This window comes from Curtobacterium sp. 24E2, from assembly GCF_016925595.1.
Taxonomy (GTDB): Bacteria; Actinomycetota; Actinomycetes; order Actinomycetales; family Microbacteriaceae; genus Curtobacterium.
In genome coordinates, this window is record NZ_CP068987.1 from 2,212,936 (window position 1) to 2,327,836 (window position 114,901).

Annotated in this window: 104 protein-coding genes, 3 tRNA genes and 13 pseudogenes (2 of these 120 running past the window's edge); 75 read left to right on the top strand and 45 right to left on the bottom strand. The window is 70.3% G+C overall.

Translation table 11 applies throughout. The annotated features are described in order from the left end of the window. From JN350_RS10940 to JN350_RS10965, 7 genes are all read left to right on the top strand, one after another. Positions 1-112: the 3' portion of a hypothetical protein gene (locus tag JN350_RS10940; RefSeq protein ID WP_205462220.1), read on the top strand. Its footprint begins 419 nt before the window's first position; 112 of the gene's 531 nt are visible here — the last part of the coding sequence; the start codon falls outside the window, past its left edge; it ends in the stop codon at positions 110-112. A gap of 450 nt (positions 113-562) precedes the next feature. Next, the gene (locus JN350_RS10945; RefSeq protein WP_205462221.1) at positions 563-1,876 is read left to right on the top strand and encodes a ComEC/Rec2 family competence protein; all 1,314 of its coding nucleotides are present in this window, start codon (positions 563-565) and stop codon (positions 1,874-1,876) included. Next, on the top strand, positions 1,873-2,907 hold the full coding sequence (locus JN350_RS10950) for a hypothetical protein (protein ID WP_205462222.1): 1,035 nt from the start codon (positions 1,873-1,875) through the stop codon (positions 2,905-2,907). The genes JN350_RS10945 and JN350_RS10950 overlap by 4 nt, the downstream gene beginning before the upstream one ends. Beyond that, complete coding sequence (locus JN350_RS10955) at positions 2,853-3,704, top strand: HesA/MoeB/ThiF family protein (RefSeq protein WP_205462223.1); 852 nt, start codon at positions 2,853-2,855, stop codon at positions 3,702-3,704. Before JN350_RS10950 ends, JN350_RS10955 begins: the two co-directional genes overlap by 55 nt. A 1-nt stretch (position 3,705) precedes the next feature. Then, positions 3,706-4,341: a Mov34/MPN/PAD-1 family protein gene (locus JN350_RS20880; RefSeq protein WP_461964418.1), complete on the top strand. Its 636-nt coding sequence runs from the start codon at positions 3,706-3,708 to the stop codon at positions 4,339-4,341. Beyond that, positions 4,338-5,411 (top strand): patatin-like phospholipase family protein, encoded by a 1,074-nt coding sequence (locus tag JN350_RS10960; protein ID WP_205462224.1) that lies wholly within the window; start codon positions 4,338-4,340, stop codon positions 5,409-5,411. Before JN350_RS20880 ends, JN350_RS10960 begins: the two co-directional genes overlap by 4 nt. 228 nt (positions 5,412-5,639) lie before the next feature. Then, positions 5,640-8,336 carry a helicase C-terminal domain-containing protein gene (locus JN350_RS10965; protein ID WP_205462225.1) on the top strand — a complete coding sequence of 899 codons (2,697 nt, stop codon included), beginning with the start codon at positions 5,640-5,642 and terminating at the stop codon, positions 8,334-8,336. Positions 8,337-8,949: 613 nt separating this feature from the next. Here JN350_RS10965 and JN350_RS10970 read toward each other — a convergent pair. Further along, positions 8,950-9,663, bottom strand: coding sequence for a hypothetical protein (locus JN350_RS10970; protein WP_205462226.1), 714 nt, complete (start codon positions 9,661-9,663; stop codon positions 8,950-8,952). A gap of 340 nt (positions 9,664-10,003) precedes the next feature. Continuing rightward, entirely contained in the window at positions 10,004-12,577 is a 2,574-nt protein-coding gene (locus JN350_RS10975) for a YobI family P-loop NTPase (RefSeq protein ID WP_205462227.1), read from the bottom strand. A 12-nt stretch (positions 12,578-12,589) separates the two neighbouring features. Between JN350_RS10975 and JN350_RS10980 the strand changes: the two genes are divergently transcribed. Further along, entirely contained in the window at positions 12,590-13,180 is a 591-nt protein-coding gene (locus JN350_RS10980; protein ID WP_275897979.1) for an MBL fold metallo-hydrolase, read from the top strand. A 309-nt stretch (positions 13,181-13,489) separates the two neighbouring features. Continuing rightward, positions 13,490-14,509: a DNA polymerase III subunit delta gene (holA, locus tag JN350_RS10985; protein ID WP_205462229.1), complete on the top strand. Its 1,020-nt coding sequence runs from the start codon at positions 13,490-13,492 to the stop codon at positions 14,507-14,509. Positions 14,510-14,743: 234 nt separating this feature from the next. Here the strand turns inward: holA and rpsT are convergent, their stop codons facing one another. After that, positions 14,744-15,004, bottom strand: a complete 261-nt coding sequence (gene rpsT, locus JN350_RS10990; RefSeq protein WP_111085752.1) for a 30S ribosomal protein S20 — start codon at positions 15,002-15,004, stop codon at positions 14,744-14,746. 200 nt (positions 15,005-15,204) lie between these two features. Between rpsT and JN350_RS10995 the strand changes: the two genes are divergently transcribed. Further along, on the top strand, positions 15,205-16,377 hold the full coding sequence (locus JN350_RS10995) for a pyridoxal phosphate-dependent aminotransferase (RefSeq protein ID WP_205462230.1): 1,173 nt from the start codon (positions 15,205-15,207) through the stop codon (positions 16,375-16,377). 276 nt (positions 16,378-16,653) lie between these two features. After that, positions 16,654-18,500 (top strand): annotated as a pseudogene (lepA, locus tag JN350_RS11000) (translation elongation factor 4). Between the two features lie 7 nt (positions 18,501-18,507). Here lepA and JN350_RS11005 read toward each other — a convergent pair. Beyond that, complete coding sequence (locus tag JN350_RS11005) at positions 18,508-18,999, bottom strand: hypothetical protein (RefSeq protein ID WP_205462231.1); 492 nt, start codon at positions 18,997-18,999, stop codon at positions 18,508-18,510. A gap of 140 nt (positions 19,000-19,139) precedes the next feature. Here JN350_RS11005 and JN350_RS11010 point away from each other — a divergent pair, with 140 nt between their 5' ends. Next, positions 19,140-19,787, top strand: coding sequence for a DUF1990 family protein (locus tag JN350_RS11010; RefSeq protein ID WP_111085748.1), 648 nt, complete (start codon positions 19,140-19,142; stop codon positions 19,785-19,787). Positions 19,788-19,855: 68 nt separating this feature from the next. Here JN350_RS11010 and JN350_RS11015 read toward each other — a convergent pair whose 3' ends face one another. Then, on the bottom strand, positions 19,856-20,104 hold the full coding sequence (locus JN350_RS11015; RefSeq protein ID WP_205462232.1) for an HAD family hydrolase: 249 nt from the start codon (positions 20,102-20,104) through the stop codon (positions 19,856-19,858). A 170-nt stretch (positions 20,105-20,274) separates the two neighbouring features. Here JN350_RS11015 and JN350_RS11020 point away from each other — a divergent pair, with 170 nt between their 5' ends. Together JN350_RS11020 and hemW are read left to right on the top strand one after the other, a co-directional pair. Then, positions 20,275-20,616 carry a hypothetical protein gene (locus JN350_RS11020; protein ID WP_205462233.1) on the top strand — a complete coding sequence of 114 codons (342 nt, stop codon included), beginning with the start codon at positions 20,275-20,277 and terminating at the stop codon, positions 20,614-20,616. Continuing rightward, positions 20,576-21,815: pseudogene (hemW, locus tag JN350_RS11025) on the top strand (radical SAM family heme chaperone HemW). Before JN350_RS11020 ends, hemW begins: the two are co-directional and overlap by 41 nt. Before the next feature lie 9 nt (positions 21,816-21,824). Here hemW and JN350_RS11030 read toward each other — a convergent pair. Then, the gene (locus JN350_RS11030) at positions 21,825-22,232 is read right to left on the bottom strand and encodes a DUF4870 domain-containing protein (protein WP_240347272.1); all 408 of its coding nucleotides are present in this window, start codon (positions 22,230-22,232) and stop codon (positions 21,825-21,827) included. An 88-nt stretch (positions 22,233-22,320) separates the two neighbouring features. Between JN350_RS11030 and hrcA the strand changes: the two genes are divergently transcribed. From hrcA to JN350_RS11105, 16 genes and pseudogenes are all read left to right on the top strand, one after another. Continuing rightward, on the top strand, positions 22,321-23,343 hold the full coding sequence (gene hrcA, locus JN350_RS11035; protein WP_205462234.1) for a heat-inducible transcriptional repressor HrcA: 1,023 nt from the start codon (positions 22,321-22,323) through the stop codon (positions 23,341-23,343). 49 nt (positions 23,344-23,392) lie between these two features. Beyond that, entirely contained in the window at positions 23,393-24,505 is a 1,113-nt protein-coding gene (gene dnaJ, locus JN350_RS11040) for a molecular chaperone DnaJ (protein WP_205462235.1), read from the top strand. Next, the gene (locus JN350_RS11045) at positions 24,505-25,242 is read left to right on the top strand and encodes a 16S rRNA (uracil(1498)-N(3))-methyltransferase (RefSeq protein ID WP_205462236.1); all 738 of its coding nucleotides are present in this window, start codon (positions 24,505-24,507) and stop codon (positions 25,240-25,242) included. The genes dnaJ and JN350_RS11045 overlap by 1 nt, the downstream gene beginning before the upstream one ends. A 40-nt stretch (positions 25,243-25,282) precedes the next feature. Then, positions 25,283-25,636, top strand: coding sequence for a histidine triad nucleotide-binding protein (locus JN350_RS11050; RefSeq protein ID WP_123292550.1), 354 nt, complete (start codon positions 25,283-25,285; stop codon positions 25,634-25,636). A gap of 70 nt (positions 25,637-25,706) precedes the next feature. After that, entirely contained in the window at positions 25,707-26,768 is a 1,062-nt protein-coding gene (locus JN350_RS11055) for a PhoH family protein (protein WP_240347722.1), read from the top strand. Then, complete coding sequence (gene ybeY, locus JN350_RS11060) at positions 26,765-27,226, top strand: rRNA maturation RNase YbeY (protein ID WP_111085740.1); 462 nt, start codon at positions 26,765-26,767, stop codon at positions 27,224-27,226. The genes JN350_RS11055 and ybeY overlap by 4 nt, the downstream gene beginning before the upstream one ends. Before the next feature lie 3 nt (positions 27,227-27,229). Continuing rightward, on the top strand, positions 27,230-28,549 hold the full coding sequence (locus JN350_RS11065) for a hemolysin family protein (RefSeq protein WP_205462238.1): 1,320 nt from the start codon (positions 27,230-27,232) through the stop codon (positions 28,547-28,549). Then, positions 28,546-29,484, top strand: coding sequence for a GTPase Era (gene era, locus JN350_RS11070; RefSeq protein ID WP_123292554.1), 939 nt, complete (start codon positions 28,546-28,548; stop codon positions 29,482-29,484). Before JN350_RS11065 ends, era begins: the two co-directional genes overlap by 4 nt. A 67-nt stretch (positions 29,485-29,551) precedes the next feature. After that, positions 29,552-30,862, top strand: coding sequence for a histidine kinase (locus JN350_RS11075; protein WP_240347273.1), 1,311 nt, complete (start codon positions 29,552-29,554; stop codon positions 30,860-30,862). Further along, complete coding sequence (locus JN350_RS11080; RefSeq protein WP_205462239.1) at positions 30,859-31,548, top strand: response regulator; 690 nt, start codon at positions 30,859-30,861, stop codon at positions 31,546-31,548. The genes JN350_RS11075 and JN350_RS11080 overlap by 4 nt, the downstream gene beginning before the upstream one ends. 111 nt (positions 31,549-31,659) lie before the next feature. After that, the gene (locus JN350_RS11085) at positions 31,660-32,412 is read left to right on the top strand and encodes an ABC transporter ATP-binding protein (protein WP_111085736.1); all 753 of its coding nucleotides are present in this window, start codon (positions 31,660-31,662) and stop codon (positions 32,410-32,412) included. After that, positions 32,409-33,149: an FtsX-like permease family protein gene (locus JN350_RS19435; protein WP_240347274.1), complete on the top strand. Its 741-nt coding sequence runs from the start codon at positions 32,409-32,411 to the stop codon at positions 33,147-33,149. The genes JN350_RS11085 and JN350_RS19435 overlap by 4 nt, the downstream gene beginning before the upstream one ends. 224 nt (positions 33,150-33,373) lie before the next feature. Next, positions 33,374-33,808 carry an ABC transporter permease gene (locus JN350_RS20885; RefSeq protein ID WP_461964420.1) on the top strand — a complete coding sequence of 145 codons (435 nt, stop codon included), beginning with the start codon at positions 33,374-33,376 and terminating at the stop codon, positions 33,806-33,808. 411 nt (positions 33,809-34,219) lie between these two features. Continuing rightward, a complete protein-coding gene (leuA, locus tag JN350_RS11095) occupies positions 34,220-35,995 on the top strand; it encodes a 2-isopropylmalate synthase (protein ID WP_205462241.1) in 1,776 nt (591 codons plus the stop codon). Between the two features lie 284 nt (positions 35,996-36,279). Beyond that, positions 36,280-37,001: pseudogene (gene recO / locus JN350_RS11100) on the top strand (DNA repair protein RecO); the annotation flags it as partial. Positions 37,002-37,123: 122 nt separating this feature from the next. Further along, complete coding sequence (locus tag JN350_RS11105) at positions 37,124-37,921, top strand: isoprenyl transferase (protein ID WP_205462242.1); 798 nt, start codon at positions 37,124-37,126, stop codon at positions 37,919-37,921. A gap of 8 nt (positions 37,922-37,929) precedes the next feature. Here the strand turns inward: JN350_RS11105 and JN350_RS20215 are convergent, their stop codons facing one another. Together JN350_RS20215 and JN350_RS20890 are read right to left on the bottom strand one after the other, a co-directional pair. Then, positions 37,930-38,061: a hypothetical protein gene (locus JN350_RS20215; RefSeq protein WP_275897980.1), complete on the bottom strand. Its 132-nt coding sequence runs from the start codon at positions 38,059-38,061 to the stop codon at positions 37,930-37,932. A gap of 101 nt (positions 38,062-38,162) precedes the next feature. Continuing rightward, positions 38,163-38,936: pseudogene (locus tag JN350_RS20890) on the bottom strand (LysR family transcriptional regulator); the annotation flags it as partial. A gap of 70 nt (positions 38,937-39,006) precedes the next feature. Here JN350_RS20890 and JN350_RS11110 point away from each other — a divergent pair. From JN350_RS11110 to JN350_RS11120, 3 genes are all read left to right on the top strand, one after another. After that, positions 39,007-40,062, top strand: a complete 1,056-nt coding sequence (locus JN350_RS11110; RefSeq protein WP_205462243.1) for an aminotransferase class V-fold PLP-dependent enzyme — start codon at positions 39,007-39,009, stop codon at positions 40,060-40,062. Between the two features lie 107 nt (positions 40,063-40,169). Then, the gene (locus JN350_RS11115) at positions 40,170-41,555 is read left to right on the top strand and encodes a glycine--tRNA ligase (protein ID WP_111085729.1); all 1,386 of its coding nucleotides are present in this window, start codon (positions 40,170-40,172) and stop codon (positions 41,553-41,555) included. A gap of 128 nt (positions 41,556-41,683) precedes the next feature. Further along, positions 41,684-42,418 (top strand): DsbA family oxidoreductase, encoded by a 735-nt coding sequence (locus JN350_RS11120; RefSeq protein WP_111085728.1) that lies wholly within the window; start codon positions 41,684-41,686, stop codon positions 42,416-42,418. 323 nt (positions 42,419-42,741) lie between these two features. On the opposite strand, the gene JN350_RS11125 is transcribed toward JN350_RS11120, so the two are convergent. Next, positions 42,742-43,227: an aminoacyl-tRNA deacylase gene (locus JN350_RS11125; RefSeq protein WP_205462244.1), complete on the bottom strand. Its 486-nt coding sequence runs from the start codon at positions 43,225-43,227 to the stop codon at positions 42,742-42,744. Between the two features lie 47 nt (positions 43,228-43,274). Here JN350_RS11125 and dusB point away from each other — a divergent pair, with 47 nt between their 5' ends. The 11 genes and pseudogenes from dusB to JN350_RS11180 all read left to right on the top strand — a co-directional run bounded on the left by dusB (position 43,275) and on the right by JN350_RS11180 (position 56,690). Further along, a complete protein-coding gene (dusB, locus tag JN350_RS11130) occupies positions 43,275-44,429 on the top strand; it encodes a tRNA dihydrouridine synthase DusB (RefSeq protein WP_205462245.1) in 1,155 nt (384 codons plus the stop codon). After that, positions 44,426-45,757 carry a deoxyguanosinetriphosphate triphosphohydrolase gene (locus tag JN350_RS11135; protein ID WP_205462246.1) on the top strand — a complete coding sequence of 444 codons (1,332 nt, stop codon included), beginning with the start codon at positions 44,426-44,428 and terminating at the stop codon, positions 45,755-45,757. Before dusB ends, JN350_RS11135 begins: the two co-directional genes overlap by 4 nt. Before the next feature lie 112 nt (positions 45,758-45,869). Continuing rightward, positions 45,870-47,783: a DNA primase gene (gene dnaG, locus JN350_RS11140; protein ID WP_205462247.1), complete on the top strand. Its 1,914-nt coding sequence runs from the start codon at positions 45,870-45,872 to the stop codon at positions 47,781-47,783. Positions 47,784-48,318: 535 nt separating this feature from the next. After that, complete coding sequence (locus JN350_RS11145; RefSeq protein ID WP_205462248.1) at positions 48,319-49,950, top strand: ABC transporter substrate-binding protein; 1,632 nt, start codon at positions 48,319-48,321, stop codon at positions 49,948-49,950. A gap of 117 nt (positions 49,951-50,067) precedes the next feature. Beyond that, positions 50,068-51,144 carry an ABC transporter permease gene (locus JN350_RS11150; protein ID WP_205464439.1) on the top strand — a complete coding sequence of 359 codons (1,077 nt, stop codon included), beginning with the start codon at positions 50,068-50,070 and terminating at the stop codon, positions 51,142-51,144. 2 nt (positions 51,145-51,146) lie between these two features. After that, positions 51,147-52,154, top strand: coding sequence for an ABC transporter permease (locus JN350_RS11155; RefSeq protein ID WP_205462249.1), 1,008 nt, complete (start codon positions 51,147-51,149; stop codon positions 52,152-52,154). Beyond that, a pseudogene (locus JN350_RS11160) lies at positions 52,151-53,838 on the top strand (ABC transporter ATP-binding protein). Before JN350_RS11155 ends, JN350_RS11160 begins: the two are co-directional and overlap by 4 nt. Positions 53,839-53,986: 148 nt before the next feature. Next, positions 53,987-54,916 (top strand): ATP-binding cassette domain-containing protein, encoded by a 930-nt coding sequence (locus tag JN350_RS11165; protein ID WP_205462250.1) that lies wholly within the window; start codon positions 53,987-53,989, stop codon positions 54,914-54,916. Continuing rightward, positions 54,913-55,913: pseudogene (locus tag JN350_RS11170) on the top strand (D-isomer specific 2-hydroxyacid dehydrogenase family protein). The gene JN350_RS11165 and the pseudogene JN350_RS11170 overlap by 4 nt, the downstream one beginning before the upstream one ends. A gap of 125 nt (positions 55,914-56,038) precedes the next feature. Beyond that, positions 56,039-56,111 (top strand) — tRNA-Asn (locus JN350_RS11175). Positions 56,112-56,201: 90 nt separating this feature from the next. Beyond that, positions 56,202-56,690, top strand: coding sequence for a hypothetical protein (locus JN350_RS11180; RefSeq protein ID WP_205462251.1), 489 nt, complete (start codon positions 56,202-56,204; stop codon positions 56,688-56,690). A 17-nt stretch (positions 56,691-56,707) separates the two neighbouring features. On the opposite strand, the gene def is transcribed toward JN350_RS11180, so the two are convergent. Next, positions 56,708-57,283 carry a peptide deformylase gene (def, locus tag JN350_RS11185; RefSeq protein WP_205462252.1) on the bottom strand — a complete coding sequence of 192 codons (576 nt, stop codon included), beginning with the start codon at positions 57,281-57,283 and terminating at the stop codon, positions 56,708-56,710. A gap of 39 nt (positions 57,284-57,322) precedes the next feature. On the opposite strand from def, the gene JN350_RS11190 reads away from it, so the two are divergent. From JN350_RS11190 to JN350_RS11210, 6 genes and pseudogenes are all read left to right on the top strand, one after another. Continuing rightward, the gene (locus JN350_RS11190) at positions 57,323-58,234 is read left to right on the top strand and encodes a DMT family transporter (RefSeq protein WP_181437562.1); all 912 of its coding nucleotides are present in this window, start codon (positions 57,323-57,325) and stop codon (positions 58,232-58,234) included. Positions 58,235-58,378: 144 nt separating this feature from the next. Beyond that, entirely contained in the window at positions 58,379-59,518 is a 1,140-nt protein-coding gene (locus JN350_RS11195; RefSeq protein ID WP_461962910.1) for a glycosyltransferase, read from the top strand. Between the two features lie 81 nt (positions 59,519-59,599). Continuing rightward, positions 59,600-59,674: transfer RNA gene (locus JN350_RS11200), tRNA-Ile, on the top strand. 7 nt (positions 59,675-59,681) lie between these two features. Then, entirely contained in the window at positions 59,682-60,809 is a 1,128-nt protein-coding gene (locus JN350_RS11205; RefSeq protein WP_205464440.1) for an AI-2E family transporter, read from the top strand. A gap of 241 nt (positions 60,810-61,050) precedes the next feature. Then, positions 61,051-61,581 (top strand): annotated as a pseudogene (locus tag JN350_RS20895) (DUF1684 domain-containing protein); the annotation flags it as partial. A 244-nt stretch (positions 61,582-61,825) separates the two neighbouring features. After that, positions 61,826-62,305, top strand: a complete 480-nt coding sequence (locus tag JN350_RS11210) for a DUF3145 domain-containing protein (RefSeq protein WP_205462253.1) — start codon at positions 61,826-61,828, stop codon at positions 62,303-62,305. A gap of 168 nt (positions 62,306-62,473) precedes the next feature. Here the strand turns inward: JN350_RS11210 and JN350_RS11215 are convergent. From JN350_RS11215 to aceE, 6 genes and pseudogenes are all read right to left on the bottom strand, one after another. Then, positions 62,474-63,717, bottom strand: a pseudogene (locus JN350_RS11215) (beta-ketoacyl-[acyl-carrier-protein] synthase family protein). 83 nt (positions 63,718-63,800) lie between these two features. Beyond that, on the bottom strand, positions 63,801-64,049 hold the full coding sequence (locus JN350_RS11220; RefSeq protein ID WP_017886710.1) for an acyl carrier protein: 249 nt from the start codon (positions 64,047-64,049) through the stop codon (positions 63,801-63,803). 161 nt (positions 64,050-64,210) lie between these two features. Next, positions 64,211-65,215 (bottom strand): beta-ketoacyl-ACP synthase III, encoded by a 1,005-nt coding sequence (locus JN350_RS11225; RefSeq protein ID WP_111085698.1) that lies wholly within the window; start codon positions 65,213-65,215, stop codon positions 64,211-64,213. Then, positions 65,212-66,152 (bottom strand): annotated as a pseudogene (locus JN350_RS11230) (ACP S-malonyltransferase). Before JN350_RS11230 ends, JN350_RS11225 begins: the two are co-directional and overlap by 4 nt. 78 nt (positions 66,153-66,230) lie before the next feature. Continuing rightward, positions 66,231-67,444 (bottom strand): annotated as a pseudogene (locus tag JN350_RS11235) (PucR family transcriptional regulator). 37 nt (positions 67,445-67,481) lie between these two features. After that, positions 67,482-70,225: pseudogene (aceE, locus tag JN350_RS11240) on the bottom strand (pyruvate dehydrogenase (acetyl-transferring), homodimeric type). 241 nt (positions 70,226-70,466) lie between these two features. Here aceE and JN350_RS11245 point away from each other — a divergent pair. Both JN350_RS11245 and JN350_RS11250 read left to right on the top strand, forming a co-directional pair. Next, positions 70,467-70,955 carry a peroxiredoxin gene (locus JN350_RS11245; RefSeq protein WP_111085695.1) on the top strand — a complete coding sequence of 163 codons (489 nt, stop codon included), beginning with the start codon at positions 70,467-70,469 and terminating at the stop codon, positions 70,953-70,955. A gap of 53 nt (positions 70,956-71,008) precedes the next feature. Further along, the gene (locus JN350_RS11250) at positions 71,009-71,935 is read left to right on the top strand and encodes an alpha/beta fold hydrolase (protein ID WP_205462254.1); all 927 of its coding nucleotides are present in this window, start codon (positions 71,009-71,011) and stop codon (positions 71,933-71,935) included. A gap of 237 nt (positions 71,936-72,172) precedes the next feature. On the opposite strand, the gene JN350_RS11255 is transcribed toward JN350_RS11250, so the two are convergent. From JN350_RS11255 to JN350_RS11275, 5 genes are all read right to left on the bottom strand, one after another. Beyond that, positions 72,173-73,693, bottom strand: a complete 1,521-nt coding sequence (locus tag JN350_RS11255) for an alpha/beta hydrolase family protein (protein ID WP_205462255.1) — start codon at positions 73,691-73,693, stop codon at positions 72,173-72,175. After that, a complete protein-coding gene (locus JN350_RS11260) occupies positions 73,690-74,505 on the bottom strand; it encodes an aminoacyl--tRNA ligase-related protein (protein ID WP_240347275.1) in 816 nt (271 codons plus the stop codon). Before JN350_RS11260 ends, JN350_RS11255 begins: the two co-directional genes overlap by 4 nt. Before the next feature lie 130 nt (positions 74,506-74,635). Then, on the bottom strand, positions 74,636-75,811 hold the full coding sequence (locus JN350_RS11265) for an acyl-CoA dehydrogenase family protein (RefSeq protein WP_205462256.1): 1,176 nt from the start codon (positions 75,809-75,811) through the stop codon (positions 74,636-74,638). Further along, a complete protein-coding gene (locus JN350_RS11270) occupies positions 75,808-76,116 on the bottom strand; it encodes an acyl carrier protein (protein ID WP_205462257.1) in 309 nt (102 codons plus the stop codon). The genes JN350_RS11265 and JN350_RS11270 overlap by 4 nt, the downstream gene beginning before the upstream one ends. A gap of 159 nt (positions 76,117-76,275) precedes the next feature. Further along, positions 76,276-76,653: a holo-ACP synthase gene (locus JN350_RS11275; protein ID WP_205462258.1), complete on the bottom strand. Its 378-nt coding sequence runs from the start codon at positions 76,651-76,653 to the stop codon at positions 76,276-76,278. 103 nt (positions 76,654-76,756) lie between these two features. On the opposite strand from JN350_RS11275, the gene JN350_RS11280 reads away from it, so the two are divergent. Then, positions 76,757-77,794, top strand: a complete 1,038-nt coding sequence (locus tag JN350_RS11280) for a nitroreductase family protein (RefSeq protein ID WP_205462259.1) — start codon at positions 76,757-76,759, stop codon at positions 77,792-77,794. Next, positions 77,791-79,365, top strand: coding sequence for a phenylacetate--CoA ligase family protein (locus JN350_RS11285; protein ID WP_240347276.1), 1,575 nt, complete (start codon positions 77,791-77,793; stop codon positions 79,363-79,365). The genes JN350_RS11280 and JN350_RS11285 overlap by 4 nt, the downstream gene beginning before the upstream one ends. A 69-nt stretch (positions 79,366-79,434) precedes the next feature. On the opposite strand, the gene JN350_RS11290 is transcribed toward JN350_RS11285, so the two are convergent. From JN350_RS11290 to JN350_RS11310, 5 genes are all read right to left on the bottom strand, one after another. Then, on the bottom strand, positions 79,435-79,689 hold the full coding sequence (locus tag JN350_RS11290) for a hypothetical protein (RefSeq protein ID WP_205462260.1): 255 nt from the start codon (positions 79,687-79,689) through the stop codon (positions 79,435-79,437). A 292-nt stretch (positions 79,690-79,981) separates the two neighbouring features. After that, positions 79,982-80,962 carry an aldo/keto reductase gene (locus JN350_RS11295; protein ID WP_205462261.1) on the bottom strand — a complete coding sequence of 327 codons (981 nt, stop codon included), beginning with the start codon at positions 80,960-80,962 and terminating at the stop codon, positions 79,982-79,984. Between the two features lie 60 nt (positions 80,963-81,022). Next, positions 81,023-81,550 carry a hypothetical protein gene (locus JN350_RS11300; protein WP_205462262.1) on the bottom strand — a complete coding sequence of 176 codons (528 nt, stop codon included), beginning with the start codon at positions 81,548-81,550 and terminating at the stop codon, positions 81,023-81,025. Positions 81,551-81,697: 147 nt separating this feature from the next. Then, entirely contained in the window at positions 81,698-82,555 is an 858-nt protein-coding gene (locus tag JN350_RS11305; protein WP_205462263.1) for a hypothetical protein, read from the bottom strand. Further along, positions 82,555-83,199 carry a SatD family protein gene (locus JN350_RS11310; protein ID WP_205462264.1) on the bottom strand — a complete coding sequence of 215 codons (645 nt, stop codon included), beginning with the start codon at positions 83,197-83,199 and terminating at the stop codon, positions 82,555-82,557. The genes JN350_RS11305 and JN350_RS11310 overlap by 1 nt, the downstream gene beginning before the upstream one ends. Positions 83,200-83,310: 111 nt before the next feature. On the opposite strand from JN350_RS11310, the gene JN350_RS11315 reads away from it, so the two are divergent. Then, positions 83,311-83,383: transfer RNA gene (locus JN350_RS11315), tRNA-Val, on the top strand. 25 nt (positions 83,384-83,408) lie between these two features. Next, positions 83,409-83,606 carry a hypothetical protein gene (locus JN350_RS11320; RefSeq protein WP_205462265.1) on the top strand — a complete coding sequence of 66 codons (198 nt, stop codon included), beginning with the start codon at positions 83,409-83,411 and terminating at the stop codon, positions 83,604-83,606. Positions 83,607-83,777: 171 nt separating this feature from the next. Here JN350_RS11320 and JN350_RS11325 read toward each other — a convergent pair whose 3' ends face one another. Beyond that, entirely contained in the window at positions 83,778-84,659 is an 882-nt protein-coding gene (locus JN350_RS11325) for an NAD-dependent epimerase/dehydratase family protein (protein ID WP_205462266.1), read from the bottom strand. Positions 84,660-84,740: 81 nt separating this feature from the next. On the opposite strand from JN350_RS11325, the gene JN350_RS11330 reads away from it, so the two are divergent. Further along, positions 84,741-85,319, top strand: a complete 579-nt coding sequence (locus JN350_RS11330; RefSeq protein ID WP_123292596.1) for a TetR/AcrR family transcriptional regulator — start codon at positions 84,741-84,743, stop codon at positions 85,317-85,319. 87 nt (positions 85,320-85,406) lie between these two features. On the opposite strand, the gene JN350_RS11335 is transcribed toward JN350_RS11330, so the two are convergent. The 3 genes from JN350_RS11335 to JN350_RS19445 all read right to left on the bottom strand — a co-directional run bounded on the left by JN350_RS11335 (position 85,407) and on the right by JN350_RS19445 (position 87,362). Further along, entirely contained in the window at positions 85,407-86,573 is a 1,167-nt protein-coding gene (locus JN350_RS11335; protein ID WP_205462267.1) for a N(5)-(carboxyethyl)ornithine synthase, read from the bottom strand. 88 nt (positions 86,574-86,661) lie between these two features. Next, positions 86,662-87,084 (bottom strand): HAD family hydrolase, encoded by a 423-nt coding sequence (locus tag JN350_RS11340; protein WP_240347724.1) that lies wholly within the window; start codon positions 87,082-87,084, stop codon positions 86,662-86,664. Further along, entirely contained in the window at positions 86,967-87,362 is a 396-nt protein-coding gene (locus JN350_RS19445; RefSeq protein WP_240347758.1) for an HAD family hydrolase, read from the bottom strand. The genes JN350_RS11340 and JN350_RS19445 overlap by 118 nt, the downstream gene beginning before the upstream one ends. Before the next feature lie 43 nt (positions 87,363-87,405). Between JN350_RS19445 and JN350_RS11345 the strand changes: the two genes are divergently transcribed. After that, positions 87,406-87,738, top strand: coding sequence for an ASCH domain-containing protein (locus JN350_RS11345; RefSeq protein WP_240347277.1), 333 nt, complete (start codon positions 87,406-87,408; stop codon positions 87,736-87,738). Positions 87,739-87,846: 108 nt separating this feature from the next. Here JN350_RS11345 and JN350_RS11350 read toward each other — a convergent pair whose 3' ends face one another. Next, entirely contained in the window at positions 87,847-88,350 is a 504-nt protein-coding gene (locus tag JN350_RS11350) for a hypothetical protein (protein WP_205462269.1), read from the bottom strand. Between the two features lie 54 nt (positions 88,351-88,404). Continuing rightward, entirely contained in the window at positions 88,405-89,412 is a 1,008-nt protein-coding gene (locus tag JN350_RS11355) for a helix-turn-helix transcriptional regulator (protein WP_205462270.1), read from the bottom strand. 235 nt (positions 89,413-89,647) lie between these two features. Between JN350_RS11355 and JN350_RS11360 the strand changes: the two genes are divergently transcribed. From JN350_RS11360 to JN350_RS11395, 8 genes and pseudogenes are all read left to right on the top strand, one after another. Continuing rightward, the gene (locus JN350_RS11360) at positions 89,648-90,688 is read left to right on the top strand and encodes an LLM class flavin-dependent oxidoreductase (protein WP_205462271.1); all 1,041 of its coding nucleotides are present in this window, start codon (positions 89,648-89,650) and stop codon (positions 90,686-90,688) included. A gap of 28 nt (positions 90,689-90,716) precedes the next feature. Further along, positions 90,717-92,114 carry an LLM class flavin-dependent oxidoreductase gene (locus tag JN350_RS11365; RefSeq protein ID WP_205462272.1) on the top strand — a complete coding sequence of 466 codons (1,398 nt, stop codon included), beginning with the start codon at positions 90,717-90,719 and terminating at the stop codon, positions 92,112-92,114. Then, on the top strand, positions 92,111-92,995 hold the full coding sequence (locus JN350_RS11370) for an NtaA/DmoA family FMN-dependent monooxygenase (protein ID WP_205462273.1): 885 nt from the start codon (positions 92,111-92,113) through the stop codon (positions 92,993-92,995). The genes JN350_RS11365 and JN350_RS11370 overlap by 4 nt, the downstream gene beginning before the upstream one ends. A gap of 492 nt (positions 92,996-93,487) precedes the next feature. Continuing rightward, the gene (locus JN350_RS11375) at positions 93,488-95,050 is read left to right on the top strand and encodes an ABC transporter substrate-binding protein (protein WP_205462274.1); all 1,563 of its coding nucleotides are present in this window, start codon (positions 93,488-93,490) and stop codon (positions 95,048-95,050) included. Continuing rightward, on the top strand, positions 95,047-96,030 hold the full coding sequence (locus JN350_RS11380; protein WP_205462275.1) for an ABC transporter permease: 984 nt from the start codon (positions 95,047-95,049) through the stop codon (positions 96,028-96,030). The genes JN350_RS11375 and JN350_RS11380 overlap by 4 nt, the downstream gene beginning before the upstream one ends. After that, entirely contained in the window at positions 96,027-96,923 is an 897-nt protein-coding gene (locus JN350_RS11385) for an ABC transporter permease (protein ID WP_205462276.1), read from the top strand. Before JN350_RS11380 ends, JN350_RS11385 begins: the two co-directional genes overlap by 4 nt. Before the next feature lie 131 nt (positions 96,924-97,054). Next, a pseudogene (locus JN350_RS20900) lies at positions 97,055-97,423 on the top strand (ATP-binding cassette domain-containing protein); the annotation flags it as partial. Between the two features lie 452 nt (positions 97,424-97,875). Next, positions 97,876-98,499 (top strand): annotated as a pseudogene (locus JN350_RS11395) (ATP-binding cassette domain-containing protein); the annotation flags it as partial. Positions 98,500-98,612: 113 nt separating this feature from the next. Here the strand turns inward: JN350_RS11395 and JN350_RS11400 are convergent. Continuing rightward, positions 98,613-99,449 (bottom strand): alpha/beta fold hydrolase, encoded by an 837-nt coding sequence (locus JN350_RS11400; RefSeq protein WP_205462277.1) that lies wholly within the window; start codon positions 99,447-99,449, stop codon positions 98,613-98,615. Positions 99,450-99,656: 207 nt separating this feature from the next. On the opposite strand from JN350_RS11400, the gene JN350_RS11405 reads away from it, so the two are divergent. Beyond that, complete coding sequence (locus tag JN350_RS11405; RefSeq protein ID WP_205462278.1) at positions 99,657-99,971, top strand: hypothetical protein; 315 nt, start codon at positions 99,657-99,659, stop codon at positions 99,969-99,971. A 23-nt stretch (positions 99,972-99,994) separates the two neighbouring features. Here the strand turns inward: JN350_RS11405 and JN350_RS11410 are convergent, their stop codons facing one another. After that, positions 99,995-100,327, bottom strand: a complete 333-nt coding sequence (locus JN350_RS11410) for a hypothetical protein (RefSeq protein ID WP_111085665.1) — start codon at positions 100,325-100,327, stop codon at positions 99,995-99,997. Between the two features lie 104 nt (positions 100,328-100,431). Here JN350_RS11410 and JN350_RS11415 point away from each other — a divergent pair, with 104 nt between their 5' ends. From JN350_RS11415 to JN350_RS11425, 3 genes are all read left to right on the top strand, one after another. Further along, positions 100,432-101,367 carry a helix-turn-helix domain-containing protein gene (locus JN350_RS11415; RefSeq protein ID WP_240347726.1) on the top strand — a complete coding sequence of 312 codons (936 nt, stop codon included), beginning with the start codon at positions 100,432-100,434 and terminating at the stop codon, positions 101,365-101,367. A gap of 124 nt (positions 101,368-101,491) precedes the next feature. After that, on the top strand, positions 101,492-102,073 hold the full coding sequence (locus tag JN350_RS11420; RefSeq protein WP_205462280.1) for a DapH/DapD/GlmU-related protein: 582 nt from the start codon (positions 101,492-101,494) through the stop codon (positions 102,071-102,073). Positions 102,074-102,221: 148 nt separating this feature from the next. Further along, positions 102,222-102,638, top strand: a complete 417-nt coding sequence (locus JN350_RS11425; RefSeq protein ID WP_205462281.1) for a VOC family protein — start codon at positions 102,222-102,224, stop codon at positions 102,636-102,638. Here the strand turns inward: JN350_RS11425 and JN350_RS11430 are convergent. The 3 genes from JN350_RS11430 to JN350_RS11440 all read right to left on the bottom strand — a co-directional run bounded on the left by JN350_RS11430 (position 102,619) and on the right by JN350_RS11440 (position 104,758). After that, entirely contained in the window at positions 102,619-103,578 is a 960-nt protein-coding gene (locus JN350_RS11430; protein WP_205462282.1) for a methyltransferase family protein, read from the bottom strand. The two genes, JN350_RS11425 and JN350_RS11430, sit on opposite strands and share 20 nt — an antisense overlap. Positions 103,579-103,620: 42 nt before the next feature. Continuing rightward, positions 103,621-103,758: a hypothetical protein gene (locus JN350_RS11435; RefSeq protein ID WP_205462283.1), complete on the bottom strand. Its 138-nt coding sequence runs from the start codon at positions 103,756-103,758 to the stop codon at positions 103,621-103,623. A 100-nt stretch (positions 103,759-103,858) separates the two neighbouring features. Next, the gene (locus JN350_RS11440; protein WP_205462284.1) at positions 103,859-104,758 is read right to left on the bottom strand and encodes an SDR family oxidoreductase; all 900 of its coding nucleotides are present in this window, start codon (positions 104,756-104,758) and stop codon (positions 103,859-103,861) included. A 108-nt stretch (positions 104,759-104,866) separates the two neighbouring features. Between JN350_RS11440 and JN350_RS11445 the strand changes: the two genes are divergently transcribed. Further along, positions 104,867-105,205: a DUF3140 domain-containing protein gene (locus JN350_RS11445; protein WP_205462285.1), complete on the top strand. Its 339-nt coding sequence runs from the start codon at positions 104,867-104,869 to the stop codon at positions 105,203-105,205. 35 nt (positions 105,206-105,240) lie between these two features. Then, positions 105,241-105,495: a DUF7218 family protein gene (locus JN350_RS11450; protein WP_205462286.1), complete on the top strand. Its 255-nt coding sequence runs from the start codon at positions 105,241-105,243 to the stop codon at positions 105,493-105,495. Here the strand turns inward: JN350_RS11450 and JN350_RS11455 are convergent. From JN350_RS11455 to JN350_RS11460, 3 genes are all read right to left on the bottom strand, one after another. Next, a complete protein-coding gene (locus JN350_RS11455) occupies positions 105,489-106,193 on the bottom strand; it encodes an alpha/beta fold hydrolase (RefSeq protein WP_240347278.1) in 705 nt (234 codons plus the stop codon). The two genes, JN350_RS11450 and JN350_RS11455, sit on opposite strands and share 7 nt — an antisense overlap. Then, the gene (locus JN350_RS19450) at positions 106,190-106,486 is read right to left on the bottom strand and encodes a hypothetical protein (RefSeq protein WP_240347279.1); all 297 of its coding nucleotides are present in this window, start codon (positions 106,484-106,486) and stop codon (positions 106,190-106,192) included. Before JN350_RS19450 ends, JN350_RS11455 begins: the two co-directional genes overlap by 4 nt. A 393-nt stretch (positions 106,487-106,879) precedes the next feature. Further along, positions 106,880-107,143, bottom strand: a complete 264-nt coding sequence (locus tag JN350_RS11460) for a hypothetical protein (protein WP_146249770.1) — start codon at positions 107,141-107,143, stop codon at positions 106,880-106,882. A 75-nt stretch (positions 107,144-107,218) separates the two neighbouring features. Here JN350_RS11460 and JN350_RS11465 point away from each other — a divergent pair, with 75 nt between their 5' ends. Then, positions 107,219-108,181, top strand: coding sequence for an SDR family NAD(P)-dependent oxidoreductase (locus JN350_RS11465; protein ID WP_205462287.1), 963 nt, complete (start codon positions 107,219-107,221; stop codon positions 108,179-108,181). A gap of 113 nt (positions 108,182-108,294) precedes the next feature. Here JN350_RS11465 and JN350_RS11470 read toward each other — a convergent pair whose 3' ends face one another. Next, a complete protein-coding gene (locus tag JN350_RS11470) occupies positions 108,295-109,521 on the bottom strand; it encodes a cobalamin-independent methionine synthase II family protein (protein WP_205462288.1) in 1,227 nt (408 codons plus the stop codon). A gap of 78 nt (positions 109,522-109,599) precedes the next feature. On the opposite strand from JN350_RS11470, the gene JN350_RS11475 reads away from it, so the two are divergent. Both JN350_RS11475 and JN350_RS11480 read left to right on the top strand, forming a co-directional pair. Continuing rightward, entirely contained in the window at positions 109,600-109,974 is a 375-nt protein-coding gene (locus tag JN350_RS11475) for a TDT family transporter (RefSeq protein ID WP_205462289.1), read from the top strand. Beyond that, the gene (locus JN350_RS11480; RefSeq protein ID WP_205462290.1) at positions 109,938-110,606 is read left to right on the top strand and encodes an SLAC1 family transporter; all 669 of its coding nucleotides are present in this window, start codon (positions 109,938-109,940) and stop codon (positions 110,604-110,606) included. Before JN350_RS11475 ends, JN350_RS11480 begins: the two co-directional genes overlap by 37 nt. 129 nt (positions 110,607-110,735) lie before the next feature. On the opposite strand, the gene JN350_RS11485 is transcribed toward JN350_RS11480, so the two are convergent. The 4 genes in view from JN350_RS11485 to JN350_RS11500 are tightly spaced (at most 53 nt apart) and all read right to left on the bottom strand, a layout consistent with a single transcriptional unit that may run on beyond the window. After that, positions 110,736-111,758 (bottom strand): Gfo/Idh/MocA family protein, encoded by a 1,023-nt coding sequence (locus tag JN350_RS11485; RefSeq protein WP_205462291.1) that lies wholly within the window; start codon positions 111,756-111,758, stop codon positions 110,736-110,738. Between the two features lie 44 nt (positions 111,759-111,802). Further along, complete coding sequence (locus JN350_RS11490; protein WP_240347280.1) at positions 111,803-112,792, bottom strand: Gfo/Idh/MocA family protein; 990 nt, start codon at positions 112,790-112,792, stop codon at positions 111,803-111,805. A gap of 53 nt (positions 112,793-112,845) precedes the next feature. Beyond that, entirely contained in the window at positions 112,846-114,237 is a 1,392-nt protein-coding gene (locus JN350_RS11495; RefSeq protein WP_205462292.1) for an ABC transporter substrate-binding protein, read from the bottom strand. Then, positions 114,234-114,901, bottom strand: partial view of a carbohydrate ABC transporter permease gene (locus JN350_RS11500; protein ID WP_123672739.1) — the 3' portion only. Its footprint extends 277 nt past the window's final position; 668 of the gene's 945 nt are visible here — the last part of the coding sequence; the start codon falls outside the window, past its right edge; its stop codon occupies positions 114,234-114,236. The genes JN350_RS11495 and JN350_RS11500 overlap by 4 nt, the downstream gene beginning before the upstream one ends.

Consider the following 114,901-nt stretch of genomic DNA (forward strand, 5'->3'; position numbering starts at 1 on the left):
GCCTAGGCGTTGGCTGCTCGCGGGCCTTCCACCGTGGCCGGTTGTCTGTATCCTGCTCTCGGCCACGGGCGGCGACGTTGAAGCCGCGGCGGCATCCTTCATGAAGGAATAATTCGGAAGTCTCGCAGACCACCTCCTGCGCGCGTCGTCGGCTGAGTCAGGGACGTGCGTCTCAGTGGTCAGCTCAGCCAGTCCGGGGAAAGCCGAGGCGCGCCGTTCTCCAGCTATTTGCGCTTGGACGGGGGCGGATGTCTAGACGTAACCGGTCCGATTCATTGGTTAGTGCGTGCGCCGTGTCGCCGACCGAACACCCGTGACAGTCCCATGGTCGGGTCGTGACGCCGACCCGGCTATTCGATGCTGCGGCCCGTCCCACAGACCCGGCGTTCTCACTGGTTCGCTTGACCGGCAACGAAGGCTGCTCCCGGATGTACCGCGGTTCATCACAAATTCCACAGTCGGTAGCCCGCGTGGAAGCGCCCCCAAAATGTCGGTGCCCACAGTTAGCATCGTTGTAAGCCCGGTGTCGCGCCTGACGACCGGCGGCTAGAGAGGCGATCGCATGGTTCAGTCCGACGGGCTCCCTGCCCGCGGTGTGGTGTTCTGGCCGGTCGGCACCGGAGACAGCACGACGGTCGTGGTTGACGACCTCGTGGTGCTGCAGGTCGATCTGCACGACCTGGCGAAGGCCGATGACGAGGCTACGCCTGAGGTCGCGGTGGTCGACCGGCTGATCGAGGCGCTGCCTCTGGTGGAAGGCGTGCCCTACTTGGCGACCTTCGCGCTGACGCACGCCGATAAGGACCACTGTCTGGGGTTCGCGGACCTACTGGACCGGGTCAGAATCGGTGAGCTCTGGTCCACACCTCGGTTGTGGCGCGAGTACAACGACCCTGACGCGCCGGCGCTGTGCGCCGACGCGGTTGCGTTCCGGGAGGAGTCCGAGCGGCGCATCGCGGCAACGATGGATGCGGTGAACGCCGCGGAGGCCCCGGCCAGTGGGGATCGTATCCGGATCATCGGATACGACGACGACCACGGCTCCCACGCCTACGACGAGCTGCCGGATGAGTACCTGGCGTGGCCGGGACGGGCGCTGACGGTGCTGGACGGGTACGAGCGGGCGGGGGTGTTCGAAGCGTTCATCCACGCACCGTTCAAGGACGATGCCGCATCGGCGCGGAACGAGACGTCGCTGTCGATGCAGGTCACCCTGACCGACGAGACCGGTGTCGACGGCAAGGTGCTGTTGTTCGGTGACCTGGCGCACGACACGATCATGAAGATCTTCGACTACAGCGAGTACTACGACCGTGAGCAGTACCTTTCATGGGACTTGCTGCTGGCCCCGCACCACTGCTCCAAGCGCGTGATGTATCAGAAGGACAGCGACGGCTACGAACAGCTTCAACTGGATGTCCTCAACGCGTTCGAGCGCAACGCCCGCCCGAACGGGATTATCGTGTCTAGCAGCGGGGTATTCCCCGACGTGGACGTCGATGGGCACAACCCGCCTCACCGGATGGCGGCAGACCGGTACGCGGAGATCGCGGACGAGGTCATCTGCACCATGTCCTGGGTCGATGAAGCAGCACCGTCCCCGGTCGTGTTCGGCGTTGACGCATCCGGCGCGCGCGTCATCCGCGGCGACCTCGTGCACAGCGCCGCGACCGAGGCCAAAAGTGAACTGGCCGCCTCAGCGACGGGCCGCAGGTTCGCTGCCATCACGGCAGCCGCCGTCGCAGTCGGTAACGCGATCCCCACCGCTGCTGCTGCCGCACCGTCGGGAGCTGGTCCGGAGCGTGTCGATGCGGCGGTCTCGGCCGACCGGGGCGGCAGCAGTGCCCCAGAGACACCGGTCGGGTTCGGTCGTTGAGCACCCTGGCCCACCGGCAGCTCTCCGACCTCGCCGACGTCAGCGGCGGCGCGATCCAGCTCCTGGGGATGGAGCAGGACGACAAGGGCCAAACCACGTTCACCGTTTCGCTTGACACCTCGGGGATCATCACGAGCGGGCCAGGCATCCGAGTACGCGCACGGGAACGATTCGAGATCCTCGTCGGTCCCTCCTTCCCGTTGGCGCACCCGGATGTCTACGTCATGCACCGCCGGTGGGCGGGGACGCCCCACGTGCAGTGGGGACGCCTGCTGTGCCTGTACGCGGCTTCCTCGGTGGAGTGGAACCCGGCGGACGGGATGCGCGGCCTGATCAGTCGGCTCAACCTCTGGTTGCAACGTGCTGCGGTCGGAGAACTTGACCCGGCCGGTCAACCGCTGCACCCGCCGGTCGCGTACAGCTCCTACAAGAACGGCTGGGTCGTGGTTCGACCAGACGTGGGCGAGCTGGCCCCCTGGAGGGATACCGAACCCAACTCAGCGCCGGTACGCCTGCTGTATGCCTGGTGTGCTCACCGACGCGAACGGATCGACGTGTTGGAGTGGCTGACCGGACAACAGGTCTACCAGCGGCTAATGGCTGAGGAACTGCCGGCCCGCGACGAGGCCGGCACAGCGCTGTTCGCCGCCCCACTCATACTCATCAGCGACACCCTCGATATGGAGTACCCCAGCACTGCCGACGCCCTCGCGGGCTCGCTCGAGACCTACGGGTACAGCCGCGAGGAGCTGCTCCGGGCCTTCGTAACCGCCCGCACTATCAACAAAGCAGTCGGTGTCGGGCTCGAAGGGGACAGCGCCGTTCCCGCCATGATGCTGCTTGGCACGCCCGCACGCCGCCTCGACCCCGGACAAGCGCTGGCTCACATCACGGCATGGCATCTGGATGACCTAGGGGGCAGATCACCGATCTTCTCGAGGACGTCAGCCCTGAACACGTCGAACTCACCAAGCGCGTGCGCGATCTCGCGGAGAGCTGGTTGGGCTTCGCCAAAATCCAGTGGATGGTGATCCACGAAGCGCGCCCGGAGGTGACCCGACGCCGCGACTCCGGATCATCCGCCCAGTGGCTCACGGGCCGCAAAGTACTGATCCTGGGCTGCGGTGCTCTCGGCGCGCCGATCGCGGAACACTGCGTCCGCGCTGGAGTCGCTCAGCTGCACGTGGTCGATAAGGGCGCCGTCACGCCCGGAATTCTGGTCCGGCAACCCTACGAGGACGCCGACATCGGCTACAACAAAGCCGAGCGACTTGCGCAGCGACTCTCTCGCATTCGGGGAAACCTCACGGTCACCAGCGCTCGAGGTGACATCGTGACCGGCACGCTCGCCGATCCGGCACCGCTGCTCGGGTACGACCTCATCATCGACGCGACGGCGGACATCGGAGTGCGGGTCGGGATCGAACGCCTACGCGCCGCCGGGCGCGAGGACTGGCCCCCGATCATCAGCGCGCTGTTCGGTCACACCGCGCAGCGAGGCATCGCCACGGTCTCGATGACCGGGGCCACCGGCAGCGGTCACGACATTCTGCGTCGCCTTGCTATCGACACTGTCACCAACCCGCCCCCGGGTGGAGAACGATCACAAAAGACCTGTTCCCGAACCCGCCGCGCACGGACCGGTTCTTCCCTGAACCAGGCTGCTCAGCCCCCACTTTCACCGGCGCCGCAGCCGAGGTCACGGCACTGGCATCCACCCTGTTCTCCAACGCCCTGGCCACCCTGGTCGACGCGGAGGCGGCTCCAATGTCCGCGATTGGCTGCGACCTGGCGCCGACAGCATCAGCTGCCCGACCCGTGCCGTTGACCTGGACGAACGACCACACCCTCACCGACCACACCGCTCAGTACGAAGTGCGCATCAGCGGACGGGCGCTGGCCGAGATGCGCGCCGAGGCGCGCCGAGGACAACGGGTGCGTGGGGCACGCGTCGAGACCGGAGGGATGCTTCTGGGAAGCCTCGACGAGGCCACCCAGACCATCTACATCGACGGCGCGAGCGGCCCTCGCCCGACAGTCACCTGTCGGCGGCGTACTTCGATCACGGCGTCGAAGGCACCCAGGAGATCGTCACAAGCATTCGTGCCGCCACGGTCGACCGGGTCGGATTCGTCGGCATGTGGCACACCCACCCGCATGGGGTCGCCTCACCAAGCAGCACCGACGAGGCCGGAATGGCTGACATCGTCGCGCCAGACGGCACGGGGCGCAGGGCCGTCATGCTCATCCTCGGCGGACACGAAACCTCCTGGCAGGCATGGCTGGGGACAGGCACCCCGCCCGATCTTTACGTGCGTGTGGTCGACCGCACGTCCCAATCCCGACCGGAGGGTCCCCTCGCGCTCCACCTCGTCACGGCCAGCGAGTGGTTCCCGGGCGGCTACGCCTACCCGAGCCACCGAGCCTCCGAGGACGATCACGGGCGCTCGGGAGAGCAACGATGACCGCGAGAATCGGCCTCGCTCTGTCCGGCGGCGGGTTTCGCGCCACAGCCTTTGGCCTCGGGGCGCTGCGAGCCCTCCACGACCGCGACGTCCTAGACAAGGTCAGCGTCGTCTCCGGGATCAGCGGCGGCAGCCTCCTGACCGCCCTGTGGGCCTACGGGCCCCGACGATTCCAAGAATTCGACGACACCGTCACCGCCCTGCTCCGGGGCGGCCTGCAGGACGAACTCCTGCGCCGCGCCGTCGCCCCACACGCCGCCTTGCGCTCAACATTCAGCGCGATGCGAGCCCTCAGCACACGGCATCGGCGCTCTTACTCCCGCACCGACGCGCTGGTCGAGGCACTGGCGGCGCGCCCCTTCGGCGCCATGTCGATGGCCGAGGTCACGCACGCCGGCCTGGACACGATCATCTCCGCCACCGACATGCGCACCGGCAACGCCGTCAGGTTCGGTAGCGCCCTGAGCGCGTCCTCACCCTACGGACGCATCGTCGATGAAGTGCGCGTCGCGGAGGCCGTCGCCGCCTCAGCAGCGTTCCCCGTCCTGCTCCCCGCCCTCCACCGGCACTACGCATTCGAACGGACCGACGGCACCCGCCACAACGCCACGCTCGTCATGACTGACGGTGGCGTCTACGACAACCTGGGCCTTGCGCCACTACTGCCCGGTAGATCCGCCCAGCACAGCCCTCACGTCTACGACCTCGACTACATCATCGCGGTCGACGCTGGTCGAGGACGCGGAGCACGAACGGCCTCGCGCTTTCTTGCCGGGCGACTCGCGCAAAGCTTCGACATCACACACACCAAGTCCCAAGACGCGGCCCGCAGCCGCATCCATCTCGTTGGCGAGCGAGCCGAGGTCACAGGATTCATTCACATCTACCTCGGCATGCAGGATCAGCGGATCCCGACCCCCGTGGCCGACCTCGTCCCGCGCAGCGCCGTGCACGCCTACCCCACCAACTTCGCGGCCATGACTCAAGCAGACCTCCAAGCCCTCGCCCTGAGGGGCGAACAGCTCACCCGCACACTCATCACCGCGTACACGCCGGACCTCGGCTGGTAGCTAATCCCGCTGACGACCCCGCGAACACACCCAGGCTGAGCTAGCGGTGTTGTTCGGCGTCTCCCGCGCCACCATCCACCGCGAGATTCAACGAGGATCAGCACTCACGCCTACCGCGCGACCATCAGTCGATGCGTTGACCGATTGAGACCGCCGGCGTGAGAGGCGTATTGGCCTAGGAGGCGTTTCCGCCGTAAGATTGCGACTCATCCTCAGCTTGGAGTAGACGTGCCACTCGATCTCAGCGCACTCGGCGGCGCCGCCGACGCCGCCGCCACCGTTCCTCGCGATATTTTCGATGCGATCCCTTCGAAGCCGTTTCCGCGGCTGCGCCTCGAACAAGGTGAGGTGCTGAAGGCGTGGTATGAGAATCGGACTCGCCGAGACACGGTCATCAAGCAGAACACCGGAGGTGGGAAGACCACCATCGGGCTACTCATCGCTCAGTCGAGCCTGAATGAGGGCATCGGGCCGGCCGTCTATCTGACACCCGACACGTACCTCGCGGAACAGGTCATGGCCGAGGCTGACTCGCTGCAGATCGCGACGACACAGGATACTCGCGGCGCCGACTTCCTCGCGGGCGAGGCGATCCTGGTGACTACGTTCGCTCGCCTCATCAACGGTCGCAGCACGTTTGGCGTCGCTGGTAGTGGTAGGCCGTCTTTGCCGCTTGGTGCAGTCGTGATCGACGACGCGCACTCCGCACTCGGCATCGCTGAGGCACAGTTCCGGACGACGGTGCCATCAACGCACGTGGCGTTCAAGAAGCTCACGGACTTGTTCGAAGACACGTTGAAGCGACAGAGCCCCTCAGGTTGGCGGGCAATCGACCGGGGGCAGCCGACGGCGCCGGTTCCGGTGCCGTTCTGGAGCTGGCAGTCGAATCAAGAGCAGATCCGCGACATCCTGGGGGAGTACGCGTACGACGACGAGCTGAAGTGGCTGTTCTTCTCTTGGCCGATGGTTGATCAGGTGCTGGAACTCTGTAATGCGACTGTGACTGCCGACAAGTTCGAGATCCGTCCACCGTGCTCTCCAATCGAACTGATCCCGTCCTTCGCTAACGCGAAGCGACGGGTGTACCTCACCGCAACGCTCGCAGATGACGGTGTACTCGTGACGGATCTCGGCGCCGACGCGAGGGACGTCGCAACTCCAGTAACTCCAGAGCGTGCGGCTGATCTCGGAGACCGTCTAATCCTCGCGCCACTGGCGATGAACACCACTCTGGGCGAGGACGCCATCCGTGACCTCGTCGTCGACTTCTCGCACGGGAAGCGTGACTCCAACAGGCCGGCGAATAGCAGCGATCAGCTGAACGCGATCGTGTTGGTGCCCTCCGACGCCCGCGCCAAGCTATGGAGTGCGCACGCGAACCACATCTGGTGGGTGGACGATCTGAAAAAGAACGCGCATCGGCTGCGCGCAGGTGAGTGGTTGGGTGTCGTCGTCCTCGTCAACAAGTACGACGGCGTTGACCTGCCCGGTTCAGCCTGTCGTCTGCTGGTCATCGACGGTGTTCCGTTCCCCCTGACTCCGGGCGAATCGCGAGAAGCAGCTGCGCTGGCCGGAACGGACACGTTCGCCGCACGACAGACGCAGCGCATTGAGCAGGGTATGGGCCGCGGAATTCGTGACGCCGAAGATCACTGCGCGGTGCTGCTCATGGGCAGCGACCTGGCGATGTCCGTCCGCGCAGTGAAACAACGCAAGCACTACTCGCCGGCAACCGAGGAGCAGATCAAACTCAGTATGCGGGTCGCCGCGCAGATCCAGGGCGAAGGGATGCAGAGCCTGCGGGATGCGCTCGACATGTTCCTTCGACGCGATCGGAAGTGGCTCGCGCTATCGACCCGGGCTACCGCGGGTGCTGAGTACAACAAGACGGGGCTCATCGGCTCTGAGTCGGTCGCAAGTCGCAAAGCCTTCGACCTCGCGCGTGCCGGCCAGCCAGCGCAAGCCGCACAGGTGCTCCTCGACGGGACTCGCACCCTCCAGCCTTACGAGCAGGGCTGGTACCAGGAGCAGGCTGCCGCATATGCCAATCTTTACGACGCGGACCGCGCTCAAGCCATTCTGAAAGATGCTCGCCTCGCCAATAGTACTGTCGTGAAGCCACTCACCGCCGACCCGATTCGACCCCTTCGCGCAACAGCAATCCAGGCCGACGCGGCTTCGCAGTTTCTCACTCAGACGTACGACTCTGGGGTGGAACTCGAACTTGGCATCACGAAGATCCTAGATCGCATGAGTTATGACAAGGACCGAACCGACGACGCCGAGACAGCGTTTGAGCAACTCGGCGCACACCTCGGGTTCAGCGCCGAGCGCCCGGATAAGCTTTACGGCACAGGACCGGACGTGCTCTGGGCGATCAACGATGACAAGCACCTTCTGCTCGAACTCAAGACTGGTGTCACTCGTGAGGACGTCCGGATCATCAAGCACGAACTGGACCAAGCGTCCGGTCATGTGAGCTGGCATGAGAAGAACTACGGCGCGTCAACAACCGGTATCGCGGTGCTGGTGCATCCGTCGCACCATCACACCACGAACGGCACGCCGCCGAGCGGGACAAAGGTGATCGACCTAGACACCTTGCAGTCGATCAAGAATCGCGTTCTCGCGTTCGCGCGCGCTATCCAAGCGCACGGGGGATGGATGGTGCCCGACACGGTCCGAACCCTGCTCTTGCAACACCGACTCAACGGAGCCGACGCGTTGCTGCTCGCTGCCCCCGCCCCCGAGCCAGCTGCGCATTTCGTGCAAAATCCGCTCACCGTCGCTCCGACGAACGCGACGTCGGCCCGGCTTGAAGATTCCGATGCAGCGAACGACGAGTCCGCAGAGACACAACCACCCGTCGAGCCGCTGGCGCAGCGGTGGGGGACAGGCGGCGACGGGCGAACGGCGCCCGAATGACCTGAGAGCATCCATCGCGTCGTAGTTCATTGACTGCGATGGGGTCGCGCAACTGCCGTGGTGATCAACCAGATGGTCCACTTCCATCGTGTACGGGCGAAGGCGCGCGGCTCCGCCGGTCGGATGCACAGTCGCGGCACGGATCTGGTCTGACCTTGCATCTGATTCCTGCACTCAGTCTTGGATGCAGTCCGTAGACCTGGACGGTCAGCCACTCCAGTACAGGTTGCCGACAACACAGTTCCCGGACAGGCGATGCTGCTCCAGCAGCGCTTCGAGGCTCCAAACGGTCTCGGAGAGGTTAAGACCGAGGTCGCGGATGGCGAGCCCAAGGGAATCAAAGCCTCTCGCTGTCAACTCCCCTTTTGCAACGGGCCTGCTCCGCGATCTGAACGCAGGCGTTAACGCCCGCTTGCAGTCGGAACCTCTGAAGTAACGAATCACCGGAGCGGCGGCAATTGGAAGAGGTGCGTATCGATACGCCCAGTGGCGTTGACTTCACTGCGCAAGGGTGCGGGCTTCTGATCAATATCCCGTTTCGACTAGTGACCGAACCATACATGAAGACCACCCTGGAATGCCTTCCAAGAGGTCACAAAGCCGCCAGTTGCTTTCAGTCGCACCAAGACAGAGATGACGGCGGGGTGGTCGGGCAAGGTCGCCCTGCCGCGGGGGCTCGATAGCTTTCTGAACTCTGAATCCATCCGGTCGGTAACGGTATGAATCTCACTCGCTTCAAGGTCTTGAGCGACTCGAGCGAGCAAGATCGCAACATCGACCGGGGTGCCGCCGACGCGATCCACGCAAGCGCCGAAACGCTGAGCTTGATTTCAGCCACCTCGACGCATCTGGCTGTCGCGCTTTTGAGCACTGATCCATCGTTGATTCCCCAGGAGGGAAGCAGGTCGACTGTCGCTGCAATGTCGGAACTTCCCATGTCGGCGCTGCTCAGAATTGCTGCGACGCCGTCGCTCGGCAACGCGATCCCAATGCGAGCGGCTATCGCGGCCCAATCCTCCGAGACCGAAACAAAATCTGCCAAAGCGGAGGGGCCCAGTGCAACGGCTTGTCTGGCGGTCGCCGCGTCGTCTTCCACAACTCCGATCTCAACTAGCCCACCAAGAACGTCGGCAACTTCGACAGCAGCTGCTGAAAGCGTGACACCGCTGGATTTCAGGAGGTAAACCCGTGATTCAACAGAAATGCGTTCATCGTTTGCTATGAGGATCGCCAGAGATGTGTCAGGCTCCTCTTGCGAGCCTATAAATCTTTGTTCCTCCTCAAGGAATGGGAGTACTTCTGCTGGGATGGTATCGGCATCTGCCACTAGTGCTCGCAGATTAGCCTGAGTGAGAGCCACGCGTCCGCGAGAAAAAGCGGCAGCCGAGCGAGTTGCTTGACCCCCGAGAGGTTTTGGATCCTAACGGTATTATCGGATGCTTCCACAAGAAGGGAAATTGCGTCTGGCGCAGCCTTGGCAACCTCGTTCACGACCATGACGGTGGACTCGTCATCTATCAACGCTGCGCCGTCCGAACTCTCACGCTGCTTGAGAAGATCAGTAACGTAAGGAAGAATGTGCTTATACGTCGTCGAGAAGTTCTGTCGCAGCGCGTTGAGTGATTGCAGTTGCTCCGAGCTGGTCGCGATCAGAACGTTATCGCGTGTTATCGCGTATCTTCCAGATCGGACGAAAGCTTTTTCATTGCGGGAGCCACCGTAGACAGGCGTTTCACGCGTGCGTCGAATCGCTCGTAGTGCTTCGACACGGTTGTCGCGACAGAATCGTCGTTCATACTCAAGACAGGTAACGCATCAGCGAGGCCTCGAAAAAGTGCAGAACCGCCTTCGCTCACTTCAAATGGAATTGGAGACTGCAAAGCTTCTGAGAGTAGCTCGGCGGCACGAACAGTCTGCAGACCGTCCTCGTCGGCAAGAAATTCGACCGCGTAAGCCCAACTCCTACCCACAGCACGCCACAATTGGAGCGGAACTTCTGATCGAACGTAGATGCTCAGGAAGCTCAAAGAGACCTGATCGGATCCGATGATGCGATTGGCGAGTAGTTTCAGGCCTTTCTCAGAGTGTTCGGTCAGATAGTTGACAATATCAAGATTCAAGGCTGAGTCTTCGCGGAAGAAAGGCTCGCCTCGCTCCGAAATGATCGTTCCGATGTCTTCGGTTCGCGAGAACTTGTGCTGAAAGTCTGGTTTGTTGCGTTGCACGTTCCGAATCACGAAACTCAAGCCGTCTGGCGACAGTGTTGTGCCGTAGTACTGAGCTGTGTAGATTGTATAATTCTGATCAAGATGACCGGCACTGATCATCGCGATCCACAGATCAGCGTGTGGCCCGAGTAGCGCTGCGGCGATTTCTCTGGCGTCCTTCCTCCCTGCCGTTGTGTTGAGGATCGTCGCTGAACGGATGTACGTCGCGAAGTTGCCGTTCGTCAGTATGGCTCGCTCGTTCTGCCGACGCCTAATTCGATCGTTGATGGCACGCTCGCCGTCTTTCGCCGCCGTCGATTGCTTAAGAGGGCCGCCAGCGAGAGTCTCCAATTGGCTTTTGCTCAACGTCATGTTTCCGAACGTTGCTTCATCAGCTTCCAGAAGAGCTCGCGTCAAAGCCTCACGTTGATCCGGATTTGCGGAAAAGACCTCGGAGTCGACTCGGAAGGAGGAAAGATAACTGGCGCCCCTGGACGCAAAGGTGACAGCATCGACTCTGGACAGTAGGTCGTCGATTCGTTGGCGGAGCTGAGGGCTGTTCAAGGCGGCGCTCTTGCGGTCTTTTTGAGCCTCGGTAATTTCGACGTCTATCTCACGAATTCGCGCGATCGCCAGTGCCTCAAGCTGATCCTGCAAGTAGTCGAGATTGCTGCCACCGGAGCGGATTTCTTCAAAGTCCTTAGGTGCAAGATTCTTGTAGGTCACCATCACGAAAAGCGCTTCAGGCGTGAGGTCTAGCAGAGTGCCGCCCCTGAGTAACACTTTAGCAAAAATGCGGTACTCATTAACAATATTGCGAAGCAAGCGCATATCGGAAATATGTTCGCCAATTGCTGCAACGACAGATGAATCTGGTGTGTGCTCTAGGCCCGATAGCTCCTCTGCAAGAAGATCCCGCGCCGTTTTGTAAGTAATGAAGGGAACCAAAGGCACAATCGCGTCAAAGAACTTTGTTCGGCTGCCCAACGTGTCAACTGCAATCCGACCGCCGCGAGACGCTTGTGAAGACCCAAAAATGCTATCTCGCACCGCGTAGACAAAGTAGATTGGTCGGCCAACTTGAGCAGCGTTGTTGAGGATAACGTTCAGATTCCGCAAAGATTCGAATATATGTGTGTCGTCGAATCGATCGATGTCTTCGAAAATCACAACATCTGTCGGCGATTCTTCGAAGTAGTAAACTATCTCGTCTAGATATTCGTCAAAGTAGTATGTGTTTCGGCCTTCTAGTGTAATAGCTGCCGGACCTGCCGTTACTGACTGGATCGAAAACCTTCGCTTGAGGGCGCCAAAGATCGAGAAGCTGGCCGCACTCAGTGCGAAAGCCGCCACAAGAATTAACGCCCAGCTTGCGCGCATGTTGCCGTGTGTGAACGTCTTTGCGACTAGTTCTGTAAGTCCCGTCAGCCCGGCGACTGCGACCCATGCCGTCGCGGCGCCCACGCCAACCGCTATGTCAGGGCCGTTGCCCTGCCGGTAGATCCGACTATATCGGCTGTCTGGGAAGTCAGCTGGCTGACCGCGATAAAGGAGCTGCTTAATGACTTCTTTCTGAATGAAGTTCGTAGTCGGCAGAGGGCGGCCGTCTCGATCGGCTGCGACGTCCAATTCTGGGTCGATGCTGCTAAGGCTCGACAGCGAAATGTTGATCGCTCTCGTCTTAAGTTCTCTTTGGAACTGAAGGAGGACACTGCTTTTCCCGCTTCCGTACGGCCCGGAAACCGCGACGTTACGCACGCTCGACTTGGTCGAGTGCTCGGAGTCGACCAAATCGAGAAGTGTTTCAACGGTGTCGCCGTGTGCTTCTTGGTCGTAAATAGGTGTCAACGGGCGCACGCCGAGTGGGCCAACACCCTGCGGCGCATTACGGACGGTTGTCTCCTCCTCGCGGTTTTGCGGGGCTGATGAAACTTGTCCAGTCGCTGTCGCCGCGCCGGGCGTTGGGGTCGGGCCGGGCTCATCCGAGGGAGACGCGTTCGTTGTCTCCACCTGGAGTTCGTCGCCATGAGTCATCCTCGAAGCGTAATGGGAGGAGCGGGTTTGGTGGCCGACCCGTCGGTCGTCTTGTCGACGCGGGTGCACAACAGGGGTGTACTGACTACTGAAGACGTCGGACAGGGTGACGCCGTGCTGGTCCGTGGCGGCGACAGCACGGCGCTGATCGACACCGGGGACGACCCGGACCGTCTCCGGGTCTGCCTCGACCTGCTGCGGGTCCGGCGGATCGACCTGCTCGTCCTCACGCACTTCGACCGCGACCACGTGGGGGCGGTCGACGAGGTCGCGGGCATCGTCGACACGGCGCTCGTCGGACCCGTCGGCCGTGCGTCGGACAGCCGCGTCGTGCAGGACCTGCAGCGCGGTGGCGTCGACGTCCGGCAGGCCGACGACCGGGTGTCCGGCGTGCTCGGGCCGCTCGGTTGGCGCGTGGTGTGGCCGCGCGCGGGCAGCGCGGATGCCGGCAACGACGCGAGCATCGTGCTCGTGACCGAACCGCCGCCCGGTGACGGCTGCCCCACGTGCCTGTCCGGGATGTTCCTGGGCGACCTGGGGAGACCGCGCAGCGTCGGGTCCGCTCCGGCGGTGCGCTCCCCGACGGACCCGTCGACGTCGTGAAGGTCTCGCACCACGGCTCGGGCGACCAGGACCCGAAGCTGTACCGGCAGCTCGCGGCCCGCGTCGGACTCGTCGGCGTCGGCGCGGACAACACCTACGGCCACCCGACACGCTCGGCGTTGTCGATGCTCGCATCGTCCGGGACCGCCGCGTACCGGACCGACGAACTCGGCACCGTCGTGGTGCGTCGGGCGGCCACCCACGACCTGCGGGTGTGGACGGAGCACACACCGTCGGCGGCCGCCCGTAGGATCGTCGGAGCACTCGTCGCACCGGCACCGTCCGGGTCGGCACCACCGGAAGGACCGCATGCCCGCCAAGAAGCCCGCACGCGCCGCAGCGAAGATCGGCCAGGTCCCCTGGTCGGGGATCCGCCCGGCCCCGGTCGTGCTCGTCACCGGGCCCGAGGCATTCCTGGCCGACCGGGCCAGCAGCGTGCTCAAGGACCTGCTCGTGGGCGAGGACCCGGCGCTCGAGGTGCACGACCTCGAGGCCGACCAGTACGCTCCCGGGCTGCTCGCGACCCTCGCCAGCCCGTCGTTGTTCGGCGAGCCGCGACTCGTGCGGGTCACCAACGTCGAGAAGTGCACCGACGCCTTCATCACCGAGACCATCTCGTACCTGCAGGCCCCGGCCGACGACGTCACCCTGGTGCTCCGGCACGGCGGCGGGGTGCGTGGCAAGAAGCTGCTCGACACGATCCGCAGCGGGGTCGGCGGTGGGGTCGAGGTCCTGTGCGACGAGCTCAAGCGCGAGACCGACCGCATCGACTTCGTGAACGCCGAGTTCCGCGCCGCCCGTCGCAAGATCGCGCCGTCGGCGGTCCGCACCCTCGTGGTCGCCTTCGCGGACGACCTCGCCGAGCTCGCCGCCGCGTGCCGGCAGCTCCTGGCGGACGAAGCGCAGGAGATCACCGACAAGGTCGTCGACAAGTACTACGGCGGTCGCGTCGAGACGAACGCGTTCAAGGTGGCCGACATCGCCCTGGCCGGACGGTCCGCTCCGGCGATCGTCGAGTTGCGGCACGCGCTGGCGACGGGCGAAGCCCCGGTGCCGATCGTCGCGGCGTTCGCGAGCAAGATCCGCACGATGGCGAAGGTCAGCGCCTTCCGCGGGCCGAGCGGCCAGGCAGCGTCGGCGCTCGGCATGGCCCCGTGGCAGGTGCAGCGCGCGCAGCGTGACGTCGCCTCGTGGAGTGAGACCGGTCTTGCGAACGCGATCACGAGCATCGCCGAGGCGGACACCGCGGTGAAGGGCGGCTCGCGCGATGCGCACTACGCACTCGAGGTCATGGTCCGCACCATCGCCCGACGCGGCGAGGCGCGCTGAGGCGACCCGCGCCTCCTGGCCGTCGAGCGGTCGTCGCGCGCCCACACCCGCGCACGTGGTGAGCAGAAATGGTCGAGTGCCAACCTGCCACCCGACCATTTCTGCTCACGAAGCGTGCGGCTGCCACGCCCGCCGCACCCGCCACGCCCGACCGCCCCACCCCGCACGCCACACCCGCACACGACGAAGGCCCCACACCGAACGGTGCGGGGCCTTCGTGCTGCGCTCAGGAGATCAGAGCGACGCAACCTTCTTCGCGATGGCCGACTTGCGGTTCGCGGCCTGGTTGCGGTGGATGACACCCTTGCTCACGGCCTTGTCGAGCTTCTTCGACGCGGTGGCCAGGGCGGCAACGGCCTTGTCCTTGTCGCCAGCGGCAACGGCGTCGTTGGTGTGACGGATGAACGTCTTGAGCTCCGACTTGTAGGCCTTGTTGCGCTCGGTGGCCTTGAGGTTGGTCTTGATGCGCTTGATCTGCGACTTGATGTTCGCCATGTGTAGCTCCTGCTTCGTCTCGTACGGGTGGGCGCGACCGCGGGGTAGAGGGGCCCTCGGTCGCATCGCGTTCCACCCGTGGGCGGGGAACGCGCAAGCCAGCCACCAACATTACCAGGCGAACGGCCCGCCACCAAAGCACGAAACACCGCCGGATCGGCGTGATCTCGCGGCAACATGCACCGGATACGGTGACGGGCATGCCATCCCTCGCGCCTCGGATCGACACCGTGCCCGCCTCCGGCATCCGGAGGGTCTTCGAGCAGGCAGCGCTGCTGCAGTCCGCCGGCACCGCGGTCACGATGCTCGTGATCGGCGAACCGGACGTGGCCGTGGCCGTGGCGCCGCACATCGGTGACGCGGCCCGTCGCGCGTGGGCCGAGGACCGCACCGACTACACGCCGAACGGCGGGATCGCGCCCCTGCGCGAGGTGATCCGCGACAAGCTCCGCCGCGAGAACCGCATCGAGGCCGACCTCGAACAGATCTGGATGACGATCGGTGCGACGCAGGCCCTGTTCCAGGCGATGACGCTGACGCTGAGCCCCGGGGACGAGGTCCTGGTGCCGGACCCCGGCTACACGACCTTCACGATGAACGCGCACATCCTCGGGGCCACGCCGGTGCCGTACCGGCTCGAACCGCAGCACGGGTTCGAACCAGACCTCGAAGCGCTCGAGGCGAGCGTCACCGAGCGCACCCGCGTGCTCGTGGTGAACTCGCCGTCGAACCCGCTCGGCTCGGTGTTCGGCGAGGACACCCTCCGCGCGCTGCTCGCCTTCGCGAAGCGGCACGACCTGTGGGTGATCAGCGACGAGGTCTACGAGTACTTCACCTACGGCACCCGCCACGTCAGCCTGGCTGCGCTCGACGAGGACGACCGGGTGTTCTCCGCGTTCTCGCTGAGCAAGACCTACGCCATGACGGGTGTCCGGGTCGGGTACCTCGTCACGCCGAAGGGCCTCGGGCCGACGATGCGCACCACGCAGGAGGCGATGATCAGCTGCGTCGCCGAACCCGACCAGTACGCGGCGCTGGCGGCGATCGTGGGGGACCACTCCGCGGTGCGCGACGCCCGCGAGCACTACCGCGCGAACCTCGAGGTGGCGAAGGAGGTCCTCGACGCCGCAGGGATCCGGTACCGCGACCCGCGCGGCGCCTTCTACCTCTGGGTCGACGTGTCGCACGCCTCGGACGGCGACGTCGCGACGTGGGCGCTCGGTCTCCTGCAGCGCGAGGCCGTCGCGGTCGCGCCCGGCAGCGCGTTCGGCCGCACCGGCGAGGGCTGGATCCGCGTCTGCTTGGCCGCCACCCCCGACGACCTGCGGCGCGGCCTGGGTGCGCTGCCGGCGCCGGCACGCGCCGCCGTCTGACGGGCGATCGCGGCCAGGAGGCCCGGTGCCGGTCGGCGCGACAGCGCACGGTGCGCAGTCCTCCACCTGGTGCGAGGATGCTCGCCCCGTGCCGCGCAGCATCCGGTCACGGGGCGGTCAACCGCGCACGGGCCCGCCGACCTCGCACCGTGCGGGGCCGGCACACCGGCGCGAGGGCGCACCAAGCGCGCACCGCACGTCGCGCAGCCGCGCCGTGCCTCCAGAGCGGGTGAAGCATGGGAGACTGGGCCGACCGTCCGACCCACCTGAGGAACCGTGAGCCCACAAGCATCCGCTCCGCTCGAGCCCGCCGCGACCCCGGCCGGCGCGATCCGCAACTTCTGCATCATCGCGCACATCGACCACGGCAAGTCCACGCTGGCCGACCGCATGCTGCAGATGACCGGCGTCGTCGAGGAGCGCGCGATGCGCGCGCAGTACCTCGACCGCATGGACATCGAGCGCGAGCGCGGCATCACGATCAAGTCGCAGGCCGTCCGCATGCCGTGGGAACTCGACGGTGAGACCTTCGCGCTCAACATGATCGACACCCCCGGGCACGTCGACTTCTCGTACGAGGTCTCCCGTTCCCTGGCGGCGTGCGAGGGTGCGATCCTGCTCGTCGACGCCGCCCAGGGCATCGAGGCGCAGACGCTGGCGAACCTGTACCTGGCGCTCGAGAACGACCTCGAGATCATCCCGGTCCTCAACAAGATCGACCTGCCGGCGGCCGAACCCGAGAAGTACGCGGCCGAGCTCGCGCAGCTCATCGGCGGCAAGCCGGAGGACGTCCTGCGCGTCTCCGGCAAGACGGGCGTCGGCGTCCCCGAGCCCTCGACCTGGTGGTCCGGCGCGTGCCGGCACCGGTCGGCGACGTCGAGGCCGCGCCGCGCGCCATGATCTTCGACTCGGTCTACGACAGCTACCGCGGGGTCGTGACCTACATCCGGATGATCGACGGCTCCATCAAGCCGCGCGAGAAGGTCCAGATGATGTCGACCAAGTCGACACACGAGATCCTCGAGATCGGGGTGTCGAGCCCCGAGCCGATCCCGACGAAGGGGCTCTCCGTCGGCGAGGTCGGCTACCTGATCACCGGCGTGAAGGACGTCCGCCAGTCCAAGGTCGGCGACACCGTCACGAGTGCGCAGAAGCCCGCGACCGACGCCCTGCCCGGCTACACGGACCCGAAGCCGATGGTGTTCTCGGGCCTGTACCCGATCGACGGGTCGGACTACCCGGACCTCCGCGACGCGCTCGACAAGCTCAAGCTCTCCGACGCGGCCCTGGTCTACGAGCCCGAGACCTCCGTGGCGCTCGGCTTCGGCTTCCGCTGCGGGTTCCTCGGGCTGCTCCACCTCGAGATCATCACCGAGCGGCTCTCGCGCGAGTTCGGCCTCGACCTCATCACGACCGCGCCCAGCGTGATCTACGAGGTCACGAACGAGGACAACTCCGTGACCGAGGTCACGAACCCGTCCGAGTTCCCCGGCGGCCGCATCGTCGAGGTCCGCGAGCCCATGGTCCGTGCGGCGATCCTCGCCCCGAAGGACTACGTCGGCGCGATCATGGAGCTGTGCCAGTCGCGCCGCGGCTCGCTGCTCGGCATGGAGTACCTCGGCGAGGACCGCGTCGAGATCCGCTACGAGATGCCCCTCGGCGAGATCGTGTTCGACTTCTTCGACCAGCTGAAGAGCAAGACGCAGGGTTACGCGTCGCTCGACTACGAGCCCATCGGCGACCAGGCGGCCGACCTCGTGAAGGTCGACATCCTGCTGCAGGGCGACCAGGTCGACGCGTTCAGCGCGATCGTGCACCGCGACAAGGCCTACGCCTACGGCACGCTGATGACCGAGCGGCTGCGCAAGCTCATCCCGCGCCAGCAGTTCGAGGTCCCGATCCAGGCGGCGATCGGCGCGCGGATCATCGCCCGCGAGAGCATCCGCGCGATGCGCAAGGACGTCCTGGCGAAGTGCTACGGCGGTGACATCACCCGCAAGCGCAAGCTCCTCGAGAAGCAGAAGGAGGGCAAGAAGCGCATGAAGACCATCGGCCGGGTCGAGGTCCCGCAGGAAGCCTTCATCGCCGCGCTCTCCGGCGACGTGGAAGAGAAGAAGAAGTAGCGACGGGTCAGCGGGTCCGAGCGGCCCGCGCCCGCAGCACGGCCAGGCAGAGGGCCGGGAGGCTCGCGGCGGCCAGTCCTGCCAGTGCGGTCCGCAGGATGACCAGCCCGGCGACCGCACCGAAGTCCGTCTGCTGGGTCGCGGCGATCCCGGACGCAACGGCCCCGAGGGCCAGGACGATCGTCACGGCGCCGAGCCACTGCGGCATCCGCGTGGCCCGGTGCCGCCGCACGGCGGACACGAGCGTGGCGCCGAACAGCAGGACCCCGGCTCCGGCGCAGCACGCGCCGACCGCCGCGATCGTGTTCGCGGTGTCGAAGCCGTCCCACTGCGCCGGCGGGACGGCGACGTAGCGAGCGGACGAGCCGATGCCGGCGGTGGTCGCGTCGACCAGGACACGCGCGAGTGCGGCGGCGCCGAAGGCGACGAGCGTGAGCGCGGCGAGCGTCGCGGTCCGACGGTCGACGGACCGCCAGGGCGCGGGGGTGGAGCGGGGCACGCTGCAACGATAGGGGCGGGGCGGGCCGGTGTCGGGCCTCCAGTTCGGGGTGCACGCGAACCGGACGACGCGGCCCGGGCGACGCGACCTGAGTGGTGATCGGTTCGATCCGACGGGGCGGGCGCAAGTAGGCTGGCGGCATGAGCATCCGCGGGAGTTACCGGACCGCCCTGACCTACGGCGCGGTGGGGGCGACCCAGGCGTCGGACCTCATGACGTACCCGCCCGAAGGGTTCACCCCCACCGAGTCGCGTGCCCGGATCGGGCACGGCGACCAGCGGTTCGAGACCGCGGTGACGCAGGCCCTGACGTGGCAGATCCAGGAGCGCAGCGGCATCCGCGTGCGCGTCGAGGAACAGCCCGACGACGACGAGGTCCGGTACAACCCGGTGACGTTCGACGACGACGGCGTCCCGATCGCCCCGGCCTCGATCGGCACGCCCCGGGTCGAGAAGTTCGCGCCCGACGGGACGCCGCTGGTGACCGCCGGCACGTCGGCGACGCTCACGATGCACGCCTTCGGGCGGACCGTGCAGGCGCCGGTGCGGGTCGTGTCGATCATCGACGAGCACGACCGCAAGGGCTTCGCGTACGGCACGCTCGAGGGGCACCCGCTCTCCGGCGAGGAGTCGTTCGTCGTCGAGCGCACCTCGGACGGATCCGTGTGGCTGCAGATCCGGCAGTTCTCGCAGCCGTCGAGTCGGAAGTGGCAGTTCGTCGCGCCGCTGCTGCGTCGGCAGCAGAAGGTGATGGCGGAGCAGTACCTGGCGGCGCTGCGGGGCGACTAGCGGCGTGCGCGTGCGAGCGTTTGCGCGCTTGCGGGCGCTTGCGCACTCGCGGGCGCTTGCGGGCTGGGTCAGCGCAGCGGCGGCAGCGCCGCGATGGCGTCCTCGATCAGCGCGGCGTCGACCCGGCAGTCCCGCGCGACCGTGACCGCGTTGGTGACCCGCAGCGCCTCGACGTCGAACACCCCGGTGGCGACCGCCAGGAAGGGGATGCCGGCGGCGTCCGCGGCCTCGCCGTCACGCGGGGTGTCGCCGACGATGACGGCGCGGGTGCCGGCGAGGTCCGCGGCCGCGCGGGTGGTGACGTCCGCGCGCTCCACCTCGGTGTCGCCGAAGTAGGAGTGGTCCCAGTCGAACAGGCCCTCGTCGAACCCGGCACCGGCCAGCTTGACGCGGGCGCGGTACTCGGAGTTGCCGGTGAGCAGGCCGTTCCGCCACCCGAGCTCCGCGAAGCGGGTGAGCAGCGCGGTGGCACCGGGGACGGGGACCGGTGGTCGCCCGAGGCGTGCCGCTCGGCGGTGAGGTCGCGCAGGTGCCTGCTGACCGTCGGGATGATCGTGTCCTCGAACGCGTGGGCACGGACGTGCTCCGCGATGAGCCCGGCATCGGTCCGACCGTGCTGGTGCCCGACGCGCAGGGTGAGGTCGCGGCCCACCGCACGCTCGAGCGCGAGGTGGTAGAGGTTGCCCGGGGACGACGCGTTCATCACGAGGGTGCCGTCGATGTCCCACAGGACCGTGGTGGGGACGGGGTGGTGCTCCATGCGTCCATCATGACGGACAATGGACTCCATGCCGAGTGCTCTCCCGATCGCCGATCCGGCACCCGCTGACGGGCTGATCGTGCCGCGAGCCGCGGCGGCCTCCGCCGCCGGTTCCGACCCGGCGGCCGTGCCGTTCGGGGTCTACGTCCACGTGCCGTTCTGCCGGGTGCGCTGCGGCTACTGCGACTTCAACACGTACACGGCGTCCGAGCTCCGCGGCGTGCGACGCGACGACTACGCCGGCCACGCCGTGCGGGAGATCGAGTGGGCCGCGACCGTGCTCGACCGCTCCGGCGTTCCGCGTCGTCCGGTCTCGACCGTGTTCTTCGGCGGCGGGACCCCGACCATGCTGCCCGCGTCCGACCTGGCGATGATCCTGCGGGCCATCGGCGACACGTGGGGGATCCTGCCCGGCGCCGAGGTCACGACCGAGGCGAACCCGGACTCGGTCGACGCGTCCTCGTTGCAGACGCTGCGCGAGGGCGGTTTCAACCGGATCAGCTACGGCATGCAGTCGGCCGTCCCGCACGTCCTCGCGACCCTCGACCGCACGCACGACCCGTTGCGCGTGCCGGTCGTCGTCGACCTCGCGAAGCAGCAGGGCCTCGACGTCTCCCTCGACCTCATCTACTCGACGCCGGGGAGTCCCTCGACGACTGGCGCACCTCGCTCGACGCCGCCCTGGCGTGCGCGCCCGACCACGTCTCGGCCTACTCGCTCATCGTCGAGGACGGCACCGCGATGGGCCGCATGGTGGCACGCGGGGAGCTCCCGCGCCCGACGACGACCTGGCAGCCGACATGTACGAGCTCGCCGACCAGGTGCTCGGCGACGCCGGGTACTCCTGGTACGAGGTGTCGAACTGGGCGCGTGGCGACGCGCACGCGAGTCGCCACAACCTGTCCTACTGGAAGGGCCACGACTGGTGGGGCGTCGGCCCCGGCGCCCACTCGGCGGTCGCCGGCACGCGCTGGTGGAACGTCAAGCACCCGGCCGCCTACGCGAACCGGGTGCTGTCCGGCGAGTCGCCGGCCGCCGGGCGCGAGGTCATCGACGACGAGACCCGCTACGTCGAGCGCTTGCTCCTCGCCGCGCGGGTCCGCGGGGAACTCGCGACGAGCGAGATCCGCCAGGAGGCCCGTGGCCGGGTCGCGGGACTCATCGCACGCGGTCTCGTGGACGGGTCGGCCGCGGTGCGGGGACGCATCGACCTGACCCTGCAGGGTCGCCTGCTCGCCGACGCGGTGGTGCGGGAGCTGCTCGACTGACGCTGCTCGCTACTGCTTGATGAACTCGATCGACAGGGGGTAGCGGTAGAACTGCCCCTGGTTCGCCGCGACGGCCGCCAGGATGCCGAAGACGATCGTCAGGACGGCGACGATCGGGAACAGCAGCGCTCCGATGAACACCACGGTCAGGACGCCGCACGCGACGTACGCGATCGCCACGGTGATGTGGAAGTTCAGTGCGACCCGGGTGTGCTCGCGGATGAAGGCGCCGCGGTCGCGCAGCACCAGGTACGCCACGAGCGGGGCGACGAAGTTGAAGAAGATCCCGCCGATGTGCGTCAGCGTGGCCCAGAGGCGCTGGTCCTCCGGGCTCATCGGCTGCGGCGGGGTGTACCCGCTCGGGTACTGGGGTCCGTTCGGGTTCTGCGGGCCACCGGGCTGCTGTCCGTAGGTCATGCCGGAAGCGTATCGGGGGTGCAGTCGTGCGGGCGTAGGATCAGCAGTCGACACGTCCGAGTGCCAGGTCGACTAGGAAGGAGCGCTCGTGGTCAGTGAACGCAGCCTCGAGGTCCTGAAGGCGATCGTGCGCGACTACGTGGCATCTCGCGAACCGGTCGGCTCCAAGACGATCGTCGAGCGGCACGCCTTCGGCGTCAGCGCCGCCACGATCCGCAACGACATGGCCCTGCTCGAGGACGAGCAGCTCATCGTCGCCCCGCACACCTCGTCCGGGCGCGTGCCGACCGACAAGGGCTACCGGCTGTTCGTCGACCACCTGGCCGCAGCCCGGCCGCTCACGAGCGCCCAGCGACACGCCATCGAGACCTTCCTCGGCGCCCCGAACGACCTCGACGAGGTCCTCGGCCGCACCGTGCGCCTGCTCAGCCAGCTCACGAACCAGGTCGCCCTGGTGCAGTACCCCTCGATGGTGCGCGCCCGGGTGCAGCACGTCGAGCTGGTGCGACTCGGCGACGCCCGGCTGATGGTCGTGCTCATCACCGACACCGCCCGGGTCGAGCAACGCGTCGTCGAGACCGACGTCGCGCTCGACGAACCGCTGCTGACCGAACTCCGCACCGTGCTGAACGGCGCGGCCGTGGGGCTCCTGCTGCAGGACGTGCCCACCGCGCTCCGTGCGGTGCCGCAACAGCTCCGGCCCGAAGCCCAGGCGCTCGGCGGGGTCGTCGTGGCCACCCTCATCGAGCAGGTCGCAGCGAACCGGCAGGACCGCCTGGTGATGGCCGGCGCCGCCAACCTGGCGAAGAGCGAGCAGGACTTCTCCGGCGGCCTCTTCCCGGTGCTCGAAGCGATCGAGGAACAAGTCACCCTGCTCCGGTTGTTCGGGGAGATGCAGGTGGACGACATCGCGGTGGCGGCCAGCATCGGCGTCGAGAACGCCGAGTACGGGCTCGACGCCACGAGCATCGTCGCCGGCGGGTACCTCGCCGGTGGCGGCGAGGTGGCACGTCTGGGTGTCCTGGGACCGACCCGGATGGACTACGGCACGAACATGGCGGCCGTCCGGGCCGTCGCACGGTACCTGTCCAAGCTCTTGGGCGAACACTGATCGACCGCAACACCGACCGACCGACCGAACACAACCGACTGAGGGATACGTGGCAGACCACTACGACGTCCTCGGCGTCCAGCGAGACGCCTCCGATGCCGACATCAAGAAGGCCTACCGCCGGCTGGCGCGTGAGCTCCACCCGGACGTGAACCCTGCTCCAGAGGCAGCCGAGCGGTTCAAGGACGTCACGCACGCGTTCGACGTCCTGAGCGACCCGGAGCAGCGGCGCCGGTACGACGCCGGGCCCCAGGCCGACAGTCCCTTCGGTGGCGGCGCCGGCGGGTTCAGCGACATCTTCGACGCCTTCTTCGGCGGCGGTGGCGGCGGCGGTCGGGGCAGTGGTCCCCGCAGCCGTGCCGAGCGCGGGCAGGACGCCCTGCTCCGCATCGACGTCGACCTCGACGAGGTCGTCTTCGGCACCCACAAGGACGTCGAGGTCGACACCGCCGTCCTGTGCGAGACCTGTCACGGCTCGTGCTGTGCGCCCGGCACCAGCCCGCGCACCTGCGACATCTGCGGCGGGTCCGGCAACATCCAGCGCCAGGTCCGCTCGCTGCTGGGCAACGTCGTGACGAGCGCCCCGTGCGGCACGTGCCGCGGCTACGGCACCGTCATCCCGAGCCCCTGCCCGACCTGCCAGGGTCAGGGCCGCGTCCGCGCCCGTCGCACCGTGCCGGTCGACGTCCCCGCCGGCGTCGACTCGGGCCTGCGTCTGCAGATGCCCGGCCAGGGCGAGGTCGGACCCGCCGGTGGTCCCTCCGGCGACCTGTACCTGGAGATCCGGGTGCGGCACGACGACGTCTTCAGCCGCGACGGCGACGACCTGCTCGCCACGCTCGAGGTCGCGATGACCGATGCGGTGCTCGGCACGACGACGACGATCGACGGACTCGACGGTCCCGTCGAACTCGAGATCCGTCCGGGGGTGCAGAGCGCCGACGTCCTGGTGATCAAGGACCGCGGCATCACGAAGCTGCGCGGGAGCGGCCGCGGCGACCTCCGGGTCGGCGTGCAGGTCGTCACCCCGACGAAGCTGTCGCACAAGGAACGTCAGCTCGTCGAGCAGCTCGCGAAGTCGCACAAGGCCTCGGCTCCGCAGCTCGCCCGGTTCCAACAGGGCATGTTCGGCAAGCTCCGCGACCGCTTCTTCAACTTCTGATGGCATCGCTCTACGTCGTGGAGTCGCTCGACGGTGTCGCCGTCGGTGGCTCCGTGACGCTCGACGGGCCAGAGGGGCGGCACGCCGTCACCGTCTCGCGCGTGCGGGTCGGCGAGACGCTGCGGCTCTCGGACGGACGGGGGACCGTCGTGTCCGGTGCGGTGGACTCCGTCGACCGCGACTCGCTGGTGTTGTCCGTGGCATCGCTGTCCGTCGATCAGCTGCCGGTCCCGTCGCTGACGCTCGTGCAGGCCCTCGCCAAGGGCGGTCGCGACGAGATGGCGGTCCAGGCGTCGACGGAGATCGGTGTCGACCGGATCGTGCCGTGGTCCGCCGCACGCAGCGTCTCCCGGTGGGAGGGCCCGAAGGTCGAGAAGGGCCGGTCGCGCTGGACGGCCATCGCGCACGAGGCCGCGAAGCAGGCGATCCGGTCACGGGTGCCCGAGGTCGGGCCGCTCGTCACGACGGCGCAGCTCGTCCCCGCGCTCGGGGCCGGTGCCGCAGTGCTCGTGCTCGACCCCACCGCGACCGTGCGGCTCGCGACGTGGGAACCGACGGCGGACCTCGACGAGATCGCCCTCGTGGTGGGGCCGGAGGGTGGCATCGACGGCTCCGAACTCGACCGGCTCGAGGCCGCGGGAGCGATCAGGGTCCGGCTCGGTGACAGCGTGCTGCGGACCTCGACCGCCGGTCCCGCGGCACTCGCGATCCTGCAGGCCGGACTCGGGCGCTGGTGAGGGAAGGCCCGAGGTCGGTCCTGCGTTCTACGATGGAGTCATGAGCACCAGCACGCCCAGCGTCTTCAGCAAGATCATCGCGCGCGAGATCCCGGCGACCGTCGTCGCCGAGGACGACCGCGTGATCGCGATCGAGGACATCGCCCCGAAGGCACCCGTCCACGTGTTGGTGATCCCGAAGACCGAGCAGTACGCGAACGTCGCCGAACTCGCGGCCGGTGACCCCGACCTCCTCGCCCACCTGGTCGCCACCGCGCAGCGCATCGCCGACGAGCGCGCCGGCGGCCAGTTCCGTCTCGTCTTCAACACCGGCGAAGCCGCCGGTCAGACCGTGTTCCACGTGCACGCGCACGTACTCGCAGGTGAACTGCAGGAAGGCACCCTTGCCGGCTAACGAACCAGCACAGCCCACCACCGACGACGGCCAGGTCGTCTCCGTCGCCCTCCAGGTCGACGGCATCGCCATGGTCCAGCTCCTCGGTCCCCAGGACCGCCTGCTGAAGACCGTCGAACGGCAGTACCCGGGCGTCAAGGTCGTCGTCCGCGGCAACGAGGTCACGCTCAACGGGCCCGAGCGCGAGGTCGCGCGGGCGAAGGCGCTCGTCGACGAACTCGTCGGCATGGTCAAGCGCGGGCAGGACATCGGCCCGTCGGACATCCCGATGTCGGCACGGATCCTCGACGACGACCGCAAGCCGTCCGACACCTTCGGCACGCCGATCGTGTCGAGCCGCGGCAAGTCCGTGCGGCCGAAGACCGACGGGCAGCGCGCCTACGTCGATGCCATCGACGAACACACCATCACGTTCGGCATCGGCCCCGCCGGCACCGGCAAGACGTACCTGGCGATGGCGAAGGCCGTGCAGGCCCTGCAGCGGCGTGAGGTCACCCGGATCATCCTGACCCGTCCCGCGGTCGAGGCCGGCGAGCGGCTCGGGTTCCTGCCGGGCACGCTCACCGACAAGATCGACCCGTACCTGCGGCCGCTGTACGACGCCCTGAACGAGATGATGGACCCCGAGCTGGTCCCGAAGCTGCTGGCTGCGGGCACGGTCGAGGTCGCGCCGCTCGCCTACATGCGCGGCCGGACGCTCAACGACTCGTTCGTCGTCCTCGACGAGGCGCAGAACACGACGCCAGAGCAGATGAAGATGTTCCTGACCCGTCTCGGGTTCGGCTCGAAGATGGTCGTGACGGGTGACATCACCCAGGTCGACCTGCCGGGCAACGTGTCCGGCCTCCGGCTCGTGACGCGGATCCTCGAGACGGTCGAGGACATCCACTTCGCCCGTCTCGGCAGCGAGGACGTCGTGCGGCACACGCTCGTCGGTCGCATCGTCGACGCGTACACCGTCTACGACGAGGAACGCCTCGCCGAGCAGGCCGGTCACCGTCCCGGTGGCCGGGGAACCGCGCCGGTCGGCAACCCCGACGGCGCCAACCGTGCCGAGCGCCGTGGTCGGCCGCCGCAGGACCGCCAGCGACCCCCGTACCCCCAGAACGACGCCCGAGGAGGCAACCGGTGAGCATCGAGCTCAACAACGAGTCCGGGGTCGAGGTGGACGAGGCAGCCATCCAGCGCCTCGCCGCGTTCGCCCTCGACGCGATGCACGTGCACGCGGACGCCGAACTCGCGATCGTCCTGGTCGACGAGGGCGCGATGGAGCAGTTGCACGTGCGGTGGATGGACGAGCCCGGCCCCACCGACGTCCTGAGCTTCCCGATGGACGAACTCCGACCGGGCACCGAAGAGGACCCCACCCCCGCCGGCCTGCTCGGCGACATCGTGCTCTGCCCGCAGGTCGCCGAGGAACAGGCGAAGACCGCCGGGCACTCGAGCACCGACGAGATGCTGCTGCTCACCTGCCACGGCATCCTGCACCTGCTCGGGTTCGACCACGCCGAACCCGACGAGAAGGCCGAGATGTTCGGACTGCAGGGCGAGATCCTGACGGCCTTCGCGGCCCAGCGCCGGGGTCGGTAGCCGATGCTCGTCGTCGTCGGTCTGCTCGCGGTCGCGCTCGGGCTCGTCGTGCTCGGCGGGCTCCTCGCCGCGAGCGACGCCGCGCTCTCCGTGGTGTCCCGTGCCGACCTCGACGAGATCGCCCGCGGCAACAAGCGTCGTCGTGCGCTCGAGGCGATCGCGGACGACGTCGGCGCGCACGTCAACGCCCTGAACTTCTTCCGCGTGCTCGCCGAGACCGCCGCGGCCGTGCTCGTCACGATCGCCCTGGTGCGGGCGTTCGACAGCTGGTGGGTGGCGCTCATCGTCTCGGCCGCGATCATGACGGCCGTGTCGTTCGTGCTCGTCGGGTCGAGTCCGCGCAGTGTCGGACGGGCGCACGCCGAACGGCTGCTGGCGTCCACCGGCGGCCTGGTCCGTGCCGTTCGGATCGTGCTCGGTCCGCTCGCCGGCCTGCTCGTCCGGATCGGTGACCGCGTGACCCCGGGCCGCGGCCGCAGCGCCTCCACGGTGTCGAGCGAAGAACAACTGCTGTCCCTCGTCGACGAGGCCACCGAGAGCAACGTGCTCGAGGACGAGGACCGCGAGCTCATCCACTCGGTCTTCGAGTTCAGCGACACCCTCGTGCGCGAGGTGATGGTGCCGCGCACCGACATGCTCACCGTCGACGGCTCGGACACGCTCGCCGCGGGCATGGAGCAGTTCCTGGCCGCCGGGGTGTCCCGCATGCCCGTCACGGGCAAGGACAGCGACGACGTCCTCGGCGTCCTGTACCTGCGTGACGTGTCGCGGGCGCTGTACGAGCGTCCGGGGTCCGGCAGCGAGCGGGTCACCCGGCTGCTGCGCCCGGCCGAGTTCGTGCCGGAGTCGAAGGCCGCCGACGACACCCTGCGGCACATGCAGGTCGCGAAGAACCACCTCGTCCTGGTCGTCGACGAGTACGGCGGCGTCGCCGGTCTCGTCACGATGGAGGACCTCATCGAAGAGCTCGTCGGGGACATCTCCGACGAGTACGACCGCGCCGTGGTCGACCGGGTCGAGGTCGAGCCCGGCCTCTGGCGCATCTCGGCCCGACTGCCCGTCGACGAGCTCGGCGACCTGTTCGGCATCGAGCTCGACGACGACGACGTCGACACCGCCGGCGGCCTGCTCACCAAGGAGCTCGGCCACCTGGCGGTCTCCGGGGACACCGTCACGGTGTCCGGCGTCGTCCTGACGGCCGACCGCGTCGAGGGCAAGCGCCGCCACCTCATCACCGTGCTCGCCGAACGCACCAACGCCCTCGCGGGTGTCGAGGACGCCTTCGACGACGCCACCACCACGACGGGAACCCCGCACGCATGACCGACTCCGACTCCACCCCCACCGCCTCGGGCAAGCCCTACCGCGCGGGCTTCGTCTCGTTCGTCGGGCGTCCGAACGTGGGCAAGTCCACGCTGACGAACGCGCTGGTGGGCCAGAAGGTCGCGATCACCTCGTCGAAGCCGCAGACCACCCGTCGTGCGATCCGCGGCATCGTGCACCGGCCCGACGGCCAGGTCATCATCGTCGACACCCCGGGCGTGCACCGTCCCCGCACCCTGCTCGGCGAGCGGCTCAACGACCTGGTGCAGTCCACCCTCGGTGACGTCGACGTCATCGGGTTCTGCGTGCCCGCCAACGAGCCGATCGGTCCGGGCGACCGCTTCATCAACGACACCCTCGACCAGTACCCGCGGGCCAAGAAGGTCGCGATCGTCACGAAGATCGACCGCACCTCGAAGGACAAGGTCGGCGAGCAGCTGCTGGCCGTCTCCAGGCTCCGCGACTGGGACTCGATCATCCCGACGTCCGGCACGAAGGGCCTGCAGCTCGAGGACCTCCTCGGCGAGATCACCTCGCTGCTGCCGGAGTCGCCCCAGCTGTACGACTCGTCGGCCGTGACCGAGGAGACCGACGAGGAACGCATCAGCGAACTCATCCGCGAAGCCGCGCTCGAGGGCGTCCGCGACGAACTGCCGCACTCGCTCGCCGTCGTGATCGAGGACATCGTCGAGCCGGACGAGGACGACGACGCCGACGGGCCGCTGCGCATCTTCGCGAACCTGTTCGTCGAGCGCGACAGCCAGAAGGCGATCGTCATCGGCCACAAGGGCGAGCGACTGAAGGACGTCGGCTCCCGCGCCCGCGTCGAGATCGAGTCGCTGCTCGGCGGTCGCCACGTGTACCTCAACATCCGTGTGAAGGTCGCCAAGGAGTGGCAGCGTGACCCCAAACAGCTCGGACGCCTCGGTTTCTGAGCGTCCGGCGGCAGGAGTCATCCACACGAGGGACGCGCCCGTGAGCCGAGCGCCGTACCGTGGACGCGTGTTCCGTCCCATGCTGCGCGCGCAGGTCATCACCGACGTCGTCATCGCCGTGGTGCTCGGCTCGCTCGTGCTGATCACCTCGGCGCGGGGCATGGACTCCCCGCTCGCGGTCGTCACGGTCGTCGGCATGACCGCTGCGCTCGCGCTCCGACGGCTGTCGCCCGGACTCGCGCTGGCCGTCGCCTGGGTGTTCGCGGTCTTCGAGATGGTCACGGGTCAGATGCCCGACCTGTCGAACGCCTTCATCGCCGCGGTGCTCTACACGACGAGCGCATACGGCAGTCGGCGGGTGCGCCTGGCTGGACTCGTCTCGGCGATCGTCGGGTCCGTCACCGCGGCCCTCTACATCGGCGTCGACGACTACCGCAACCGGTTGACGATCGAGACCGCGTCGACCCCGTTCCAGGAATCGGTGCAGGTCACGATCTCCTACTTCGCGGTCGTCCTGCTCCTGTTGCTCCTGCCGTGGTTGGCGGGACTCGTGGTCCGCACCCGCCGGTCGGCGAGCATGAGCCGCGAGGCCCAGCTGCTCGCCGAGCGCGACGCCGCCCGAGCCGACCGAGCGGTCGCGGTCGAACAGGAGCGCGTGCGCATCGCCCGCGACATGCACGACATCGTCGCGCACTCGCTCGCGGTCGTCATCGCCCAGGCGGACGGAGCCCGCTACGCGCTGAAGGCCGACCCCGCCGTTGCCGACCAGGCCCTCGGCACCATCTCGACCACCGCACGCCGGGCCCTCGGCGACGTCCGCGAGCTCCTCGGTGCACTGCGGCACGAGCAGGGGACCGTCCCGACGCCCGAGATCGACGACATCGACCGGCTCGTCGGCGAGATGCGCCAGGTCGGCCTCGACGTCCGGGTCGAACGCGAGGGCGACCCGACCGGCCTCCCCACCACGACGCAGCTCGCGGTGTACCGGATCGTGCAGGAGAGCCTCACGAACGCCTACAAGCACGGTGAACCCGGCACCCCGGTGCACGCATCGCTGACCTACCGCCCGGACACCGTCGAGATCGCGGTGGTGAACCGGCGCGCCGACGACGGCACCCGGGGTCCCGGCACCGGGCACGGCCTGGTCGGCATGCGCGAGCGTGCCACCATGACCGGCGGCACGATGACCGCCGGGGTCCGCGGCCCCGACTTCGAGGTCGCCGTCCGCATGCCTGCCGTCCCCGCGAGCGGGCAGATGCCCCGCGGGCTGACCGTATCGGCCGCGACCCCGACCGCGAGCCGGGTCGCGAGCCCGACCGCCGAGTCGACCCCCGCCCCGACCACCAGTCCGACCGAGCAGGAGCGCACCGCCCGATGACCACCACCCCGCCGGCCGACGGCCGCATCCGCGTCGCACTCGTCGACGACCAGGCACTCTTCCGTACCGGCATCCGGATGCTCATCGGCTCCCAGCCCGACCTGCACTTCGTGGGCGAGGCGGGCGACGGTGCCGAGGGCGTCGAACTCGTCCGGCGCACTCGACCGGACGTCGTGCTCATGGACGTCCGGATGCCCGTGATGGACGGCATCACGGCGACCGCGCACATCGTCGAGCAGGCCGGCACCGACGGCGCCAAGGTGCTCGTGCTGACCACGTTCGACTTCGACGAGGCCGCGGCGAAGGCCATCCGAGCCGGGGCGAGCGGCTTCGTGCTCAAGGACGCCGACCCCGAGTTCCTGCTCGCCGCCGTGCGGACCGTCCACGCCGGCACAGCGGTCTTCGCGGCCTCGGCGACACGGGAACTCCTGCGGCGGTACGACGACTCCGTCGAGCAGGCCGCGACCGTGCCGGCGACGTTCGACGACCTCACCCCGCGCGAGCGCGAGATCTTCGACCTGGCGGCCCGCGGCTTCAGCAACAGCGAGATCGCGCAGCACGAGTACGTCAGCGAGGCGACCGTGAAGACCCACATCTCGCGCGTCCTGACGAAGCTCGGACTCCGTGACCGCGTGCGCCTCGTCGTGTTCGCACACGAGCACGGGCTGGTGGGCAAGGCCGACTGACGGACGTCATCCGATCGGATGACCCGTCCACAGGAAGTCGAGCCGAGCGGCTCATCCACAGGAGCCGCCCGACGGACGCGGGGCGGGCCTCCTGGCCGTCATGGTTGGTGCATGACCACCAGCCACGCTCCGATCATCCGACTCGACCACGTGTCCAAGCACTACGGCGACGCCGCGCGTCGCGTGACGGCGCTCGACGACGTCAGCGTCGACATCGGCGCGGGGGAGTTCACCGCCGTGATGGGGCCGTCCGGGTCCGGCAAGTCGACGCTCATGCACGTCGCCGCGGGCCTCGACGCGGTGTCCGCGGGCCGCATCGAGATCGACGGGGTCGACATCACGGGGCTCGGTGACAAGGACCTGACCGAGCTCCGTCGCCGCCGGCTCGGGTTCGTGTTCCAGTCGTTCAACCTGGTGCCGACGCTCGACGTCAGCGAGAACATCCGGCTGCCGTTCCTGCTCGGCGGGCACAAGCCGTCGAAGGACGAGAGCGCGTGGATCGACCGCCTGGTCGACCAGCTCGGACTCGGCAACCGGCTGTCGCACCGCCCGCACCAGCTGTCCGGCGGGCAGCAGCAGCGCGTCGCCATCGCCCGGGCGCTCGCCTCGCGGCCGGCGGTCGTCGTCGCCGACGAGCCGACCGGTGCCCTCGACTCACGCACCGGCCGTGACGTGCTCGCGATCCTGCGCGGGGCCGTGCAGGAGTGGGGTCAGAGCGTCGTCATGGTGACGCACGACCCCGTCGCCGCCGCCAACGCCGACCGGATCCTGTTCCTCGCCGACGGCCGGGTCGTCGCCGACCGCCCGGCGATGGACGCCGGCGCGATCTCCACCACGATGCTGGGGATGGAGGCGGCAGCGTGAACGGCGTCCGCTCCTTCGCCCCCACCGTGCTGGTCGCCGCGCTCGGCACCACCTTCGGCTCAGCCCTCGTCATCGCCCCGGGCATCGTGACCGAGGCGCTCGGCGCCGCCGGGCTCGCCGACCTCGGGCCGGTCAGGGCGATCCTGTCCGTCGTCGGGTGGCTGTTCCTCGGCATCGCGCTGTACGTCGGCGCGATCGTCACCGCCAACACCTGCGCGACCCTCATCGCCGGGCAGACCCGCATCATCGCGCTGCAGCGACTCGTCGGTGCCACCGGCGCCACGCTCCGGGCCCGGATCACCCGGACCGGACTGGTCGTCGGGGTACTCGGCGGACTGATCGGCGCCGTCGTGGGCACCGGGCTGTCGGCGCTGTTCGTGGTCGTCCTGCGCGGCAACGGGTTCCTGCCCGACACCGACTACACGCTCCTGCCGTGGAGCTCCCTCTGCCGGTCGTCGCCGTGGTCCTGGCGACCTGGGGAGCGTTCGCAGCTGGGTCCCGCCGGGTGCTCACCGTCACCCCGCTCGAGGCGCTGTCCTCGAGCGTCGAACCGAGCCACGACGACGTCCGCTCCGGCACCGCGCGCAAGGTCTGGGCCATCGTGCTCATGGCCGGCGGTGCCGCGCTCATGCTCATCGGGCTCGCGGTCAGCGCGAGTTCGCCGATCGCGGTGCTGCCGGCTGCCCTCGGCGGGTTCGTGTCGTTCGCCGGCGTCGCCGTCGGAGCGACCATCGTGATGCCGCCGGTGCTGCAGCTCATCGGCCGGATCGGCTCGCACGACCCCGTCGTCCTGCTCGCCGGCCGCAACGCCATGCGAGCGCCGGGCCGCTCCTCGCGGGCGACGATCGGGCTCGTCATCGGCGTCACCCTGCTCGTCACCTTCGCCGTCGCACTGGGGATCATGCAGCACGTGCTCGAGGCCCAGCTCGAGGGCATGGGGCAGGGCCAGATGACGACCGAGATGGTGCAGGCGCAGCGCGACTTCTTCGTGCAGCTGAACGCCGTCGTCAGCGTCATCGTCGGGTTCTCCGCCGTGATCGCCGCCGTCGGGGTCGTCAACGCGCTGGCACTCGGGGTCCTGCAGCGCCGACGCGAGCTGGGGCTGCTGCGGGTGCTCGGCCTCACCGGGGCGCAGGTGCGCCGGATGATCGTGACCGAGGCCGTGCAGATGGTCGTCGCGGCCGTCGTCTCGGGACTCGTGCTCGGCACCTTCTACGGCTGGGTCGGCGGTCAGACGCTGCTCGGGTCGCTCGGCACCCCGGTCACGCCTGTGCTGCCGCCCCTCACCATCGGGATCGTGGTCATCGGGGCGCTCGTGCTCGCGGTCGTCGCGACGATCGCCCCGGTGCGGCGCGCGATGCGCGTGCCCCCGACCGAGGCGCTCGCGGTCGACTGACGCGGCGCTCTGGTCGCGCCACGCGACGGACGGGAGGCACGGTGCCAGCTGGCACCGTGCCTCCCGTCCGTCGTTGCGTGCGTCCACCACCGCCGCGTCCGCGCCCGCGCCCGCGCCAGCGCCCCCGCCCGCCACGCCGCTCGCGGTCGCCGAGGTTCCACGATCCGCACTTCTCGGCGGCGCTGACGTCGATCCGTGGAACCTCGGCGACCGACCGGCGGCATGTCGTGACCACTCGGGCGCCGAGCACCGAAGCGCTTGTCACACAGCAGCCCGCCGGTGCTACCGTGGACTCGATGTACTCGGCACTCCTCCTCCTTCGCTGCCGCGACGAGGCCTGACACACCGGCCCACCTCGTCGCGGAGTCCGTCGTGGCCGCCCTCACCCAGAGCACACGAAAGCGACGAACGATGCAGAACACGCAGCAGCCCTCCGGGATGCCGATCCACAAGTACGTCCCCTTCCACGAACAGATCTCGGTCGAACTGCCCGATCGCACCTGGCCGACGAAGCGCATCGAGCGGGCCCCGCGCTGGTGTGCGGTCGACCTGCGGGACGGCAACCAAGCCCTCATCGACCCGATGGACGCCGAGCGCAAGCGCGCCATGTTCGACCTGCTCGTCGGCATGGGCTACAAGGAGATCGAGGTCGGGTTCCCGAGCGCCTCGCAGACCGACTTCGACTTCGTCCGCAGCCTGATCGACGAGGGCGCGATCCCCGACGACGTCACCATCCAGGTGCTGACCCAGGCGCGCGAGCACCTCATCCAGCGCACGTACGAGGCGATCGACGGCGCGAAGCAGGCCATCGTCCACCTGTACAACTCGACGTCGATCGTGCAGCGCGAGGTCGTGTTCCGCACCGACGTGCAGGGTGTCGTCGACATCGCGGTGGCCGGCGCGACGCTGTGCAAGGCGGCCGAGGCGACGCTGCAGCACGACACGACGGTCTACTACGAGTACTCACCGGAGTCCTACACGGGCACCGAGCTCGAGGTCGCGCTGCAGATCTGCAACGCCGTGCTCGAGGTCTTCGAGCCCACCCCCGACCGCAAGGTCATCATCAACCTGCCGGCCACCGTCGAGATGGCGACGCCGAACGTCTACGCCGACTCGATCGAGTGGATGTCGCGCAACCTCGCGCACCGCGAGGATGTCATCCTGTCGCTGCACCCGCACAACGACCGCGGCACCGCCGTCGCCGCCGCCGAGTTGGGCTACATGGCCGGCGCGGACCGCATCGAGGGCTGCCTCTTCGGCAACGGTGAGCGCACCGGCAACGTCGACCTCGTCGCGCTGGGCATGAACCTGTTCACGCAGGGCATCGACCCGGAGATCTCGTTCGCGGACATCGACCAGGTGAAGCGCACCGTCGAGTACTGCAACCAGCTGCCGGTGCCGGAGCGTCAGCCGTGGGCGGGCGACCTCGTCTACACGGCGTTCAGCGGCTCGCACCAGGACGCCATCAACAAGGGCTTCGAGGCGATGAAGGCCAAGGCCGCCGCCGCGGGCAAGGACATCGACGAGATCGAGTGGGCGGTGCCGTACCTGCCCGTCGACCCGAAGGACATCGGCCGGTCGTACGAGGCCGTCATCCGCGTGAACTCTCAGTCCGGCAAGGGTGGCGTCGCCTACCTGCTCAAGACCGACCACGCCCTCGACCTGCCCCGGAAGCTGCAGATCGAGTTCTCCGGCGTCGTGCAGCGGCACACCGACACCGAGGGCGGCGAGTTCTCGTCGCAGCGCATCTGGGACGTGTTCCAGGACGAGTACCTGCCCGCCTCGACCGACGACGACAAGTGGGGCCGGTACGAGCTCACCAAGACCGCGACCTCGAGCGACTTCGACGGCACGACCTCGCTGTCGGTCGCACTCCGCGTCGACGAAGGCTCCGTCACCGCCGACGCCGTGGGCACCGGTCCGATCGATGCGTTCCTCAAGGTCCTCGCCGAGCAGGGCGTCCAGGTCACGCTGTACGACTACTCGGAGCACACGATGAGCGCCTCCGGTGACGCCAAGGCGGCGTCGTACGTCGAGCTCGACGTCGATGGCGTGCGCCTGTGGGGCGTCGGCATCGACGCCGACATCTCGACGGCCTCGCTCAAGGCGATCGTGTCCGCGGTGAACCGCGCAGTGCGCGCGGGTGCTGCGGCCGGCGCCGACTCGCCGGAGCTCGTCTCCGCCTGAGACGCCGCCAGGCCGGGAGGCTCCCCACCGGGCACGGCCTGATCGCCGCTGGCGCGTCGACCAGGTATCGGCCGGCGTGGGCCCAGGTGCGGGCTGGACTCGCACCGCGCCTCCCGTCTGCGCCCGGTCTTTCCCCCGTCACGCGCGATGGCAAGTCGAATCGGGCGTACCTGGTCGTTTCTTCCGACCAGGTACGCCCGATTCCGCTCGGTACACCTGCGCGAGCTGCGCGCGCTGCGCGCGCAGCGCGCGCCGCTGTCGGCGGGGCGGGGGATACTGGGGGCATGCCGCTGTACCGGGACGAGTGCGTCGTGTTGCGCACCCACAAGCTCGGGGAAGCCGACCGCATCGTCACCATGCTCTCGCGGCAGCACGGCAAGATCCGCGCGGTCGCCAAGGGTGTGCGGCGGACCGCGTCGAAGTTCGGCAGCCGGCTCGAGCCGTTCATGGTCGTCGACGCCCAGTTCTACGAGGGCCGCTCGCTCGACATCGTCACGCAGGCCGAGTCGCTCGGGGCCTACGGGGCGCAGATCGTCGCCGACTACGGCGCGTACACGGCCGCCAGCGCGATGGTCGAGACCGCCGACCGCCTGAGCGAGGCCGACGCCGGACTGCAGCAGTACCTGTTGCTCGTCGGCGCGCTGCGGTCGCTGTCGCGCGGTGAGCACCACTCCAGCGCCACGCTCGACTCCTACCTGCTCCGTGCGATGAGCATCGCGGGGTGGGCGCCCTCGTTCAGCGACTGTGCGGTCACGGGGAGCCCGGACCGCACTCTGCCTTCGTGGTGCAGCTCGGCGGGGTCGTCGCAGATCGCGCTGCGCCTCCCGGCACGCCGCGGCTCGACCCGGCGACCCTCGGCGTGCTCGGTTCGCTGCTCGCCGGCGACTGGGCGAGCGTCGACGCCACCGACGAGCGGACCCGGTCACGGGCCTCCGGCGTGGTCGCGGCCTACGCCCAGTGGCACCTGGAACGATCGCTCCGGTCCCTGCCGCACGTCGACCGCTCCGAGCACCCGCTCCCCGTGCCCCAGACCCACGACGGACCCGAGGCGACGGCACGCGCGGTGGCCTCCACCCCGGCACCCGCCGTCCCCGAGCCCGATCCCGCTGTCGAAGGAACCCCCACCGCATGAGCCCCCGCCGCCCCGACGACGCCGAGCCGTTCCGCCCGATCGACTGGACCGGGGAGATGCCCCCGCCGATCCCGGCCCGGTTCGTGCCGGACCACGTCGCGATCGTGATGGACGGCAACGGCCGGTGGGCCAACGGCCGCGGGCTCACCCGGATCGAAGGGCACAAGGCGGGCGAGGCCTCGCTGCTCGACGTCGTCGCCGGCGGGATCCAGATCGGTGTCAAGCACATCTCGGCGTACGCGTTCTCGACCGAGAACTGGAAGCGTTCGCCCGAAGAGGTTCGGTTCCTGATGGGCTTCAACCGCGACGTGATCCGTCGTCGGCGCGACCAACTGAACGAGTGGGGCGTCAAGGTGCGGTGGGCCGGACGCCGTCCTCGGCTGTGGCGGAGCGTCATCGACGAGCTCGACCGTGCCGAGCAGATGACCGCGGGCAACGACGTGCTCACCCTGACGATGTGCGTCAACTACGGCGGCCGGAACGAGATCGTCGACGCCGTGCGGGGGATGGCGGAGGAGGTCGCCGCCGGACGCCTGAAGCCGAGCCAGGTCACCGAGAAGGCCCTGGCGAAGCGGCTCTACGTGCCCGAGATGCCCGACGTCGACCTGTTCCTGCGGAGTTCTGGGGAGCAGCGCACGAGCAACTTCCTGCTGTGGCAGTCGGCGTACGCCGAGATGGTGTTCCTGGACCGCCTGTGGCCGGACTTCCGGCGCACCGACCTGTGGGGCGCGATCGAGGAGTACGCACGCCGCGACCGTCGCTACGGCGGCGCGGTCGACGCCCCGACGGCGTAGCGGAACCATCAGCCGGGCAGCGGCCCGTCGAGCAGGTGTGCCGCCGACCGCACCGCGTCCAGGGCCGCACGGACACTCGGGACGCGGTCGGCCCCTCGGGCGACGACGACCTCGACCCGTCGGGCCAGGTCGTCGTCCACGGGGTCGACCCGGACCTCGGCGGGGATGACCGTCGTCGCGAGCGCCAGCCGGGGAGCAGGGCCACGCCGAGTCCGACGGCGACGAGTCCCACCACCGCAGCCGCGTTGTCGGTCTCGAGCACGATGTCCGGGGTGAACCCGGCGGTCGCGCACGAGGCGAGCAGGTGGCCGCGACACCTGGGGCAGCCGCCGATCCAGCGGGCATCGCGGTGCGACGCGAGGTCCACGGCGCGGGAGCCGGCACTGGAGCCCGTGCCACCGGCGTCCACGGCACCGGCGTCCACGGCACCGCCGCCCGGGCCTCCGGACGGTGTCACCAGGGCGAGCGGATCCCGCCCGAGTGCCCGCGTGACGAGCCCGGGGTCCGGGGCGGACCCGACCTCGTCGCCGACGTAGGTGAAGGTCAGGGCGACGTCGACCTCCCCGCTCCGCAGCAGGTCGAGCGCCTCGGGCGGTTCGACCTCGACGTACGAGGTCGTCACGCCCGGAGCCGTCGAGGCCAGCCGGGCGAGCACCGCGGGCACGAGGGCCGAGGACGCGCTCGGGAACCCGGCGAGGCGCACTCGGCCGCGGGTCAGGCCTCCGACGGCGTCGAGGTCCTCGCGCGCGGCGGTCAGTGCGGCCTGCACGTGCAGGGCGTGGTCCGCGAGCACCCGACCGGCGTCCGTCAGCGTGGCACCGCGACCGCCGCGACCGCCGCGACCGTCCTGCCCGGACCGCAGCACCAGGGTGTGCCCGAGTCGCCGTTCGGCCCGGGCGAGCAACTGGCTCACCGCGGGTTGGCTCGACCCGAGTGCTGCGGCGGCGCGGGTGATCGAGCCGCCGTCGGCCACGGCGCGGAGGACCCGGAGCAGCTGGGGGTCGATGTCGTCCATCACACGATGTTATCGGCTGCACAACGAACTCGGCCTGGTGTGATGGGGCACGAGCCGGGACGCTGTCCGCATGGACTCCTTCCCCGCTGGCCGTGGTTACCTCGCGGCGTGCACCGCCGGTCTGCCGACCCGGGCCACGCTCGCCGCCCAGCGGGCCGACCTCGACGCGTGGTCCCGCGCCGAGACCTCGCCGGCCCACTACGGAGCGTTGGTCGAGGAGGGCCGCGCGTTGTTCGCCGCCCTCATCGGGGTGCCGGTGACCCACGTGGCGACCGGCTCGCAGACCTCGGTGATGGCCGCGGTCGTCGCCGACGCCCTGCCGGACGGTGCCGAGGTGGTCGTCCCCGACGGCGACTTCAGCTCGGTCGTCTTCCCGTTCCTCGCCCAGGCGCACCGTGGCGTACGCGTCCGGCACGTCCCGCTCGACCGGCTCGCCACGTCCGTCGGGTCCGATACCGCCCTCGTCGCGTGGTCCGCCGTGCAGTCCGCCACCGGCGCCGTCACGGACCCCCACCCGGTGGTCGCCGCCGCCCGGCGGGTCGGCGCCCTCACCCTCTGCGACCTCACGCAGGCAGCCGGTGTCCTGCCCGTCGACGCCGCACTGTTCGACGTGACGCTCACGCACGCCTACAAGTGGCTCTGCGCGCCGCGCGGCGTCGCCTTCATGACGCTCTCCGACACCGCCCTCGGTCGGCTCCGCCCGGTCCAGGCCGGCTGGTACGCCGGCGCGGACGTCTGGTCGTCCTGCTACGGCCCCGACATGCGTCTGGCCGACGACGCCCGTCGCTTCGACGTCTCGCCGGCCTGGCAGGCGTGGCCCGGTGCCGTGGCCGCGCTCGAGCACGCGGTCGCGCTCGACCAGCAGGCGGTCTGGAGGCACGCCACCGGTCTCGCGGACCGGCTGTGCGACGCCCTCGGGTCGCCTCGGCAGGGCGACGGGCAGGCGATCGTGACGTTCGCGGACGCCGACGGGTCGGCCCTCCGGGCACTCACCGCCGCCGGGATCACCGCGTCGGGGCGTGCCGGGCGACTCCGGATCGCGTTCCACCTGTGGAACGACGAGGTGGACGTGACCGACGTGGCGGACGTGCTGGTCGGGGTGGCACCCGCCGCGTCGCGATCGTGAGGGCGCACGGCGGACGCAGGGCGGGCCTCCTGGGCCACGAACGCCGGTAGTCTTGCCCGGACCGTTTCCGCACCGAGCACCCAGCTCGGCGACCTCTGGAGCACCCTTTGGCACAGCCCTCCCGTCTCGACAGCGTCATCGCCCTGGCCAAGCGCCGCGGCTTCGTCTTCCAGTCGGGTGAGATCTACGGAGGCTCCCGCTCCGCGTGGGACTACGGGCCCCTCGGTGTGGAGCTCAAGGAGAACATCAAGCGCCAGTGGTGGCAGCGGTTCGTCCGCGGCCGCGGCGACATGGTCGGCCTCGACTCCGCCGTCATCCTGCCCCGCAAGGTGTGGGAGGCCTCCGGGCACGTCGCGACGTTCACCGACCCGCTCGTGGAGTGCCTGCACTGCCACCACCGGTTCCGTGAGGACCACCTGATCGAGGCGTTCGTCGCCAAGAAGGGCCGCGACCCCGAGGGCCGCATGGCCGAGATCGCCTGCCCGAACTGCGGCACCCGCGGTGAGTGGACCGAGCCCCGCGAGTTCTCCGGGATGCTCAAGACGTACCTCGGCCCGGTGGAGTCGGAAGAGGGCCTGAACTTCCTGCGCCCCGAGACCGCGCAGGGCATCTTCGTCGACTTCGCGCAGGTCGTCACGACCAGCCGCATGAAGCCCCCGTTCGGCATCGGGCAGGTCGGCAAGGCGTTCCGCAACGAGATCACGCCCGGCAACTTCATCTTCCGCACCCGCGAGTTCGAGCAGATGGAGATCGAGTACTTCGTGCCGCCGGCCGAGGCGGGCGAGCACTACGAGCAGTGGATCGCCGACTCGGTCGCGTTCTACACCGACCTCGGCATCGACCCGGAGAACCTGCGCCGCTTCGACGTGCCGGACGGCGAGCGGGCGCACTACTCCGACGCCACCGCCGACATCGAGTACCGTTTCGGGTTCACCGGATCGGAGTGGGGCGAGCTCATGGGCGTCGCGAACCGCACCGACTTCGACCTCAACAACCACATCGAGTCGTCCGGCCAGGACCTGCGCTTCTTCGACCAGGCCGCCAACGAGAAGTACGTGCCGTACGTCATCGAGCCGTCCTTCGGCCTGACCCGTGCGCTCATGGCGTTCCTGCTCGACTCGTACCACGAGGACGAAGCGCCGAACGCGAAGGGCGGCGTCGACAAGCGCACCGTGCTGCGGCTCGACCCGCGTCTGGCGCCCGTCAAGGCCGCGGTGCTGCCGCTGTCGCGCAACGAGCAGCTCTCGCCGGTCGCCCGCGGCCTGGCCGACGACCTGCGCAAGAACTGGAACGTGGACTTCGACGACGCCGGTGCGATCGGCCGTCGCTACCGTCGCCACGACGAGATCGGTACGCCGTTCTGCATCACCGTCGACTTCGACACGCTCGAGGACAAGGCCGTGACCGTGCGCGAGCGCGACACCATGGCGCAGGAGCGGGTCGCCCTCGACCAGCTGCAGGGCTACCTGGCGCAGCGGCTGCTCGGCGCGTAGGGGTTTCGGCTCCGCAGATCACCGGTGTTCGTGCGTTGCACACCCGCAGTCGGGTGTTCGACCTGCGAACACCGGTGTTCTGCTGCCAGCGGCGGGAATGCGCGCGCAGCGTCCGCGTTGGGATCAGCATGAACGACTCCGTGAAGGTCGATGTCTGGTCGGACATCGCCTGCCCCTGGTGCTACATCGGCAAGCGCAAGTTCGAGGCCGGCGTCGCCGCGTTCGGCGCCTCGGCGGACGGACGCCCGGTCGAGGTCGAGTACCACTCCTTCGAGCTCAGCCCGGACACCCCCGTCGACTTCGAAGGCACCGAGGCCGAGTTCCTGTCGAACCACAAGGGCATGCCCGTCGAGCAGGCGCAGCAGATGCTCGACCAGGTCACCGGCATCGCGGCCTCGGTCGGGCTGGACTACGACTTCGAGGCCATGCACCACACGAACACCGTGAAGGCGCACCAGGTCATCCACCTCGCCAAGCAGCACGGCAAGCAGCTCGACATGGTCGAGCGCCTGTTCACCGCCTACTTCGAGCGCGGCGAGCACGTCGGCGACGACGCGACGCTGGCCGACCTGGCCGCCGAGATCGGGCTCGACCGCGACGAGGTCCTCGCGACGCTCCGCGACGACTCGCAGCTCGCCGCCGTCCGCGCCGACCAGGCCCAGGCGCAGGCCTTCGGCATCAACGGCGTGCCCTTCTTCGTCATCGACGGCAAGTACGGCGTCTCCGGCGCGCAGGACCCGGCAGCGTTCGAGCAGGTGTTGACGCAGGTCGTCGCGCTGCGCGGGACGACTCCGGACGAGGTCGCCTCGGCGACCGAACGCGCTGCGGACGACGCGAGCGCCGACGTGGCGGCGACCCGATGACGGGCGCGACGGTCACCGTCGGGGTGGGGCGGGCCTCCCGTCCGCCACGTCGGTCCCGGACGCGATCTCCGGTCTGGAGGCGCGCCCCGGCCTGCTCACGCTGGTCACGCCCGGCGGTGCGCCGGTCTGCGACGGTGATTCGTGCCTGATCGACGCCGGATCGTTCGCCGGTGCCGAGGGCGACTGGACCGAGGTGCCGGACTGAGGGCTGCGTCGGTCGCGCGCCGCGCGCTGGTGCCGTCGCGCCCCCGTGCTGTCGTCGCGCCCCGACTCTGCGGGGCGCGACGGCTGTGCGGGGCGCGATCCGTCGGTCGCCGGATCGATCAGTCGCGCTGCGGTTCCTCGTCGGTGATGTCGGCGACCGTCGCGCCGTACGCGGCGACGAGGTCGTCGGCATCGACGAAGGCGCTCGCGCCGTGCCGGCCCGCGCCGAGGGCGACCCGTCGACCGACGATGCGTTGGTCGGCGTAGACGGGCAGGTCTCCGGTCGCTCCGATGGGCGTGATCGTGCCGCGTTCGTAGCCCGACGCCTGGAGCGCGGCCTGCGCGTCGGGCATCGAGAGCTTGTTCACCCCGACGACGGTGCGGAGCTTCTTCCACGCGATGCTCCGTCCGCCCGGTACGAGCGCGAGCAGGAAGCCGCCGTCGTGGCGCTTCACGACGAGCGTCTTGACGATGTCGCCGGGATCGATGCCGAGCAGTTCGGCGGCCTGTTGCAGGGAGTCCGCGGCGGGGCGTTCGACGACCTCGACCGTCAGGCCGCGGGCTGCTGCGTCGGTGTCGAACCGGGTGCTGGCGTCGATCGTCATGTGGAGAACGCTACCGGCGAGCACCGACGTGGGAGGATGGAACAGGTATGACGATCACACAAGCCCCAGCACGGCCTCTGCGCATCGGCCCGATCGAGGTCGACGTGCCGGTCGTGCTCGCGCCCATGGCGGGCATCACGAACATGGCGTACCGCCGGCTCTGCCGCGAGTACGGCGCCGGTCTCTACGTCTGCGAGATGATCACCTCGCGCGCACTGGTCGAACGCACCCCCGTGTCGATGCAGCTCATCCAGCACCACGAGTCCGAGACCCCGCGGTCGATCCAGCTGTACGGCGTCGAGCCGAACACCGTGGCCGAGGCCGCTTCGATCCTGGTGGGCGAGGACCGTGCCGACCACATCGACCTGAACTTCGGCTGCCCGGTGCCCAAGGTCACCCGCAAGGGCGGCGGGGCGGCCCTGCCGTGGAAGACCGAGCTGTTCCGCGAACTCGTCACGAAGACCGTCCGCGCCGCAGGGAACGTGCCGGTCACCGTGAAGATGCGCAAGGGCATCGACGAGGACCATCTGACCTACCTCGACGCCGCACGCATCGCGCGGGACGCCGGCGTCGCAGCCGTTTCGCTGCACGCGCGCACCGCGAACGAGCACTACTCCGGGCACGCCGACTGGTCGGCGATCGCGACGCTGAAGGAAGCCGTCACGGACATCCCGATCCTCGGCAACGGGGACATCTGGTCGGCAGCCGACGCACTCCGCATGATCGACGAGACCGGCGCGGACGGCGTCATCGTCGGGCGCGGGTGCCTCGGGCGGCCGTGGCTGTTCGGCGACCTGGCTGCGGCGTTCCGCGGCGAAGGGATCCGCTACATGCCGACCCTGGGCGAGGTGGCCGACGGGTTCCGACGGCACGTCGAACTGCTCGTCGAGTTCTTCGGGTCCGAAGACCACGGCTGCCGCGACGCCCGCAAGCACGTGGCCTGGTACTTCAAGGGGTACCCGATCGGCAGCGACGTGCGGTCCGGTCTCGCGCTGGCGTCGAGCCTGCAGGAGATCGACGACCTGCTCGGCCAGCTCGACCGCGACGCACCGTACCCGGGCGAGGGCGCCGAGGGCCCCCGTGGTCGCTCCGGCAACCCGAAGCGCACCGCCCTGCCCGACCGCTGGCTCGAGTCCCGCGACGTCGACAGCGAGTTCCGCAAGGTCCTCGCCGCCGCCGAGCTGCACCACAGCGGCGGATGAGCGCCACCGCCTCGTACGGCCCGGCCGACGCCGAGCGCTGGCTCCCCGAAGAGCACGGCAACCGCCGATCGGACTTCGCCCGTGACCGCGCCCGGTTGCTGCACTCCAGCGCGCTGCGCCGCCTCGCCGCCAAGACCCAGGTGCTCAGCCCGACGACCGGGCTCGACTTCGCCCGCAACCGCCTGACCCACTCGCTCGAAGTGGCGCAGGTCGGTCGCGAGCTCGCGGACTCGTTGGGCCTCGACCCCGACGTGGTGGACACCGCGTGCCTGGCGCACGACATCGGCCACCCGCCCTTCGGCCACAACGGTGAGACCGCCGTCAACGCCTGGGCCGCCGGCATCGGCGGGTTCGAGGGCAACGCGCAGACGTTGCGGCTGCTCACCCGGCTCGAGCCGAAGGTGTACGGGCTCCGTCCGGGGGCGGGCGCCGCTGCCGGGGCTGGCGCGGGGGCTGGCGCTGGCGTCGAGCGTCCCTACGGGCTCAACCTGACGCGCGCGTCGCTCGACGCCAGCTGCAAGTACCCGTGGCCGGCTGCGCAGGGCGTCTCCGAATCGTCATCGGGTCGGACCAAGTTCGGCTTCTACGACGACGACCACGACGCCTTCGAGTGGCTCCGTGCCGGGGCGCCCCGGCGGCAGCGGTGCATCGAGGCGCAGGTCATGGACCTGTCCGACGACATCGCGTACTCGGTGCACGACTTCGAGGACGCCGTCGTCGCCGGGTTCATCGACGTCGCGGCGCTCGGCGACCGGGTCGGCGAGAACGACATCGTCACCGCGATGCACGCGTGGGTGGGCGACGACCTGAGTCGTGAGGAACTGCTCGAAGCGTTCGACCGCCTCCGGGCCCTGCCGCTCTGGATGACCTCGTACGACGGGTCCCGGCGCGACGCGGCACACCTGAAGAACCTGACCTCGCAGCTGATCGGCCGCTTCGCGCGGACGGCGACGGCCGCGACCCGCGAGTCCTACGCCTCCGGGTCCCTGGTCCGGTTCGCGGCGTCCGTGGTGACACCGCCCGAGATCATCGGCGAGATCGCGGTCCTCAAGGGCATCGTCGCAGCGTTCGTGATGACGCAGGGCAACCGGCAGCCCGTGTACGAAGACCAGCGTCGGATCCTGACCGAGCTGCTCGACGCCCTGGCGGCGTCGGGTGCGTCGGACCTCGAGCCGGGCTTCGCGGCCGACTGGCGTGCGGCGTCCGACGACGACGGGCGGCTCCGCGCCGTGGTCGACCAGGTCGCGAGCCTGACGGACCAAGGGGCGATCGCCTGGCACCGTCGGTTGGTCGTCGGCGAGCGGGAAGCCGTCCACATACCGGTGTGAGCGGGGCCTCGGCGGTTCGTCCACGTCGCGGGGCCGCGGTCGGCCTCGGTGGCTCGTCCACGTCTCGGGTCCGCGGTCGGCCGAGGTCGGTCCCACGAACTAGGATCAGAGGGTGGCTGGCAGGATCGCGCGGAACGACATCGACGAGGTCCGCTCGCGTGTCAACATCGCCGACGTCGTCGGCGACTACGTCACGCTGAAGAACGCGGGCGTCGGCTCGATGAAGGGGCTCTGCCCCTTCCACGACGAACGGTCTCCGTCGTTCCACGTCCGGCCCCAGGTCGGCCGGTACCACTGCTTCGGGTGCGGCGAGGACGGCGACGTCTTCAGCTTCATCATGGCGCAGGACCACACCACCTTCGCCGAGGCCGTCGAGCGCATGGCCGCGAAGATCGGCTTCACCCTGCACTACGAAGAGGGCGACGGGCCGCGCACCGACTACAACACCCGCGCCCGGTTGATCGCCGCCAACGAAGCCGCGCTCGAGTTCTACACGGCGCAGCTCACCACCGCCGCGGCCGACCCCGCACGGCGGTTCCTGGGGGAACGCGGGTTCGACCCCTCGGCGGCGCAGCACTTCGGCGTCGGCTTCGCCCCGAAGTCGTACGACATGCTCAAGGACCACCTGCGCGGTCGGGGCTTCACGCTCGAGGAACTCACCTCGGCCGGGCTCGTCAGCCAGGGCGACCGATCGCCGTACGACCGGTTCCGCGGGCGCCTCATGTGGCCGATCCGCGACGTCACCGGGGCGACGATCGGGTTCGGTGCGCGTCGCCTGCTCGAGGACGACAAGGGGCCGAAGTACCTCAACACGCCCGAGACCCCGATCTACCACAAGAGCCAGGTGCTCTACGGGCTCGACCTGGCCCGCCGCGACATCTCGAAGCAGAAGCAGGTCGTGATCGTCGAGGGCTACACCGACGTCATGGCCTGCCACGTCGCCGGCATCACCACCGCGGTCGCCACGTGCGGCACCTCGTTCGGCGTCGACCACATCAAGGTGCTCCGCCCGATGCTCGGTGACCTGGCCGGCGCCGACCCGAACGCCAACGGCGAGGTCGTCTTCACCTTCGACCCGGACGAGGCCGGGCAGCGTGCCGCATCCCGCGCCTTCGCCGAGGAACAGCGGTTCGCGGCGCAGACCTTCGTCGCCGTGGCCCCCGGTGGCCTCGACCCGTGCGACCTCCGGCTCGCCCGCGGCGACGACGCCATCCGCCGTCTGATCACGAACAAGCGCCCGATGTTCGAGTTCATGATCCGCCGCACGTTGGATGGCCACGACCTCGAGACGGTCGAGGGCCGCGTCAGTGCCCTCCGCGCCGCCGCGCCCGTGCTCGCCGGCATCCGCGACCGCTCGCTCACGCAGGGGTACGTCCGCGAGCTCGCCGGCTGGCTCGGCATGGACATGCCCGAGGTCCGTCGATCGGTCGAGACCGCGCGTCGGCGTGCGGGGTCGACGGACGATCGGTCAGGAGGCCCGGGGCGCGACGGTCGCGCCGGTCACGCCACCGACGGGGCCGGTGTGGTCGAGGAGCCCGTCGCCGGGATCCGCTCGCTGCCGAACGACCCGATCAGCCGCATGGAGCGCGACGCCGTCATGGCGATGGTGCAGCAGCCGACCTCGGTCGGAGCGCCGCTGCTCGGGCTGGCCGCCTCCGCCACGTTCTCGGCGCCGATGCTCGCCGTCGTGCGCGACGCCGTGGTCGCCAACGTCGACGTCATCGGGGCGGGGGACTGGCTCGACCGGTTGCTCGCCGACGTGCCGACCCCGTTGCGCACCCTGACGCACGAGCTGGCCCTGGCACCGATCCCCGCCCGCAACGCCGAGGACCTCGCCGCGTACTGCCGGAGCATCGTCGTCGCCCTGGTCGAGCGGGACCTGCTCGCCCGCAAGGCCTCGCTGCTCGGACAACTGCAGCGTGCGGACCCGCACGAGCAGGCCGAGCGGCGCGCCGAGATCCAGCGGCAGCTCGTGGACATCGACGCGCAGCGCATGCGGCTCCGCGCCGACGCCGAGGCGTCCTAGCCCCTCGCCCTCGCCGCCCGAGTGCTGGGCGCCTGGCGCGCGGCCGTGTTGGGCGTCGAGTGGTCGCAAGTCGTCGACTGGCCGGGGTTCGGCCGACGGGACGTGACCGCTCGGGGAGGGACGGGCGGTGTGTCGTGACCGGTCGGCGGGCGCGAGGGACGGGGCCGACGCGGGGCGAGCCTCCAGGCCGGACGTGCCGCGTGTTGGGCGTCGAGTGGTCGCAAGTCGTCGACTGGCCTGGGATCGGCCGACGGGACGTGACCGCTCGGGGAGGGACGGGCGGTGTGTCGTGACCGGTCGGCGGGGGCGAGCACCCAGGTTGCAGCGCGCAACATTCGTGTGCGGCGCGCCGGGTCGATGCGCACGGATGATGCATCACGCGACGGGTGCTTGCATTACAGCGGTGTAAACAAATCGCTCCCGGTTCGATCTGTTCCGTGACAGGGTGATACCAATGAGCGTTCCTGGCCGGGCACACAGACGTACCACCCGCCGGCCAGGACACTTGCACCCATCTTCAAGAGAGGCATCGAACATGGCATCCGTGTTCAAGAAGCACACAGCCACGTGGGGCAGGCGCGGCATCGCGCTCGGCGCCGGAGCAGCAGCGACGGCGCTGGTGCTGACCGGCTGCGCGAGCAGCAGCGTGAGCGACACCGAGCTGAACGGCCTGAGCATCGGGACGACGGACAAGATCACGTCCCTCGACCCGGCCGGCTCCTACGACAACGGCTCCTTCGCCGTGCAGAACCAGGTCTTCCCGTTCCTGATGAACACGCCCGTGGGCAGCCCGGACGTCGAGCCGGACATCGCCACGAAGGCGGAGTTCACCAGCCCGACCACGTACGAGGTCACGCTCAAGGACGGCCTCGAGTTCGCCAACGGCAACAAGCTCACCTCGAGCGACGTGAAGTTCTCGTTCGACCGCGAGCTCAAGATCAACAACGAGAACGGCCCGCAGTCGCTGCTGGCCAACCTCAAGAGCATCGACACCCCGGACGACACGACCGTGGTGTTCAACCTCGACCACGCCGACCAGACCTGGCCGCAGGTGCTCTCGAGCCCCGCTGGCCCGATCGTCGACGAGGACGTCTTCAGCGCGACGAAGCTCACCAGCGCCGACGACATCGTCAAGGGCAAGGCGTTCGCCGGGCAGTACCAGATCAGCTCCTACAAGGAGAACCAGCTGATCCAGTACAAGACCAACCCGAAGTACGACGGCCTGCTCGGCAAGGCGAAGACGTCCGAGGTGACGGCCAACTACTACACCAAGGAGACCGACCTCAAGCTCGCCGTGCAGAAGGGCGACGTCGACGTGGCGTACCGCTCCCTGACGCCGACCGACATCTCGGACCTGCGCAAGGACGACAAGCTCAAGGTCACCGACGGCCCCGGCGGCGAGATCCGCTACGTGGTCTTCAACTTCAAGACGCAGCCGTACGGCACCGGGCAGGACGACGCCGACGAGGCGAAGGCCCTCGCCGTCCGCCAGGCCGCCGCTGACGTGGTCGACCGTGCCGCCCTGGCGAAGGAGGTCTACAACGACACCTTCACGCCGCTGTACTCGATGGTGCCGGACGGCCTCACCGGTGCGGTCCAGCCGTTCAAGGACATGTACGGTGACGGCGACGGTGGACCCGACGTCGACAAGGCGAAGAAGACCCTCGCCGACGCCGGTGTCTCCGGCAAGGTGCAGCTCGACATCCAGTACGCGCCCGACCACTACGGTTCGGCCTCGGACGACGAGTACGCGCTGCTGAAGACGCAGCTCGAGGACTCGGGCCTGTTCACCGTCAACATCCAGTCGACGGTCTACACGACCTACGCCCAGGAGCGCACGAAGGACGCGTACCCGGAGTACCAGCTCGGCTGGTTCCCGGACTTCTCCGACGCCGACAACTACCTGTCGCCGTTCTTCACCAAGGAGAACTTCGTCCAGAACCACTACGACGACTCGGTCATCCAGGACCTCATCGCGAAGGAGCAGGCGGAGTCCGACCCGGACAAGCGTGCCGACCTGATCGAGCAGGCCCAGGAGCGCGAGGCATCGCAGATCTCGACGCTGCCCCTGCTGCAGGGCAAGTCCGTCGCCGTCGCCGGCAAGGACGTCAAGGGCCTGACCCTCGACGCCTCGTTCAAGTTCCGGTACGCCACCCTCAGCAAGTAGCACCACGCCCCTCGCGCAGGCCGCGGGCGTTCCCACGAGGAACGCCCGCGTGCCTGCGCACCGGCATGAAAGGCACCCCTCCCCGTGACCCTGAGCACCCCTGAGGCGACCCAGGACGTGAACGGCACCGATCCGACCAAGCCGCAGGCACAACGTCGTGCCAAGAGCAGTGGCGGCGGACTCGGCCGGTACGTCCTCGTCAGGTTCCTCCTCATCATCCCGACCGTCTTCATCCTGGTGACGCTCGTGTTCTTCCTGATGCGCGTCATCGGGAACCCGATCACCGCGTCGGTCGGCGGCCGACTCACCCCGACGCAGCTGCAGGAACGCCTGCACGCCGCCGGGTACGACCGTCCCGTGCTCGTGCAGTACTTCGAGTACCTCGGCGGCATCCTGCGCGGTGACTTCGGCAACGCGTCGACCGACAACCGGCCGATCACCGAGATCATCCTGCAGTACGGCGGCGCGACCGCCGAGCTCGTCTTCTACGCCCTCATCGTCGCGCTCGTGCTCGGCATCCCGCTCGGCATGCTGGCCGCGTACACGCGCGACAAGTGGCCCGACGTGCTGCTCCGTGCCCTCGCGATCCTGACGTACGCGACCCCGGTGTTCTTCGGCGGTCTGCTGCTCAAGCTCGTCTTCTCGGTGTGGCTCGGCTGGCTGCCGCTCGGCGACCGCGCGTCGACCAGGGTTGAGCTCATCCTCGACGGCATCCCCGGCGCGAGCGGCATCTACATCATCGACGCGCTCCGGACCGGCAACGCGGCGGTCATCGGCGACGTGCTGCAGCACGCCGTCCTGCCGGCGCTGACCCTCGGACTCCTGACAGCCGGCATCTTCCTGCGCCTGGTGCGCGCGAACATGATCGGATCGCTCGGCTCCGAGTACGTCGACGCGGCCCGCTCCCGCGGCGTCCGCGAGTCGCGGCTGGTCCGGACGCACGCGTTCCGCCCCGCCCTCGTGCCGATCATCACCGTGATGGGCCTGCAGATCGCGATGCTGCTGGGCGGTTCGGTCCTGACCGAGACCACCTTCGGGTGGCGCGGCCTGGGCTTCGAGCTCAACCAGTACCTGTCGGCCCGCGACTTCGTCGCGGTCCAGGGCATCGTCGCGATGCTGGCGGTGATCGTCGCGGTGACCAACTTCATCGTCGACGTCGTCGCCGCCCTGATCGACCCGAGAGTGAGGTTCTGACGATGGCCGACACCACCCTCGTCGACCGCCACGAGCCGCTCTGGAAGCGGCTGCCCGTGGTGGTCCAGCTCCGCAAGAGCACCGGCTGGCAGCGCGCCATGCTCATCGTCGGCGTGGTCATCTGCGCCCTGTACCTGCTCGTCGCGGTCTTCGCGCCGCTCCTGGCCCCGTACGGCTTCGGCCAGCTGCAGGGCGCGGACGGCGAGAGCTTCCCACGTACCGGCGCACCGAGCGCCGAGCACGTCTGGGGCACCACCGTCGGCGGGTTCGACGTGTTCAGCCGGGTGATCTACGGGGCCCGGACCGCGGTCCTCGTCGTGATCGTCGCGGTCGTCGTGTCGATCATCGTGGGCGTCCTGCTCGGCCTGGTCTCCGGCTACCTGGGCGGCTGGCTCGACCGGGTCCTCGTCGTGGTCGCCGACGCGATCTACGCGTTCCCCTCGCTGCTGCTCGCGATCGTCGTGTCGATCGTGATCTCCGGTGGCAACTCGAGCTACTCGGGCGGCATCATCGCGGCGGCGATCTCGATCACCGTCGTCTACGTGCCGCAGTACTTCCGGGTGGTCCGTGCCGAGGCCGTGCGCCTGAAGAACGACGCGTTCGTCGAGTCGGCGCGCGTGATGGGCACGAACCCGTGGCGCATCATGATCCGCCACGTGCTGCGGAACTCGACGAGGTCCCTGCCGCTCATCCTGACGCTCAACGCCAGCGACGCGATCCTGACCCTGGCTGGCCTCGGCTTCCTCGGGTTCGGCATCGGGCCGACGTCCGGCGCCGAGTGGGGCTACGACCTGAGCCGTGCGCTGTCCGACGTCGCGAGCGGCGTCTGGTGGACCGGTGTCTACCCGGGTGTCGCGATCGTGGTGCTCGTGCTCGGTGTGACGTTCATCGGCGAGAGCCTCAACGACATCTCCGATCCCCGTCTGCGTGCGCGCCGACGGCTGAAGCAACTGGTGTCCACGCGCGACGCGCGCGACACGGCAGCACGCGCGGAAGGAACCGGCGCATGACGAACGCAGCAGTCACCCAGGACGAGCACGCACCCGTGGTCGTCGTCGACGACCTCACGGTCACCTTCGCCACCGACGGCGGTGCCGTCGACGCGGTGAAGGGCGTCAGCCTCGACGTCCGTCCCGGCGAGGTCCTCGCTCTGGTCGGCGAGTCCGGCTCCGGCAAGTCCGTCACGGCTCGTGCCATGCTCCGGCTGATGCCCGAGACGGCGACGCTCGGCGGCGCGGTGCTGCTCGACGGCACCGACGTCGTCACCGTCGGCGCGCAGAAGCTCCGCAGCCTGCGGGGGACCGCCGGTGCGATGGTCTTCCAGGAGCCGTCGACCGCGCTCAACCCGGTCTTCACGGTCGGGTGGCAGATCGCCGAGGGGCTCCGCGCCCACGGCGGCATGTCCAGGAAGGAAGCGCGCGCGAAGGCCATCGACTACCTCGGCCGCGTCGGCATCCCCGACCCCGAGACCCGCGTCGACCACTACCCGCACCAGTTCTCCGGCGGCCAGAAGCAGCGGGTCGTCATCGCGAGTGCCCTGGCCCTCGAGCCGTCGGTGATCATCGCCGACGAGCCGACCACGGCGCTCGACGTGACGGTGCAGGCCGAGATCCTCGACCTGCTCCGCCGCTGCCGCGACGAGTTCGGCACGGCGATCGTGATCATCACCCACAACATGGGCGTGGTGGCCGACCTGGCCGACCGCGTCGCCGTCATGTACCAGGGCGAGATCGTGGAAGAGGCATCGGCGACGGACCTCTTCGCGCGTCCGCAAGCCGACTACACGAAGCGGCTGCTCGCGGCGGTGCCCCGACTCGAGGCGTCGACGGGCACCGCCCGCCGCGCCGCGATCACCGAGGACGTCACCCCGCTGGTCGAGGCGAAGGGGCTCGAGATCGAGTACCCCGGCCGCCTCGGCTCGCCCGCGTTCCGCGCCGTGAAGGGCGTCGACCTGGCGATCCGTCCCGGCGAGGTCCTCGGGCTGGTGGGGAGTCCGGCTCCGGCAAGACCACGATCGGTCGCGCCATGGCCGGACTGACGAAGGTCACCGGCGGCTCGCTGATGGTCCTCGGCGCCGAGATGCTCGGCTACCGGGAGCGTGAGTTCAAGCACCTGCGCAAGGACATCGGGTTCGTGTTCCAGGACCCGGCGACGTCGTTCAACCCGCTGCTCACGATCGCCGAGTGCGTCGCCGAGCCGCTGGTCGTCCACAAGGAGGTCTCGAGTCCGCGTGCAGCACGGGCGCGGGTCGACGAACTCCTCGAGGCGGTCCAGCTGCCGAAGGCGTACGGCGATCGCTACCCGCACGAGCTCTCCGGTGGGCAGCGCCAGCGTGCCTCGCTCGCCCGGTCGCTCGCGCTCCGACCGAAGCTGCTCATCGCCGACGAGCCGACGAGTGCGCTCGACGTGTCGGTGCAGGCTCGCGTGCTCGAGCTCTTCCTCGAACTCCAGCAAGACCTGGGCTTCGCCTCGCTGTTCATCAGCCACGACCTGGCGGTCGTGGGCGCGCTGTCCGACCGGATCGCCGTGCTCTACCGCGGCGACCTGGTCGAGGTGGGCACGACGGCGCAGGTCCTCGGCGCCCCGCAGCACCCGTACACGCAGCGCCTGCTGGCGTCGCTCCCGGTGCCGGACCCTGCGGAGCAGGCCGAGCGACGGCGTACGCTGGAGCAACTGGAGAACGCCGGGTCCTGACCCGACGTGACCCGCCCAGGAGGCCCGTCCTGCGTCGTCGACGCACGCCGGGCCTCCTGGACGGTCGTCTCCACAGCTGTACGCACGACGGTCCTGCCAGCGCGGTCCGTCGCGAACCGCCGCCAGGGGGCGGCGTGGAAGGGGACCCATGATCGCGGTCAACGGACCGGCGGTCGTCGCGGACGACGTGTCGATCGAGTACCGGGGCGGACGGGGGTCCGAGTCGATCCGAGCCGTCGACGGGGTCAGCCTGACGGTGCGGCAGGGCGAGATCCTCGCACTGCTCGGTGAGTCGGGGTCGGGCAAGTCGACCTTCGCCGCCGCGATCGCGGGGCAGCTCGGGTCGCACGGCGAGGGTGACGGGGCGCTGCGCCGGCACATCGTCGGGGGCGAACTGACCGTCCTCGGCCAGAAGACCCGCGGGCTGCGCGGTTCGTCCCGCAAGCTCGAGCGGTTGAGCGGCCGGATCGGCTACCTGCCGCAGGACGGCGCCGACCGGCTCAGCCCGGACCTCACCGTCGGCGAGGCCATCGCCGAGCCGATCTACCAGCGCGACCGCCGCTTCGACCGCAAGGAGGCGGGCCTGATCGTCGCGCGCCTGGTCGACGCCGTGCACCTGCCGCTCGGCGTGATGCGGCTGAACACCTGGGAACTCTCCAGCGGGCAGCGGCAGCGCGTCGCCCTGGCGCGGGCCCTCGTGCTCGAACCCCAGCTCCTGGTCGCCGACGAACCCGCTCGCGGCGTCGACGTGCTCGTGCGCCAGTCGGTGCTCGAGGCCCTGGCGACCCTGCAGCGCAACCGGCAGTTCTCCGCCGTCGTGGTGTCCAGCGACCTGCGCGAAGCCGGCGCCCTGGCCGACCGTGTCGCCGTGATGGCCGATGCCCGGCTGGTCGGCCTCGGCACCTTCGACGAGGTCCTCGACAACCCCGTCGACCCCTACGTCAAGACCCTGGCTGCGACCGCGGCCCGCGGCGTGAAGCGTCGCCCGGCGCCCACCACCCCGCGCCGCTCGACGGCGCCACGCCGACCGGTCGCCGCCGGCACCGGCCCCCGCACGGACCGACAGGAGAACCCGTGAGCACCGCCACCCGAGGCCACCGCGCCGTCGTCCCCACCTCCGGCGCCCCGCTGCCGATCGACGCACCGCAGCCCGGCCCCGTCGCCGTGCTGCCGGAGCCGACCGACCTGCACGTCACCGCGGTGACCGAGGCCGGCGGGACCGTCGTGCCGCTCGACGCGGACACTCGCGGGCTCGTCTGGCTGGACCCCGCGACCCGTCCGGCCTGGCGGACGCGCTCGACGCCGCTCCGGGGATCGGCTGGGTGCAGCTGCCGTTCGCCGGGGTCGACGCCTTCGCGCACCTCATCCAGGAGCACGGCGACCGCGTGCTCTTCACCTCGGCGAAGGGCGCGTACGCGGAGCCCGTCGCCGAGCACGCCCTGGCGCTGACGCTCGGGACGCTGCGGGTCCTGCAGAAGCGCGCTCGTGCACACTCGTGGGCGACCGAGCCCGAGGGCGTGTCGCTCTACGGCCGGAACGTCGTCGTCGTCGGCGCCGGCGGGATCGCGCTCGAGTACATCCGCCTGCTCGCCCCGTTCGACGTCGACGTCACCGTGGTGCGTCGCTCGGCCGACCCGGTGGACGGCGCATCGCGCACCGTCACCACCGACCAGCTCGATCACGTCCTGCCGGACGCCGACGTCGTGATGATCGCAGCGGCCATGACCTCGGGCACCGCGAAGCTCTTCGGCGAGCGGCAGTTCGCGATCATGAAGCCGTCCGCCCGGCTCGTCAACATCGCCCGCGGGGGACTCGTCGACACCGACGCGCTGGTCGAGGCCCTGCGCACCGGTGCGATCGCCGCCGCAGGGGTCGACGTCACCGACCCCGAGCCGTTGCCCGACGGCCACCCGCTCTGGTCCGAGCCCGGCGCGGTCATCACGCCGCACCAGGCGGACACCCCGGAGATGGTCGCGCCGTTGCTCGCCGAGCGGGTGCGACTCAACACCACGGCGTTCCTCGACGGCGGCGGCGAGGGTTTCGTCGGCGTCGTCGACCCGGTCGCCGGGTACTGAGGGACGGCGCTGCACCGGGGCCCGCACCGCGGCGCGCCCGGGCGGCGTGTCCGATGCGGTGAGGGCCCTGCGGTGCTGCTATGCTGTTACCCGTTGTTCGCACGACATTCGCCAGCGGACAGTGATCCTCGATAGCTCAATTGGCAGAGCAGCCGGCTGTTAACCGGCAGGTTGTTGGTTCGAGTCCAACTCGGGGAGCAACAGACCCTCACCCTCTCGGGTGGGGGTCTTCTGCGTTTCGGCACTGCTCGGTGCTTGCTGCCCGGTGCTTGCTGTTAGCGTTCACAGGTGCACCGATCCCGTCCGCCCCGCGCCGTGCTCGTCGGCGCGCTGCTCGCGGCGGTCATCGCGCCCGTGCTGGTCGGGTGCAGCGGTGCCGGACCGGACACCGATTCGTCGGAGGAACCCACCAGCTCGGAGACCGGGCTCGGTTCGGGCGCCTCGCCGGTCGTGTTCGCCTTCGTGTGCGACGACGGCGACCGCGAGACCTACACGACGTACTCGGCGGTGTGGGAGGACGAGCGGACCTCGTGCACCGCGAAGCGGCTCACGGGCTCGGTGCCGTCGACGCAACAGCAGGCCGCGGTCGACGCGACCCGCGGTGACGCCACCCTCGTCGAGCTCGCGAGCACCTGCGCCGTGACCGGCACGGACCCGTGGACGTCGGCCGTGGCCGACGACGGCGCAGCGCACGTCGCCGCCGGCCTCCTGCAGTACTGCCCGGGGCACCCGGAGACCGACCACCTGCGCGACGCGCTGTCGACGTACCGGAGCTGAGCCGGGCCTCCTGGCCGTCAGCCCTCGGGGTGGTCGCGACCCGGCAGCCACGACTGGCCGGGGCCGCCCCAGCTGTTCTTGCGGATGGCCTTGGCGACCTGCTTGGCGTAGGGGTGCACCAGGCGGTCGGCGTAGAGCCAGCCGTCCAGGTGGTCGTACTCGTGCTGGAAGATGCGCGCGAGCCAGCCGTCGGCCCGGACCTCGAACGGTTCGCCGTGCTCGTCGAACGCGCGGAGCAGTGCGCTGCCGGAGCGTCGGAGCGGGAAGCGCTCGCCCGGCACGGACAGGCACCCCTCGGACTCGTCGTCCTCGTCGAGCTCGTCGACCGACTCCGGGACCGGCGGGCTGATCCAGAGGACGGGATTCACGGCGGCGGCACGGTGCAGGACGTCTTCGTCGTCGGTGTACGAGTACACGAACAGGCGCTTGCCGACGCCGACCTGGGGTCCGGCCAGCCCGACGCCGGGGGCGAGGTCCATGGTCTCGAACATGTCGGCGACGAGGGAACGGAGGTCGTCATCGAACTCGGTGACCTCAGCTGCACGCTCGTGCAGGACGGGTTCGCCGGTGATGCGGATCGGGAGAACGGCCATTCACCCAGGTTATCCGGCGGTGGACGGTAGCCTCGACGCGTGACGACGGACCTCCAGCTGCCCGACGCAGTGAACCTGACGCCGTTCCAGGCGCTCATGATCCCCGTCGCGCTCATCGGTGCGGTGTTCCTGTCGCTGGGAGCGCAGTTCCAGAGCCGGGGCGTGCAGCGGGTCGAGGCGCGGCTGGGGCGGCAGTCGAAGGGACTGAGCGTCCGGCACGTCGTCGGGCTGGTCTCGAGCGGCTACTGGGTGCTCGGCACGCTGATGCTCGGCATCGCCGTCGTGCTGCAGCTCATCAGCATCACGTACGCGCCGCTCATCGTCGTGCAGCCGCTCGGGGCGGTCGCGCTCGTGATCACCACGTGGTTCTCCTCCCGGTCGTCGGGCGTGCCGCTGGGCCGTCGGGCGAAGCGTGCGGTGTGGACCTGCATCATCGGTGTCGCGATCTTCGTCGGCATCGCGGCGTTCGTCGGGCACGAGAGCGCGATCACCCGGCAGCAGCTGGTGACCGTCCTGATCATCCTGGCCGTGGTGCTCGTGCTGGTGCTCGTGTCGTTCCGACTCGTGGCCAAGCACAAGAGCGCGCTCTACTACATCGTCGGCGCGGGCATCCTCTACGGGTTCGTCGCGACGCTCGCGAAGGTCGTGCTCAACCGGTTCGTGAACGGCACGTTCGACTGGTTGACGGTCCTGGCGATCATCGGGGTGGTCGTCGCGGCGTCGCTCGGCGGGTACTTCGTGCAGAACGCCTACTCGGCCGGTTCGGCGGACCTCGTCATCGCGGGGCTGACCGTGATCGACCCGATCGTCGCCGTCGGGATCGGCGTGGTCGTCCTCGACGAAGCATCCGGGGCGCCGTGGGGTGCGGTCGCCGGGTTCGTGGTCGCGGCCGGCATCGCCATCACCGGGGTGTTCCTGCTCGCCAAGCACCACCCGCAGACCCGCGCCTGACCGCGGACGGGCGCGGCGCAGCGCCGTCGCCCCGTCGCCCTGCGGTAGCACGGGGTCCTCCGCGCGGCTGACGCGGCCGCCGAACCAGGTGCGGTACCGTCGGCAGTCCGACCAGCAATCGCCCACGAGAGGACGACGCCAGCCGTGTCAGGAGACGTCACCACCGCCACCGCCGAACCGACGGGTGCGACGGGCGGACACCGACCCTTGCGCATCCTGATCGCCGCGGACACCTTCCCGCCGGACGTCAACGGCGCCGCCACCTTCGCCGAGCAGCTCGCCGTCGGCCTGGCCGAGCGCGGGCACGAGGTCCACGTCGTCGCCCCGGCCTCGAGCCGCAACTACGGCACCTTCGACGAGGAGCACCAGGGCGTGACCCTCGTCGTGCACCGCCTGAAGTCGTACAAGTGGCCGCTGCACGCCTGGCTCCGCTTCGTGTGGCCGTGGAGCGTCAAGAAGTGGACCGGCCCGATCCTCGACGCCGTCAAGCCCGACGTCCTGCACATCCAGTCGCACGTCGTCATCGGTCGCGGGATCGTCCCCGAGGCCAACGCGCGCGGCATCCGGGTCATCGCGACGAACCACTTCATGCCCGAGAACCTGCTCGAGTACACGCCGTTCGGCAAGTGGACGCTGCCCATCGCGCTGAAGATCGCGTGGAGCGACGCCGCGAAGACCTACCGGCTCGCCGACACCATCACGACGCCGACGAACCTGGCCGCGGACTACCTGCGGAAGGCCATCGCCGGACAGCGGGTGCTCGCGATCTCGTGCGGGATCGACGCGTCGCGGTACGTCGCGCGCGAGGGCCGTCCCGTGGGCAACGACGTCGTGTTCGTCGGCCGCGTGGCGCCGGAGAAGAACCTCGACGTGCTGGTCCGGGCCGTGGCGCTGCTGCCCGGTTCGCTCGCGGCGACCCTGACGATCGTCGGCGACGGCGAGATGATCCCGAAGCTGACCGCCCTGGCGAAGGAGCTCGGGCTCGAGGACCGCGTCCGGTTCCTCGGGTTCGTCTCGGACGAGTCCAAGCGCACCGCCCTGACCAACGGCACGGTGTTCGCGATGCCCTCCACCGCCGAGCTGCAGAGCATCTCCTCGCTCGAGGCCATGGCGTCCGGGCTGCCGGTCGTCGCCGCCGACTCGATGGCGCTGCCCCACCTGATCGACGGCAACGGGTACCTGTTCACCCCGGCGACGAGCACGACCTCGCCGCCAAGCTCGAGGCGGTGCTCACCGCGTCGGACGCGGAGTACACGGCCATGCGGGAGCGCAGTACGGCCATGATCGAGGCACACGACATCAACCGCACGCTCACGACGTTCGAGGCGCTGTATCGTGGGGAACCGGTGGCCTGACGGTCGTCGAGGGGCGGTAGCCAAGCTGGTCAAGGCAGTCGGCTCATAACCGAACGATTCGCGGGTTCAAGTCCCGCCCGCCCTACGTGCACCTGCCGAGAAAGCGCGACACACCGCAGCAAGAGGACCACAGCCCGACGCCGAACGTGACGTTCGAGGTGACCCGTGGCGGCACCGGCGTGCGCGTCAACGCCTTCCGCATCGGGTTCATGGGTGCCATCGGTGTGCTCGTCGCGCTGCTCGCCGGCACCATCATCGGCGAGCTCAGCACCGTCCTCGTCTACATCGGGGTCGCGCTGTTCCTCGCGCTCGGCATCGACCCGCTCGTGTCGTTCCTCGAGCGACTCATCCCGCGGTGGGCGGCGATCACCGTCGTCGTCGTGGGGGTCCTGGCAGTGTTCGCCGCGGTCGTCTTCGCGGTCGTCCCGATCCTGGTCGAGCAGGCGACGAACCTCATCCAGAACTTCCCCGAGGTCGTCGACGACATCTCGAACCAGCAGTGGGTACAGGACCTGTCGAAGCAGTTCGCCGGGTCGTTCGACATCGACCACGCCCTCGAGTCGGTGCAGTCCTTCGTCGAGAACCCGGGCAACCTGCTCAGCGTCGGCGGCGGGATCCTGGCGGTCGGCAGCGGCATCCTGTCGGGGCTCACCGGCGTGCTCATCGTCCTCATCCTGATGCTCTACTTCCTCGCGTCGATGCGGGGCATGAAGCGCGCGGCGTACCGGTTCGTGCCGGCGTCCCGCCGCGAGAACTTCATCGACGTCAGCGAGCAGATCACCCAGGCGGTCGGTCGGTACGTCGTCGGCCAGGTGTCGCAGGCGCTCATCAACGGCATCCTGAGCCTGGTGTTCCTGCTCATCATCGGTGCGCCGCTGCCGGTGCTGCTGGCGTCGTTCGCGTTCCTCGGCTCGCTCATCCCGCTCGTCGGCACCCTCGGCGCCGCGGTCGTCATCTCGTTGCTCTGCCTGTTCGCGTCGCCCGCCACCGCACTCGCCGCGGCGATCTACTACCTCGTCTACATGCAGGTCGAGGCGTACCTCATCTCGCCGCGCATCATGTCGCGTGCCGTGCAGGTGCCCGGTGCCCTCGTGGTCATCGCCGCGGTGGCCGGTGGCACGATCGGCGGCGTGCTCGGCGCCCTGGTCGCCCTGCCCGTCGCCGCGTCGATCATCATCATCGTGCAGAAGGTCATCTACCCGCGCCAGGAGCAGGCGTGACGGACGCCGCCCCGGCTTCGCCGACCACGTCGCCGAACGTGATCGTTGGGCACGCGGTCCTCGTGGCCCGCTGGCCCTCGTGAACGCCCAGCACGTCGACCACCCGCAGCCGGTGTGGCCGGTCCCCGGCACCTGGGCACCCACGGTCGGCGGCCTCGCCGTGACCGCTGCCGCCACCGACGGCGTCGTCGTGGACGGCGTCGCGGTCGACGGCACGGTGCTCGTCGCCGGTGACACCGCGGTGGTCCCGTCCGCCGTCGCGTTCCCCGACGGCTTCGCGGGCACCGTCTCCGGCTCGACGCTGCGCGTCTGGGACCCCGCCGCGGAACCGATCCAGCGCTTCGCGCGCATCGCCCGGTTCGACCGGTCCGATGACTGGGTGCTCTCCGGCACGTACGTCCCGCTGGACACGGGGGCGGGCGACGGCCAGGAGGCCCGTGGCAGCGTCCTCGACGCCGCCGGCGACGCCCTGCCGGTCGCCGGGCACATCGAGACGGCCGTCGGCAGCACGACCATGCGGTTCGTCGCGGTCCGATCCGCCGCGTTCCGGGGTGCTCCGCGGCTGCAGCTCATCGTGCAGGACGCCACGAGCGCCCTCGCCGAGGACGACCCCGGCAGCACGTACTCGATGGGCCGCTTCCTGTACCTCGACGACCCCGGCACCGCGGGCACGGTCGAGCTCGACTGGAACCTGCTCGTGCTGCCGCCCTGCGCGTTCTCGTACCAGTTCGCCTGCCCGATCCCGCCGGCCGAGAACCGCGTGCCCGTGCCGATCACGGCGGGGAGCGGCACCCCGTCGACACTGCAGGCACCGTCCTGCACTGAACCGGATCGCGCTCGGCGGGGTCCTTGCCGTTCCCAGCCGGAACGCTGCATAATGGGCGTGTCCTGTCGGGACATCACAATCGCATACCGAATGGTTCCGTGGCTCGCAGCCGCTCGGATCCTCCGCACCAGGTCGATGGGGAAGTCGCACCTGACGTATCGGAGGAACCGTGAACGGAACGACGACAGGAGTGCTCTACGTGCACTCCTCACCCCGCGCGCTCTGCCCGCACGTCGAATGGGCAGCAGGTCGCGCGATGAACCGCGCCGTGAACTTCTCGTGGCTCGACCAGCCCGCACAGGACGGTGCCCGGCGGACCGAGTTCACCTGGACCGGTGCGGTCGGTGCCGGTGCCGCGATCGCCTCCGCGCTGCGCGGCTGGGAGCACCTGCGCTACGAGGTGACCGAGGAACCGACGACCGAGTCCGACGGCGGCCGCTGGATGCACACGCCTGACCTCGGCGTCTTCTACGCGCAGACCGACGTGACCGGGAACATGGTCATCCCCGAGGACCGCGTCCGCTACGCCATGGAGATCGCGGGCAGCAACGCGCTCGACCTCCACCGTGAGCTCCGGCTCGCGCTCGGACAGGCCTGGGACGACGAGCTCGAGCCCTTCCGCCACGCGGCCGAGGGCAACCCCGTCGTCTGGCTGCACCGCGTCGGCTGAGACTCGGGCCGCGCTGGCCGAGCCTCGGCCTGTGCGACGGTCCTCGCGGCCCGCCGCGCGGGAGGTGTCGCGCACCGCGAGACTCGTGCCGGACACTCCGACCGGCACCGGAACGACGGAAGCCCGCCCCGACGACGCGGGACGGGCCTCCTGGCAGGGTGCGACGGATCAGACGCTGCGGAACGCGACCACGGCGTTGTGACCGCCGAAGCCGAACGAGTTGCTCACCGCGAGCAGGTCGCCGTCGGGCAGTGCGCGCGGCTCGCGCGCGACGTCCATGACGATCTCCGGGTCCTGGTCGTCGAGGTTGATCGTCGGCGGCGCGACGCGGTTGTGCAGCGCGAGGACCGTGAACGCGGCCTCGATCGCACCGGCACCACCGAGCAGGTGACCCGTCGACGCCTTGGTCGCCGACACGACGATGTCGTCGAGGTGGTCGCCGAAGACGCGACGCATGGCGTGGTACTCGGCGACGTCGCCGACCGGAGTGGAGGTGGCGTGCGCGTTGACGTGCACGACGTCTTCGCGGCTCGCACCGGCGTGGTCGAGCGCCTGCAGGACCGCACGGGCGGCTGCGCTGCCCTCGGGGTCCGGTGCCGTGATGTGGAACGCGTCCGAGGTGATGCCGGCGCCGGCGACCTCGGCGTAGATGGTCGCACCGCGGGCCTCGGCGTGCTCCTTCGACTCGAGGATGAGCGCCGCGGCGCCGTCACCGAGGACGAAGCCGTCACGGGTGACGTCGTACGGACGCGACGCGGTCTCGGGGAGTCGTTGCGGCGCGACAGGGCCTGCATCGCCGCGAACGCAGCCAGGGGCAGCGGGTGCAGTGCGGCCTCGGCGCCACCGGTGATGACGATGTCGGCGTCACCGTCGGCGACGTGGCGGTACGCCTCGGCCAGGGACTCGGTCGACGAGGCGCAGGCCGACAGGTAGGTGCGGGCGCCGCCACGGGCGCCGAACTCCATCTCGATGGCAGCGGCCGGACCGTTCGCCATGAGCATGGGGACCGTCATCGGCAGGACCCGACGCGGGCCCTTCTCACGCAGGGTGTCCCAGGCGTCGAGCAGGGTGTTGACGCCACCGATGCCGGTCGCCCAGTCGACGATGAGACGCTCGGGGACGACGGACTCGGCGTCGATGCCGGCGTCGGCCCACGCCTCACGTGCCGCGACGAGCGACAGCTGCGACGAGGGGTCCAGACGCTTCGACTCGGGGCGGGTCAGCTGGTCGGTGAGGAACCGACGTGCCTGGCCGGCGAACTCCACGGGGAGTTCGAGCTCGGCGTAGCGCGGGTCCTCGATGCGGGTGATGCCGGACTTGCCGGCGAGCAGCGCGTCCCACGTTTCCGGGGCAGTCGCGGCGAGGGGTGAGATCGCACCGATCCCGGTGACGACGACGGTCTTCTTGGTCATGGAACGACGGTTCTTTCGTTGGGGAACAAGATGAGCGCCGCGGCCGACGGTGACCGCTGGCCGCGGCGCTCAGGAAGCTCGTGTCAGGCCTGGGCCTTGACGATGTAGTCGACCGCGTTGCCCACGGTCTTGAGGTTCTTGACCTCTTCGTCCGGGATCTTCACGTCGAACTTCTCCTCGGCGTTGACCACGATGGTCATCATCGAGATGGAGTCGATGTCGAGGTCGTCCGTGAAGGACTTGTCGGCGGCGACGGTGTCGGTGGCGATACCGGTCTCGTCGTTGATCAGCTCGGCCAGGCCGGCGAGGACTTCTTCGTTGGACAGGGCCATGAGTTTCTCCTTGAGGGGGTGTCGTTTGACCGTGGACCAGCCTAGGGCACGCAGCGTGCTCGCGCCCGGAGACTCGTCGGGGTGGTCGCTGGTCGCGCGGGATGCGCGGCCGGGTGGGTTCGGGTTCGCCGGGTGGCTGGGTTCGCGTTCGCCGGGTGGGCTCAGGGCAACACGACGACCTGGGCACCGAACACGAGCCCGGCACCGAAGCCGATCTGCAGGGCGAGCCCGCCGGACAGCTCGGGGTGTTCCTCGAGCAGACGGTGGGTGGCGAGCGGGATGCTCGCGGCCGAGGTGTTGCCGGTGGTGGTGATGTCACGGGCGATCGTGACCGACTCGGGCAGGCCGAGCTGCTTCGCGAACTCGTCGATGATGCGGATGTTCGCCTGGTGCGGCACGAACGCCGCGAGGTCCTCCGGTCGGACACCGGCGGTCTCGAGCGCTTCGCGCGCGACCTTCACCATCTCCCACACGGCCCAGCGGAAGACCGTCTGGCCCGCCTGGCGCATGGTCGGGCGGGGCGCGCCGGCCTCCCACTCGTTGTAGGTCGCCGTCATGCCGATGGCGTCCCACTTCGAGCCGTCCGAGCCCCAGATGGTCGGGGCGATGCCGGGGAAGTCGCTCGGGCCGACGACGGCCGCGCCGGCACCGTCACCGAGCAGGAACGAGATCGAGCGGTCGGTCGGGTCGACGACGTCGCTGAGCTTCTCGGCACCGACGACCAGGACGTGGTCGGCGAGCCCGGACTTGATGAACGAGTCGGCCTGGGCGATGCCGTAGGCGTACCCGGCGCAGGCGGCGCTGATGTCGTACGCGGCGGCCGGCGTCGCGCCGATCCGCTCGGCGAGCAGCGACGCCATCGACGGGGTCGCGACGGTGTGCGTCACGGTGCTGACCAGCACGACACCGATCTGGTCGGGGGACAGGCCGGCCTTCTCGATCGCCTCGCGCGCGGCGGTCTCGGCGAGGTCGACGGCCTCGACGTCCTTGCCGGCACGCTTGCGCGTGATGATCCCGGTGCGCTGGCGGATCCACTCGTCGGACGAGTCGATCGGGCCGACCAGGTCGTCGTTCGGCACCACGTTCTCGCCGCGGGCGGCGCCGAAGGCCAGGATGCGGGTGAACTCGTGGCCGCGGCGCTGGGAGAGTGCGGGACGTTCGGTCATGCGGTGGCGTCTGCTTCCTGGTCCGCGCGCTGCAGCAGGTCGATCGCTGCGGGCAGGTCCTCGGGGGTCTTGATGGCGACGGACGGCGTGCCGCGCAGGCCGCGCTTGGCGAGCCCGACCAGGGCGCCGGCCGGCGCGAGCTCGATGATGCCGGTGACGCCGGCGGCCGCGAACGACTCCATCACGGCGTCCCAGTGCACGGGGCTCGCGATCTGCTGGACCATCAGGTCGACGAAACGGCGACCGTCCTCGACCCGTGAACCGTCCGCGTTGGTCCAGATCGGCAGGGTCGGGTCGTGCACCGTGGCGGCTGCGGCGACCGGGGCGACGCGCTCGACGGCGGGGGCCATGAAGTGGGTGTGGAACGCACCGGCGACCGCGAGCGGGATCACGCGGGCCTTGGCGGGCGGGTCGGCGACGAGCGCGGCGATGCCGGCGGCCGTACCGGCGACGACGGTCTGGCCGCCACCGTTGTGGTTCGCGGGGACGAGCCCGTGGGACTGCAGTGCTGCGGCGACCGCGTCGGCGTCGCCACCGAGCACAGCGGCCATCGAGGTCGCTTCGAGGGCAGCGGCGTCCGCCATGGCCCGGCCGCGCTCGGCGACGAGCGACACGGCGTCGGTCGGCTCGAGGACCCCGGCGACCGCGGCGGCGGTGAACTCGCCGACCGAGTGCCCGGCGACCCCACCGACGAGCGCACGGCGGCCGTCGGCCAGCAGCGCGTCGGCGGTCACGAGACCGGCGGCGACGATGAGGGGCTGCGCGAGTGCGGTGTCCTTGATGGTGTCGGCGTCCGACGTGGTGCCGTGTGCGGCGAGGTCCACCCCGATCGACTCGGACCACTGCCCGACACGTTCACGAACGGCGGCGTCCTCGAGCCAGGGGGCGAGGAAGCCGGGGTCTGGGAGCCCTGTCCGGGCGCGACGACGACGATCACCGGACAATCCTGTCGCTCATGCACCGCGGGGCCCGTGTGGGCTTCCCACACGAAACCCCGCGTGACATTGTCGGTTCCCTACCGGCGTGGGGTGATCCGGCGACGACCCGTGGCCGATTCGGACATCGCGCCGAGGATCAGGGCCGACTGCACGATCAGGGCGTCCCGAGCGTGCGTGGCGTCCCACCCGATGATGTCCGCGACGCGGCGTAGGCGGTAGCGGACGGTGTTCGGGTGCACGAAGAGTTCCCGCGCCGTCGCCTCGAGCGACCGACCGGTGTCCAGGTAGCACCACAGGGTCTGCAGGAGCTCGGTGGACTGGTCCTTGAGCGGCACGTAGATGCGCTGCACCAGGGCGGACCGGGCGAGCGGGTCGCCGGCCAGGGCGCGTTCGGGCAGCAGGTCGTCGGCCAGCGCCGGACGGGGACCCCGCGCCATGCCCGCGCGACGGCGAACCCGGCGAGGGCTGCCTTCGCACTGGTCGAGGCGTCGACGACCCCGGGGACCTCGTTGCCGAGCACCAGGTGGCCCTCGCCGAACAGCGGCTCGAGCGCCTGCGCGATGGCCGTGAACGAGACCGGGTCCTCGCCCTCGGGCACGTCGTCGCGCGGGGTCGAGCGCCCGATCACCACGACGAGCCGCGACCCCTGCACCCCGACGAGCACGTCGGCGTCCATGTGACGGGCGGTGCGGCGGACCTGGTCGACCTCGAGCTGCTTCGGTGCCGTGCCGACGAGCACCGCGACCTCGCCGTGCCCGTGCCACCCGAGGGCCGCGATGCGGGACGGCAGCTCGTCGTCGTACTCGCCCGACAGGATCGAGTCGACCACGAGCGCTTCGAGTCGGGCGTCCCACAGCCCGCGGGCCTCGGCCGCCCGGGCGTAGACGTCCGCCGCCGCGAAGGCGATGTCCCGCGAGTACTTCAGGATCGCTTCCTGCAGCATCTCGTCGTCGGCGGCGCGTTCCTCGACCACCGTGACGACCACGCGGATGAGCTGCAGGGTCTGCTGCAGGCTCACCGAGCGCAGCAGCTCACGCGGGGCTGAACCGAAGACGTCGGCCGCGGCGATCCACGGCGTCGACGCGGTGCCCTCGAGCCAGCTGATGAACGAGGTGATGCCCGCCTGGGCGACGAGGCCCACGGCGGAGCGGCGCCCCGGCGGCATCTCGCTGTACCAGGGGAGGGTGTCCTCGAGCCGCTTGATCGTGGCGGTGGAGAGTTCTCCGGACACCTGACGGAGCCAGGAGAGCGCCCGCTCGCGCGCGCTCTCCTGGCTCTGGGCCTTCGACAGGCCCTCGGTGTCCGGCTGGACTGGTGTCACCTGCTGATCAGCTCTCGCCGCCCGCGCTGCCCGTGGTGCCGGCGGTCACGTCGTGCAGGCGGTACTTGTCGATCGCCTGCTGGACGAGTGCGCCGTCGACCTTGCCCTGGCGGGCGAGCTGCTGCAGCGTCCGCACGACGACCGAGGGGCCGTCGATGTGGAAGAAGCGGCGAGCGGCCGGACGGGTGTCCGAGAAGCCGAAGCCGTCGGCGCCGAGCGTGGCGTAATCGGTCGGCACGAACGGGCGGATCTGCTCCTGCACCTGGTGCATGAAGTCGCTGACGGCGACGACCGGCCCCTCGGTGGCGAGCAGGCGCTCGGTGACGTACGGCGTGCGCGGCGACTCGTTCGGGTTGAGGAACGCGTGCTGCTCCGCGTCGAGACCGTCGCGGTACAGCTCACCCCAGCTCGTGACGCTCCAGACGTCGGCGGAGACGCCCCAGTCCTCGGCGAGGAGCTGCTGCGCCTCGAGGATCCACGGCACGGCCACACCGGACGCGAGCAGCTGGGCCTTCGGGCCGTCGTGCTCGCTCGGCTTGAGCAGGTACATGCCCTTGACGATCCCGTCGACGTCGACGCCCTCGGGCTCGGCCGGCTGGACGATCGGCTCGTTGTAGACCGTCAGGTAGTACATGACGTTCGGGTCGCTGTGCTTCGGCGAGCCGTCCTCGTTCGTGCCGTACATCCGGTCGAGGCCGGCCTGCACGATGTGCCCGATCTCGTACCCGTACGCAGGGTCGTACGACACCACGGCCGGGTTCGTCGTCGCGAGGAGCAGCGAGTGGCCGTCGGCGTGCTGCAGGCCCTCGCCCGTCAGGGTGGTGCGACCGGCGGTGGCGCCGATCATGAAGCCACGGGTCATCTGGTCGCCCGCCGCCCAGATCGCGTCACCCGTGCGCTGGAACCCGAACATCGAGTAGAAGACGTAGACCGGGATGAGCGGCTCGCCCTGCGTCGAGTACGAGGTGCCCACCGCGGTGAACGCCGCCAGGGCGCCCGCCTCGTTGATGCCGACGTGGATGATCTGGCCCTGCGGGCTCTCCTTGTAGGCCAGCAGGAGCTCGCGGTCGACCGACGTGTAGTGCTGGCCGTTCGGGTTGTAGATCTTCGCCGACGGGAAGTAGGCGTCCATGCCGAACGTGCGCGCCTCGTCCGGGATGATCGGGACGACGCGGTCGCCGAAGTCCGGGGAGCGGAGCAGGTCCTTCAGCAGTCGGGCGAACGCCATGGTGGTGGCGATCTCCTGCTTGCCGGAGCCCTTCTTCACGACCTGGTACTTCGAGTCCTCGGGCAGGGTGATCGAGGTGTACTTCGTGCGACGCTCCGGCACGTAGCCGCCGAGCGCCTGACGACGCTCGTGCATGTACTGGATCGCCTCGTCGTCGTTGCCCGGGTGGTAGTACGGCGGCGTGTAGGGGTTCTCCTCCAGCTGCGCGTCGGTGACCGGGATGCGCATCTCGTCACGGAACTGCTTGAGGTTGTCGAGCGTGAGCTTCTTCATCTGGTGGGTCGCGTTGCGGCCCTCGAAGCTCGGGCCGAGGCCGTAGCCCTTGACCGTCTTCGCCAGGATGACCGTCGGCTGGCCCTTGTGCTCGGTCGCGGCCTTGAACGCGGCGTAGACCTTGCGGTAGTCGTGGCCACCGCGCTTGAGGTTCCAGACCTGGTCGTCGCTGTAGCCCTCGATGAGCTCGAGCGCCTTCGGGTCGCGTCCGAAGAAGTTCTCGCGGACGTACGCGCCGTTCTCGGCCTTGTACGTCTGGTAGTCGCCGTCCGGCGTCTGGTTCATCAGGTTGAGCAGCGCGCCCTCGGTGTCGCGGGCGAGCAGGTCGTCCCACTCACGCCCCCAGACGACCTTGATGACGTTCCAGCCCGCACCGCGGAAGAACGCCTCGAGCTCCTGGATGATCTTGCCGTTGCCGCGCACCGGACCGTCGAGCCGCTGCAGGTTGCAGTTGATCACGAAGTTCAGGTTGTCGAGGCCGTCGTTCGCGGCGACCTGGAGCTGTCCGCGCGACTCGACCTCGTCCATCTCGCCGTCGCCGAGGAACGCCCAGACCTGCTGGTCGGAGGCGTCCTTGATGCCGCGGTTGGTGAGGTACTTCGCCTGCTGCGCCTGGTAGATCGCGTTGATCGGGCCGATGCCCATCGACACGGTCGGGAACTGCCAGAAATGCGGCATGAGGCGCGGGTGCGGGTACGACGACAGGCCGCCGCCGGCGTGGGACTTCTCCTGACGGAACCCGTCGAGCTGGTCCTCGCCGAGACGCCCTTCCATGTAGGCGCGGGCGTACATGCCGGGGAGGCGTGGCCCTGGAAGAACACCTGGTCGCCGCCGGACGCGTGGTCCTGCGCGCGGAAGAAGTGGTTGTAGCCGACCTCGTACAGCGCGGCGCTCGACGCGTACGTCGAGATGTGGCCGCCGACGCTGATGCCCGGACGCTGCGCGCGGTGCACCGTGATGGCCGCGTTCCAGCGGATCCACCGGCGGTACCGGCGCTCCAGTTCCTCGTCGCCGGGGAACTCGGGTTCGTTCTCCGGCGCGATGGTGTTCACGTAGTCCGTCGTCGGGACCATCGGCACACCGAGGTGCAGTTCCTTGGACCGCTTGAGCAGGCTCAGCATGATCTCGCGACCGCGCTGGTGTCCGTGGGTCTGGACCAATCCGTCGAGGGACTCACGCCATTCGGCGGTCTCCTGCGGGTCCTGGTCGTTCGCCCCGGTGCTGTACGGGTCCTGGTCGTTCACCGTCACCCTTGACCTCGTTCGTTCTCGTGGTGGTGGACATGGTGGCTCCGGTGGTCGGGTCACGACCGGATGGGGCCCCGTCCACTCTAGGCCCCAGCACCGACGGTGATGCTGATGGTGCGGTGCACGTGGCGGGTGCTTGCATTCGGGTGCGGTCGGCGTAGCATGGCCGATCGTGCACACGCGACCCGCGTGCGCACGGACCCGACGGGTACACCCCAAACCCGAGGAAGAAGCACACGTCCCGATGGCTCTCGAGATCGGCTCTCTCGCGCCGGACTTCGAGCTCCCGAACCAGTTCGGTGAGCACGTCCGACTCAGCGACTTCCGCGGCAACCGCCCGGTCGCACTCGTCTTCTTCCCCCTCGCGTTCTCGTCGAACTGCACGAACGAGCTCTGCGCCCTGCAGGACAACGTCGCGATGTTCCAGGACCAGCGCGTCGAGCTGATCGGCATCTCGGTCGACTCCAAGGCGACGCTCCGCTCCTTCGCCGAGCTCAACGGCTACGACTTCGAGCTCCTCGCCGACTTCTGGCCGCACGGCGCGGTCTCGAAGGAGTACGGCGTCTTCCTCGAGCACAAGGGCTTCGCCACCCGCGCGACCTTCGTCATCGACGTGCAGGGCCGCATCAAGGCGTCGATCATCACCGAGCCGGGCCTGCAGCGCGACGTCGCCGAGTACAAGGCAGCGCTCGACCGCCTCGCCGCCTGCACCGCACCCGTCCCGGTCGGCTAGCGTTCCGAATCCCTCCTGCGACGCATCCGCGTCGACAGCGGACAGGAGGCCCGGTGCACGCCATCGACACGGACGCACGTGACCGTGTGGTCACCACCGAGGCCTACGCCCCCTACCCGGTGTCGCCCACGCCCGCCGCGTGGCACCTCCGGCGCACCGAGGTCCTGACGCCCGCCGGGCCCGTCGTGGTGCACCACCGGCCGGGTCCGGACCCGCTCCTGCTGCTGCACGGCGTCGCGGGCTCGTGGTCGACCTGGACCCCGCTGCTGACCGCGGCGCACGGCGTCGGTGACCGTGGCCTGGTGCTCGTCGACCTGCCGGGCTGGGGTTCGTCCCCGGCTCCGGAGCACCCGTTCGACCTCGACGACGTCGCGGCGGCGCTGACCGCGGTGCTCGACGGGCTCGACATCACCGCGGTGGACGTCATCGGGCACTCGATAGGTGCCTTCGTCGGGATGCACCTGGCGGTCGTCGCTCCACGGCTCGTGCGGTCGGTGGCCCTGGTGTCCGGAACGACCGTCGCGACTGCGGACGCCGCACGGCACCCCTTCCGAGGGCTCCGGACGCTGCCGGCGTTCACCCTGCTGCGTGCTGGCCTGTCGATCACCGGCGAGGCCGGGCGCCCGATGCTCCGGGCGCTGTCCCGCGTCGGGGTGCTGCCGCTGCTCGCCGCGCCGGTGTTCACGCACGTCCGGCAGCTCGACCGCAGCGTGCTCGACGCCTTCGTCCAGGAACTCCGGCCGACCCGGTTCACCGACGCGGCGCGGACCGCTGCGGGCTACGACCTCGGCCGCTGGCAGGGGATCACCTGTCCGGTGACCGCGATCGCCGGGCGCGACGACGTGTTCGCGCGCGTCTCGGACCTCGAGGCCCTGCGGGAGCTCGTGCCGCAGGTCCGCACGGTGCTGCTCGACGACTGCGGGCACTTCGCGCACGTCGAGCACCCGGACGCCGTCGCCCGGGAGCTCGGGCTCGCCTGACCCTGCGCGCTGTCGTTGCGCCCGCATGTTCCGACGAAGCACGCGTCGATCGACTGGTGGATCGTCGGAACATGCACATGCACCTGATGCGTGCGCACACTGCGACAGACCACGAGTCGATCCGCTCGTGGAACGTCGCTCGATGCACACGCACCGGAGCGGGACGGAAAAGTCAGGCGGGGACGGGGAACGTCGCCGCGACGCGGGAACGGACCTCGGCGCGCACGGCGCGACGCATCACGGGGAGAACAGCGAGTGGTCGCCGTCCTCGACCCGCACGATCGACACCGAACCGCGCCGACCGACCCCGCCGTAGCGGCGCAACGCCTTCTGCCCGCCGAGCCGGTCGAACAGCGCGGCGTCCTCCGGGGCGGCGATCACGACGACGTCGGTGCCGTGCTCCACGAGCGGTCGGACGTGCTCGACGACGCTGCCGACCCGGTCCCGCCGAGCGATCCACTCACGCAGGCCCTTCGGCACGACGGCGTTGTACCGCTGGCGGACCCACAGCCGACGTGCCGAGGGAGCGTCGACCGCGCGGACGGCGTCCTCGTAGCTGCCCGGCGCCGCCGGCTGCCGGCGGTAGTCGTTCGGGCTGATCTCGACGACCAGGCGCGGAGCCTCGTCCGCCGACCGACCGGCGAGCCACGCGCCGGCGCACATGCCGACGAGCACCAGACGGTCCGAGGGAGTGCCGAGGTCGGCGACGACGGCGGACTGGTCCTCGACCCACTCCTGGGCGAACAGGAAGCTGCGTTCGTCCTCGCGCACGCTGGTGCTCTCGCCGGTGGCACGGCGGTCGACCCGGACGACGCGGGCACCGTCACGCGCGAGCGCACGGGCGAGGTCGACCTGGTAGTCGGTGGCACCGACGCGGTGCTCGGCGGCGCCGTTGTGCAGGACGACGAGCGGGGCGTCGTGGTGCTGCGCGGACGACACGGTCTCGACGGCGAACAGCGCGTCGGGGCCGAGGTGGACGATGCGCTCCGACACGCGGCCGTCGACGTCCAGGACCTCGTCGAGCACGGGCGGCACCACCTGCGCCGCTGCGGTCGGCGCCCAGGCATCGAGCCAGGCGACGGCTCGGTCGACCGCGGCTCCGGGGATCCGGGCGTGGATGCTGGTGCCGTCGAGCAACTCGGCGCTGCCGGGCACCTCGACGGTCTCGACGGGTTCGAGGGCCTTCGGTGGGCGGGTCTCCGGTCGCACCAGCGCCACCGTCGGACCGGTGCGCGGCGCGAAGGCGAGCGCGGAGAGCGCCGTCGCCTCGTCGGGCTCGACCTCGATGCCGATCAGGCTCTCGACGCCGTCGACGATCCGCTCGCTGCCGATGGTGATCGTCGCGAGAGCACGTTGCCGACGGAGCCAGCCCCGACCGGACGCCGGGGCGTCCCAGACGAGCAGGGCGTCGGTGTCCTCGGCGGCGGCCGCGGCGACGAGGGCCGCGGAGGCGAGCCCGACGAACGCCACGTGCTGCACTCCCGACGTGCGGAGCACGGCGGCCGCGTGGCGTGCGGACCGGACCTGCGCGTCGGGGTCGGTGTCGGGTGCGCCGTCACCACGTCCGGACGGGTCGTAGCGCACCGAGGCGATGCCACGGGCCTCCAGGCGGTCTGCGAGGAGGCGGAGCGTGCGGTACGCGATCACGCCTTCCTGTCCCAGTGGCGGGCAGATGACGACGCCGGCCCGCGCCGCGGGCGGCAGCTGCACGGCGGCGCGGACAGCCGGCGAACCGGACCATCCGTGCAGCGTCGTCACAGCGCGAGTGCCGCGCGGACCGACGCCGGCCAGGCGTCGACGTCCGTGCCGTGTGCGGCGAACAGGGCGATGGTGATGCGCTCCAGGCCGAAGGCGATGCAGGCGCTGTGGGCGACCTCGCCGTCGGCGGTGCGGAGGCCGAACGAGGTGCCGAAGTGGTCCTCGTGCAGGTTCGCCGAGCTGATCGCCGTGGTCGGGTGGTCGTCGCCGTAGACGGGCGTGACGAACTCGAACTTGAGTGCCTGCTCGACCTGGTTGCGGGCGAGCATCTGCCCGACACGACCGAAGAAGGGGTCGTTGGCGGGGACGACGTCGATCTCGAGCCCGAACGACTCGAGCAGTTCGCGCATCACCGGGATCCGGCCGTCGCGGTGCTGCTGGGCCGAGGCCGGCGTGCCGATGTGCACGAACTCGTGCATGTGGAAGGCCTGCAGGCGCATCGGGTCGAGCGACGGCTCGCGGCGGAAGGAGTCACCGACGATGTCGAAGAAGCGGCCCTCCTGCGGGATCGTGTCGCCGACCAGGCCGTACACCGGGTGGCAGACCGCGGGGGTGAGCATGAGGTCGGCGGGCTCGAGGAAGCCCTCCCAGCGCTCACCCCGCTCGCGGGCGGCGAGCAGAGCCCGGTGCGTGCGGTCGTCGCCGGTGAACCCGGAGATCGACGCGGCGAGGTCCGGGAACGACGCGATGTAGTCGGTGCGCTCGAACGCGGCGAGCGGCTCGACCGGCGGGAACCGCAGCACCTCGGCGTCGAGGTCCTGCTGGCTGCGCACGGCTGCGGCGTCGACGGCCGTGTACACGCGCTCGAACACGCCGGTGCGGCCGTACAGCCCGGGGAGCCGAGGTCGATGAGCACACGGTCGGCGCGCAGGCGGGCACGGAGTGCGGCGCGGGCAGCGTCGAGGTCCGGCGCGGTGGTGGTGCTGGTGGGGTCCGTGATGGTCACAGGATCACTCCCGTCATGAGGGCCAGGTCGGCGTCGTTCTTGAGGAGACGGTCGTTGCTCACCATGACGGCGGCACCGTGGGCGTCTCGGAGGTGTCGGGCGATGCTCATCGGGCCGGAGGCCGCGTAGCCCGCGATCCCGACGATCCGCATCGCCTTCGTGACGATGTCGGTGACGCGCTCGGACGCCCCGATCTTCAGGGCGTTCGCGGCGAGGGCGGAGGCGCTCGAGGCGAGCACCTCGGGGTCGTCGGCCGCGGCGTCGAACCGCTCGGCGGCGTGCCGGACGGAGTCGGCGAGGCCCTGCAGGTCGACCAGGAGCTCGGCGAGCCGGAGCGCTCCGGGCGGGGTCGTCCCGATCGCGGCGCGCGCCTGCTTGCGGACGGCCGTCCGGGCACGCTCGCTCGCCGAGGCGGCGATGCCGAGCCACACCGAGGCCCAGAGCACGTGCGACACCGGCAGGACCGTCTGCGCCGAGATCGCGGCGTAGTCGTCGCGGAACACCCGGTCGACGGTGGTCTCGGTGTCGAGGATCCAGCCGTTGCTGCAGGTCCCTCGCAGCCCCATGGTGTCCCAGGTGGAGGTCTGCGACAGCACCATCGAGTCGGTCCGGCAGATGAGCAGCCGCTGGTCGGAGGCCGGGGCGTCCGGGTCGCGGCGGGCGGTGACGAACACCGCGTCGGCCTCGGTCGCGTACGAGATCACCGGCGCGTCCTTGCGCAGGCGGATCCGGCCGTCGTCGGTGGCCTCGATGGAGCACGTGGAACGACGGGCGTCGCCGCCGACCCCGCGCTCCGTGGTCGCCGAGGCGACGAGCGCGCCGTCGCGGACCGCTGCGATGGTCTCGAGCACGCCGGCACCGTCGCCGCCGTGCCGCCAGAGCGCCATCACCTGGCCCTGGTGCATCGCGAAGACCATCCCGGTGGCGGCACAGGCACGCCCGAGCTCGATGGCGATCGCGGAGAGCTCGGACACCGAGGCACCCTCGCCACCGTGCTCGGCGGGGACGGCGGCGGCGAGCAGACCGTACTCGCGCATCGCCGCGATGGCCTCGCGCGGCGGACGGGCGTCGCGGTCGACCTCGTCCGCGAACTGCGCGGCGACCGCGGCGACGGCGGCAGCACGCTCGGCGAACCGGTCGACGACGGACGTCGCGGGGAGGGTCAGGGTCACGAGGCGAGCTCCGCAGCGGCCACGATCGACTCGACGGTGGCGAAGGTGGACCGGTTCAGGACCGAGTCGGGGAACTCGACGTCGAGCTCGGACTCGACGGCGAGCATGACGTTCACCGTGGCGTGCGACGACAGCCCGAGCGCGTACAGGTCGGCGATCGACGCGACGTCCTGCGCGTCCACGGTCAGACGCCCGTGGGCGGCGAGGGCGCGGCGGACGGCCTGCTCGATCGCCGGGTCGGCGAGGGTCGCGGTGGTCGTCGACGTCGGCGCGGTCGCGCCGGAGTGCTTCGGTTCCTGGTCCATGACGGCAACGATAAGGAAGACCGGGCCTCGGGAAACCGCCGTGCGGGTGCGCGAAACCGCACGGCTGGCGCGGGCTGGGCCGACCCGGAACGACGAACTCGACGTCGTACGACATCGAGTTCGTCGTTCCGAGTCGGGGTGCGGCCGCCCTGCCGGACGTCAGCGTTCGGACAGCGCGACCGCCGTGGCCACGGCCAGACCGCGCTCGTGCGCGAGCGACACCGCGATCGGGCCGCACCCGACCGACTCGGCCAGCGCTGCGGCGGCCCCGGTCAGCTCGACCGTCGGCGCCCCGTGCTCGTCGAGGACGATCGCCACGTCGCGCAGCGGGATCGCCTGGTCCGGAGCGGGGCGGAGGAGCTTCACCACCGCTTCCTTGCCGGCGAACCGTGCGGCCAGACGCTCCGGGTCGTCGCCCGCATCGGTGCGCTCCCGCACGGTGAAGAGCCGGTCGAGGTACCGCTCTCCGTGGGCGGAGATGCCCGCCACGACGTCCTCGACCGCAGCGAGGTCGGTGCCGGTCCGGATCGTGCCCATGGCAGCAGGCTACGCAGGTCACGGCGACCTCGCATGCCCGCAGCGGCATGGGCGTCGGAGGCGGTTCGTATGATCGGTGCCAGAGACCACCGAGGGGGAACCGATGGCATCACCGTGGACCGGCATCATCGAGGACGCGCGACACTACCCGTCGCCGCACAACTCGCAACCGATCGTCGTGCGCGTCGAGGACGACCGCACCGCGACCGTGTTCTACGACCTGCGACGGGGGCTGCCGGCAGAGTCCTTCGGCATCCCGTTCGGGCACGTCTGCGCCGGGGTGTTCCTGGCCGGGCTCGAGGTCGTCGCCCGGGCGCACGGCTTCACCGTGCAGGAACGGCTCGACCACGCCGAGATGGACTTCGGCCGGCTGGACGGCGCGGCCGATGACCGTCTGCACCGCCTGGGCAGCGTGACCTTGCGTCCGCGGGCGGTCACGGCGGACGACCGGGAGGCACTGGCCCGTTTCCTCGCGAGGCGCACCTCACGCAGGCCCTACGACGCCACCCTGGTGGACGACGCCGCGATCGAGGCCGCGTCCGCCATCGCGTCGGCAGCCGGGCAGCGCTTCCGCACCACGTCCGACCGGGCGACCGTCGACGAGATCGTGCGGGTCAACCAGGAGACCCTGTTCGACGACCTGCAGCACGACGCCGTGCACGACGAGATCCTGCACTGGCTGCGGTTCTCGAAGCAGCAGGCGGCGACGACCGGTGACGGGCTGTCGGCCGAGACGATGCTCATGCCCGGCCCGGTGCTCCGGTTCGCGATGGAGCACCGCGGGCTGTGGGAAGCACCCGGCGTCGGCGGGGTCTTCAAGCGCGTGTACCTGTCGACGATGCGCGGGGTCCGGCAGCTCGGCTGGCTCGAAGGGCCGTTCCGCACGCCGGCCGAGTACGTCGAGGCCGGCCGGGTGTTCATGCGGATCTGGCTCGAGTTCACCGCGCGGGGGATCGCCCTGCACCCGTTCGGCACCGTGATCACGAACCCCCGGTCGCACGCCGCCTTCGTCCGGCGGGCCGGCGTCGACGAGTCCGACGGCCGGATGGCGTGGATGCTGTTCCGCTTCGGACACAGCGCGCCACCGCCCCTGGCGCACCGCAGACCCGCGGCCGCCATGACGCTCGGGGGTGCACGGTGAAGCGCGCGGCGGTGTTCACGGTCGTGTGGGTCGTCGAGACCTTCGTGGCGCTGTTCATGCCGCGCGTCGGCACCCACAAGCTCCTGCTCACGCCGGGCATCGAGCCGCTCCGCTGGACCCTCGGACGCTGGCGCGCCTGGCGGACCGTGGAGCGGGCTGCGAAGCGGGTGCCTGCGTACGGGGCGTTCCTGGCGGAGGCGGGGCGGGCCTCCCGTCTGGACACGCGTGGCGGGATCGCCGCAGCGATCTCGGGGCTGCCCGAGATGGACAAGGAGTCGTACGTCAAGCGGTGGAGCATCCCCGAGCGGTGCGTCGACGGACGGCTGCCGCGACGCGGGGTCGTCGTCGACGAGTCGAGCGGGTCGAGCGGCACGCCGACCAGCTGGGTGCGCGGTCCCGACGAACGGCAGGCCACGCGGCAACTGCTGCAGCTCGGGTTCTCGCGCACCGCGAAGGACCTGCCGAAGCAGCCGTTCGTGCTCAACGCGTTCTCGCTCGGGGCGTGGGCCACGGGCATGAACGTGACGGCGTCGCTCACCGAGTCGTCGATGATCAAGTCGATCGGGCCGGACCGCGACAAGATCGTGCAGACGATGCGCGAGTTCGGCACCGACTTCACGTACATCATCTGCAGCTACCCGCCGTTCCTGAAGGCGCTGTTCGAGGACGACCGGCTCGACTGGAGCGAGTACACGATCGTCGCGGCGTTCGGTGGCGAGGGCATCAGCGAGAACATGCGCGCCCACATCGAGCAGTACGCGCAGGCCGTCCTCGGGTCGTACGGAGCGAGCGACCTCGAGATCAACCTCGGCATCGAGACGCCGTTCAGCGTGCAGCTGCGCCGGGCGATCGCGGCGTCGCCCGAGCTCTCCGCCGCGCTGACGAAGCAGGCCGAGTACGGCGTGCTGCCGATGGTGTTCCAGTTCAACCCGTTCGGGTACCTGATCGAGACGAACGACCTCGGTGAGCTCGTCGTGACCATCACCCGGTCCGAGAACATCAGCCCGCGGATCCGGTACAACATCCACGACCGCGGGCACGTCGTCGGGATGCGTTCCCTGCGGCAGACGCTCCGCACACACGGCTTCGACGAGCTCGCCGACGCCGCCGAGCTCGACCTGCCGTTGCTGTTCCACTACGGCCGGTCCGACCTGTCCGTCGACTACAACGGCGCGGTCGTGGCACCCGACGTCGTGCGCGACGTGGTCTACGGCGACCCGGAGCTGCTCGAGGCGGTCGAGAACCACCGGCTCATCAGCTACGAGGACGACCGGGGCGACCGACAGCTGCACATCGCGTTCCAGCTCGCTGCGGGCGCCGGGTCCTTCGACTCGGACGCGGCGCGCCCCGCGGTCATCGCCGAACTGCGGCGGCTGAACAAGGACTTCTCGAACGCGATCCGGACGGCGCCGCCCGGCACGCTGCCGACGGTGGCGTTCTACCCGTACCGGACGGGGCCGTTCCGCGAGGACGGCAAGAAGCTCAAGAACGAGTACGTGTGGCAGTTGCCGGCCGGCTCCGTCGAGCAGTGGGAGCTCGACCTGGCGTGGGTCGCGCCGAGGGAGGCGTGAGCGGGGCGCCGTGCGGGGCGGCGCGCCGCGCGCGGACGGGCGCATCGTGCGGGGGCAGGCCGGTGCCGGCTAGCCGTACTGCGGCGGCCAGTCGAACGGTGCCGGCAGGCGCGGGACCTCGCCGATCGTCGTGACGATCAGGACGACCTCGCGCCGGTTCGTCAGCTCGATCGAGCGCGGGTTCCCGATCGTCCGGTGGCCGTCCACCCACACCGTGAGCTCGCCACGCAGGCCGCCGACGTGTTCCGGACCGAGCGAGACGCCCCACTCGTCGAAGAACTGGCCGAGCGTGAACGACTGTTCCGTGGGCGACTCGACGTGCACGATGCCCGAGGTGTCGTGCGTGTGGATCTCGGCGGCGAACTTCCCCGGTCCGAGTGTCCGATGTTCGCGGGGACCGTCACCGGGGTGTCACCGTCGAGGATCGTCAGGTGGGTGTGGACGTGCTCGGCGAGCCGCTCGCCCCACACGTTCCGCAGGCCCGCCGCGTCGGCTCGGGCGGACAGGTCGGTCGGCCGTGGCCACGGCGGGGCGTCGCGCGACGTCCCCGCTCCCGGCGCGGCACAGCCCGAGAGCAGCAGGAGTGCGGCCACCGCGACCGCGACGACGCGGGTCCTCACCAGCGGTCGTGGACCGTGGCGCGGAACCACGTGTCGTAGAGGTCGCGCACCGTGGCGTCCAGGCCGTCGATCTCCGGCAAGTCGACGGCCGCCGCGTTCGAACGAGCCTGCTCCGGGTTGCGGGCACCGGGGATCGCCGCGGTCACGCCGTCCTGCGCGATGACCCAAGCGAGCGCCGCCTGCGGCACCGAGACGGCGTCTGGCAGCGACGCGGCGAAGGTCTGCGCCGCGCGCACACCGTCGTCGTAGTCCACACCGCTGAACGTCTCGCCCTGGTCGAAGGCCTCGCCGTGGCGGTTGTAGTTGCGGTGGTCGCCCTCGGCGAAGGACGTCTCCGTCGTGTACTTGCCGGACAGCAACCCCGAGGCCAACGGGACGCGCGCGAGGATGCCGACCCCTGCCTCCAGGGCCGCCGGCAGCACGCGGTCGAGCGGCTTGAGCCGGAACGCGTTGAGGATGATCTGGACGCTCGCGACGCCGGGCCGGGCGATCGCGGTGAGTGCCTGGTCGGCGGTCTCGACGCTGACGCCGTAGGCGGCGACCGAGCCGTCCGCGACCAGTGCATCGAGGGCGTCGTACGCGGCGTCGTCGCCGATGACCTCGGACGGCGGGCAGTGCAGCTGCACCAGGTCGAGCGTGTCCTGTCGCAGGTTCGTGCGGGAGCGGTCGACCCACTCGCGGAAGTTCGCCGCGACGTAGTTCGCCGGGACCTGATCGGCGCGGCGACCCATCTTCGTCGTGACCGTCAGCGGCACGTCGGGGTTCGATGCGCGCCACGAACCGATGAGCTGCTCGCTACGACCGTCGCCGTACACGTCGGCGGTGTCGAAGAGCGTGACGCCGGACTCGACCGAGGCGTCCATCACGGCGTTCGCGTCCGCTTCGCTCACCGGACCCCAATCACCGCCGAACTGCCACGTACCGAGACCGATGGGGGAGACTTCGCGGCCGGTGCGACCGAGGGTGCGACTCTGCATGCCGAAGAGCGTAGTCAGTGGGTTCCGGCGGTCGCTCAGCCGATGGTTTCGCGCGGTCGCTCAGCCGATCGTGGAGACGCCGCGGCGGAGCAGCGCGCGGGCCGCTCGAGCGCGGGGGATCACCCACACCGCCGCCCACAGGACCATGCCGGCCCAGAGCAGGATCAACATCGTCGTGATGAGGGCGTCGTGCTGGTCACGCATCGACCACGTCATCGCGATCCACAGCGTGCCGAGGACGACCTTGCCCCAGCCGGCTCCTTCGCGGTCGGCCTGCGCCTGCACGAGCGGGATCCAGAGTTCGGCTGGCACGCCGTACGGCACCTGCCCGTCGGCGATCCACTCGCGCACCGCGATCGAACGCTCGTACCCACCCTCGGCGCGCCACGCTCGGAGCTGCAGGTACACGGCGATCGCGGCACCCGCCGCCGCGGACGGGATGCCGACCGAGACCAGGACGGTGGTGGTCGCCTCGGTGAAGGACGACAGCACGAGCATGACGAGGACGACCGCGAACGCGGCACCCGTCACCCCGGAGCCGAGGAGCCGCAGCCGCCCGGATTCGTCGAGGACACCGGCACCGTTCACGAGGGAGAGGGTACCCGCCGTCCCCGGGGTTCTCGGGTGCGGGTGGGGGTGCGGGTGCGTCCCGAGGTTCCACTGCGACGCGCTCGGGGCCGCGATGCCGAGGTTGCGGAACCTCGGGAAACGCGGGCGGGGCGGGGCTCCGCGCGGTCAGCTGTGCGCCAGGAGCCAGCACATGCCGGCGGCGGCGAAGGCCATCGCCCAGCTCACCAGGCTGCCGATCAGGAAGTACTCCGCCTGGTAGCCGGTCGTCTCGCGTCGGATCTCGGGGAACCGGACGATGCCCTTGGCCGCGATCAGTGCGGCGACCACCGGGAAGGCTCCCGTCACCGCGAACCCGGCCAGCAGCAGCCGTTCGATCGGGCCGATCAGGCGTCCGCCCTTGAGGCGCACCGTGCTGTCCCCGGACGCGTCGGCGTCGGCGTCGGAGCGTCGGCGCCGCCCGAACCGGCGGCGGAGGTCATCGGCCTCGGCGCCCGTGGTGGCTCCGCGCTGCAGTCCCGGCGGGAGGGCCTGGGCGACGACCACGTTCGCGGAGTCCACGAGGAACAGCGCCGAGCCGACACCGCCCACGACGGCGGCGAGCGGAACGGCGTCGACGAACGCCAGGCCCGAGCCGTCGTGCCAGTCGACCACGAAGCCCGCGCCGTCGGGCAGTGGCCCCCAGAGCAGCAGCACGGCGACGGCGACGGCGAGCAGGACCGCGGGCCAGGACCCGGACCGCCGCAGCAGCCCCCGGGTCGTCGGCGCCTCACGGTCGTCGTCGGCGGTCCCGGCGCCGGCTCGGACCGGCGCCGTCGTGGCGATCCACGCCGCCGCGAGCACCACCGAGACGAGGACGCCCCACACGGGGACACCGAGACCGAGCCACGCCACGGCGGACACCCCGGCCCACAGCACGACGACCGCGATGGTGGTCAGCGTGCGCTGCCGGTGCACGTCGACAGCGGTGCGGGCCCGGACGACGTCGCCCAGACCGATGAGTGCGAGGAGGATCCCGGCGAGCATCAGCGTTCCTGTCCCACGAGGACCCGGAGGCCCTCGACGATCGCGACCGCACCCGACTTCTGCACCGACTGGGACACCGCTGACGGGGTGATCCCCTCGGCTGCGGCGATCTGTGCCTGGGTCCGCCCTTGGACGAGGCCGAGCGCGATGCGTCTGGCCCGGGGCGTCAGGCGGGCGATGACGTGGTCGCGGCTGAGGAAGTAGGCGTTCACGAGTCGCTCCTCGGTGCCGTTGCGGTCGTCTGACGCGTGGAACCACGACCGGAGGAAGGACGTCCGGCCGTCTTCACGGCGGTGCGTCTCGTTGATGGCGTCGCGGGCGGACCACCACGCCGGGCCGTCCTGGAGCGGACCGCTCGCGCCGGACCCCACCGTGTGCACCGTCCCGCGCCCCATCCCGAGCCGGACCTGCACCGTCGGTGGCAGCGCGAGCATCGCGGCGGTGCTGGCGACGAGTGCGTCGGTGAGCGTGGCGTAGATGACCTGGAACTCGTCGCCGACGGTCGCGTGCACCGGGTCCACCGGGGTGACGTCGGTCGTCTCGCGGAACGCCTGCTCGACATCGCGCTGTGCGGCGGGGCGGTCGTCGAGCGTGCGTGAGTCGACGAGGTCGAGGATCACGGCGTAGACGGACTCGTCGGACATGGGTTAAGTGTACGTCTTACTATCGGCGAAATGAAGCCGAGCGCTGAACTGGCCAGCGGCCGGGCTGTCCAGCGCAACGATACGGGGGATCGACCTCTAGGATCGTGTCGCGGGCTCTTAGCTCAGTTGGTAGAGCACTTCGTTTACACCGAAGTGGTCGGCGGTTCGAGCCCGCCAGAGCCCACCGCAGACGCGATCACGGGGGTCCGATGAACAGCCGACGACACGAGCCGGTCCGACAGCACTCCGTCGACTCCTTGCCGGGAACGAGTGGGAACCCGGTCGCGCCGTTCCAGCGCGACCACCAGCCCGGACAGGGTCCCATCCGTCACGACTGGGTGTACCTCGTCCCGGTCGGCGCGGTCCTGATCGGCGGGGTCATCGCGTTCTTCGTGTGGGGGAACTGACCGCACCGCCTGACCGACCGCACCGCCTGACCGACCGCACCGCCTCACCGACCGCACCGGTCCGCGCGACCGAGGCGGGGCAGGTCACGCGCGCCGACGGCGGACGGGAGGCACGGTGCGGGCCCGCACCTCGCCTCCTATCCGTCCCTCGGTCGCGCCCAGGGCGCGACGTCAGCGCTCGATGTGTTCCAGGTCCGCCAGCAGCGATTCGTGGACCGGCTCCCAACCGAGCGTGCGACGCGTGTGCTCGCTCGACGCCGGCTGGTCCATCACGAAGATCGGGGCGAACGCCCCGAACGTCACGTCCGCGACGCGCTCGACCGGCAGTCCGAGCCGTCGGCCGATCACCTCGGCGAGGTCGCGCACCCGGTCGCCCTCGTCGGCCACGGCGTGCCAGACCGTGCCGGCCGGTGCGACCTCCAGTGCCAGCCGGAAGAGCACGGCGGCGTCCCGAGCGTGCACGGCGGGCCAGCGCTGTTCGCCGTCTCCGGGGTACCCGGCCACACCGCTGCCTCGGGCTGTCTCGGTGAGGATGCCCGCGAAGCCGCCCGCGCCGTCGGCGTGCACGGTCCGCGGCAGGCGGATCGCGGACACCCGGACGCCGCGCTCCGCGAGCTCGAGCGCGGCGAGGACCGATCGGGCGCGGCCGGCGACCGGTCCCTCGAGGGGCAGAGGGTCGGCCTCGGTCGATGCCCTGCCCGGGACCCACGGCGTGCCGGACACGACGACGAACGGGCGGTCGGAGCCGACGAGTTCCTCGCCGAGTACGGCCATCGCAGCCGCTTCCTCGGCGATGCCCCGGGTCAGGGCCTCCGGCGAGCTGAAGTCGTTCGAGAACGCGAGGCTGACGACGCCGTCGGCGGCGCGCGCACCGGCACGGAGGACGTCGAGCTCGCTGAGGCCGCCCCGGACCGGTTCGGCTCCCGCCGCGGTGAGGGCTGCAGCTGAGCGTTCCGAGCGGGCGAGCGCAGTGATGCTGTGGCCTGCGGCGATGAGTTCGGCGACGACGGCCGTTCCGATGGTGCCGGTGCCGCCGGTGATGAAGACGCGCATGGGATCCTCCAGTGATGGGACAAGTGTCTCGTCACCGTACACCCGCGATGAGACAATTGTCCCGTCCCGTAGGATGCTCCCATGGCGCGATGGGAACCGGGAGCTCGGGAACGGCTGGTCCTGGCCGCCGTCGACCTGTTCTCCGAACAGGGGTACGACGAGACGACCGTGACGCAGATCGCCGAGCGAGCGGGGGTCACGAAGAGCACCTTCTTCCGACACTTCCCGGACAAGCGCGAACTGCTCGTCGCCGGGCAGGAGACGCTGAGCCGCTTGTTGTCCGAGGGGATCACCGACGCAGCGCCCGAACGTTCACCGCTCGACGCCGTCGCCGCTGGGCTCGAACGTGCATCGGGCGAGATGGGTCCGATGAACCGCGAGCTGGGACCGCGACTCAAGGCCGCGGTCGCCGCGAGCGCCGAGCTGCAGGAGCGCGATGCCCTGAAGAGCGTCGGGATGGCCGCCGCGATGACCGATGCGCTCATCGAGCGCGGGGTCGCGGAACCGACGGCCCGGCTCGCGAGCGAGATGGGCGTGCTCGCCTTCAAGCAGGGGTTCGACCGGTGGGCCGGTGCGGCACGCGCTGATGACGACGGACTCGCGGGTCATGCGCTCGCAGCGTTCGCCGAGCTGCGGGAGGCTGCTGCGGCGCTCCGGTGAGCACCGCCGACGCGGTACGACAATGCCGTTGTCGCACGACGTCGACCTCGTCGTTCCGCATCGGGTCAGCGCCGACCAGCGCCCGCGTCAGCCGCCCACCACGTGCGGGTACTCGTCCGAGCGCCCCTGGAACGCGAGGATCGCCGGGTTGCGCACGTGGCCGTCCTCGATCTCGACGGCGCGTCGGATCGTGTCCGAGTCGGCCCACGCCGACGTGCCCTCCATGACCGGTCGGAGGAACGGCATGAGTGCCTCGCTGATCTCCCACGTCGTCGAGTTCCAGAGCAGCGACGGGCTGTGGTCGACCGCGTAGTAGTTCGTGCTCTCGCCGACGGTGGTCATCGGTTCCGCGAAGGTCGTCGCCTGCGCCCACTCGAACCCCATCCCCACGTCGATCGAGACGTCGACGATGAGGCTGCCCGGACGGAACACGCCCAGGTCCTCGGTGCGCAGGTACGTGAGCGGAGCGTTCGGGTCCTGGAGCGTGCAGTTGACGACGATGTCGTTCTCGGCCAGGTACGGCGCCAGCGGCACCGGACCGTCCTCGGTCTTCACCGTGTTGCCGCTGGGGTCGTGGTCGTCCTGGCTGATCTGCAGCATGTCGACGGAGGGGATCGGCGACCCCACGGCCGCGATGTCGCGGTTGGTCAGGACGCGGACGTCGTGGATCCCGTGGGCGTTCAGCGCGGTGACGGCACCGCGGGCGGTGGCCCCGAAGCCGATCACGACCGCGGTGAGGCGGCGGCCGTAGTCCCCGGTGGAGCCGCAGAGCTGCAGGGCGTGGATGACGGAGCAGTAGCCCGCGAGTTCGTTGTTCTTGTGGAACACGTGCAGGCTGAACCCGCCGTCCGACCGCCAGTGGTTCATTGACTCCCACGCGATGAGGGTCAGGCGCTTGTCGATCGCGACCTGGGTGAGGGCGGGGTCCTGCACGCAGTGCGGCCAGCCCCACAGGACCTGTCCGTCCCGCAGGTCCTCGAGGTCGGACACCTGGGGTTTGGGCAGCAGCACGACGTCCGACGCGGCGATGACTTCGTCTCGGTCCGCCATGGCGCCGACGAGGGGTTCGAGTTGGTCGTCCGTGACGCCGAAGCGGCGACCGTACCCGCGTTCCAGGATGATGTTCGCGCGCAGGTCTGGGTCGATGCGCTCGAAGTGGGCGGGATGGATCGGGAGGCGGCGTTCGTCGGGTTTCCGCGACTCGGCCAGCACCCCGAGGTGCAGCAGCGGCGATGCTGCCGGTGTTTGGGTCATGGTGCACTCTACGGCCGCTCGCCGCCGCCGAGCGGCCGAGTGGCCGAGCCGCCGAGCCGCCGAGCCGCCGGGCGGCCGAGCGGCCGAGTCACCCGCGGCGGTCGCCGAGCGCCGTGAGCACCAGGGTCTCCATGTCGGGGCCGTCCTGGGCCCCGTGGTCGATCAACAGCCCGTGCATCCCGGCGGCCCGGGCCGCCTCCACGTCGTGCGCGACACTGTCCCCGACGAACAAGCAGCCGCTCGGCTCGACGCCGAGTTCGGCGGACAGGGTCTCGAACGCTCGACGGTCCGGCTTCTGCACGCCGATCCGCTCCGAGGTGCACACGACGTCGACAGCGTCGAGCAGGCCGGTCCGGCGCAGTTTGTCGACCTGCTGCGTCTCGGTGCCGTTCGTCAGCACGCCGATGCGGTACCCCTGGAGACGGAGCGTCCGCAGCAGCGGCAGGCTCCCCGGGTACGCGCGCCACGATGCCTCGTACTGGCGCCGGTAGGCGTCGAAGAGCTCGTCCAGCCCCCGTCGTCGGCGGGCATCGGCACGCCGAGCGCGGGCAGGACGGCCCGGAGCCGTTCGCGCCGCTGCTCGGGGAAGCTGATCTGCCCGGCTCGCCACCGCTCGAACTGCTCGGTCTCGGCGGCGAACCAGCGGGCGATGGCGAATGCCGAGGCGGGCACGTCGAGCGACTCGAGGAACCGGGCGGCACCGGCGGTCGCTGCGCCACGGTGGTCGAACAGCGTCCCGTCGAGGTCGAACCCGATCCCGCGGAGCCCCGACGGTGATCGGTTCGCCATGGACCCAGGATGGCGCAAGACTGGAGCGGTGTCTCCCGATGCCGTGCCCCAGACGATCCACTTCCACCAGAAGCACCACGACGCCGTCCACCGCGGCGACAAGGTCACGACGGTGCGCTGGAACGAGGACGTCCGCACCGGCCCCGCGGTGTTCGTCTTCGACGAGCACCCCTCGGCGACGCCGTTGGCCGGCCGGGTCACCGAGGTGACCGCCCACCGCCTGGCGGAGCTCACCCCTCGGGCGGCGCACCAGCCGGCCGACACCGACATGGTCGACTTTGCTCGACAGCTGCGCGCCAACTACTACCCGGACATGCCGGACGACGCGGTGGTCCAGGTCGCGGTCATCGCGCTCGACGCGACGCCGTCTGCGTGACGTCCGGCAGGGCGGTGGACGAAGCGACCTGACGGACGGGAGGCGCGGTCCGGGCCCGCCCCGCGCCTCCCGTCCGCCCGTCGGCCCTGCCCAGGGCGCGTGGCAGGATCAGCCGTCGGTCTCGCCGTCGACGCAGTCCTCGACCTGCTGCGCGAGCTGCGAGTCGTCGCTGAACGAGCTCGGCGCCGCGGTCGCGGCGGTGTCCGACACCGCGTCCCGCGCGGTGTCGTTGACGGCGTAGAGCGGCCCGTCGAAGTCGTCGGCGGTCGGGTCGGCGGTGCTCGCCCAGACCGACACGGCGTCCTCCTCGTCGTCCTCGTTCGTGTCGTCGTCGCCCTTCGACATGATGGTGGCGCCGAGGTACCAGCCGCCGTCGCCCTTCTGGATGTTGGCGGCGGTGACGGTGTCGTCCGGGCCGACGGCGTCCGCGATGAGGTCGACCGCGGCACCCGAGGCGAGGTCGCACTCGGCGGCCTGCGACTTCTCCTCGGAACCGAGGAGCTGCCCGACGGGGTTCGGGTTCTGGGCTCCGCCGGGGTCGCAGCCGGTCAGCAGGAAGGCGATGGTGGCGGCACCGAACAGCGTCGTGGCGGTCTTCGTCAGCGTGGACATGGGCGCGACGGTAGGCGACGGGGGATGCGCGACGACCCAGGTGCGTCCGGCCGGTCAGCGGTGCAGCGTCGTCTTCGGGTACTCCCCGTAGCGGGTCGTGTACTCGGCGGAGAACCGGCCGAGGTGCGCGAAGCCCCAGCGCCGGGCGACCTCGCTGACCGAGCTGCTGGCGGCGTCCAGGCGGAGCAGGTCGCCACGGACCCGCTGCAGCCGGACGGAGCGGACGTACGCAGACGGCGGCATCCCGAACAGCCGCTGGAACGACTCCTGCACGGCGCGGACGCTCAATCCGGACACGGCCGCGAGGTCCGACACGGCGATGGGTTCCGCGGCGTGCTCGTGCACGTGGTCGACCGCGCGGCGGATGCGGGCGTTCCGCGGTGCCCACAGGGCGCTCGACGGTTCGGCGGCCTTCGGCGGGTAGAGGGCGAGGAACGCGACGGCCACGGCGCGTGTGGCGTCCGACCACGCGGTCGTCGCGACACCGTGCTCGGCGAGCACCCGCCGCGCGGACTCGAGGACCTGACGCCACCGGGTGACGGCGTCCGCGGTCGGTGCGGTGTGCTCGTCGAGGTGCAGGCCGCCCGAGGGCAGGCCGTGGCGCTCCTCGGCGACGGAGCGGACGAAGGCGCGGTCGAGGTGGACCATGACCGCGTCGTGGTTGCGGGCCTCGACCACGGCGCGTCGTTCGGTGGGCATCAGTGCGGGGGTGCCGTTGTCGACCGCTCCACCGCCGCGGAGCAGGTCGAGCGAGACGACACCGCCGAGCACCAGGACGACGACGTACGCGTCGTCGGGGGCCACGGTGCCGCGGACGTAGCCGCGCATCTGCGACCGGCGCAGGGTCACGTTGCCGTCACCGACGGCCAGGTACCGGAACGAGTACGCGCCGGTGGTCGGACGGGTCTGCCAGGCGGTGCCCGACACGAGGCCCGGCAACTGCTCGAGGGCCTGTTCGGGCGTGGACGCGGAGGCTTCCAGGCGGACCGGTGCGACCGCGGTCACGGTGGTCTGCTCGGAGGTGTTCGCGGATGACGTCTCGTCGACGGATTGCTGCGGCACGGTGAATATCCCTGATCGTCTCGAGGAACACAGGAGTTCCGGCGACCGGGGTCCGGGGCAGCTGCCGCCAAGCTACGTCGGTCCTGCTCCGGGCACAAGAGCGGGGATGATGCTCCTGTCCCGAGTTGCGCGCGCTCTCCTACGTTCCGTGACGAATCACTGCGCTGCGTTACGTCGCCGCTCGTGCGCGTCGCTCGCTCGTGTTTGCATCGCTCCACTGACGAGGGAGTGTTGCATGACGCACGTCGAACGCACCGCCCGCGCGGCCACGGTGCCGCTGCGGATCGCGGTGTTCTCGCACGGCACCGAGGCACCGCCGGCGACCCGGGCCTACCGCGAGGAGCTCGAGCTGTTCACCGCGGCGGAACGCCTCGGCTACGACGGCGCCTGGGTCCGCCAGTTCCACTTCCGGCACGACGACGCACCGGCTCGCGGCGGGTTGCCGTCCCCGTTCGTCTTCTTCGCCGCCCTCGCTGAACGGACATCCACCCTGCGCCTCGCGCTCGGCGCGGTCACGCTGCCGCACGAGGACCCGGTCCGGGTCGCGGAGGACGCCGCCGTCCTCGACGCGATCAGCGACGGCCGGGTGGAACTCGGCGTCGCGAACGGTGGCGGCCCGGAGACCCTCGACGTCTTCGCCCCCGGTCTGGTCGGCGCCGACCACGACACCCGTCGTGCCGCGTTCGACGAGCAGCTCGCGCGGCTGCTCGACGCGCTGCGCGGTGCGTCACTCGGCACGGGGACCGCACGCCTCAACCCGGACGGCAGCGGGCTGCTCGACCGGATCTGGGACGCCACGCTCAGCGCCGAGAGCGCCGCCATCGCCGCCCGTCGGGGGCACGGGGTGCTGATCGGCACCACGCAGACCGTGCCGGCCGAGGTCACCGCGGACGCCTACTACGCCGCGCTGCCGGACGACGCCGTTCCCCGCGTCGCACTCTCGACGGCGATCTACCCGGCCCCGGACCGCGAGACCGCGTTGCGCGAAGCGCGTGCGGGCATCGAGGCGAAGTACGCGTGGGGCGAGTCGTTCCTGCCGCCGGCGACGACCCTGGCCGAGAAGGCCGCGTCGCTCAACCTGCACTACGGCACGGCCGACGACATCGCGGAGTCGATCGCGTCGAAGCCGTACTCGCGGTACGCGACGCAGCTCAACGTGCAGGTCGACGACGGCTACGCCGACGTCGGTGCACGGACGGACGCCCTCGCGCTGTTCGCCGAACAGGTGGCCCCGCAGGTCGGCGCCGTCCTGGCGCACGAGGCGGTGACGGCATGAGCCGCGACGGCGGCCTGGTGCTCGGGGGATGGTGTTCTACCCCGGTGGCGAGCACGTCACGAGCTGGCGTCTGCCGGGCAGCGAACCGGACGCCTACCTGGACGTCGAGTACTACGTCCGGTTCGCGCAGACGCTCGAGCGCGGTGGGTTCGCGACGCTGTTCATCGCCGACGAGCTGTACGTCTGGGACCGCTTCGCGTCGGGCATCGACCACGCCGTGAACATCCGCACCGAGCCCTTCACCCTGCTCGGTGCCCTGTCGCAGCGGACCGAGCACATCGGGCTCGCCGCGACGGTCTCGACCACCTACAACGAGCCGTACCACGTGGCCCGCAAGCTGGCGTCGATCGACCACCTGAGCGAGGGCCGGGCCGCCTGGAACCTCGTCACGAGCGCCTCGGACGAAGAGGCCTGGAACTTCGGTCGCGACGCGAACCTCGACCACGCCGTCCGCTACCGTCGGGGTGCCGAGTTCGCCGACGTCGTGCAGGGCCTCTGGGACAGCTGGGACGACGACGCGTTCCTGTACGACCAGGAGTCCGGCTACTTCGCGAAGCGCGACGGACTGCACGTGCTCGACCACGAGGGCGAGTTCTTCCGCGTGCGCGGGCCGCTCAACATCGCCCGTCCGCCGCAGGCCCACCCGGTGCTGTTCCAGGCCGGGGCGTCCGAGGCCGGCCGTGCGCTGGCCGGTGCGAAGGCCGAGGGCGTCTTCACCCTCTGGCAGGACGACCTCGCCGACGCACGGGCCCTGTACGCCGACTACAAGCGCCGCGCGGTCGAGCACGGACGTGACGCGTCGTCGATGCTCATCCTGCCTGCGGTGTCGCCGGTGATCGGCGACACCGAGACCGACGCGCTGCGGCAGCTCGACGAGATCGAGGAGCTGACACCGGACCGCGTCTCGCTCGACCTGCTGTCCCACTACCTGCAGACCGACCTGTCCGACCGGCCGCTCGACGCACCGTTCGAGCACGTCTTCGACGAGACGGCGATCAACCAGTCGAAGTCCGTGTACGAGTCGATCCGCCGCATCGCCGCCGAGGCCACCACGCTGCGCGAGGTGTACCGGACGATCCTGCGCCGGCGGTTCCTGCCGGGCACGCCCGAGCAGATCGCCGACTGGCTGACCGAGCGGTACGAGCAGGACGCAGCCGACGGCTACATGCTCGCGTTCTCGTCGATCCCGGTGAGCGTCGACCGGTTCGTCGACCAGGTCGTGCCGGAGCTCGAACGCCGAGGTGTGTACGACCGCGCCTACCGCGGCGACACCCTGCGGGAGCACTTGGGACTGTCGCGCCCGGCGAACACGCTGCGGGCGCGAGACGGTGCCGTGGAGGCCGGGAGGCCCGACACCGGACCCGACGTCGGTGACGCTGGTCGGGCCTCCCGTCCAGAGCCCGCAGAACGCGGTGCGGGCGCATGAGCGGCCGCATCCTGCTGGGGGCGTTCGCCTTCCACCCGGGCGGCGCGCACGTCACCGGGTGGCGGCACCCGTCCTCGCGCCCCGCCGAGCACCTGAGCATCCGGCACCACCGGCACATCGCGCAGACCGCCGAGCGCGGGGTGTTCGACACGATCTTCCTCGCCGACGGCCTGTACTTCTGGGACCGGTACCCGTCGGGCGTCGACCACTACGGTGCGCTGCGGCCCGAACCGTTCACGCTGCTCGCCGCGCTGTCCCAGGTGACGTCGCGGATCGGCCTCGCCGCGACCGTGTCGACGACGTACAACGAGCCGTACCACGTGGCCAGGACCCTCGCCTCGCTCGACCACCTCAGCGGTGGGCGAGCCGCGTGGAACCTCGTCACGAGCCGTTACGACGAAGAGGCCCGCAACTTCGGTGGTGACGCCCACATCGACCACTCCCGGCGGTACGAGCGCGGTCGCGAGTTCGTCGACGTCGTGAACGGTCTGCTGGACAGCTGGGACGACGACGCGATCGTGGCCGACCCGGCGTCCGGGGTCTTCGCGCGCCGCGACGGCCTGCACCGTCTCGACCACGAGGGCGAGTTCTTCCGGGTGCGCGGGCCGCTCAACATCGCCCGGCCGCCGCAGGGCCACCCGCTGCTGTTCCAGGCCGGCGGGTCCGAGTCCGGGCTGGAACTCGCCGCGGACACGGCCGACGCGGTGTTCACCCGTGGTGGCTCCACCTCGGACGTCCGACGCTTCGTCGACGACCTGCGCGGCCGGGCCGTCCGGCACGGCCGCTCCGCCGACGCGGTGAAGATCATGCCGTCGGTGATGCCGGTCGTGGGGAGACCGCCGCCGACGCCCGAGCGGAGGCGGACGCGATCCTCGCCCTGACGCCGGACGCCCTCATCCTCGAGGACGTGTCGCACCAGATCGGGCAGGACCTGTCCGGCCGCGACGTCGACGTGCCGTTCGACTACGCCGAGGAGTTCGACACCTCGAACGAGACCCGCTCGCCGAAGCCCGCGGTCGACCGGCTGCTCGCCGACGGCCCGGCGACGCCCCGCGACGTCTACGCGTGGTCGTACCGCTGCAGCCTGCTGACGGGTACCGGACCGGAGATCGCCGACCGGTTCGAGGAGCTCGCCGATGACGGTGGCGCCGACGGCTTCATCGTGCAGTTCCCGTACCTGCCCGGCGGGATCGACCGGTTCGTCGACCACGTCGTGCCGGAACTGCAGCGCCGCGGCCGGACCGCCACGGCGTACGACGACCTCACCCTGCGCGAGCGCTTCGGACACCCCGGGTGCCGGACCGCGCGCACCGCTGACCGCTCCACTCCTCCCAGCACCGCACCCCTGCACCCCGAACCCCTAGGAGTCATCCGTGACCGTCGACCTCACGTCGCGGCGGCGTCGCCTCAAGCGCCTCGCCCTCGCGGCCACCGCGTCCGCCCTCGCCCTCACGCTCGCCGCGTGCTCGTCCGGCGGCGACGCCTCGCCCGGATCGTCCTCGGACACCGGCACCTACACGCTCGGGCTCCAGGAGCCCGACAGCACGATCAACCCGCTCACCACCTCGGACTACAACGCGATGTTCATCGTGGGGCTGGCGTCCGAGGGCCTGCTCAGCCAGGACGCGAAGGGCAAGCTCGAGGGCCGTCTGGCCGACTCGTGGAAGGCATCGTCCGACGGACGCACCTGGACGGTGCAGCTCCGCGACGACCTGCAGTTCTCCGACGGTGCCGCGCTCACGAGCAAGGACGTCGTCGCGACGTTCGACTCGATCATCGGCAAGGACAGCCAGTCGCCCGGCAAGTCGAGCTTCGACGGCATCCTGCAGTCGGTCGCCGCCGACGGTGCCTCGACGATCGACTTCACGCTCGCCAAGCCGTACGCCGACTTCCCGTACCTGCTCACGGGCTCGAACACGACCATCCAGCCGGCCGGTTTCGACGCGTCGACGAACTGGGCCAAGCAGCCGGTCGGCGCCGGGCAGTTCGTGCTGACGAAGTACTCGGCGGGTCAGGGCGCCACGTTCACGAAGAACCCCGACTACTGGGACGCGAAGGACGTGAAGCTGCAGCAGGTCGACGTGAAGTTCTACGCCGACGACCAGGCCCAGCTGCTCGCGTTCCAGAGCGGTGAGATCGACCAGATCGCCGCCAGCCCGACCGCGACGTCGACCCTGCAGGCCTCGGACTACAACGAGACCGAGCCGTACTTCAACAAGTTCGACGGCATCTTCCTCGACGTCACCAAGGCGCCGTTCGACGACCCGAAGGTCCGTGAGGCCTTCGCCCTCGCGCTCGACCGCGAGGAGATCGTCAAGACGGTCTACGGCGGCGCAGCCGAGGTCGGCAACGACACCACGTTCTTCCCGAGTTCGGCGATCCAGCCGAAGGGGCTCGAACAGCGCGAGCAGGACAGGGCGAAGGTCGCGGACCTGCTCGGCGGCACGACCGTGTCCTTCGAGATCACGACGCTCGACGCGGAGAAGTCCCTCGCCCAGGTGGTGCAGCAGCAGCTCGAGGCGGTCGGCGGGTTCGACGTCACCCTCAAGGTGCTGACGAGCGCGCAGTACTACGCCGACGGCGACGACACCCCGTGGCTGAACGCCCCGGTGACGATCACGAACTGGGCGCAGCGCCTGCCCGCACAGTACGTCGACCTGATCTACCGCGACGGCGCGGTCTGGAACGCGTCGAAGTACTCGAGCCCGGAGCTCGAGCAGCTGACCGACCGGTACGAGTCGACGACCGACGAGTCGGAGCGGCAGGACCTGGCGAACCAGATCGCGGAGATCGAGTGGACCGACCTGCCCGTGATCGTCCCCGCGTTCGCGTCGAGCAGCATCCTGCTGCAGAAGCGCGTCACGGGCACGTTCCGGTCGGGGCAGGACTTCCCGGGCGGCTTCGACTTCCGGGGCATCGGGGTCACCGCGTCATGAGCACCGCGCGCCGCCGTCGTCTGCTGACCCTGGTCGGGCAACGGGTCGTCCAGATCCCGCTCGTCCTGGTCGTGGTCTCCGTCCTGACGTTCTGGCTCGTCCAGGTCGTGCCGGGTGACCCGGGCCGGAACGCCCTCGGGCAGTACGCGACGGCGGCGCAGGTGCGCGCGTGGAACGTCGACCACGGGCTCGACGGGTCCCTCGTCACCCGGTACCTGCACTGGATCGGCGGGTTCGTCACGGGGGACTGGGGCACGAGCTTCGTCTACTCCGAGCCGGTCCGCGACCTGGTGCTCGGTCGCCTCGGAAACTCCCTGCTGCTCGGCGCGTACGCGTTCGTCATCATGGTGCCGGTCGCGATCACGCTGGGCGCCGTGCAGGCGTACCGGCAGGGCCGCCGCTCCGACCGCGCCGTCACGGTCGGGCTGCTGACGATCTCGGCGGTGCCGGAGTTCGTCGTCGGGATCGTGCTGCTGCTCGTCTTCGCGGTCTGGCTGCGGGTGGTGCCCGTGCAAGCCTCCGGCGCGCTCGACGCCGGGTTCGGCGAGCGGCTCCGGGTGCTCACGCTGCCCGCCGTGGTGCTCGCACTGGCGTACCTCGCCGTGCTGACCCGGATGGTGCGTGCGGGGACGATCGAGACCATCCGGTCGCAGTTCCACCGCACCGCCGTGCTCAAGGGCCTGACCACCGGCCAGGTCGTCCGCCGGCACGTCGTCCGCAACGCGCTCATCCCGACGTTCTCGGTGCTCGGCATCTACCTCGGCACCCTGCTGGGCGGCAGCGTCATCGTCGAGACCCTGTTCTCCTACCCGGGCCTCGGCGCGCTGCTCGTGTCGGCCGCCGAGCGCAAGGACGCCCTGCTGCTCGAGAGCGGGGTGATGCTCGCCGGGGCGCTCTCGCTCGGCGCGCTCCTGCTCACCGACCTGCTGTTCGTGGTGGTCGATCCCCGGATCCGCTTCGAACGGGCGGCCACCGCATGACCGCCGTCGTCCCCGGTGCCGTCGAGACCGATGCCCTGGCCGGAGGTCCGCCGGCGTCGACCACCACGGGCACCGCACGGGTCACCCGCCGCGGCTGGCGCGGACTGCTCCGGCGTCCCACGTTCCTGGTCTCCGTGGCGATCCTGCTCTGGTGGGTCGTCCTGGCCGTGGGCTGGCACCTGCTCGGCCTGCAGCCCTTCGCCCGCACCGGCGAGCTCCTGCAGGCACCGAGCGCGGCTCACTGGTTCGGCACCGACTCGCTCGGTCGCGACGTCTTCGCCCGCGTCGCCGCCGGGGCCCGGCCGGCGCTCGTCATCGGCCCGTTCGGCGCGGCACTGGCGACCGTCGTCGGCGGCACCCTGGGCCTGCTCGCCGGCTACCACCGCGGCTGGGTCGACACCGCCCTGATGCGGTTCTTCGACGTGCTGCTCGCGTTGCCCAGCCTGATCTTCCTGGTCGTCCTCGTCGGTGCGTTCGGGGTGTCGACGCCCGCGCTCGTCCTCATCGTCGGCGTGCTCTTCGCCCCGGGCATCGCGCGGATCGTCCGGGCCGCGGTGCTCGTCGAGATGGGCAAGTCCTACGTCCAGGCCGCACGGCTGCAGGGCGAGAGCTCCGTCCGGGCGATGGTCACCGAGTTGCTGCCGAACGTGATCGGGGTCTTCGTGATCCAGGCGGTCCTGAGCCTCGGTGCCGCGATCTTCATCACCGCGTCGCTGTCGTTCCTCGGGCTCGGTTCGCAACCGCCGGCCGCCGACTGGGGACTCGACATCAACGCGAACCGCGCCTACCTGCAGGCCGCGTGGTGGACGGTCGTGTTCCCGGGTGTCGCCGTGGCGTCGATCGTCGTGTCCGCGAACCTGATCGCCGACAACCTCAAGGAGGTCTCCGAGTGAGCGAGCAGCCCCGGACCGCCGGCACGACCGACGCGCTGGTCCGCGTCGATGGACTCACGGTGTCGTACCGCGGCACCCGGGTGGTCGACGACGTCGCGTTCGTGATCGAGCCCGGTGGCTCGTACGGGCTCGTGGGCGAGTCCGGCTCCGGCAAGAGCACCGTGGCCGGCACGCTGACGGCGTCGCTCGGCCCGGACGCCGCCGTCGAGTCGTCGGCGCTGGTCGTCGACGGCGTCGACGTCGCGTCCCTGCGCGGTGAGCGGCTGCGGCGGTTCCGGCGCGACGTCGTGGCGGTCGTCCACCAGGAACCCGGCCTCGCCCTCAACCCGACGATGACGGTCGGACGCCAGGTCGCCGAGGTGCTGCGCGCCACGGGCTCCGGCCGCGCGGCTGCGGACACCGCGACGATCGAGGCGTTCACCCGCGTCGGGCTGCCGTCGCCGACGACGATCGGCGTGCGGTACCCGCACGAGCTGTCCGGCGGTCAGCAGCAGCGCGTCGCGATCGCCATGGCCCTGGTGGCCCGTCCGCGCCTGCTCGTGCTCGACGAACCCACGACGGGCCTGGACAGCACGGTCGAGGCGGGCATCATGGCGCTCATCGACGAGCTCCGGACCGAGATCGGCTTCGCGACCCTGCTCATCAGCCACAACCTGCCGCTGGTCGCGGCGCACTGCGGCCGGGTCGGGGTGCTCCGTCACGGGGTGCTCGTCGAGGAGGGCACCGCAGCCCAGGTGCTGCTCCACCCCACCGAGCCGTACACGAAGCAGCTCGTCGACGCCCTGCCCGACATCACGACGGGCAAGACGGGAACGACAGCCGAGACCGCGCAGCACGACGTGCTCGCGACGATCAGGGGCCTCCGCAAGGAGTACGACGGCGCCGTCGCCCTCGACGGCATCGACCTCGAGCTGCGCCGCGGTGAGGTGCTGGGCGTCGTGGGGAGTCCGGCTCCGGCAAGACGACCTTCGGCCGAGCCCTCGCTGGACTGGTCGGACACGACGGCACGATCACGCTGGACGCCGGCGACCAGACGCCGACCGGTACCCCACCCGTGCAGGTCGTGTTCCAGAACGCGGACGCCTCGCTCAACCCGCGGCGCACCGTCCGGCAGGTGCTCGGACGGGCGATCCGGCTGCTGCACGGCGACGGCACCGCCGAACAGCTCGCGGCGCGTGTCGGGCTGCCCGCCGACGTCCTCGACCGCCGGCCCGACCAGCTGTCCGGCGGGCAGAAGCAGCGCGTCGCCATCGCCCGGGCGTTCGCCGGTCCGGTGCCGCTCGTGGTGTGCGACGAACCGACGTCCGCCCTCGACGTCTCGGTGCAGGCGCGGATCCTCGACCTGGTGCTCGACCTGCAGCGCACCACCGGCACGACCTGCGTGTTCATCTCGCACGACCTCGCCGTCGTGCGCCGGGTCGCCGACCGCATCGCGGTCTTCGACGGCGGTCGTGTCGTCGACGTGGGCCCCGCGGAGCGGCTGTTCGACGCGGACGCACACCCGCGCACCCGCGAGCTCGTCGCGGCCGCGCTCGACCTGCGCCGGCGCGCCGGTCTGGTGGCTCCCGCGGCCTGAGTGGGGCCCTGGACCCGCGCACGTGGCGGACGGCAGGCCCGTGGCGGATCCGCCGCGGGCCTCCCGTCCGCCTGTCGGTCGCGCCCACTGCCGCGGACGCCGAGCGTTCCGCGCTACTTTGCCAGGAACTCCAGCACCACGCGGTTCCACTCGTCGGGGTGGCTGACGTTGACGCCGTGCGGACCACCGGACACGACGTGCAGCTCGGAGCCGGCGATCGCGGCGTGCGTACGGGCACCCGAGCCCTCGAACGGCACGGTCGCGTCGCCGTCGCCGTGGATGACGAGCGTCGGCACGGTGACCTTCGACAGGTCGTCACGGAAGTCGGTGTTCGCGAAGGACGCCATCGCCTCGAGCGCGGCGGTCTTCGACGCCTGCTTCGCGAGCGTGAGTGCCTGCTGCCGGTCCTCCTCGGAGACGACCAGGGTGCCGTCCACCGAGAAGAACTCGGTCGTGAACTGGTCGTAGAACGCGTCCTCGTCCTTCGTCAGGCCCGCGGTCATCTCGGCCGCCTGCTCCTTCGGCAGCGGGCCGTCCGGGTTGTCCGACGTCTGCAGCAGGTACGGCGGGACGGCGGAGGCGAAGACGACGCTGTGCAGCCGCTCGGTGCCGTACTTCGAGAAGTAGCGGGCGACCTCGCCGCCGCCCATCGAGAAGCCGACGAGGGTGACGTCCCGCAGGTCGAGCTCGGTGAGGATCGTGTGCAGGTCCTCGGTCAGGTGGTCGTAGTCGTAACCGGTCTTCGGCTTGTCGCTGCGACCGAAGCCGCGACGGTCGTAGGTGACGACGCGGTGTCCGGCGTCGACGAACGCCGGGACCTGCTTGCTCCAGGACTCGCCGGAGAGCGGCCAGCCGTGGATCAGGACGACGGTGCGGCCGGAGCCGCCGGTGTCGTCGACGTGCAGGTTCGTGTCCTTGAAGAGCCCGTGGTGGGCGGTGATCTCGGTCAAGAGTCGCTTCCTTCCCGCGCCGCACGGGTGGCGGCACGCACCTCGTTGCTACCAGCGGGATCCCGAGCGACAGCGCGGAGCGGACAGACACCTCGGCGCCGTCTCCGGGTCCGCTGTCTGTGACGCATCCGGCGACCACGGCCTACTGTCCAGCAGGATCAGGGAACCGTCACCGCGGCGGGTGCCCCTCGTCACGAGGGAGCGCCGATGAAGTACGTCAACTACGCGGGAGCCGTCCGGGTCCTGACGGGCGACGCCGTGGCCGACGCCGTGATCCGGTACGCGGCCGCCCTGCACCAGAGCCGGTTGAGCGACGTCGTGTCGGTCCCGACGACCGACGAGTTCGGCGCGGCCAGCACGGTGGAGCTGCTCCTCGCACCCGCGGTGGCGGTCGCTCTGGAACCGGCGCCGGACGACGACCTGGAACCCGAGGGCGGGGCGTTCCTGGCTGACCTGAGCCGACGGACCGAGGCGGTCCTGGCGGTCGACTCCAGCAGGTTCCCGACCGACCTCGGCCGGTGACGGCCGCAGCGACCGCGCTGCGGTCAGGCGACCGGTCCGTCGCCCGTCAGGTCCGAGCGGGTGTCGGCGTGGATCGTCTCGGGGTGGTCGAACGTCCGCGCCGCCGCCCGCAGACGTTCCACGAACTCGCCGTTCTCGACCTCGAGCTCGTCGTCGTCCGCATCGACGACGACGATCTCGCTCGACGGGCCGATGAGCATCTTCGTGGTCGTCATCGTGCCGTCCTCCGCCACCGTCGGGATCGCGATCGCGTCCGCGCGGCTGCCGCCTGCGAGCGCTGCGGCGTACTCGATCACGGCGTCGGCGACGTCGTCGCTCGTCAGGAACGTGGAGCGGTCGTACTGGATGTACTTCATGTCGGATCAGTCAAACGCGCGGATGCTGGTCGACGTCCAGGAAACCCGGCGCGTCGTGCGTTGCGCGGATGCCGACATGTCGCGAGGATCATCACGTGCCCGAGATGATGCACCGCACGCAGCGGGAGATCAGGACAGACGAGCCGTCGGTCGCGGCCGAGGCGCTGTCGGTGACCCACGTGACCCACGGACTCACCGTCGAGGCGACCGGAGCGGGCTTCGTCTTCGAGGAACGCGTGCGGGGCACCGCCCTGCTCTCCCTCGAGTCGACGCGGTGCACGGGCGCCCTGAGCGGCGCGGTCGAGCCGGGCCGGGCGATGATGATCGTCTGGGTGAAGTCCGGTTCGGCGCACGTCGACGACAACCCGGTGCAGATCGGCCGCCCGGTGCTCTACCGCCAGGACCCTCAGCGGTTCCGGTGGGTGGACTTCCAGCACGACGTGCTGCGCATCGACCGGACGATCGTCGAGCAGGTCGCCGCCGAGCGCGGTGACTGGGCGCCGGGTCCGCTCGAGTTCCGTCCCCGACACGTGCCGGAGGGTGCGCCGCTCGCCGCCTGGTGGCTCATGGTCCGGTCGGTCGCGCAGGAGGTCCTGCAGGGTCCGACGGACGTGCCGCTCGAGCGGGAGCGCGAGCTCGCCCGGTTCGCCGCCGGCGGCTTGCTGACCGCGATCCCGCACTGGCCGGTGGGGCAGCACGAGCCGGTGATGGCGTCGACCGCGCGCTTCGCCCGTGCCGAGACGTTCCTGCTCGACCACGCGACCGAGCAGATCACCGTCAACGACGTCGCCGAGGCCGCGGGGCTGAGTGTCCGCGGGGTGCAGGCGGCGTTCCAGCGGCACCACGGCATCACGCCGACGATGTACCTGCGTCGGATCCGGCTCCTGCTCGCCCGGGAGCAGCTCGAGGCGGGCGACGACCGCAGCGTCGCCGAGATCGCCCGGGCGACGGGGTTCGCGCACCTGGGCCGGTTCGCCGGGAGCTACCGGCAGGAGTTCGAGGAGCTGCCACGGCAGACGGCGCTGGCGGCGCGGGAGTAGCGGTCCGGGGCATTACCGCAAGGATCACGCAACGGCCCGAGAGTCCGTTGTCGGTCTCCTGGGGAGCGCTTACGTTTCCGGTGTGTGGTGTCGCCGCACGACTCCCTCGAGCCCAGGAGGCCGCATGGCCACGCCAGCCGTCCCCGTCCCCTCCACGTTCTCCCGACGCCTCCGCGAGGACGTCGCGCACGCCCGGGAGCACGTCCTGCTCACGGCACTGCTCGGCTCGCCGTTCCTGCCGCGGGTGGTGCGACGGCTGCTGCTGACCGCCGCGGGCGCCCGTGCCGAGTCGGCTCCCGGCCCCGGGTTCTCGCTGACCGGCGACCCGCGCAACCTGTCGGTCGCGCGCGGTGTCTACTTCAACCGCGGGACGACCATCGAGGCCATCGCCCCCGTCAGCATCGGTGCGAACGCCGCGATCGGCATGCAGGTCCTCATCATGACGAGCCACCACGCGATCGACGCCGACGGCCGGTGGAGCGACACCGCGACCGGCCGTCCGGTCGTCATCGAGGACCGCGTGTGGATCGGCGGCCGTGCGACGATCCTGCCCGGCGCGCACATCGAGCACGACGTGGTCGTCGCGGCCGGCGCGGTCGTCACCGGGCGACTGCTGGCGCACGGCGTCTACGCCGGCGTGCCGGCGAAGCGCATCCGCGACCTGGCCGGAGCGGACCCGGCCACGGACCGCAGAGCGACCGCCTGACGGCCTGGAGGCCCGTGGCGGCGCCGCCACGGGCCTCCCCGCCGTCCTCCCCGCCGTTCGCGGTCCCGCGCCCTTCCGCGGGGACGTCGCGTCTGCGACGATGGGCGCGCAGCGGGTGACGACGCCCGCCCGTCGTGAGGAGTCCACCGTGTCCGTGCGTCTCAATCCGTACCTCGGCTTCCGCTCGGGGGCCCGCGAAGCCCTCGACTTCTACCACTCGGTGTTCCACGGCGAGCTCACGATCGGCACCTTCGGCGAAGCCGGCATGAGTCAGGACCCCGCTGACGCCGACAAGGTCATGCACGGGCAGCTCGAGGGCGAGAACGGCCTGCTGCTGATGGCCTCGGATGCGCCGACGGGCATGCAGACCCCGTCGGAGAGCACGATCTCGCTGTCGCTCAGCGGCGACGACACCGAGGCGCTGACCCGCTACTGGAACGGACTCGCGGACGGCGCGACGATCATCGAACCGCTCACGACGGCTCCGTGGGGCGACACCTTCGGGATGCTCACCGACCGGTTCCGGGTCACGTGGCTCGTGAACATCAGCGGCGCGGCGAGCTGAGGGCGACCGGGCCGACGCTCGCGGCGATCGGCCACCGTGGCACCCAGCACCGGACCCGCGCGGCGTAGCGGCGGAAGTCGTCGCCGAAGCGGGCCTCGAGGTCGGCCTCCTCGAGCGGTCGGACCACGCAGTTCCACACGATCGACCCGGCGAGCGCGTAGGCGACGACCATCCACGACCCGAGCAGCAGCCCGACGGCGACGCCCTGCGTGATGCCGGCGAGCGCCATCGGGTCCCGCACCGAGCGGTACGGGCCGGCGACGACCAACCGGTTCGCGCTGGCGGACGGCAGCGGGGTACCAGCGCCCTTGGTCGACATCGCCGCCGCCGACGCGATGCCGAGCGCGCTGGCGAGCGCGAGGACGACGAGGCCGATCACCAGCAACGCGGTCACGACCGGTCCGGGCAGTGCGGGGTGCAGCCGCCAGCGGTGCTCGGCGACGGCGATGCCCACGGGGAACACCCCGAGGAACAGCCCCCAGAAGACGACGATCTGCACGGTCGTCGCCACCACGTGCCGTGACGTCGCGGCACCCGGGTCGGCGGTGCGGAACCGCAGCGGTCCGGACGTCAACCACTCGGTCGGTACCCGGCCGAGCAGGACGAGGGCGAGGGCCAGCGCGGAGCCGACGGTCGCCGCGGTCATGACGACGACGCCCCAGCCGGCCTCACCGGTGACAGTCGCCCAGACGACGAGGCCGGCGAGGACGAGGGCCGTCCACACGGTGGCCACGGTCGCCGCGATCCGCCCGACCGTGCCCGCCGAGACCGCTGCGAGCGCCGAGGCGCCGACGAAGAGCGGGACGTCGAGGGCCGCGACGACCACCGGGTCCAGCGAACCGAGCGTGAGGATCCGGACGGCGGGGACGGTCGCGACGGTGATCCACCACGCCGCGCCGCCGACGGCCTGCAGTGCGAAGTAGAGCCGGCCCCAGGACACGTCTGCACGCTAGCAGGGCGACGCGCTGCGCCGGGCTGCGCCTCAGTCCTGGCGGTTGATCTGCCCGAGCCACCGGCCGAACGCCGGAGTGCGGGCGTCGTGCAGCTTGGTCAGGACGGGCTTCGGCGTGCAGGTGCGCTCGTCGACGAACGCGGCGCCCTTGTGGGGTTCGAGGCTCATGGTGTGCTCCTTCGTGGTCTTCGTGATCGGTGCAGAGTTCGACAGCGGGCGGGTCCGATCCATTCCCACCCGCTGCCGTGGAGTCGGCGTGCGGTCCCGGTCAGGGCGTGACCATGCCGCCGTTCACGTTGAGCGTCTCGCCGACGACGTAACTCGACTCGTCCGAGGCCAGGAACACGTAGGCCGGTGCGAGTTCGGCTGGCTGCCCGGCGCGCCCCATCGGCGACTCGCTGCTGCCGAACTCGGGAAGCGTCGACGGGTCGACGCCACCGCTCGGCTGCAGGACCGTCCACGTCGGCCCGGGCGCGACGACGTTGACGCGGATGCCGCGCGCGACGAGCAGCTGGGACAGCCCCTTCGACAGGTTGTTGATCGCGCCCTTCGACGCCGCGTAGTCGAGCCGGTCGGGTGCCGGCTTGTACGCCTCCATCGACGCCGTCGTGGTGATCGTCGCACCGGGTTCCAGGTGCGGCAGCGCCGCCTTGACGAGGCGGAACAGCCCGAAGACGTTCACGTCGAAGGTCGCCTCGAACTGGTCGTCGGTGATGTCGAGCACGTCGGGCTGCCAACGCTGCTTGCCGGCGACGCTCACCAGGGCATCGAGACCGCCGAGTCCGGCGACGGCCTGGTCGACGAGCTGCTGCGCGTACGCCTTGTCACGCAGGTCGCCGGGGATCGCGACGGCGGTGCGTCCGGCGGCACGGATCTGTTCGAGGACGTGGTCGGCGTCGGACTGCTCCTCGGGCAGGTAGGCGATCGCGACGTCGGCGCCCTCGCGGGCGAACGCGATCGCGACGGCACCGCCGATGCCGGAGTCACCGCCGGTGATCAGGGCCTTCCGGCCGGCGAGCCGACCGGTGCCGCGGTAGCTCGTCTCGCCGAGGTCGGGCACCGGGTCCATCTCGGACTGGAGGCCCGGCTCGTCCTGCGTCTGCGGCTCCGGCTGGACATCGGGGTAGCGCGTGCGCGGGTCGCCGTGTTCGTACTGGTCGGTGGGCATGCGAGTTCCTTCCTGCTCGTGCCTCCACGGAACCCGTCCCGGCTGGACGGCGGCGGAGCGCCATCCGCCCTGCGCACCCGTCCATGCCCGCGGGGTTGCCTCGGGACCATGAGTGACGACGACGACCTGCAGACCGAGCGCGACTTCTCCGACGCGGTGAACATGACCGCGTCCGAGCTGAAGGAGTGGTTGGGCACCGACGAGTCCAAGCAGGTCGGGCAGAAGCCCCCGGGCGGCGGCGAGTCGACCGGCCACGAGAGCGGGCGGCACATCATCCGGATCCTCGAGAAGCACAAGGCCGATCGCACGGACGACGACCATGCCCACATGCGGAAGGTGGTCGGCTACGTCGCGCGCCACGCGCAGCAGCGACCGGACGGTGACGTCCACGACACCCCGTGGCGGTGGTCGTTGATGAACTGGGGGCACGACCCCGAGAAGCGCTGAGCGTCTCCACCGGGCCCGGCGTACCGTGGCCGACCATGCCGAACCAACTCAAGAAGCCGGACATGTACGAGGAGCTCCGCAAGGAGGGCAACTCGAAGGAGAAGTCTGCGCGGATCAGCAACGCCGCTGCCGCCCGCGGCGAGGAGGCGGTCGGGAAGAAGGGCGGCGAATCCGGCTCCTACGACGACTGGACCGTCGCCGACCTCCGGAAGCGGGCGAAGGAGCTCGGCCTGACCGGGTACTCGTCGAAGCGCAAGGCCGAGCTCGTCGAGGCGCTCCGGGATCACTGACCGAGGTCGGCGACCGCGTCGATGCCCTCGGCGATCTCGGCCGCGTGCGTGTGGTGCAGGTAGTGCCCGCCGTCCAGCAGGACGACCTGGCCGTCGGCGACCGACGCCGCCTGCTCACGGTGCAGGCGCTCCCACCCCGGCACGTCCGGGTCGTCGCCCACGACGAACAGACGGACCGGCAGGTCGGTGGGGAACGCGAGGCTGCGGGCGTGCCGGAAGTTCGCGCCGAGGTGCTCGTACTCGTCCAGGTACGTCGCGCGCATGCTGGTGCGGTGTGACAGCAGGGTCATCTGCTCCTTCTGCGCATCGGTGTAGGGCAGCCCGGCGTACGCGTCGCCGGACACGGCCGTGAGCACGCGGGCGAGTCCGGTGGCCTTCACGAAGCGGAACAGGCCGGACCCGACGGCCTCGTCGATGCCGGGCTGCGTCGGCAAACTGCTGTCGATGCCGACGAACGCCTGCACCTCGTCCGGGTACGCGTTCGTGTACTCGAGCGCGTAGATCCCGGCGACCGAGTGCCCCGCGAGCACGTACCGGTCGATGCCGAGCGTCGACAGTGCCTGGTGCACCTCGTCGACGATGTTCGCGCTGGTCCGGGATCGGTCGGTGCCGTCGCTCAGGCCGTACCCGAGCGGCTCGACGACCACCACCCGGTGCGTGTCCTGCAACCGGTCGACGAGTGGGGCGAAGTCGATCACGGGGATGCCGTGCCGAAGCCGGGCAGCAGCACGACGGTCGACGCCCCGGACCCGGTGACGGCGACGTTCACCCGGCCGCCGGTGACGGGGACGAGTTCGCCGTAGGGGCGGATGTCGTCCCGTTCCGTCGCGGTCGCGATCGCGTCGTAGGTGGCCGTGCCGCCGAGCGTCAGGGCCCCGAGACCGACGAGCCCGACGAGCGAGAACCCGATGATCCGGAGCGGGCGGCGGCGTCGGCGTGCAGGGCGGGCCGGGGTGCTGGTGGGTGTGGCCGTGGGGTGGTGCGTGTCCATGCCTGCACGCTAGGTCCGGCCTGCGGGGCAGCACATCGGAGCACGGTACCCACGTGCCCCGCCCGCGTCGTACCGCGGGCTGACGTCGGCTGACATCGGTACTGGCCCGGCATGAGGGAGAATGGCCGGGTGAACGAGACGGGCATGCCGCGCTTCCGACGGATCTGGTCGACCGTGCAGGTCGGCGTGCTGGCGATCGCCGTGGCCTTCTGCGTCGTGATGCTCGTGATCGGGCAGGGAAGCTCGACCGCGTCTACGCCGTCGCCGCGGTCTTCTTCGGCCTGGCGCTCGTCGGGCACAGCACGTACCTCTGGCTCATCGCCCGGAACGCCCGAACCGGCCGCTGAACGGGGGACGACGCGGGTTCGGCTCCGGTCTCGGTTCCGAATCCGGCTACGCGCCGAACCGCAGTGCCAGCGGCACGAGCAGCCCGGCCACCCAGACGAGCACCATCACGAGCGCCCCGATCGCGATGAACCGACGGCGGCGACGCAGCTTCGGACTCCGCTCCTCGCCCCACATCTGCGCGCGGACCAGCACCCGGTTCGCCTGCTCGACGACCTTCCGGACCTCGGGGTCGTCCAGCTCGAGGGCACCGGACCGGGCGTGTTCGGCGATGACCGTGGCTTCGTCGACGGTCAGGTCGTCCTTGCGCATGCTCCATCCTCGCACCGGGGCGAGGGGTACGGCCCGCCTGTGCGGGAACGGACCAGCGGCGCGTACCAAGGACGCATGGGACATCGGTACCGCGGGAAGATCGTCGTCGTCACCGGAGCATCGAGCGGCATCGGGAGGGCCGCCGCACACGAGTTCGCCCGACAGGGTGCCACGCTCGTGCTCGCCGCACGCGGCCACGACTCCCTCGAGGCCGCCGCCGCCGAGTGCCGCGCACTCGGGGCCGACGCGGTCGCGATCCCGACGGACGTCGCCGACGAGCACCAGGTCAAGGACCTCATCGGCACGGTGACGAGTCGGCACGGTCGGATCGACGTCTTCGTCGGCAATGCGGCCCTGTTCGTCTACGGGCTGTTCGAGCAGACCCCCACAGAGGCGTTCAAGCGGGTCGTCGACACGAACCTCTACGGGCACCTCAACGCGATCACGCACCTGCTCCCGCACTGGAAGCAGCGCGGCACGGGCACGTACGTGCTCGTCGGGTCGATCCAGTCGCTGCTGTCCGCGCCGTACCAGTCGGCCTACGTGACGAGCAAGCACGCGGCCCTCGGCCTGGTCGACGTGCTCGGTGACGAGTTCGCGCACACCGGGATCCGCTTCACCACGCTGCTGCCGTCGACGATCGACACGCCGATCTACCAGAACGGCGCCAACTACACCGGCAAGAACTCGCACCCGCTGCCGCCGACGGTGTCCGTCGAGCGGGCCGGCCGTGCCGTCGTCACCGCCGCCACGCACCCGAAGCGGTACCGCTACGTCGGCCGCATCCAGGCGTCGCTCGTCCCGCTGCAGTACGTGTTCCCGGGGCTGTTCCACAAGATCACGAAGCCGATGGTCGAGACCTTCGCGCTGCGCGGGAAGGGCGAACCGACCGACGGCAACCTCTACGCCCCCGCGGACGCCGGCAACGCCACGAACGGCGGCTGGGTCGCGAAGCGACGGCGTGTCACGCGTCCGCTCGTGTGGCTCGGCGCGGCTGCGGCGGTCGGGGCGGTCATGGTCGGCCGCGCACGGCGGTAGCCCGACCGGAACCGGGCGTACCGACTGGAAACGGGCGTACCTGCCGTGTTCTTCGTGGCAGGTACGCCCGTTCTCGTTTGGTACCGCAGACGTTCTGGGAAGGAACGGGCGGCTCAGAAGAGCCTCGCGCTCGCGCGGCGCGCGCCCTCGCCGAGCGACTCGAGCTTCGCGGCGGCGATCTGCGGGTGGATGCGGCCGCCGAGGCCGCAGTCGGTGCCGGCGATGACACGCTCGCGCCCGACGACCGAGGCGAACCGCTCGATGCGCTGTGCGACCAGGTCGGGGTGCTCGACGACGTTGGTGGCGTGGCCGACGACGCCGGGGACGATCACCTTGCCGTCGGGCAGCGTGACGTCCTGCCAGACGGTCCACTCGTGTTCGTGCCGGGCGTTCGCGGCCTCGAACGAGTACGCGCCGGCGTCGATGTCGAGCATGAGGTCGACGATGTGGCGGAGCTCGATGTCGGTGGTGTGCGGGCCGTGCCACGAGCCCCAGCACAGGTGGAAGCGGACACGGCTGGTGTCCAGGCCCTCGAGCGCGTGGTTCAGCGCCTCCACCCGGATCCGGGTGAAGGCGCGGTAGTCCGCCAGGCTCGGCTCCGGGTTGATCTGGTCCCAGTTCTCGGCGATCGACGGGTCGTCGATCTGCAGCACGAGGCCGGCGTCGAGGATGATGCGGTACTCCTCGCGCAGGGCGTCGGCCCAGGCCCAGATGTGCTCTTCGTCGGTGGCGTAGTAGTCGTTCGCGACCCGCGCGGCGGACCCTGGGGAGAGCGCCGTGATGAAGCCGTTCTCGGCGCCGGCCGCCTCGACGGCGTGCGTGAGGTTGGCGGCGTCGGTGCGTGCGGCCTCGTGCCCGGTGTAGGCGATCGGGCCGGTCGTGGTGGGGAACGCGGTGGCGTTCCTGCCGGTGCCGATGCCCGACTCGGGGTCGGTGTAGGCCTCGCGGAAGATCGTCCAGTCGCGGCGGTCCGGGAAGCTGGTCAGCTGCACGTCGCCCGGACCGGAGCGGACCGGCTCCTGCGTGAAGACGTTCGCATCGGTGAGCGAGAGCCCGCTGACGCGCTGGAACGAGTAGCCCCACCACGCGCCGTAGTCGACGCTGTTCGACATCGCCTTGCCGAACTCGCCGTCACCCGGCTGCGTGATGCCGAGGGCGGTCTGGCGGGCGACGACGTCGTCGACGGCCGCGCTCGTCAGCGCGCGGACCTCGTCGGTGGTCTCGAGCGTGAAGCCGTCGGCACCCACGGGGCGGGCGGCGTTCGCGGCGATGAGCTCCGGCGTGCGCGGGAGCGACCCGGCGGTGGTGGCCTGGACGTGGTCGGTGTTCTCGAAGGGCATGGGCCCAATGTGCCACGGGCCGCCTCCGAGCCGGGCTCCGTTCCGTGGCACGACCCGAGCCGGAGAGAATGGGACCCTATGCCCAGCGCGCGCCCGACTTCCCGCATCCCGCTCAACACCCTCGCCGCACCGTTCGGCCTGGCCGGCTTCGCCGAGACCTGGTCGTACGCGGCACCCGTCCTCGGATTGCCGCCCGTCGTCCCGCAGGTGTCCTGGGTGGTCGCGGCGGTGGTGTGGTCGTGGCTGCTCGGCGCGCACGTCCTGCGGGGCGTCCGGGTCGATGAACGCCTGGTCGACCAGCTCCGCCACCCCGCGCAGGGCCCGATCGCGGCCCTGGTTCCCGCGACGGCGATGCTCCTCGGCGTCGACCTCGCGCGGTTCTGGGAGATCGGGGGCAGGTCCTCGTGTTACTCGCGGTGGCGGTCGCTGCAGGGTTCGCGGCGTGGTTGCTGAGCACGTGGTTCGAGGGGCGCCTGACCCTGGAGGCCGTGCACGGCGGCTACCTGCTGCCGACGGTCGCCGTGGCCCTCGTCGCCGCCGTCGCCACGCACGAGGTCGGTGTGGGCTGGCTGTCCTGGGCGTGCTTCGGCGTCGGCGTGTTCTTCTGGGGCGTGATGACCGGACTGCTCCTCATCCGGCTGTCGTTCCGCCCCGCTCTGCCCGACCCGCTCGTCCCCACGATGGCGATCCTCGTGGCTCCGCCCGCGGTGGCGACGGTGTCCCTGTTCGCGCTCACCGACGACGCCCGAACCCTGCCCGTGCAGGCGATCGCGGGCCTCGGGGTCCTCATGTTCCTCGTGCAGCTCGCCCTGCTGCCCCGGTACGTCCGGCTCGGGTTCTCGCTCGGGTTCTGGTCGTTCGTGTTCCCGGCTGCGGCGGTCGCGACGGCGGCGATCGAGTGGTTCCGGGTGCTCGACCTTCCGGTGGCGTGGGTGCCCACGACCGTGCTGCTCGTGCTGCTCACCCTGCTCGTGCTCGTGGTCGGGGTGCGGTCCCTGAGCCTGGCCGCGCGGCACCTGCTCGGGCAGGCCGAGTCGGTGCTGCACGCCGCCGACGACGAGGACGCGGCACCCGCGACGCACTGACGCGGCGCTGACGGTGATGCGGAGCCGACGGTGTCGCGGTGCGTCAGCACCCGTTCTGCGACGAACCACGCGTCGAACGACTCGTGGCTTGTCGCGGAACGGGTGCGCGGTGCGACGGATCCGCGCGGATCAGGCGCTGACGGTCTCGTCCGCCGTCAGCACCGGGGCGATCGTCCCCGTCCGGGCTCCCTCGTACGCCGCCAGGATCATGCCGAGCACCGCGATGCCCTCGCGCTCCGTGTGGATCGGCCGCGTGCCGTCGCGCAGGCACGCCCCGAACGCGCCGATCTCGGCTGCGAAGGTGTCGACCTCGTCGAAGGTGACCGACTCGCTCGTGCCGTCCCGCAGGTCCCACCGCAGCGTGGTGCCGTCGCTCGTCAGGGCGCCGCGCTCGCCGACGACGCTGAACCGCTCGGTGCCGGCGGCCGGGTCGTACGCCCAGCTCGTCACGAGCTGGCCCACGGCGCCGTTGTCGAAGCGGAACAGGGCCTGTGCCGAGTCCTCGCCCTCCATGAACGCCAACCGGTGCGTGGACAGCATCGCGGTCGCCTGCACGGGGACGCCGCCGGCCAGGTGCATGAGCAGGTAGCTCGGGTGGTACCCCGTGTCGATGAGCTCACCGCCGCCGCTCGTCGACGCGTGCGCACGCCACCCCATGTTCGACGGGTCGAACTCGTTGCGGAACGAGTCGGTGGTGCGGACCTCGTAGACGGTGCCGAGCGCCCCGCCGTCGATGAGTTCCTTGGCCTGGGCGACCGCGGGCATGAACAGCTGGTTGTGCGCGCACATCAGGGTGATGCCGGACTCGGACACCGCGCGCTGCACGTCGGCGGCCTCGTCGGGGCTCAGGCACAGCGGCTTCTCGCACAGCACGTGCTTGCCCGCCTTCGCCGCGGCGACGATCGCGTCGCGGTGCAGGTGGTGCGGCAGGCAGATGTCGACGGCGTCGATGTCCGCCTGCTCGAGCATCGCGAGGTAGTCGGTGAAGAACGGGACGCCGAGCTCCGCCCCGCGCTCCTCGGCCGTGGCCGCGAACGCGTCGGCGACCGCGGTGATGCGGATCGTGGCGGGGTGCTCGGCGTAGCCGGCGATGTGCGCGGACGCGATGCCGCCCCCGCCGATGAGGCCGACGCGGATGATGTCGCTGGACATGGTGACTCCTGTGGTTGGTTCGAGGTGCTGGAATGCTCGGGCGGTCAGGCGGGTGCGCCGACGAGGGCGTCGCCGATCGCGGGCTGGGCCGCGGCGTCGTTCGCGGAGACCACCAGGCGGGTGAGCTCGACGGCGCGGGCGAGGTTGTCGTCGGCACGGGTGTCGGCGGCGATGTGGTCCACCCACTGACCGAATGCGTCCTGGGCGTCGGCGGGGACGTCGAGGGTGACCGGCTCGTCGCCGTAGGCCGGTCCGCCGGCGGTGAGCCGGGCCTCCTGGTCGGAGTACGCGAGCCAGCCCCGGGTGCCCGCCACGTCGATCGTGAACGGCGTGCCCGCGACGAAGCCGGCCTCGATGACGCCGATCGCCTGCGAGGCGTAGCCGACGGTGACCACCGCGTGGTCCTCGACCGCGCGGCCGGTGAAGGAGCGGTAGACGGCCTCGACCGTGTCCGGACGGGCACCGAGGAACAGCTGCGTCAGGTAGACGGGGTGGCAGCCGAGGTCGGTGAGGGCGCCGCCGATCGCCGTCGCCGGGTCGAAGAACCGTTCCGGCAGCCACGGTGCGACCGCACCGTCGTGCGAGAGCCGGACGCGGGAGTACGTGACGTCGCCGAGGCGGCCCGCGTCGAGCTCGCGTCGGATCGCGGCCGTGTAGCCGTGGTAGAGCCGCGGGAGCGAGACCACGAGCGTGACCCCGGCGGCGTCGCAGGCGGCGATGACCGCGTCGCACTCCTCGACGGTGGGGGCGAGGAGCTTCTCGGTGAAGACGTGCTTGCCAGCCGCTGCCGCGCGCTCGATCACGTCGCGGTGGACGTCGGTCGAGGTCGTGATCGTGACGGCGTCGACGTCGGTGCGGGCGAGCAACGCATCGAGGTCATCGGTGTACTCGACGCCGAACCGTTCGGCGCCGGCTCGGCCGCGCTCGGTGTCGTCGTCCCAGACGGCCACGAGCTCGGTGCCGGGGTGGTCGACGGTCTGTTGCGCGTAGTCGCCGGCGTGGACGTGCCAGAAGCCGAGGACGGCGACGCGCAAGGGGTGGAGGGCATGGGTGTTCCTTTCGTGGGGGACGACCAGAGCGTTCCTGCTCAGATCCGGACCTTGTCGTAGTCCTTCGGCAGCGTGAACGGCGAGTAGGTCTGCATCATCGGGTCGACGCGGTTCTGGGCCCGCTCGACGGCTTCCTGCGGACTCGCGGTGCCGAGCAGGACGCTCGAGCGCGCGTCGGCGAGGGAGTCCCACCACGCGCCGCCGACGGGCAGCGGCGGGCGGCAGCTCGACGCACCCATCGACTCGACGAAGAACCGGATCGACTTGGCCGATCCCTTCGGGTCCTTGAGCGCCGCGATGTTCGACGGCACGCTCGTCGCGGGGACGACGTACGTCTCCTGGCCCTGCTTGCTCGTGAAGTACTTCATGAGCTCCCACACGGCCTTGTTCTTCTTCGAGCCCTTCGGCACGCACAGCGCGAAGCCACCGGACCACGTGTACTTGTCGCCGCCGTCCTGCTGGGTCGGCAGGTACGCGGTGCCCCAGTCGAGGTCCTTCGGCCCGTAGTTGTCGAACGTCTGGATCGTCGAGGGGACGCTGACCATGAACGCCATCCGGTCCGCCATGAACGCGGTCTGTCCCGGCGGGTGCCCGGTCGGCTCGTAGGTCGCGATGAAGGTGTCGGCGTCCTTGTAGCCGTACCGCTTCGCCCAGTCCTCGTAGAACTCGAAGATGCTGCGGACGCTCTTCGAGTCCATCGTCATCTTCGAGTCCTGCTGGTCGAAGTACGACGCACCGAGGCCGAGCCCCCACGTGAACGGCCAGCCTTCGCCGTACCAGGGGAGCAGTCCCATGTGGGTGTAGTTGCCACCGGACTTCTTCGTGATGCGTTCGCTGACGTCCCACATCCGGTCCATGCTCACCGGACCGTTGTGCTCCCAGTCGAACTCGTCGGGGTCGATCCCGGCGCCGGTGAGCATCTTCCGGTTCACGAACATGCCGCGGGCGTCGGTGTCGTGGGGGAGGCCGTAGGTCTTGCCCTGGTAGGTGACCTCGCCGATCGTGAACCCGAGCCACTGTGCCAGGAACTCGTCCTTCGGCTGGTCCTCGAACTCCTCGATCATGTCGTCGATCGGTTCGATGAGGCCGATCGCCGCGTACTGCGCTGCGCTGAACCGGTCGAGGAGCCACAGGTCGGGGGCGGTGCCGCCGCGCACGGCGGTGATGATGCTCGTGGCGTCGCCGGTGCCCTGCGACGGCACGACGTTGACCTTGACGTCGACCTCGGGGTGGATCTTGTTGAAGTCCTTGATCACCTTCGTCTGGAACGGCACGAACGTACCGGTGACACCCCAGATCGTGACCTGGTTCGGGTTGCTCCGGCCGCTCGAGCCGGAGGCGCACGATGCTGCGAGGAGCGCGAGCGCCCCCGCACCGCCCGTCGCGGCCGCACCGCGCAGGAACGTTCGTCGGTCGAATGCGCTGCTCACTTGAAGCTCCCGATCTGGACGCCCTTGATGAACGTCCGCTGGAACACGAAGAACAGGACCACGAGCGGCAGGATGATGAGCACCGATGCCGCCATCAGCTGGTTGAACTGGAAGTCCTGCGAGTTGTTGAGGCGGAAGATCTGAAGCCCGATGGACAGCGTCTGCACGTTCTCGTCCTGCAGGTAGATGAGCGGCCCGAGGAAGTCGTTCCAGGCACCCACCGCCGCGAAGATCCCGACTGTGACGAGCGCCGCCTTGGCCTGCGGGAAGACGATCCGCCAGAGGATGCCCCACTCGGAGGCGCCGTCCATCCGCGCTGCGTTGAGCAGGTCCTTCGGGATCTGCAGCAGGAACTGCCGGAGCAGGAACACGTAGAACGCGGACCCGAACAGACTCGGCACGATCAGGGGCAGGAAGGTGTTGATCCAGCCGAGTCGGGCGTACAGGTCGAACATCGGGATGAGCGTGACGGGGAACGGGATGAACAGCGTGGCGAGCACGATGTAGAACACCTTGTCGCGGCCGCGCCACTCGAGGCACGAGAACCCGTACGCGATCACGAGGTTCGAGACCATCGAGAAGAGCGTCACGCAGACCGTGATGATGAGCGTGTTCCGGAAGAACGTGAAGAACGGCATCGCGTCGATCGCCTTGCCGAAGTTCG

Coding starts and splice junctions, on each gene's coding strand:
- JN350_RS11305 (WP_205462263.1), bottom strand. CDS start 82,555: ATGCTCGCCGGGATCCTCCTCGCACTCATCGGTCTGGGCGACGTCGTC.
- JN350_RS10960 (WP_205462224.1), top strand. CDS start 4,338: ATGACCGCGAGAATCGGCCTCGCTCTGTCCGGCGGCGGGTTTCGCGCC.
- JN350_RS11485 (WP_205462291.1), bottom strand. CDS start 111,758: ATGTCCAGCGACATCATCCGCGTCGGCCTCATCGGCGGGGGCGGCATC.
- JN350_RS11350 (WP_205462269.1), bottom strand. CDS start 88,350: ATGTCCACGCTGACGAAGACCGCCACGACGCTGTTCGGTGCCGCCACC.
- JN350_RS11450 (WP_205462286.1), top strand. CDS start 105,241: ATGCCGAACCAACTCAAGAAGCCGGACATGTACGAGGAGCTCCGCAAG.
- JN350_RS11470 (WP_205462288.1), bottom strand. CDS start 109,521: ATGCCCTTCGAGAACACCGACCACGTCCAGGCCACCACCGCCGGGTCG.
- JN350_RS11010 (WP_111085748.1), top strand. CDS start 19,140: ATGAGCATCCGCGGGAGTTACCGGACCGCCCTGACCTACGGCGCGGTG.
- JN350_RS11380 (WP_205462275.1), top strand. CDS start 95,047: ATGAGCACCGCGCGCCGCCGTCGTCTGCTGACCCTGGTCGGGCAACGG.
- JN350_RS11110 (WP_205462243.1), top strand. CDS start 39,007: ATGGACTCCTTCCCCGCTGGCCGTGGTTACCTCGCGGCGTGCACCGCC.
- JN350_RS11080 (WP_205462239.1), top strand. CDS start 30,859: ATGACCACCACCCCGCCGGCCGACGGCCGCATCCGCGTCGCACTCGTC.
- JN350_RS11435 (WP_205462283.1), bottom strand. CDS start 103,758: ATGAGCCTCGAACCCCACAAGGGCGCCGCGTTCGTCGACGAGCGCACC.
- JN350_RS11465 (WP_205462287.1), top strand. CDS start 107,219: ATGGGACATCGGTACCGCGGGAAGATCGTCGTCGTCACCGGAGCATCG.
- JN350_RS11120 (WP_111085728.1), top strand. CDS start 41,684: ATGAACGACTCCGTGAAGGTCGATGTCTGGTCGGACATCGCCTGCCCC.
- JN350_RS20885 (WP_461964420.1), top strand. CDS start 33,374: ATGGTGCAGGCGCAGCGCGACTTCTTCGTGCAGCTGAACGCCGTCGTC.
- JN350_RS11270 (WP_205462257.1), bottom strand. CDS start 76,116: ATGGACCAGGAACCGAAGCACTCCGGCGCGACCGCGCCGACGTCGACG.
- JN350_RS11085 (WP_111085736.1), top strand. CDS start 31,660: ATGACCACCAGCCACGCTCCGATCATCCGACTCGACCACGTGTCCAAG.
- JN350_RS11145 (WP_205462248.1), top strand. CDS start 48,319: ATGGCATCCGTGTTCAAGAAGCACACAGCCACGTGGGGCAGGCGCGGC.
- JN350_RS11165 (WP_205462250.1), top strand. CDS start 53,987: ATGATCGCGGTCAACGGACCGGCGGTCGTCGCGGACGACGTGTCGATC.
- JN350_RS11325 (WP_205462266.1), bottom strand. CDS start 84,659: ATGCGCGTCTTCATCACCGGCGGCACCGGCACCATCGGAACGGCCGTC.
- JN350_RS11135 (WP_205462246.1), top strand. CDS start 44,426: ATGAGCGCCACCGCCTCGTACGGCCCGGCCGACGCCGAGCGCTGGCTC.
- JN350_RS10975 (WP_205462227.1), bottom strand. CDS start 12,577: ATGACTCATGGCGACGAACTCCAGGTGGAGACAACGAACGCGTCTCCC.
- JN350_RS11275 (WP_205462258.1), bottom strand. CDS start 76,653: ATGGGCACGATCCGGACCGGCACCGACCTCGCTGCGGTCGAGGACGTC.
- JN350_RS11370 (WP_205462273.1), top strand. CDS start 92,111: ATGAGCGGCCGCATCCTGCTGGGGGCGTTCGCCTTCCACCCGGGCGGC.
- JN350_RS11445 (WP_205462285.1), top strand. CDS start 104,867: ATGAGTGACGACGACGACCTGCAGACCGAGCGCGACTTCTCCGACGCG.
- rpsT (WP_111085752.1), bottom strand. CDS start 15,004: ATGGCGAACATCAAGTCGCAGATCAAGCGCATCAAGACCAACCTCAAG.
- JN350_RS11410 (WP_111085665.1), bottom strand. CDS start 100,327: ATGAAGTACATCCAGTACGACCGCTCCACGTTCCTGACGAGCGACGAC.
- JN350_RS11125 (WP_205462244.1), bottom strand. CDS start 43,227: ATGACGATCGACGCCAGCACCCGGTTCGACACCGACGCAGCAGCCCGC.
- JN350_RS11420 (WP_205462280.1), top strand. CDS start 101,492: ATGGCCACGCCAGCCGTCCCCGTCCCCTCCACGTTCTCCCGACGCCTC.
- JN350_RS10980 (WP_275897979.1), top strand. CDS start 12,590: ATGGGAGGAGCGGGTTTGGTGGCCGACCCGTCGGTCGTCTTGTCGACG.
- dusB (WP_205462245.1), top strand. CDS start 43,275: ATGACGATCACACAAGCCCCAGCACGGCCTCTGCGCATCGGCCCGATC.
- JN350_RS11320 (WP_205462265.1), top strand. CDS start 83,409: ATGAACAGCCGACGACACGAGCCGGTCCGACAGCACTCCGTCGACTCC.
- era (WP_123292554.1), top strand. CDS start 28,546: ATGACCGACTCCGACTCCACCCCCACCGCCTCGGGCAAGCCCTACCGC.
- JN350_RS19445 (WP_240347758.1), bottom strand. CDS start 87,362: ATGGCGAACCGATCACCGTCGGGGCTCCGCGGGATCGGGTTCGACCTC.
- JN350_RS11065 (WP_205462238.1), top strand. CDS start 27,230: ATGCTCGTCGTCGTCGGTCTGCTCGCGGTCGCGCTCGGGCTCGTCGTG.
- JN350_RS11385 (WP_205462276.1), top strand. CDS start 96,027: ATGACCGCCGTCGTCCCCGGTGCCGTCGAGACCGATGCCCTGGCCGGA.
- JN350_RS11365 (WP_205462272.1), top strand. CDS start 90,717: ATGGTGTTCTACCCCGGTGGCGAGCACGTCACGAGCTGGCGTCTGCCG.
- JN350_RS19450 (WP_240347279.1), bottom strand. CDS start 106,486: ATGGACACGCACCACCCCACGGCCACACCCACCAGCACCCCGGCCCGC.
- JN350_RS11280 (WP_205462259.1), top strand. CDS start 76,757: ATGGCATCACCGTGGACCGGCATCATCGAGGACGCGCGACACTACCCG.
- leuA (WP_205462241.1), top strand. CDS start 34,220: ATGCAGAACACGCAGCAGCCCTCCGGGATGCCGATCCACAAGTACGTC.
- holA (WP_205462229.1), top strand. CDS start 13,490: ATGCCCGCCAAGAAGCCCGCACGCGCCGCAGCGAAGATCGGCCAGGTC.
- JN350_RS10995 (WP_205462230.1), top strand. CDS start 15,205: ATGCCATCCCTCGCGCCTCGGATCGACACCGTGCCCGCCTCCGGCATC.
- JN350_RS11105 (WP_205462242.1), top strand. CDS start 37,124: ATGAGCCCCCGCCGCCCCGACGACGCCGAGCCGTTCCGCCCGATCGAC.
- JN350_RS11155 (WP_205462249.1), top strand. CDS start 51,147: ATGGCCGACACCACCCTCGTCGACCGCCACGAGCCGCTCTGGAAGCGG.
- JN350_RS11310 (WP_205462264.1), bottom strand. CDS start 83,199: ATGTCCGACGAGTCCGTCTACGCCGTGATCCTCGACCTCGTCGACTCA.
- JN350_RS11405 (WP_205462278.1), top strand. CDS start 99,657: ATGAAGTACGTCAACTACGCGGGAGCCGTCCGGGTCCTGACGGGCGAC.
- JN350_RS11360 (WP_205462271.1), top strand. CDS start 89,648: ATGACGCACGTCGAACGCACCGCCCGCGCGGCCACGGTGCCGCTGCGG.
- JN350_RS11415 (WP_240347726.1), top strand. CDS start 100,432: ATGATGCACCGCACGCAGCGGGAGATCAGGACAGACGAGCCGTCGGTC.
- JN350_RS11330 (WP_123292596.1), top strand. CDS start 84,741: ATGGCGCGATGGGAACCGGGAGCTCGGGAACGGCTGGTCCTGGCCGCC.
- JN350_RS11220 (WP_017886710.1), bottom strand. CDS start 64,049: ATGGCCCTGTCCAACGAAGAAGTCCTCGCCGGCCTGGCCGAGCTGATC.
- JN350_RS11045 (WP_205462236.1), top strand. CDS start 24,505: ATGGCATCGCTCTACGTCGTGGAGTCGCTCGACGGTGTCGCCGTCGGT.
- JN350_RS11440 (WP_205462284.1), bottom strand. CDS start 104,758: ATGCCCACCGACCAGTACGAACACGGCGACCCGCGCACGCGCTACCCC.
- JN350_RS11050 (WP_123292550.1), top strand. CDS start 25,283: ATGAGCACCAGCACGCCCAGCGTCTTCAGCAAGATCATCGCGCGCGAG.
- JN350_RS11055 (WP_240347722.1), top strand. CDS start 25,707: ATGGTCCAGCTCCTCGGTCCCCAGGACCGCCTGCTGAAGACCGTCGAA.
- JN350_RS11225 (WP_111085698.1), bottom strand. CDS start 65,215: ATGACCGAACGTCCCGCACTCTCCCAGCGCCGCGGCCACGAGTTCACC.
- def (WP_205462252.1), bottom strand. CDS start 57,283: ATGGCCGTTCTCCCGATCCGCATCACCGGCGAACCCGTCCTGCACGAG.
- JN350_RS11460 (WP_146249770.1), bottom strand. CDS start 107,143: ATGCGCAAGGACGACCTGACCGTCGACGAAGCCACGGTCATCGCCGAA.
- JN350_RS10945 (WP_205462221.1), top strand. CDS start 563: ATGGTTCAGTCCGACGGGCTCCCTGCCCGCGGTGTGGTGTTCTGGCCG.
- JN350_RS11245 (WP_111085695.1), top strand. CDS start 70,467: ATGGCTCTCGAGATCGGCTCTCTCGCGCCGGACTTCGAGCTCCCGAAC.
- JN350_RS11335 (WP_205462267.1), bottom strand. CDS start 86,573: ATGACCCAAACACCGGCAGCATCGCCGCTGCTGCACCTCGGGGTGCTG.
- JN350_RS11475 (WP_205462289.1), top strand. CDS start 109,600: ATGCCCAGCGCGCGCCCGACTTCCCGCATCCCGCTCAACACCCTCGCC.
- JN350_RS11295 (WP_205462261.1), bottom strand. CDS start 80,962: ATGCAGAGTCGCACCCTCGGTCGCACCGGCCGCGAAGTCTCCCCCATC.
- JN350_RS11030 (WP_240347272.1), bottom strand. CDS start 22,232: ATGACCTACGGACAGCAGCCCGGTGGCCCGCAGAACCCGAACGGACCC.